Below are 87,078 nucleotides of genomic sequence, written 5' to 3'. Positions count from 1 at the left end.
GGGGCGGGCTGCGCCCGCCCCGAACCTAAAAGGATGCCGCTTCCATCCTTCACGCAAACCAGTCGCGATACAAAACCAAAAAACCGCCTTGGGAGCGGTCTTGAAATTCTCAAAGGTTCTAAAACCAATAAGTTTAAATGCCATTATTTTTCTTCCGTGTTCAACATCGCCCACAACTTATCCTTCAATTCCACCAAACCTTGTTGGGCCACCGATGAGATAAACATGAACGGAACGCCCTTCAATCGCTTCTCCACCTCTTTTTTCATCTCTGCTTTGAGTTCCTCGTCGAGCATGTCGGTTTTGGAAATCACGAGCAAACGCTCCTTGTCGAGCATTTCCGGGTTGTATTTGTCGAGTTCGTTGAGCAAGATGTTATATTCGTCCACGATATCCTTTGCGTCGGCAGGAACGAGGAACAACAGCGTCGAATTGCGTTCGATGTGGCGCAGGAAATAATGCCCCAAACCTTTTCCTTCTGCCGCACCTTCGATAATTCCCGGAATGTCCGCGATCACGAACGACTGGAAATCGCGGTAGGCGACGATGCCCAAATTCGGTTTTAGCGTCGTAAACGGATAATCTGCGATCTTAGGCTTGGCCGAGGTCAACACCGAGAGCAACGTCGATTTGCCCGCATTCGGAAATCCGACAAGACCAACATCTGCCAGGACTTTCAATTCCAAAACGATATCGTGTTCTTCAGGCGGCATCCCAGGTTGGGAATAACGCGGCGTCTGGTTCGTCGACGAGCGGAAATGCCAGTTGCCGAGCCCGCCTTTGCCGCCTTTCGCAATCACGCGTTCCTCTCCATCCTCCGTGATTTCAAACATGATTTCGTTGGAATCCTTGTCGCGGACGACCGTTCCGAGCGGCACCTCTATGTATTTGTCTTCTCCATCGTGTCCCGTCGAGCGGGACGACCCTCCGTCCCCACCGTGACCGGCCTTGACGTGTTTGGCGAACTTGAGGTGGAACAGCGTCCAGAGGCCTTTGTTGCCTCTCAGGATCACATGCCCGCCACGGCCGCCGTCGCCTCCGTCCGGTCCACCTTTTTCGATGAACTTTTCGCGGTGCAAGTGCGTGGATCCCTTACCTCCTTTTCCGGATGAAACATATATTTTGACGTAGTCTACGAAATTTCCTTCAGTCATTTTCTGAGTGCCTGAGCGCAAAGTGCCTGAGCAAACGGCTCCGTCTTTGGCTTGATTATTTTACTTCCTTTTGGTTCAATGCGACCGCCGCAACTTTAAACCTTAAACCTTAAACTTTAAACCTTAAATCATTTCTCCTTAACGGATGTCACTAAAACTTTGTCGATCTTGACACCGTCCATGTCGATGACTTCGAGCTCAAAGTTTTGCCATTGCAGTTTTTCGCCTTGTTTCGGGATGCGCGACAATTCGGTCATGATAAGACCCGAAACCGTCGTGACTTCGTAATCGGTAACCATGTCGTCGAGTTCAAAATACGTGAGGAAATCGTGAAGCGGATAATGACCGTCGACGAGCCAGCTGCCGTCCTCGCGTGGGACGAGCTTGAAATCTTCCCCGTAAAAGTCCGACGCATCGCCAACGAGGGCTTCCAAAATGTCGTTAAGCGTGATGATTCCCTGGAAAACACCGTATTCATCGGCCACGAAAGCATAATGGACACCACTTTTCTTGAAGTTTTCCAAAGCGTTGTACGCGGTAGTCTGCTCCATGATGAACGGCGCTTCGACCATGATTCTCGCAATATTGAAATCGGCTTCCTCAAAATGGGCGAAAATGCTTTTGAGGTTGACCACGCCCACGATGTCGTCGTAATTTTCCCCGTAAACCGGATAAATCGAATGCAATTCCCTGAGCATCAATTCGCGCGTCTGTTCTTTATTCGCGTTCAGCGGAAGAAACATGACCGATTTGCGGTGTGTCATCAACGAATTTACTTTCCTGTCGCCGATGTGGAACACGCGCTCCATGATGTCGTGCTCGATTTCCTGGACTTCGCCCCCTTCGGTTCCTTCCTTGATGATAGCTTTGATTTCCTCCTCGGTGACTTTGCCTTCAGCCGATGGCTTGATCATGAAGATTTTGAGCAGAAACTCCGTGGAAACCGTGAGCAACCAGATAAACGGCGCGGTAATGACGGAAATCCATTTCATCGGGATCGAGATCGATTTCGCGATTTTTTCCGGATAGTTCAACCCGATGCGCTTTGGAAGAAGCTCGCCGAGAACCAACGAAAAGAACGTTAAAATCACCACGACGATTCCAACCGACAACGATTCCGCATACGGCTTGAGGCTCTCAAAACCTTCTACGAACGCCTGGACGTCCGCGGTCACTTTGTCGCCCGAGAAAATACCGGTCAAAATCCCGATCAGCGTAATGCCGATTTGAACCGTAGACAGGAACTTATTTGGCGCGTTGGAAAGTTCCAGGGCCGTTTGCGCTCCTTTGTTTCCTTTTTTGGCTGCGTTTTCGAGACGGTTCTTCCTGGCGGAAATCAACGCGATCTCGGACATGGAAAACACGCCGTTGAGAATTATAAGCAATAAAATTATTAATATTTCCATTTTGGGTTGAATCCTGAGAATTGATTGGCTCAGGATTCGAATTTGCGCTAGGCGTCTTTTTTATGTTGTGCTTTTGACCATTAAACCTCGAACAAACGCTTCTGTTCTTTGTTAGGTCACTCTTCTAACTTGCATCGGATTCCATGATTTCACGGATCCCATCCGTTCGTCTCTACTGATCGCTGTTCCTGTTTATCGCAGCCGCTTTTTTCCTCGGAACCAGCCCGGATGGAAGCGGTTAGCTTTTGTGGGTTCGGGTGTATTTTTTGCCGAAGTTCGAGGGCGACCGCAGGAAGCCCGAAGAACGAGTTGCAAAAAAACGCACGAACCTCAAAACTAAGAGCGGACAGCCGGACAAGCTGCTTATAAATTATCGATCACGTTACCCAGACGGCTTGTGATTTCGGCGATCTCGCCAATCCCATCTACCGCGTGGAACTTGCCCTGCTGTTTGTAATAATCCATCAGAGGCGCCGTTTTTTCGTTGTATTCCTGGTAGCGGTTCCGGATTTTATCTTCGTCCTGGTCGTCTATACGTCCGGATGTCTTACCGCGTTCGAGCAAGCGGGCCACCAAAATATTGTCGTCGGCTTCAAGGGCGATCGTGGCCGTGTTTTGCGTGCCTTTCGATTCGAGGAACGCGTCAAGAGCTTCTGCCTGCGAAATCGTGCGCGGATAGCCGTCGAACAAAAATCCTTTTGCGCCAGGGTTGGCGTTTACGGCGTCTATCAGCATTTTCGTCGTCACTTCATCGGGAACCAGATCGCCCTTGTCTATATAGCTTTTGGCGAGATTGCCGAGGTCGGTGCCGTTTTTCATGTTGAAGCGGAAAATGTCTCCGGTGGAAAGGTGGACAAGGTTGTATTTCTCTTTGAGGAATTCGGCTTGTGTTCCTTTGCCGGCTCCGGGTTTTCCGAACAATACGATGTTGATCATTTTAATTAGCGAATGAGTTGATTAGCGAATTAGCGAATGTGTTAGGCCGATTATTCGGCGAGTTGGTAAACGAGTGGCAGGTTGCGCCCTAGGCCGTCGTAATCGAGTCCGTAGCCCACGATGAATTTATTTGGGATGCGGATGCCGACGTAGTCGAGCTTGATGTCTTTTTTGTAGGCTTCGGGTTTGAAAAAAAGCGTCGCGATCTTGAGATGCTTGACGTTCTGGGCCTTGAAAATGGCTTTGAGCGCTTCTATTGTATTTCCCGTATCGACGATGTCCTCGACGATGATCACGCTTCGGCCTTCGAGGCTTTCGTTTAGCCCGATGAGTTGCTTGACCTCATTGGTGGTCGACGTGCCTTCATAAGACGACAACTTCATAAAGCTCACCTCGCAAGGGAATCGGTATTTTTTTAGGAGATCGGCAACGACCATGAACGAGCCGTTTAATATTCCGATGAAGACTGGCGTTTCTTCCTGGTGGTCGTCTTCTATATGCTTGGCCATTTCCGAAATTGCGAAATCAATTTCCTCTTCTGAGATGAACGGCACGAATTTCTTGTCGTGAAGGTGTATCACTTGCGTTTGGGATAAAAGTGCAAATATCTGAAAATGCATCGGGTTCGTGAAATTAAATATACGCAAAACCCACTTTTGGTGCACTGTTAAATAAGTTTTAATGTTTTGGCCGATGTTTCCGGACGCTTTTTATAATACCTAAATTCGACGTGACGCTAAAAAACAACATATGAAAACTACTACACTGATGATTTCAGCTATGGCCGCGATCTTCGTTTCGTGCCAGGGCCAAGTCAAAAAAGAAGAAAAAGAACAATTGGCGAAAGGCCCGGGAAACACCGTCAGGACTGCCATCGGAGATATTGCGCTCCCGGCTCCTTACCAAACCGAATCGGTCACTAACAACAGCCGCGTCGAAGGCTGGCAGCCCAACGAGATGCCGAAAGCCCCTGAAGGCTTTACCGTCACCAAATTCGCCGACAAGCTCGAAAATCCGCGCAACACCTACATCGGCCCGAACGGTGACATTTTCGTCGTGGAAAGCGGCACGCGCTCGAGCAAGAACCAGATCACGATGTTCCAGGACAAGGACAAAGACGGCAAATATGAGACGCGTTCGGTCCTGATCAGCGGGTTGAGCCAGCCGTATGGGATGCTCATCATCGGAAACACCTTTTACATTGCCAATACCGAAGGCGTCTACACTTATCCGTACAAAGCCGGCCAAACGAAGCTCGAAGGCAAGGGTAAAAAAATCCTCGATTTGCCCGCCGGTGGCTACAACAATCACTGGACGCGCAACCTCATCGCAAATGCGGACAATTCCAAGATTTATGTTTCGGTAGGATCGGCGAGCAACGTGGGCGAATACGGAATGGACAAGGAAGTGCGCCGTGCGGCCATTCTCGAAATCAACCCTGACGGAAGCGGCGAAAAACTATATGCGGACGGACTTCGCAATCCTGTAGGCATGGACTGGAATCCCGTGACCAAGGAATTATGGACGGCCGTCAACGAACGCGACGGTTTGGGCGACGACCTCGTTCCGGATTACATCACGTCCGTCAAACGCGGCGGATTTTACGGCTGGCCCTATTCTTATTTCGGACAAATTGAAGATCCGAGAATGAAAGGCCAAAAACCCGAGCTTGTCAAAAAGGCCATCGTTCCTGATGTTCCCGTCGATTCGCACACGGCTTCGCTCGGAATCGCATTCTACACTGGCGACAAATTCCCGGCGAAGTACAAAAACGGCGCTTTCGTAGGCCAACACGGGTCTTGGAACCGATCCAAACTCAGCGGTTACAAGGTGTTGTTCGTTCCGTTCGACAATGGAAAGCCAGGAAAACCGGAAGATTTCCTTACCGGATTCGTACACAATCTCGACAAATCGCGCGTTTACGGGCGTCCGACGGATGTGACGGTAATGCCTGACGGATCGCTTTTGGTCAACGACGACAGCGGCAACACGCTTTGGCAGATTTCCGCAACGAAATGAGTATCCGACATTCAATACAATATGCGCCTTTACTCCTACTGGCGCATATTTCCGTTTTTGGGCAAACGGATTCGACTTCGGTCAAACTCGACGAGGTCAGGATTTCAAACTTCCATATCAACGATAGCCTGATGAATGCGCCGGCTGCGATCGGATTTCTTTCCCCGGCCGATCTCAAACGCAATAACAATGTAGAAATCGCAACGGCCATGAACCGCATTTCGGGCGTGTTGATGCAATCGGGGACGTTGAATACCAACAGGATTTCCATTCGTGGGATTGGGGCGCGCACGCCGTTCGGAACCAATAAAATCCGGGCGTTTTACGGCAATATTCCGCTTACTTCGGGCGATTCGGAAACTACGATCGAAGATATCGACGTCGAAAACATCCAAAGCGTCGAGATCATAAAAGGGCCGCTGTCGAGCGTTTACGGAGCCGGCTTGGGCGGGGCGATTTTGCTTCAGCCTAAGACAAGGAGTATCGATGGACATGCAGCGCGGATAAGTGCGACGGCCGGTTCGTTCGGATTATTGAAAAACACCGCCACTTACGGTTTTGATTCGAAAACGACATCGATGAACCTCAGTTATCATCGGCTGGAATCTGACGGTTGGCGCCAAAATTCGCGCTACAAACGGGAAGGCGTGACCCTGGCCGGGGAACTGTTCCGGCGCGAAAATTCCAAACTGACGTATTTCGGAAATTTTACGGCTATGAAAGCGTTTATTCCGAGTTCGATCGACAAGGCGACATTCGAGAACAATCCGCGAGCCGCCGCCCCGACCTGGCTTGCCTCCAAAGGATTTGAGCAATACGATGCCTGGATCGCGGGATTATCGTACGAAACAAAGATTGCCGGAAGTTTGAGAAATGCGACTTCGGTTTTTTACAACCACAAGAAAAGTGACGAGCCGCGTCCGTTCGATATTTTGCGACAGAATACGTCAGGTTACGGCGGCCGGACACAATTTAGCGGCAGGATCGCTTCGGACAAGATCAATTATTTGGTCGGAGGGGAATTATTTCGAGACGGTTTTGAAGGAAAAAATCTCGAAAACCGCTATCAGCAAAACAACGGAAACGGAAGCCTCGTTGGCCAACAACTGGCCGGGAACGACCAAAATCGGACGATCGTAAATGCGTTTGCCCAGCTGAGGCTCAAGCCGTTCGAGCAATTCGAGGTTCAGGCCGGCGTCAACTACAACAAGACGAAATTCGATCTCGAGACGACGTTTCCGATTGCCGATCGCGCATCTGAAACGTATGAATACGATGGAATCTGGACGCCTCAATTGTCGGTTTTGTTCCGTCCGACGACTGATGCGAACCAAACCTTTTACGCCTCGGCCAGCCGCGGATTCTCGATGCCCGCCGTCGAGGAAACCCTCAATCCTGACGGTTCCATCAACCAGGACATCAAACCCGAGAGCGGCTATAATTTCGAACTCGGCGGGAAATTCCTGTTTTTCAGCAAGCGACTTTACGTCGAGTTCGCGTTGTATAATATGGAAATCCGCGATTTGCTCGTGGCCCAACGCATCGGGGACGATCAATACGTTGGCGTCAACGCCGGCAAAACCTCACATCGCGGCATCGAGCTTTCGGCGGAATACGACTGGCGTCTCTCAGGCGATTGGTCGCTGCGACCGTTTGCCAACGCGAGCGTCGGGCGTTACCGATTCGAGGAATTCTTCAACAACGACGTCGATTTCTCCGGAAAAAAACTCACGGGCGTTCCGTCAAATTCCGCCAACGCGGGCCTTATGCTCAATTGGGCGAAAGGTATTTACGTGTCGATTGACTTTAGATACGTGGACGAAATTCCAATGAATGACGCCAACACGGTTTACAACGACTCATATCGCATCTGGAATTCGAAGTTGGGCTATCGATTGCCACTGTCGCAGCGTTTTGGATTCGAGGTTTACGCGGGAGTGAATAATTTCGGTGACGAAAAATATGCGTCGATGATCCTTCCGAATGCGTCAGCTCCGCCAAACGGGGCGCCACGCTACTATTATCCGGGTGCGCCGGTGAACTATTTCGGCGGCATTTCGGTTAACTGTAACCTTTGAATTATCGCGTTTCGGTAATCTTGTAAAATCGTAAGAAATTTATGTAACAATGCCCTTGATAGCGCTCTTAACTTTGCCATCAGATTAATTTAAAACTAACACAACAATGAAAAAGAGTAATGTATTACTAGGGCTATTCGCGATTGCGGCATTGAGTATCACTTCATGTAGCGACGACGACAGCAACGGAAACGGCGGGTCGATCGCAGGGACGTACGATCTTGAAGAAGTGAATATCGCAAACCCTATCGATTTTGATGAGGACGGGGACACGAACCGCGACCTTACCGAAGAATCAGATTGCTACGACAGCGGAAAAATCAAGTTGAACGCCGACAACACGATGACGTATACTTACAGCCGCGTCACGATCGATGAAGCACTCGGAACAGACGATTGCGCTTCCAATACTTTCAACGGGACTTGGGAATTGCAAGGACAAACAGGATCGACTACGTTCATCACGGCAACGTACACAGATGAAAACAATGACAACGTGCCGATTCAACTTGTAAAGCAAGGAAACGAGTTGACGTATACGCCGTTGATCGGTCAATATCCTACGCGCAACAACGACGGAGGAGCTGAATACGCGACAGGATCTGTCGAGTACGTATTCAAAAAATAAGAACTTACCTGAATTACAATAGAAATCGCCAAAAGAGGTCGGACACTTGTCCGGCCTTTTTTATTTTTGCGATATGGATTTAAGGTCAGAAATTCACAACAGCACGGCACACAGGCCGATCCGAGACAGAATTTCGGGCTATGTGCTCGAACATCACGAGGAATTGGAAACGCTTTTGGGCATGTGTCTCGACGTTTCGGATGAAGACCACCACAAAGCGTGTTGGAATCTTGAACTCGTCCTGGAATCGAGGATCGACTGGCTGCAACCTCATCTTAAAAAATTCTGCGATTCGCTTGTCGATTTTACCGACGACAGCGCGCTGCGTTCCATATCAAAAATTTGTCTTTTTATTTCCCAACGCGAATTTACCTCTAGAGGAAACGGCAATTTCGCTACGGACGAACAGCTGCGAAAAATCGCCTCGGCCACGTTCGACTGGCTCATCGACGAGCGAAAGGTCGCAACCAAAGCCTATGCGATGCGCGCCCTTTACTTGCTCGGAAAGCGATACGATTGGATCTATCCCGAACTCAAGGAAATCCTGTCGAAAGATTTTCCGCACCACTCCGCCGGATACAAAGCCGCCGCAAAACAGCTGCTAAGGCGATTATGACGCGATTTTAATTCAACGCCTTCCGAATATTTTCCATTTGCCGAACATGCCGCTGGGTGTGGAACAGCACAAACGAAAGGAACTCAAGGCGCGTCATCGGTCCGAAACCCGGAATTTCAAAACCGAGACAAATTCGCGACATATCCAGGTTCGCGGCCAGTTCGCCGAGCGTTCGTAAAAAATCCTTGTAAAACTTCAAGTAATCTTGGCGATCGTACGTTTTCTCTTCAGGAACGATGGATTCCGGCGACTCGTATTTTTTGTCGAAATCGAGAAAAACACCGGCGACCATTTCTATTTTTTCTTCGGGATCGCGGTCAGACGCCGCGGTTTCGGCGGCAAAGAGCTCGGGAATGCCTTCAATTGAAAGTTTCACATGCTCGGCGACTTGTCCGCCCGTCCAGCTTTTGGCGAATGGGACGGCGTTGAATTCCGCATCAGAAAACGACGAAACCGCCGCGACCATGCTTTCAAACGTCGGACTTATTTGTGAGGTTAGACGTTCCATTATTCGCAATCGACCATCCATTGTATCCCGAATTTGTCTGTGAGCATGCCCCAGTGTCCGCCCCAATCTGCGGGAGCGAACGGCATCAGTGGCATTCCGTCCCGGGAAAGCGCATCGTATAATTTCTGGCCTTCGGCAACGTCGTCGGCCTGTATCGAAATCGAGAAATTGTTGCCGGGATTGAACGGAAATTGTTCGTTTGACACGACATCTGTGGCCATCAGCACATTTCCCGTAGGAAGCGGAAACGAGATGTGCATGATTTTGTCATCGGATGGCAGTTCCATTCCTGCGCAACCTTGCTGGTCTTCCGGATTGTCAGACTTCGGAAGGTCGCCGAAACGCACGAGCGAGGAGAATTCGCCTCCAAAAATGGATTGGTAGAATTGGAAGGCTTGTTCGGTTGTGCCTTCGAAATTGAGGTAAGGATTGATTGCTTTCATCGTTGAATTGTTAAGTGTTGATTTTTATTCCGTTGAACGCCACAGGTTTGGCTAAGTTTCGGGAGTTCATTTTAATTAGGATTTCGGTTCGACTTTCGACATACGAAGTTCGGATCTCGTCCCGGTCTTCCCTCACATGTACCGCATAGGCGGGAACCCGAGGAGGCGTCTCCACAACGCGATTTGCCCGATGCAGTTCGCCTCCCGATAAGTTTGAAACGAAATATATTCGTAGTTCGTCATTTTTATGTCGCCCATCTCGAAAGTTTCGTCGAGCTTCCCGCTAGGAACCGCCGAGAGAATTTCTCTTAGTATCGGCGAGATTTTCACCCAGTCCGCTTTAAAATCGTCAAGCTTCGGATAGTCGATTCCGTCTTGAATGCCCTTGTGGCCGTCAAAGAGCGTATGGTTTTTCTGTTTGACGTCGGCGCCAAGCCAATTGGCGAGATCAAATCGCTCCTGCACCAGGCTCCCGGCGAGCCAGGCGATGTGGTTGGCTTGCGTCCCGAAACGGTTCTGAGCCGACGAATCGTCGATTCCGTCCAATGCGAATTTAAAAAAGTCAGTGTGCATGTCGTAAAGGGTCAGTTGACCTAAAAGACGGTTATCGGTTGCGTTGGCAGTTTCCATAATGACTTGTTTTTCAATATCGTAAAGTTATGTAACCCGACGCGATACGGATGCGTGCGGAAGCGACAAGCTAAAGGGTTATTTGCGACATTGATTCAATCGGAATTAAAAAGTAACTTCGCATATGGCCGAAACCCTTCCGAAAAAAGAATCCGTCGCCTTCGCGATTCTCACCAACCTCACTTTCTGGGTGCTTATCGCCATTGTCGCGGGCGCACTGCTCGGCCATTACGCGCCGGAAATCGCCGTGAGCATGAAACTCATTGGCGACTGGTTCATCAAAATCATCAAAATTTTTATTGCGCCCATCATATTCCTGACGATCGTTTTAGGGATAAGCGGCATGGGCGATTTGAAAAAGGTTGGGCGCATCGGTGTGAAATCCCTGATTTATTTCGAGATCGTCACCACGTTCGCCCTTGCGATCGGCGTGGCGGTAGCGGTCCTGATCCAACCCGGCAAGATCGATAAAACGAATCTGTCGGTGCAAGATCCTTCCCTATATACTTCGGGCAAAACCGACTTTAGCTGGCTGCAGTTCTTCCTCGACAACCTGACGCTGCAGGTACTTATCGCGGCTATTGTCGTCGGGATCGCCCTCAATTATTACAGCAAGCGACAACAGGTCGTCGACGCGTTTTACGTTTGTTCAAAATATGTGTTCCGCGCGCTGAAGATCGTCATGTATCTGGCGCCTCTCGGTGCGTTTGGCGGCATGGCGTTCACCGTCGGGAAGTTCGGTTTGCACACGCTGATCCCGCTTGGCAAACTCATGCTCACAATGTACATTACCATGGGATTGTTCGTATTTGTCGTACTCGGAAGCATTTTGCGCTATTACAAAATCCGGATTCTCGATTTTCTCGGATACATAAAAGCGGAACTGCTGCTGGTTTTGGGAACCTCGTCTTCAGAAAGCGCGCTACCGAACCTAATGGAAAAACTCGAAAAGATGGGTTGCAGCAAATCGGTCGTAGGATTGGTCGTGCCCACGGGTTATTCATTCAATCTCGATGGCACTTCGATCTACTTGTCGATGGCCGTGATTTTTTTGGCGCAATTGTATGACGTACACCTCACGTTTGGCGAAATCCTGACGGTGATCGGTTTGTTGATGGTTACCTCAAAAGGTGCGGCCGGCGTTACCGGAAGCGGTTTTATCGTGCTTGCGTCGACGCTCACCGCCATACACAAAATTCCGGTCGAGGGCCTTGCGTTCCTGCTCGGCGTCGACAAATTCATGAGTGAGGCTCGTGCGATAACCAACTTTATCGGAAACGGAGTGGCCGCGATCGTCATCTCTAAAAACGAGGGTGAATTTTCAGATTTCGGAAACGATATTCGGAAACTTAAAAATCTGTAAGTCATTTTGCTTTTTGGATAAAACGAACAACTGCTAAATTTGCCATATTAGAACCCTAAATCTACCAATATGAAAACAACCTGCTTCACTATCTTATTCACACTATTCGCCTTGAGCTCTAATGCCCAGGTTTCGGTCAACGTCAACGTAGGATCGCCTCCCGCCTGGGCGCCTGCCACTCCAGCCCGGACAGAATATTATTACTTGCCCGATATCGATTCTTATTACGATATTCGCACGACGGAATACATTTACGTGACCAAAGGCAAGTGGATACGTTCGCGGTCGCTTCCGGTGGCACATCGCACGTATAATCCGTACAAAGGGCGTACGATCATCATCAACGATTACCACGGCCGCTCGCCTTACGTGAATTATCGGACACATAAAGTAAAATACAAAGGCGGCAAACACGCCGTCGTAAAAGGCAAACATCGCGGGCACGGAAAGGGCCATGCCAAAGGTCACGGAAAAGGCCACGACAAACATTGAGAAAACAATGATCAACAAATATTATCTATCGCTGCTGCTTTTTATCGGATTGTTCACGGCTTGCGACCAATCGGATGGAAATGACCGCACTCCCGTCGAATACCGGATCCTCGCCGGGGCCAACCAGGTAACTTCGATTACGTTCACGGGTGCGAATGGCCAACCCGCCCAGGTAAGCGCATCCGACCTCGCGGACAACTGGACTCAAAAGATTTGGGTTGTAAAACCGTTCAACGCGTCGGCTACGGTCGCCTTCAGCAATCAGACCGCCTCCGATGCGGAATTCGTCATGCAGATCTACTCCCGCGACCAAAACCTGGCGACTGTCGTAGACACGATTACAGCCATGACCGATTCGACGGCGGTAATTTCAGCGGCGGTAGCGAACTGAATTCGGTCGGTTTTTCGATCTTTGCCTTAATTAAAATCAATTGCTATGAAAAACAAATCTAAAATCGTTACCGGATTTTTTGCGGTAGTGTTCGCTGTTTCCTCGCTCGTATCGTGTAGCGGGGACGATTCTCCTTCCGGAACACCGGTGCGTTATTCCCTTTTCACCTCTTCTGAAATGATCCAGTCGATTACCTTCAGGGATCGCGACGGAAGTATGCGTACGGTTGCGCTTGAAGCGGTGAACCTTGAATGGGGCAAGACGATACGTGTCGAGGCGCCTTTTGCCGCGGCGGCATCGGTCCAGTTTGACAATGATTCGCAGGCCACGCAAACTTACACGCTCAAAGTTTTCGTAGACGGCGAGCTGGCCGACTCCGAAGAAGGAACGGTAAGCGCCGGCGTAACCGGAGCGGCAACCGTCAATGCGAACGTGACGGAATAATCAGAACCAAGTAAGGACGGCCCAAAACCGTCCTTTTTTATTTTGGCGCGCGATCCGGCCACCGCATTTGCATCCTAAAAAATAACCGTTTGGACGCATTGGGCCGATCTGCTTTTCGGTTTTAAAAGTTATCTTTGTGCACATGGGGCCGAAAGGCTTACTGACGCAACCAACACAACTATCATGAATTTTTTCTCTTCCGATTTCAAACTCGGTATTCTCGGAGGCGGCCAGCTCGGCAAGATGCTTTTGTACGAAACCCGAAAGTTTGACATCCAAACCTATGTACTCGATCCCAGCGACGAAGCGCCTTGTGCGATCGGTTGCAACAAATTCTACCAAGGCAGCCTGACCGATTTTGACACGGTTTACGAATTTGGCAAAAAAGTCGACGTCCTCACCTTCGAGATCGAAATGGTCAATATCGAGGCCTTGGAACGGCTCGAACAAGAAGGCGTCAAGGTATATCCTTCCCCGACAACGCTCAAGCAAATCCAGAACAAAGGTTTCCAAAAAGATTTTTACACAAGACATAACATTCCCACGGCGCCTTACAAAAGGTTCGCGACCCTGGCCGAACTCAAGGGTCATTTGGAGTCCGACCGCGACGTCACTTTTCCTTTCATTTGGAAAAGTGCGGAATTCGGTTACGATGGAAATGGCGTAAAAGTCATCCGAAAAGCCGCTGATCTCGACGGTCTGCCCGATGCCGAATGCATATCCGAAGAAATGATCGCGTTCAAAAACGAACTCGCCGTCATCGTCTCGCGCAGTGCCTCGGGAGCGATCGAGACTTATCCTGTCGTCGAAATGGAATTCCATCCGGAGGCCAATCAGGTTGAATATGTGATTTGCCCGGCGCGGATTCCGGAGGAAATATCCCAAAAGGCGCGTCAGGTCGCACTTGAAGTTTCCCGGAGGTTCGACCACGTCGGATTGCTTGCCGTAGAAATGTTCCAAACCCAGGACGATGAGATTCTTGTCAACGAGGTCGCGCCACGTCCGCACAATTCCGGTCATTACTCGATCGAGGCCAGTTATACGAGCCAATTCGAAAACCATATCCGCGCGATTCTCGACTTGCCGTTGGGAAACACGAATAGCAAACTGGCCGGAATCATGGTAAATCTCGTGGGAGCCGAAGGTTTTTCGGGTAACGTCAAATATGAAAACATCGAGCAAATCCTTGATATTCCTGGTGTGACGCCGCATATTTACGGGAAGAAACAAACGCGTCCGTTCCGCAAAATGGGCCACGTCACCATCGTAAATGAAGATATGGCCAAGGCGCGCAGCATCGCGGAAACGGTTAAAAACACTATAAAAGTAGTTAGCGAATGAAGGAATTAGCGAATTAGCGAATGCCGCAATACCGCTGAGATTCGTTACTTCGCCGTTCATTCGCTAATTGTCAAATTTGCTAATTCGCTAATTATGAAAGTTGCCATCATCATGGGCTCCATTTCCGACCTTCCGGTCATGCAGGACGCCATCGACATACTCAAACAGTTCGATATCGAGACCGAGGTAGACATCGTTTCGGCACACCGAACGCCAGAAAAACTATTCGATTTCAGCAATAATGCGCACAAACGCGGTATTTCGGTGGTGATCGCAGGCGCTGGCGGAGCGGCTCACTTACCCGGAATGGTCGCTTCGATGTCACCACTTCCCGTTATCGGCGTTCCCGTGAAATCGAGCAATTCAATCGACGGATGGGATTCTGTCCTGTCGATTTTACAGATGCCCGGCGGTGTTCCGGTCGCGACAGTGGCGTTGAACGGCGCCAAAAACGCGGGAATCCTCGCAGCCCAGATCATCGGAAGCGCCAATAAAGACGTGCTTCAAAAAATCGTCGCTTACAAAGAAGGTTTAAAACAAGCGGTGCTTAAGGCTTCGGACGAATTAAACACATAATTTTATTAGCGAATTTGGCAATTAGCGAATTAGCGAGTGCTCTTGAAGCCGCTGAATTTGGTATGTCGGAAATTCGCTAATTGTCACATTCGCTAATTTGCTAATTACAATGAATATACTCTCCCAAAAATTCACCACGAAACACGATACCGCGCCTTTTTCCAAAATCAAGAACGAGGATTTTCTCCCGGCTTTCAAAGATGGAATCGCATCGGCTAAAAAAGAAATCGACGACATCACCTCGAATCCCGCAGCGCCTACCTTCGAAAATACGATCGAAGCACTTTCTTTCTCGGGTGACCGGCTCGACCGCATCTCGAACATTTTTTTCAACCTGCACTCGGCAGAGACGAACGACGAAATCCAGCAGATCGCCCAGGAAGTGTCGCCTTTGCTTAGCGAATTTGGCAACGATGTTCGCCTGAACGCCGCACTTTTTGCACGCGTCAAATCGGTTTGGGAGCAGAAAGATGAACTCCACCTCAATGCGGAGCAGGCCACATTGCTCGATAAACAATACAAAAGTTTTTCGCGAAACGGTGCGAACCTGCCCGAAGAAAAAAAGAACGAACTGCGCGAGATCGACAAAGAATTGTCGCGCCTCAGCCTTGAATTCGGAGAGAATGTGTTGTCCGAAACCCATGCATACCAACTGCATATCACGGACGAAAGCGATCTGTCCGGATTGCCCGAAGGCGTCATAGAGGCCGCAGCCGAGACCGCAAAAAGCGTGGAGAAACAAGGATGGGTTTTCACACTGGATTATCCGAGCTATGTTCCGTTCATGACGTACTCGGACAAGCGCGAACTGCGTAAAAAACTGGCGATCGCCTTTGGCTCGAAAGGTTTCCAGAACAACGAACTCGACAACCAGCAAATCGTCCTTAAAATAGCCAAACTGCGTTTCGAACGCGCCAAGTTGCTGGGCTACGAGACGCACGCTCATTTCGTGCTCGAAGAACGCATGGCCGAAAATCCTGCAAAAGTCAGGACGTTTCTCGAAGAACTGCTGGCAAAAGCACGTCCTGCCGCCGAACGCGAATTCAAGCAACTTTCCCAATTCGCCAAAGAAAAGGACGGGATAGAAATACTCGAAAAATGGGATGGCGCCTATTATTCCGAAAAACTCAAGCAGGAACTTTTCTCGCTTGACGATGAAAAGCTCAAGCCGTATTTCAAGCTCGAAAATGTGTTGCAAGGCGCATTCACCGTGGCCAACAAATTGTTCGGATTGACGTTCGTCGAAATCAACGATATCGACAAATACCACCGAGATGTCGTCACGTACGAAGTCAAAGACGCGACAGGACGGCTTGTTTCCATTTTTTACGCCGATTTCTTTCCCCGCAAGGGCAAGCGGAACGGTGCGTGGATGACTTCGTTCAAATCGCAGTTCATCATCGGCGGCCAAAACGAAAGGCCTCACGTTTCGATTGTGTGCAATTTCACAAAACCGACCGAGACCAAGCCGTCCCTTTTGACATTCAATGAAGTCACGACGCTCTTTCATGAATTCGGTCACGCGCTCCACGGCATGTTGGCCGATACGACGTATCCGAATCTATCGGGAACTTCGGTATATTGGGATTTCGTGGAATTGCCAAGCCAGATTTTCGAAAACTGGTGTTACGAACCCGAAGCCTTGGCATTGTTTGCGCACCATTATCAGACAGGAGAAGTCATTCCACAGGAATTCATTTCAAAAATCAAGGAATCTGCGAGTTTCCAGGAAGGAATGGCGACGCTGCGACAGTTGAGTTTCGGGCTTTTGGACATGGGATGGCACGGACAGGACCCGACGGCGATTACCAACCTGAAAGCATTTGAAACCGAACAATTTGCCACCACCCAATTGTTCCCTGACGTGGCCGAAAATGCCATGAGTACGTCGTTTTCCCATATTTTCCAAGGCGGATATTCCTCGGGCTACTACAGTTATAAATGGGCTGAAGTGCTCGATGCCGATGCTTTCGAATATTTTAAGGAACAGGGAATCTTTAATTCGGAAGTGGCCCAGAAGTTCAAGGAAAACGTATTGTCGAAAGGTGGAACGGAACATCCGATGACGCTGTACAAGCGCTTCCGCGGAAAGGAGCCGAAACCCGACGCACTGTTGAGACGGGCCGGGTTGCTGTAGGTCCGATTGTCATGAATTTTATTGCCGGCGGCAGGTTTATCGAATGTTTAAATCGGATTTTACGGTTTTCCTCATTCCCAAAGAATTTTGCCGCCGTATCTTTGAAAAAATGACGCGGCACGCCTCCAAAAGTCAGTTGTATGGGTTTATCATTTTACAGTGAAGCGCAAAAGGTTTGGGATAACATCACCCGCGATGTCTCGGTTGACAACCATGACTTCGACTTGGCCGTGCACCGGAAAATGTTCGACATCTTTCACGTCGGAGAGTATTATTACTACGTGTTTGACATCAAAAACCTCGAGTTTAAGTTCCTTAGCAAGGGTGTCGAAAAGGTTTTGGGTTTTCCTGTCGAACAGGTTTCCATCCCGTTTATTATGTCACTGATCCATCCTGACGACCAACCTGTTTTCCTGAATCACGAGGCGGCCATGATCGATTTTGCCAAAAGCCTCGACAACGAAAAGCTACCGAAATACAAGATGAGTTATGACTTTAGGCTTCGGACGTCTTCGGGTCTGTACAAACGGATTTTGCAACAGGTCGTATCCCTGAAATATGACGAAAGCAATAACTTGTTGTATACGTTCGGCGTCCACACGGACATCTCCCATCTCAAAAAGAACAACGAGTCGATCCTTTCGTTCATCGGACTCGACGGCGAACCTTCTTACATAGACGTCAAGCCAAAGGAAATCTATAAACCCTCAACAGAACTTTTTACGCCGAGGGAGCGGGAGATCTTATTGCACATCCTCAAAGGCGAGCAAAGCCAGGAAATCGCCGACAAGCTTTTTATCAGCAAGCACACGGTAAACACGCATCGAAAAAATATCCTGGCTAAAACCAACACCAAAAATACCATCGAACTCGCGATAAAAATCGTAACCGAAGGACTTATCTAACGGCCGCCTGACCCTGAGAAGATTGCGGCTTGCGCCAAGACGTGGCACGCATTATAAAGTGGTAGCCGAACATCAAGATGACGACCGACAGCATAAAGCAGATGCAACCTGCCAACATTAGATTGAGTAAGTCCTGACCTGATGGGATGAACAATTCCGAATAAAGCATCGTCAAAAGCAACACGCCGGCACCCGATACGCAAACGCCGAACAGCAAGCTCTTCAAAAACTCAACTTTTCTCCATTTGATCGCGACGTTGTTCATGAGATAGCCCACGAATCCTCCCAACATTCCCGCCATAACGAAAACGCCTACCGTGACCCACGGCTGGGTTGAAAACATGGATGTTACCAACAAGGCACTCATAACAACAGATTTTGAAATCCAAATTTGGCGAACCTTTCCCAACGAGCCAATACCTAATTATAGTGATTTTATTTTGTTACAGAATAAAGTTTCAGAAATATTTGAAAGTTTAAAATATATTCTTAAATTTGGGATATGGAACTTGAACAAGCAAAACGAAGATTTATTGACTCCTGGGGCGCACTCGGTTCGCAATGGGGCATAAACAGGACGATGGCCCAGATTCACGCATTGCTTATGATCTCTCCCGACTCGCTTTCGATGGAAGAAATCATGGAGGATCTTTCGATATCGCGCGGCAATGCCAGTATGAACCTTCGCGGACTCATGGATTGGGGCATCGTGCACAAAGAATTTAAGCCAGGCGAACGCAAAGAGTATTTTTATGGGGAAAAGGATCTGGACGAACTCGCCGTCAAAATTGCCCGGGAACGCAGCAAGCGCGAGATAAAGCCGGCGTTGAAGGTGTTGAAGGACGTCTCGTCGATCGATCCCGGGGCGTCGTCGGAGAAGAAGTATTTTACCGAACAAACCGGGAAATTATACGACTTCGTTTCCAAGGCCGACAACATGCTCGAAAAAGCAACCGAGTACAAAGACAATTGGCTGGCCCAGCTGGTTTTGAAGATTATGCGATAAAAAATTGACGCTCCAACATTTTCGAATATTAATATGACCCGATTTTTCCCTTACTTTAAAAAAAGCCAGCAACCCAAGCGATTTCTCGATGCGCAGTGGCGTCATCTGGCGTTCGCCAATTACGAGGTTCGTCCCGAAGTGCTGCTTCCCTATTTGCCTGCCGGAACCGAGCTCGACTTGTGGAACGGCAAATGCTACCTGAGCCTCGTCGCTTTCCTGTTTCTCGAAACCCAGGTTTTTGGCGTGAAAATTCCGGGCCATGTAAATTTTGAAGAAGTCAACATCCGGTTTTATGTAAAGCGTTTTGACGGCACGAACTGGAAGCGGGGCGTCGTGTTCGTCAAGGAGATCGTGCCGCGCACGGCAATTGCTTTTATCGCGAATACATTTTATAAAGAGAAATACGAGCGGCTTCCGATGACGCATCGTTTTTTGGAATCCGATGCTGCGATGAATTATTCGTTCGGATGGAAAAAAGGCGGCAAATGGAACACCTTTTCGGTCGACACCAAAAAAACTGCAACTCCCATTTTGGAAGGCTCGGAAACTGAATTCATTACCGAACATTATTTCGGATACTCGCGCCAAAATGCCGATACCACGTTCGAGTATGAAGTTACGCACCCGCGCTGGCAGCAATTTGAGGTTACCGATTATGCGATAGATGTCGATTTCGAATCCGTGTACGGAACTGCGTTCGCTTTCCTCAAAAACCTGGAACCAGTCTCTGTATTCCTCGCAGATGGTTCCCCGATTACCGTCCAGAACAAAATCCGTATAACCGCATAAAAAAATTTACCGAAATGTTTCAATTTTTTCTGAAAGTTTAATATTTACATTGTGAAAACCTTGACCAACCAAACTCTTATCTATGACGAAGATTGTCCGCTGTGCCGGGCTTACAGTAGTGCATTCGTCAAAACCGGAATGCTCGACAAAAACGGAAAAATGCCGTACTCAGCGCTTCAAACCTGTTCTTTTATCGACCGCGACCGGGCCGCCAACGAAATCGCGCTTGTCGACCTCGCCAACAGCAAAACCATTTACGGCATCGACAGCCTGCTTGCCGTGATTGGAAATTCGTTCCCGCTGGTGGAAAAAATCGGGAAAACCGCTCCTGTCCATTATCTGCTGAAAAAACTTTACCGCTTCGTTTCATACAACCGGAAAGTAATCATGCCCAACACCAGAATGGCGATGGCGCGCGTTCAATGTCTTCCGGACTTCAATGTCCGCTACCGCGTTTGCTATCTTATATTCGCAACGATCCTCACGGCGATTACCCTGAACGCTTATGCCGGTTTGCTTCCGCAAATGAAAACCAGCGGCCTTCACCTCGAAATCACACTCGCTTTCGGGCAGATCTTCTTCCAGGCGCTGTTCCTGCTTCACAAAGGCTTCAGGACGACGCTCGATTACGCCGGGCATTTGTTGACGGTTTCGCTCATGGGAGCGCTGCTGTTGTTGCCGATGCTTATTGCGAGTCGTTTCGTGACGTTGGGAGAATTCGTCTCAACGAACTATTTCCTGCTTGTCGCAAGCGCGATGTTTATCGAGCATTTCAGGCGCGTCGATCTGCTTGGCCTGCCGAAAATATTGTGTGCGACCTGGGTTTTATACCGCGTCCTGTTTCTGATCCTATTCTTTTGACTAAATTCCACAACCATGAAAAAAATGATAATTGCCGCCGGAACCGGGTTTCTCGGCAACGTCCTGATCGAGCATTTCAAAAAGTCCTGTGAGCAGATCGTGATCCTGACTAGAGGAAAATCAAAAGTGGACGGACATATCCGTTACGTGAATTGGGATGCGCGCAAAATGACGGGTTGGGAAACCGAACTCGAAAATGCCGATGTGCTCATCAATCTCGCCGGAAAATCAGTAGATTGCCGGTATACGGACGCCAACAAAAAGGAGATTTTCGACTCCCGCATCGACAGCACTTCCGTACTGAACCTGGCCGTCAGGACTTGCGCAAATCCGCCACAACATTGGCTGAATTCGTCTACTGCCACAATTTACAGCCACTCGCTCGACAAGCAAATGGATGAGACTTACGGCGAGATCGGAACCGACTTTTCGATGGATGTCGCCAAAGCGTGGGAAGCCGAATTCTTTAGTGTCGAAACTCCTAAAACGCTTAAAACGGCGATGCGCACCTCGATCGTACTCGGCAAAAAAGGCGGCGCTTTGCCTCCGCTCAAAAAGCTGGCGCGCTTCGGATTTGGCGGAAAACAAGGGAGCGGCCGACAATTCATCAGTTGGATACACGAAAAAGACTTTGCGCGTGCGGTCGAGTTCTGTATAACCCAAAAGCTTGGCGGATGCGTCAATGTGGTTGCTCCGGAGCCTATCCGGAATGCACTGTTCATGCGCACATTGAGAACCGTCCTGGGCGTCGCGGCCGGCGTTCCGGTCGGCAAAAAAATGCTCGAATTCGGGGCAAACATAATGGGTACGGAAACCGAGCTGATCCTAAAAAGCCGAAACGTAGTCCCGAAGCGACTCAACGACAGTGGTTTTCGGTTTGTGTACGGAACGTTGGAAAAAGCACTTCACAATCTAATTCGCTGATTATGGACGCTATCGCTATTAGAAAAGCCGTCGAAAAAATTGGAAGCCGGGAAGCCTATCTGGCTACGGGAATCGCGCTCGCCATAGACTTTGGCATTCTCGCATTTTCACTCTGCCAGGACAAATCGGGGAACGTTGACGTTGGAGCAATTTGGAGCTACGTCATATTCGCGTTCTGGCTTGTCGTATTCGGGCAACGCTTCGGCAAAAGAACAGCGCGCTTTATATCGACCCATTTACACGCTTCCTGGCTGGCAGGTATTTTTTGCGCTTTTTTGACATTATGGGTCGCAAGTTCCGTCACCGGAATGTTCTGCTGGGTTTTTGGTGTCGCATCATTTCCCACCGAGCGAAGTCTCGACAACTTTTGGCTTTGCGCGGGCGTCATGCCAATCGTAATGATCGTGTACAGCAGCGTTTTTTTGTTCGTGCACGGCATTTGGTTCGGCAGCAGGATCGCATCAAAAATCAACGAATTATGACCAAATTATCGCTTACGACGCTAATCGATATTATCGCTTACGACGCTAATCGATGCACCAATGCAGCGGGTTTTCGACCTGTCGCGTTCTTTAGAAATACATCTCGAATCGACGGCCCAGACTTCTGAGAAAATAATCGGTGGAAAAATGCAAGGCCTTTTGCAATTGGGCGAAACCGTCACCTGGAAAGGACGCCACTTCGGGCTTTGGCTGACGCACGAAAGCAGCATCACCGAAATGCAGGCGCCTCAATTTTTCGTAGACGAAATGGTGTCCGGCCACTTCAAGTCGTTCCGTCATGAACATCATTTCGATGAATCGTACGGAAAAACCACAATGCGAGACATCATTTCGTACGACACGCCGCTAGGATTGGCAGGCGCTGTTTTCGACAGACTCGTATTGAGGCAACACCTCGATCGACTGATGACGACACGCAACCAATTTATCAGGCAGATGGCGGAAAAGGCTGTGCGTTAAAACTCCACTTTTCCCTGTCGCCTCACGACAAGCCCATAAGTTATGGAAAGCAACAGTGCCGGCAGGAACGAAACGCACCACGAAAACAACCCGCGCAATTCAACGGGGACGCCTCGCATAATGTGATCGAACAACGCATGGACAAGCATGTAGGAAACAAGTGAAAAGATGATCCCGAACAACATGCTCTTGATGCAGTTTTGCCTGCCGCGTTTTACCGATGGAAGCATCAAATAGGCGAACAGCCCTGCAAGTACACCAGAAGTTGTGATGATGGCCAACAAAACGTCGGTTTCGGTTAAGTGGAGAAAATTCATAATTAGCAATTTTGGGTAGCTTAAATTACGAAACCAAAAAATAGGACACAATGCGAATTTTCACTTTTAACTAATTCAGCGTGAATTTTTAACCAAATTCATCGTCGCCACTATAACGTTATCGTTACATCTTGCTAAACTTCAATATTTTAAGACAAAATGTTAATTTTTTAATTTTTTATCACCAGCCACAACAAAAGCCACCATCCAATCGTCAAACTTTCCACGAAAAGCATCGTATAGTATTTTCCGCGCCTCTCGTTGGCGAGGAAAAGGCAAACCACTACGGCTGAACCGAACGCCACATTACACCAAAAAATAGGCTCACTTTTGTGCGTCTTCAACAGTTCCAGTGCTAAAAGGATCGCCATCAGCGCCAAGCCCAACCACTTTGTCCTGGCGATTCCGATTTGTTGAGGAACGGTTTTCAAGTGCGGATCGTCCCAAGCCAAATCGATGATCTCGAAAATAAACAGCAATACCACTACGAGTATGAAGCGCTGTATCGCGGTGACGTAAACGTCCAGGGTAACGGCTTCTCCAGCATTGACCATCGGGAGCACTACGGTGACGCCTACCCAGCTCAAGGCCACGAAATAGATCTTGAGCCCGGCCCAGTCGCGTGCGGTTTTGCGGTTCGGAAAAAAAGGCAACGTGTACAATGCGGTAATACCGAAAACGGCGACCGAAACGATCTGCGTCGGGAATGTCAATTGGAAAAAAAAGTAAGCCGTGCCGAGAAAACTCGCGAAGCTCAACGCAATGAAGGCTTTCATTCGCAAACTGAACTGCGGTTTCCCGCCTCGGGCGATGGCATCGTATTTCACGAAGTTGTATCCGACGATCGTCCCAAAAAATCCAAACCACGACACAGACGGATCGAACGGCAAACCCATCCGGATCGTCGTTACCTGTATCAACGCAAACACTGAAAGGGCCACGATCACACTGCCGTGGATCACAAAGTCGACGAGTCTCACAATTGGCTTCATTGCCCTAAAATTACGGACTGTATCGACAAGGTAAGCAATTGGTTGAAAAATTCCTAAAAATCAGCGTTAAAGCCAGTTCAATTTTTGCAAGTATTCAGTACTTTTGTGGCACTTTAAACAACACGCATTTTACCCTTTTATGAGAACAGACGCTTTTGCATTGAGGCACATCGGACCACGCGAGAATGATGTACAGAAAATGTTGAAAACCATTGGTGTAGATTCCATCGAACGCCTGGTTTACGAAACGCTCCCGGACGATATCCGCCTCAAAGCCCCGCTCGACCTCGAGCCTGCGCTTACCGAATACGAATTCTACAATCACATCGTGGCTCTTGGCAACAAGAACAAGGTTTTCAAAACCTACATCGGGTTGGGTTATCATCCGACGATCGTTCCCGCGGTAATCCAACGCAACATTTTCGAAAACCCAGGCTGGTATACGGCTTACACGCCTTACCAGGCAGAAATCGCACAAGGCCGACTCGAAGCGCTTCTGAACTTCCAAACGACTGTCATTGAGCTTTCGGGTATGGAAATCGCCAACGCTTCCCTTCTCGACGAAGGAACGGCTGCTGCCGAAGCCATGGCGCTTTTGTTCGACGTAAGGACGCGCGACCAGAAAAAGAACAACGCCAATAAATTCTTCGTTTCTGAGGAGATTTTGCCTCAGACACTTTCCGTACTGGAAACCCGTGCGACTCCAATCGGAATCGAACTGGTCATCGGAAACCACGAGGAATTCGCTTTCGCGGATGATTTCTTCGGGGCGATCCTGCAATACCCGGGTAAATTCGGACAGGTTTACGACTACGCCGGATTCATCCAAAAAGCAAAATCCAAAGACATCAAAGTCGCGGTCGCAGCCGATATTTTGTCGCTCGTCAAATTGACATCTCCCGGAGAAATGGGCGCCGACGTCGTGGTAGGAACCACACAGCGCTTCGGAATCCCTATGGGTTACGGCGGACCTCACGCCGGTTTCTTCGCCACAAAAGAAGAATACAAACGCTCAATGCCGGGTCGCATCATAGGCGTTACCGTCGACGTGAACGGAAACCGTGCGTTGCGCATGGCGTTGCAGACACGCGAACAGCATATCAAACGCGAAAAAGCCACATCAAATATCTGTACCGCCCAAGTACTTTTGGCGGTCATGGCCGGAATGTACGCGGTTTATCACGGTCCGAAAGGATTGGGTTACATTGCCGATAAAGTCCATGCTTCTGCCGTCACCACAGCCGATGCCTTGAACAAAATCGGAGTGTACCAAACCAATTCCCACTTTTTCGACACGATCCTCGTCAAAGCGGACGCATCCAAAGTGAAAGCGATAGCGGAGAAACACGAAATCAACTTTTATTATGTCGACGCCGACACGATTTCAATTTCGTTCAACGAAACGACGTCGCTTCACGATATCAATCAAATTGTCGCGATTTTCGCTGAAGCCGTCGGAAAAGAGACAGTAAAGGTCGCTGGACTCGCCTCGGATACGAATTATCCGGACAACCTCGAAAGAACTTCGGGATTCCTCAAACACGAGGTCTTCAACAGCCACCATTCAGAAACGGCCTTGATGCGCTACATCAAAAAACTTGAGCGCAAGGATCTCGCGTTGAACCATTCGATGATTTCGCTTGGTTCGTGTACGATGAAACTCAACGCCGCCGCTGAAATGTTGCCGCTTTCGATGCCGCAATGGAACAGCATCCACCCTTTTGCGCCAGTGGAGCAAGCCGAGGGATATCTGACGATGCTCAAAAAACTCGAGCACCAACTCAATGTGATCACGGGTTTTGCGGGTACGTCGCTTCAACCAAATTCCGGAGCCCAAGGCGAATACGCCGGATTGATGGCCATTCGCGCATTTCACATCGCCAATGGTGACGGACATCGCAACGTTTGTCTTATCCCGGCTTCTGCCCACGGGACGAACCCTGCGTCTGCGGCCATGGCAGGCATGCACATTGTCGTGACCAAAACCATGGAGAACGGAAACATCGATGTCGAAGATTTGCGTGCAAAGGCAATCGAACACAAAGCCAACTTATCGTGTGTGATGGTTACCTATCCGTCGACTCATGGCGTTTATGAAGCGTCGATCATCGAAGTCACGAAAATCATACACGAAAACGGCGGACAGGTTTATATGGACGGAGCGAACATGAACGCCCAGGTCGGATTGACGAACCCGGCCACGATAGGTGCTGACGTTTGCCACTTGAACCTGCATAAAACGTTTGCCATTCCTCACGGAGGAGGCGGACCTGGAGTCGGGCCGATTTGCGTAGCCGAACATTTGGTTCCTTTCCTTCCGACGAATCCGATCATAGCCACAGGAGGTGACAAAGCGATCTCTGCGATTTCTGCCGCACCTTACGGATCGGCTTTGGTTTGCCTGATCTCTTACGGTTACATCACCATGCTTGGGGCGGAAGGTTTGACTTCGGCTACGGAGCACGCCATTTTGAACGCCAATTACATGAAAGAGCGCCTTTCCGGGCATTACGAAACGCTTTACACAGGCGAAATGGGACGTGCGGCTCACGAGATGATCATCGAGTGCCGACCGTTCAAGGAAAACGGAATCGAAGTGACCGATATCGCCAAACGCCTTATGGATTACGGCTTCCACGCTCCTACCGTCTCGTTCCCGGTCGCCGGAACGCTCATGATCGAACCAACCGAATCTGAAAACCTCGAAGAACTGGATCGTTTTTGCGATGCGATGATTTCAATCCGCAAGGAGATCGCCGAAGCGACATCTGATGACAAGAACAATGTCCTGAAGAACGCGCCTCATACCCTGGCGATGTTGACTTCGGACACTTGGGATTTGCCGTATTCGCGTGAAAAGGCTGCTTTCCCGTTGGAATATATCGCCGACAATAAATTCTGGCCATCGGTTCGCCGCGTTGACGATGCTTACGGTGACCGGAATTTGATTTGTTCCTGTGCGCCGATCGAGGCTTACATGGAATCGTAAATTAGTCGATTGCTTTTTTGAACCATTAAGGACATTAAGTTCATTAAGATGCGAAAAACTTAATGTCCTCAACGTCCTTAATGGTTTAATTTTTTTATCATGCCCGATATCCAAAACAGACAAGATTTAGAATTACTGCTCGCACGGTTTTACGACACGCTGTTGCAAAACCCGGAAATGCATCGGATTTTCATTGACGTTGCCAAAATCGACATGGCCGAACACTTGCCTACCATCACCGATTTTTGGGAACAGGTTTTGTTGCACAGCGGCGTTTACAAAAAAAACGTCATGCAGCTTCACGTCGAACTGAACGAAAAAGCCAAGCTCTCACCCGGACATTTCCAAACGTGGCTCAAAACGTTCGAAGCGGCCGTGAACGAGAATTTCTCGGGCGAAAATGCCGAAATAGTCAAGACGCGGGCGTTGAGCATTGCCACGATAATGCAAGTCAAAATCCGATGATTCTGGACTAAAATTTCGGCATCCGTTTTTTTGCTTGGTATTTGTTGAAAAAATCGCAATTTGTGCTTCGTTTGTACTTTTTCGCCATCCGAAAAGGTTATTAAAGTTACCTTTATATTAATTAATTGCCATTTGCATGAACGTCAGAATAACCGGTTCGGGAAGTTACATCCCTGAAGTAGCCATGACCAATGCCGATTTCGGCCAGCACCGATTCCTCAACGAAGACGGAACACCGCTCCACTATCCTGGCGAAGTGGTCATCAAAAAATTCAAGGACATTACCGGAATCGAGGAAAGACGCTATGTTTCGGATGATTTGCACACGTCCGACATCGCCTTTCTCGCCGCCGAAAAAGCCATTGAGAGCGCAGGAATCGATCGGGAAACTATCGATTACATCATCATGGCCCACAATTTCGGGGACGTCAAAAAAGGCGCGATTCAATCGGATATGTTGCCGAGCCTTGCCACGCGTGTCAAATCGAAACTGCGAATCAAAAATCCGAAGTGTGTCGCTTACGATATCCTTTTCGGCTGTCCCGGATGGATAGAAGGCGTGCTTCAGGCCAATGCGTTCATCAAGTCCGGAATGGCCAAACGTTGCCTGGTTATCGGGGCCGAAACGCTTTCCAGGGTCGTCGACGTCCACGATCGCGATTCGATGATTTATTCGGACGGAGCCGGCGCGACCATCGTCGAAGCAAACGGAGACGAGGAAGGCCTGATTTCATACGAAAGCGCGACGTTCACTTATGACGAGGCCTATTTTCTCTACTTCGGGAATTCCTACAATAAAGAACTCGACCCGGATGTGCGTTATATCAAGATGCACGGCCGAAAGATCTATGAGTTCGCACTCAACCAGGTTCCGCTTGCCATGAAATCTTGTCTGGAGAAAAGCGGCATCGCCATTTCCGAAGTCAAAAAAGTGCTCATCCACCAGGCCAACGAAAAAATGGACGAAGCTATCATCGAGCGGTTTTACAAGCTTTACGGACAAAATCCGCCCGAGGGCATCATGCCGATGTCGATCCACAAATTGGGCAACAGTTCGGTCGCGACGGTACCAACCTTATACGATTTGCTCGTAAACGGAAATTTGGAAGGCGACCATCAGTTGCATAAGGGCGATGTGCTTATCTTTGCCTCGGTTGGCGCGGGCATGAACATCAACGCATTCGTCTACCGTTATTGATTTTAACTTTTAGGAGCATTTTCCCGCTTTGCGCTATATCTTTTAAAACCTCAAAGGTTTTGAAAACCTTTGAGGTTTTAAAAGGATGCCGCTGCAATCGGGGCTAGGCAATCGACACATGTACGAAAATACGTATCCAGACAAACGCTTCCGTCTCACGTTGGCGTTCCTCAAAAAACACGCTTCAGCCGACGGGAAGATCCTCGATCTCGGCGTCGAAAACCCATTTTCCAAAATCATGAAAAGCGAGGGTTTCAACGTCATGAATACCACCGGGGAAGACCTTGACAACGACCAGTCTGCGTTGCAAAACAGCGACTACGACATCGTGACGGCATTTGAGATTTTTGAGCACCTGCTCAATCCGTATACCGTCCTGGAGCAAATAAAATCCGAAAAGCTTTTTATTTCCATCCCGATGCGGCTTTGGTTTTCGCCGGCTTATCGCTCCAAAACCGACCCTTGGGACCGCCACTATCACGAATTTGAGGACTGGCAGCTCGATTGGCTTCTAGAAAAAACGGGCTGGAAAATCATCGATCGGCAACGTTGGACGAATCCGGTGAAAAAATTCGGGATACGGCCATTGTTGAGGCGCTTCACAAATCGGTATTATATCGTATACGCGGAGCGGGTTCAATAGTTTAAAGTTTAAGGTTTAAAGTTGTGTTTCGATGGATTATACGGTTGTGATTCCTGCGTTTAACGAAGAAAAATTCATCGCGCTGACGTTGGATTCGCTTGTGGCGCAAACCAAATTGCCAACCGAAGTGATCGTCGTAAACGACAACTCTACCGATTCTACGGCTCGAATCGCAGCGGAATTCGCGTTGAAACATCCCTGGATCAAATTGGTGAATACGACATCTGAAGCCGTACACTTGCCTGGAAGCAAAGTAATCCGGGCGTTTGAGAAAGGCTTTGCCGTGGCCAACAAAAATTTTGACGTCATCGTAAAAGCTGACGCCGACCTGATTTTCCCGAACGACTATTTCGAGAGAATCCTCGCAAAATTCGCGTCCGACGAAACGATCGGAATGGCCGGCGGATTCGCTTACATCGAAAAAAACGGCGACTGGATTTTGGAAAACCTGACCGATCACGATCACATCCGCGGCGCGTTCAAAGCCTACCGCAAAACGTGTTTTGAGCAAATCGGAGGGTTAAAACCCGCCATGGGCTGGGACACGGCAGACGAATTGCTTTGCAAGTTTTACGGCTGGAACGTCGTCACTTTACCCAAACTAAGGGTAAAACATCTCAAGCCAACCGGTTCCACTTACGACAAAACGGCCCGCTACAAACAGGGCGCGGCTTTTTACACGTTGGGTTACGGGTTGCTGATTACCGCCATCGCCTCTGCAAAACTGGCGATGCGCAAGAAAAAACCTTTGTTGTTTCTCGACTACGTGAACGGTTTTCTCAAAGCCAGATCCGAGCGCAAAACCATGCTTGTCACGCCCGAACAAGGTCGGTTCGTGCGCGCGTACCGATGGAAAAAGATAAAAGAAAAATTACGCTGATGTCAGCCGGACTGTCGCACTAAATCGGCGACATATTCGGCTAAAGTGGTCGTACCCTTAGTCGGGCTGTCCGGAGTTTCGAGAGTGTCGAGTGTTGCTTGCGTCATATTGGCCATCGATTTCGCCGCGGCCGTCGAGAATCCTGAACTTACCATGAAATTTTCCCAGTCTTGCGGCGGTATTTCTACTACCTCAACCGGCTTTTTAAGCACGTCAGAAAAGGCGTCCGCAACGTCCTGAGGGGAATAATGCCGCGGGCCTTCGACATAATGCAACGGTTGGATTTCGTCATCGATGAGTCGATCGGCGGCAAGCTTGGCGATATCGGCCGGAGCTACCATCGGCAGATTAAAATCCTTCGGGAAAAACGAGTATATCTTTCCTTGTTTTTCAGCCGATTCTAGCGCCATATCCCAATTGGAAAAGTAATATGCGCCTCGAATGATTTCGTGCGGAATCGATGTACTGCCCAACTTTTTTTCGAGTTCATAAAGAACGTCGAGGTCGCCGAGCTCGTAGCCGGGTTGCGCGCCGTACGTAGATTCGGCAACGATCTTTTTGAGCGTCCCGTTCTTGACGGCGTCGATGAGCACCTGAACGGATTGCCGTTCTTCCTGGGATGGATTTCCGGAAATGTCGCCCGGCGGGTTCAACAGGTAAAATTTGTCGGCACGGTTGAGCAGCCCGCGCAGTTTTGAGGTGTCGAATATGTCGATGACCGCCGCTTTTGCGCCCGCCTTTTCTATTTGGGAGACGTGGCCCTGCTTGCTTGTCAAACCGATAACTTCCTGATTGCGTGAGACCAATAGTTTTATAAGTTCGGAACCGATGTGCCCCGTTGCAGCTGAAACGACTATCATAAAATTGCCTTTTTCCAAAGATAGGTGCATTGCTTTTCAATACGTTACAGGATTTGACCGTTGGCTTTCGCCATTTGCACCAGGACAGAAATCACAATAGGGAATCGATTCAAATCCCAACATCAAACTCGTAATTCAAAATATTTTTATTGTTTTTTAAAACTAATTTATTGTTTATCAATAAATACATTTATATTTGCTTCATAATTAAAACCCGGAGATTATGGAAAACAGAAAAATTTTAAGGTTCCTGCACGTCCTGGCCTGGATATTTTTCATCGGAATGTGCGTGGAAGCGGGCAGTTTTCTATTCAATATGATTTATACCCTGGCGTTTCAGCCGCTGGCCGCCGACTATTTACCGCTGACCGACCTATTGAGGTTTGGCAAAACCTATTTCGCGCTGATGTTGTCACTCATGACGGTCGCCGCAGTTCTCAAAACATTGGCGTTGTATCGTATCGTGATGATTTTTACCGAAAACAAACTCGATTTACGCACGCCTTTCAATGTTGAGTTCGGAAGGTTTGTTTTCAGCCTATCGTATCTCACGCTCGCTATCGGCATCGTTTCGGTAATCGGCGCCAAGACCGCACGATGGATTGCCGACCAGAACGTCTTCCTGCCCGACCTCGGAATTCTGCGACTTGCCGGAGCCGACGTTTGGCTCTTCATGGGCGCGACATTGTACGTCATAGGATTGATTTTCCACCGCGGTGTCGAAATGCAATCCGAAAGCGAACTCACGATCTGATGGCGATAATCGTAAACTTAGACGTCATGATGGCCAAGCGCAAAATGTCGCTTAACGAGTTATCTGAAAAAGTAGATATCACGTTGTCGAATCTCTCTATCCTCAAAACCGGAAAGGCAAAAGCGGTGCGTTTCAGCACGCTTGATGCGATTTGCAAGGCGTTGGATTGCCAGCCCGGGGATATTTTGGAGTTTCGGGAGGACAATTAGCGAATTTGAAAATTTGAAAATTAGCGAATGGTTTGAGTGAGAGATGCTTTTCGTCCCGAAACGGCGTTTAGCATTCAATCGAACATATTTTACCTTCCATCTCAAACTATTTTGTTTTAGTTTCCGGTAAACAGACGACGGGAGCGCAAGTGCTTTTGCTGAAAAATCAATATGCTACCATCTCATTTCAGATAATCTTATGTCAATTGCCAAATTGCTTTGACCTATTCGTTTAAAGCTTCGGTTGCCAATTCGCTAATTCGCTAACTCGCTAATTCGCTAGTTCGCAAATTAATCCGTATTTTAGCACATATTTCACGCCCATGATCCTTACGCGCTGGCTTACACAGATCGGTAAATACTTTTTGATGGTCAAGGAAGTCTTCCGAAAACCGACCAAAGCAGCGGTGATGCGCGGGCTGATCCTCAAAGAAATCGACGACCTGATAATCGGGTCGCTCGGAATTGTCGCGTTCATTTCGTTTTTCGTCGGAGGCGTCGTCGCCATCCAGACCGCTTTGAACCTCACCAATCCTTTAATCCCGAAATACCTCATCGGATTCGCCACGAGACAATCGGTTATCCTCGAATTCGCGCCCACGTTCATTTCCATCATCATGGCGGGTAAAGTCGGGTCGTTCATTACTTCAAGCATCGGAACCATGCGCGTTACCGAACAGATCGACGCTTTGGAAGTAATGGGTGTCAATTCCTTAAATTACCTTGTTTTCCCAAAAATAATCGCGCTGCTGTTTTACCCGTTTGTCATCATGCTCTCAATGTTCCTGGGCATTCTCGGCGGCTGGATGGCAGGCGTTTACGGAGGTTTTACGTCAAGCGCGGAATTCATTTCAGGAATCCAGACGGAATTCATCCCGTTCCACATCACGTACGCCTTCATCAAAACGTTCGTATTTGCGATCATCCTGGCAACCATTCCATCGTTTCACGGATTTTACATGAAAGGCGGCGCGCTCGAAGTCGGGAAAGCAAGTACGACTTCCTTCGTTTGGACGTCCGTGATGATCATCCTGGCGAATTATGTACTAACCCAATTACTCCTGAGCAAATGATAGAGGTAAAAGAAGTTGTCAAGTCGTTCGGAGAAACAACGGTTCTCAAAGGGATCACCACGACATTCGAGACTGGTAAAACCAACCTTATCATCGGCCAGTCCGGATCGGGAAAAACGGTTTTGCTCAAGAGCTTGCTCGGAATCCACCGTCCGGATTCTGGAAAAATACTTTACGACGGACGCGCCTATTGGGCCATGACCGAAGACGAAAAACGCGACCTGCGCACCGAAATCGGAATGGTTTTCCAGGGAAGTGCGTTGTTCGATAGTATGACCGTGGCGCAAAACGTCGGATTTCCTTTACAGATGTTTTCCAACAAGTCGAAAGGCGAAATCAAAGACCGTGTAGACGAAGTCATCGCGCGCGTGAACCTCATTGACGCGCACCACAAAAAACCTTCTGAAATTTCAGGCGGGATGCAGAAACGCGTCGCCATTGCAAGGGCGATCGTGAACAATCCTAAGTATTTGTTTTGCGACGAGCCGAATTCCGGCCTCGATCCAAAGACGTCGACCGTCATCGACAACCTCATCCAGGAAATTACGCACGAATATAGCATTACAACCGTCGTGAACACACACGATATGAACTCCGTAATGGAAATCGGCGAAAAGATCGTATTTCTCAAAGAGGGTATTTTGGCCTGGGAAGGCACCAAGAAAGAGATCTTCAAAACCGATAACGCGGCGATCGTAGATTTCGTCTATTCGTCCAACCTTTTCAAAAAAGTACGGAAAGCGCAACTTCGCGAGGACAAAGGCGAAGCTCCCGCTTAGTCGCGCAACAGATACACCCAGCCGGTCCTTTCCTCTCCCGTTGCATTTCGGATGTGATAATAATAAGTCGCACTTGGCAGGTCGTTCCCGTTTTTGGATTGACCGTGCCATTGATCGACATAATTGTCCATTTCGTAAACGACCATGCCGTAGCGGTTAAAAATCTTGACTTTCAGCCCGTCTCCGAACCCACCGAGGTCGAATGTGTCATTAGCGCCATCCCCATTTGCCGAAACGCCTTTCGGGATTGAGCATATGGTGACGTCGACCGTTTGGGTGAACGTTTCCGAGCAACCCGCGGCGTTCGTCACGGTAAGCGAATATTCCCCGGGATGTTGACCCGTAATGTCCGTTGGATTTTCAGATGAACCGAACCCATTCGGTCCCGACCACACGTACGTAACGTCATCGCCATGAGCGACCGCTGTTGCCGTAATCATCATTTTGTCGTTGGCGCAAGCGGCCGAAAGCGCAAATTCGGGCAATTCTCCGATAACGATCTCGATCGGCATCACATCCGAAGCACAATCACCCAAAAAAGCCTGTACGGCATACGTACCGTTATTTGCAGAAGTAGCGTTCGGAACGCTTGGATTTTGCTCAAACGACGTAAATCCGTCAGGGCCCGTCCACACATAGGTCGCGCCCGGTATGGTCGTGGCAAGCAATACAATATCACCTTGTTCGCAAACGTCCTGTTCAAGGAATGGGATAGGATTCTCGGGCCTCGGATGCAAAACGAAGGTGTGGGTCGATATGGCAGGGGCGCCGCATTCCGAAGTTTTAGTGTACGTAAAAGTGTACGTTCCGGCCGCTGCCGACGACGCATCCCACACATTACCCGCGATCGTTCCCGATTCGGGATTTCCTGCCCACGTACCTCCGGTTTGGAAATTTCCTACAAGAAACGCGTTGAGATCCACGACGCCCGGACTGCCGCAATATTGCTCGTTACTGTCTTGTCCGGCGGCGGCGGCCGGGATGATATCGGTCACGACATAAGAAAGCGTCACGTTGATGCACGATTCCGGGTTATCGGTAAAAATCGTGACGTAATAAGTTCCGATGTCACCAGCCGAAAGCGCCGGTATCTCAAGTATAGCGGACGTTCCCAAAACGGGGCTTCCGCCCTCAAAATACCAACTGTAGCCAAGGTGCGGAAGATTCGGCACCGAAAGCGTCAGCGGCTGGCCCTCGCAATTGCCCTCGCCGGTTATCTGCATCGGATACGGTTCTGCGATCTCAAAGACGCGGTTTACGATGTTGCCGCAAACATCCACGACCCGGAAATTGTAAACGCCGGGAAGCAAGCCGGTGAAAGTTGGGGAATTCCCATTGTCAACGACAAAAGGCGCGGCGTTGAAATGGGTGATTTGATAAGACATCGGCGCCATTCCGACGGCCTCTACCAAAACATCGAAGTTGCCGCCCGCGCAAACGAAACTATAAGTGTCCAGGATAACCGGAGCCGATAAAATGTCGAACGTTTCGAGGATTTTGAGGCAATGACGCAGTTCTTCCGCTGTGGAATACGACACTTTGTAAGCGACAAGGCGCATCTTGCCGGAAAACAACAGGTTCAGGTTCATCCCGGGTTCGATCTGGAACGAGTTGGAATTCGTTGGAGCAAGCCCTTCCGTATACAAAACTCCCGTTTGGGGATGTCCCCATGCGTCGAATGCCGGGAAATATTTTTGCAGCCAGAATGCAGGGGCGTTCGCGCTGTTGTCCGAATAGGTCAAATCAAGATTGAATGAGCCGCAATTCTGGGTAATCACCGTTTGGCTTTCTATGACAAGCTCCGGTATTTCGACGGGAAAATCCCATTCGTTACCGCAACTGTCGGTAAGGTGAAAAACGTAGCTCCCGGCGACGAGGTCGGCAAGGCGCAAGGCGTTCGTGCCATCCAGGGCGTTCGCGAGGTTTTGCGGAAGCGTTCCGAAATATCCCGTCGGAGCGGAAACCATTTCGATAAGGACTATGTGCTCGAAAGCCCTGATGTTGACCGAAGCCCTGCCGGTATCGCATCCCAGCGCGACCAAGGCAACGGGCGAAACCGGTGCCGGCTCTGTCACGGTCAACTCAAGTATATGTGGTTCCCCACAAGTATCATAAGCGGTCACGACATAATTTCCCGGAGGAAGCTGGGGCATGACGGCCGTGTTCTGGGTAATTTCCAGCTCAAACGGCAACTCGTTCTGGTACGCAGCGGGTGCAGCCGTCACAGTGGCGCCGGTCGTGTAATACACCGCATACGAAACCGAATCGCAATCTGAACCGGCGGGAGAAAAAATGGGCTCCAGATAATTGTTGGGGACCGTGCCCATATCGGTATAAGTGTGACCGCAGGCATCGGTAACCGTAACGCTGTAACTGTAGGTTTGGCCGGCGCTGATTATCATGTCTTCGGCAATCGTGACCGAGCTGTTCGCCCCGCCTGCAATGGTAAGCGTCGACGATTGGGTTTCACCTCCGGGAAGCGTCAACGTGTAGTGAACATCCAACGGGTAGTTGAACCCTCCGGTCGTCGAAAAATGCTGGCTGATGGCAATAAGATTACACGACACCATGACAGAGGTGGCGTTCGCCTCAAACCCGACGGAGCTTTCGGGAGCGAAGCTGAAAGTATAGGTCTGGACAACGGCTTCTCCGCATTGATCGGTGACGCGCACGAGGTAGACACCACCTTGGTTTACGGTAAAGGTATTTTGCGTCTGGGCGGGAAAGGTTTGGGGCCCGGACAAGATCTCATAGGTTTGAGGTTGACCGGAAGACACGCCCACGACGATATCCGCCGAAAGGCCGCATCCGTCCACTTGATGCAAGACGGCATAAGCGAGATCGTCCACGTTGTCGGCAATAATTACCTGGGCTTGTTGCGTTCCCGTTTGTGAGCCGAGCGTCTGAGTTGCCACAATGAGATAAGTTCCGGCCGTCAGCCCGACAAACGTCGCCGCCGATGTTACCGTTTCCGGATCTGTCGTATCGGGAAGCAGATAAATGCTGTACAACATCGTGGCTCCGGGCGTCGTTCCCGAAACGTTGAAAAAAACCGATCCGTTTCCCGAACAAGTTTCATCGGTATGGGTAACCGAAAAAGTAAAATCTGAAAGCTGGGCGAAAACCGACGTCGCGCAAAGGCACGCGATCAGCAGTAAAAGTTCCCTGAAATGCAAGTAATGCTCACGCATAAAAAATTGGTTTGGCTCGCCCGTAAGATACGAAACGATCATCGGGCGTGCATCTCCAATTTAGCAAATACAGGAATTCACTTATAATTCGTTGGCCATTCCCGTAATTCTTTTGATGTCCTGCTCTTTGCTTTTCGGATAAATGAGCAGCACATCCTGACGGTCGACGATGATAAAGTCGTCGAGCCCGTCTACGATAATGAGTTTTTTGGCGTCCGAACGGATAATGTTGTTGTTCGCATTTTCGAGTATGACCCTGGCGTTGACCACGGCGTTGTTGCTGGTATCCTTCGGAAGTTTTTCGTGCAGCGATCCCCAGGTTCCCAAATCGTTCCAGTCGAAAGTGGCCGGAAGGACGAACACATTTTCGGCGTTTTCCATCAAGGCATAGTCGATGGAGATATTTTCGGCCTCGGCGTAATGTTGTTCGATGAACTGTTTCTCGGATGCCGTGTTGTAGTCGGAATAGCCTTTTTCGAAAAGCGACAACATCCCAGGTTGGAACTGCGCAAAAGCATCCAATACCGTTTTGGCGCTCCAGATGAAAATCCCGCCGTTCCACAGGAAATTTCCGCTTTCCAGAAAGGTTTTCGCCGTTTCATAATCGGGTTTTTCGCGGAACTGGCTGACCTTCTTGACCTCGCCCGAATCCGATTTGTCGAACTCGATATAGCCGTAACCCGTGTTCGGAAACGTGGGCTGTATGCCGAGCGTCATCAAAGCGTCGTTTTCCTCGCAGAAGTCGAAGCACTTGCGGAGATTTTCTGTAAACGCCTGTTCGTCCTCGATCCAATGATCGCTTGGCGCGACGACCATCAGCGCGTCAGGGTTTTGCTTTTTGATTTTCAACGAAGCGTACAATATACACGGCGCGGTATTGCGCATCGCCGGTTCGAGCAACACCTGGTCAGGACTGACTTCGGGAAGCTGCTCTAATACCAGATCGTTGTATTTTTCGTTGGTAAGGATCAGTATGTTCTGTTTCGGGATAATGCGGGAAAGCCTGCTGAACGTCTTTTGGATAAGGGTTTCCCCAGATCCGAGCATGTCGTGGAATTGCTTTGGAAATTCGGTCGTACTAACGGGCCAGAATCGCGATCCTACGCCGCCGGCCATCAATATTGCGTAATAATTAGTATTCATGTTACTGTCTTGTGGGTGGTGTTCGGTGGTCGCAATAAAGCACTTTTTTTTTAATTGTGTTTCGATAATTGTTGCACCATTTCCACCTCTGCATTGGGATTGAAGAGATACATCCGTCCTGATTTCACCTCCACACATTCATACCGTTTGGTCCTCAGGGCGCCCTTTTGGAAAACCTTTCCGTTGTGTATCCGGAACAGCGCCCCGTAAGGCAATTGGAACACATATTCCCTGTCTTTTTTGTCGTCGAATTGCTTCAGCGCCAGCGAAAGCGTGGTATCGGTATCGCTGCTGGCGGACGGGTTGCGAAAGTGGCGGGCGAGCAACGGCAACAATTGGTTCGGAAAAATCTCGGGTCGGATGTAGGGCAACATCAACTTTTGGAATGTCGATTTCCATTCGGCTCCATGCGGCTTGATATCGCGACCGAATCTTTCGAATGCCACCAAATGCGAAATTTCATGGACGAGCGTGATCAGGAAACGGTATTTGTTGAGGCTGCCATTGACGGTTATCTCGTGTTTTCCGCTGTTCCCTTTGCGGTAGTCGCCATGGCGTGTGACGCGTTCGTTGACGATCTTCAGATGCACTTCGTTGGAGACGATAAGCTCGAAAATCGGCTTGACCGCGGCCTCAGGCAGATATTTCGCCAGCGTATCGTTCATGGCGTGGATAAAGCGACCTGAAGTACTTTCCCGTTGTAGTACCTGTTTCCGTTGAGCGTAAAGTCGAAAATATACTCGGCCATTTCGCTCGCCCTGACAGGAGCTTCGTAACCAGGAAAAGCTTCTGCCAGCATTTCCGTCTGGACAGATCCGAGTGCCAATACGTTGAAAGCGATGCCGCGTTCCTTGTATTCTTCGGCCAACAATTCCGACAAGGTGATCACCGCCCCTTTGCTCGAACTATAGGCGGCCAATCCCGAAAACTTCATCGTGCCCTGGACGCCTCCCATGCTGCTTATCGTAACGACGTGCGCCCCTTTTCCCATAAACGGCAAACAAATTCGGTTCAAGGCGGCAACGCCAAAAACGTTGACGCGATAAATGCGCTCAAAATCTTCAGTGGTGATTTGCTCGAATGGCTTGAGTAACAGGGCGCCTGCATTATGGACGATAGCATCGACGGTTTTCCAGCTTTCCAAAAATACCGATACCTGGTCAAGGCTTTCCGCTTCGGCCAGATCGACAGGAAAATACGTAACGTTAGGATTTTTTAGCAACTCCGGATGCGACTTGCGCGAAAGTGCCAGGACGTTGTGGCCGGCCGAGGCGAACAACTGCGCGAGTTCGAGACCGATCCCGCGGCTGGTTCCGGTAATGATGATGTTTTTCATACAAAAAATCTTCGAATGCCAAAGATACGGATTACCGTTTTGCCGAACCTTTATGTGCGTCTGTATTTGTCGTAGAACTTGTAGGATTGCCAAATCGCGAGTCCGAGGAAGATCAAAGGAATAAAGACCTTCATCAGGTAAAACGAGATGCCGTCGACGCTTTCGGCCAGGTAGTGCAGCCCAAGTATAAAGAGCAACATTCCGGCAAACGTACCTAAAAGCGCCCCGAGAATGTACAAATATTTGATGTTCGTTTTTACGAAGATCCATTTGGCGTTTATCAGATAAAGGTTCCATCCCGTCCAGAATGGCAATTGCATAAAATTAATGGCGTTGAGCACGGCACCGGCAACAAAAGGAGAATACTGTATATAGACCGGTGTTTCCGACCCTGATTTTTCAGGCCTTGCAAAAAAGTAAACGGAAAGTGCCACCATGAACACTATCGAAAACAGCTCCGTCGCTTTTACGAATTTTCCGCCTCGCGCGAGTTTTTTGGCGAACAACAGCGTCAGGTAGATCACGATGCTTTCCTCGGCGATGACGCCGGAGAGATAAGGCCACAAACGGGGAAAACCTCCGTCGGAAAAAATCTCGAATCCCACGACATTGATGTATCCCAAAGGCACAGAACCTATGAAACTGATACCGAATCCTACGGCTATGTTGCGCAATCCTTTCAAAATCCGTCGAATTTTTTATTGTGATCGATGTAATCGCGCAGTTCGCGCATGCCTTGTTTGTGGGAAAGGTACGGAACGCCGTTCCTGTGGTTGATCGCACTTATTTCGTACATGTACCGAACGTGGCGCATCAATTCCTTCCATCCGAAAAACAAAGAATGTTTAGGGTCGTAGATATGCGTCGGTTCGCTCGAAGCCCCGTTGATTTCCACCACCTGAAATTTCTCGGCGTTTTCGAAATCTGGCCAGTTGTCGAACATGATGTCGAGTCGGCCAAAATAAAAACCGGGAATCCGTAGGCAAATTTCGTTGATGGTTTGGGTCAGTGCCGGCGTTATCAAATGGCTCGCATCTGTGAATTTGCAGCCGCGGACGTGGTTGCCGTACGGCACGAGATTGCGTTTTTCGCCTGACAGGAGCACTTCGCCGAGGCGCTTCCCCATCTGCTTTCGGAGTTTCGGGATTTGCATCGCGTGGCGTGGATCCTTCCGCATCAGCGTTTCTATAGACGAGACGCCGTCTCCGGTGACGATCAGGAATTCCTTGGACACAATTCCGGTGATGCGCCCCATTTGCTGGTCCGGGTAACGCACATAAAAAATCCCGACCTCGTTTTGGTACGGAATCAAATCCTGGATCAGGAAGTCAAATTCGCTCCTGCCGGAATATTTGAGCAATTCCTCAAGCGTGTTGATTCTTCGGACGGCCGTTCCTCGTTGGCCCACGTCGGGCTTGAAAATCAACGGAAAATGTATGCCGGACGCGACGATTTTTTGCCGGATGACGTTTATCGAGGCGCAAGGCGGCAACAATTCCGTTTTGGGGAAGATGTGAGGCAGTAAATCGTATATCTGTTTTTTGGATTCCATGAAGAATCCTCCGTTGGCAATTGCCGGATTCGAGGCGTTGAAAAAGAACAAAGTGCGCGATTTCAGCGCATACCACGCCCATTGGAAGTAAACGGGAACATAGACGATATACGTAGGCCAATATTCCCAATGGAAAACTTTGTGTAGGAAAAGGCTCAAATTTAAATGCTGAGGCAGGTTGTTTTCGAAACAGTTTTTCCGATCAGGTCGCTGTGGCGGAATTCCACGTTTTTACCGTCAATTGCGGTTTGCGTAATGCTTAGTGTTTGTAGCGCGATGCCTTTGCGGTCGATGATCAGTCCGTTTTGGGTGTCGGAATTTTCGGTGTACCGATGAAAGCGAAACATATCGTCGGCATCGGGATTTGGATTTTTGTCCAGGAAATCGGCAAACCAGTCCTGGCGCCTCTCCCGGATTTCCTTCGGATACAAAGTAGACGACGACCAAATGTAGCGACCATTAACGTCGAGATCCTTTCGGAATTTCGAGGTTCCGTCCCAACGCAATTCGCAAAGCGTTTCCTGCTCAAAAAGGACGATCGTAAACGGTTCGATTTCGTCGAGGTCGATTGCCTCCCATCGCGCCATCGCAGATCCCGAAGACAGCAAATCGAGCACGATAAGACCGCGGCTAAGGCGATACGGTGGGCGATGTTCGTGGGCCTGGAAAGCGCCGTTGAGCAGGATCAGCACGTTGGCATGTTCGTCCGTGGCGAACCAGGTTCCTCCCGCGCGCGGATCTTTTGGGAACAACAATTTTTTTCCGTTTACCTCGTAGGTGGCAGGCTCGAGCGAAGGCCGACTGGTTTGCTCATCGCGATTGGAAGTCAGTATTTTTTTATCGGCCGAAGCCACAAACGTCACTGTGCACATTGATTTCGATACGCTATGGTTGATTTGGCAAGCCCGAAATCTTCGCCCACGTTGACATCCAGATGGCGCAATCCCACTTTGATGAGCGCCTGGTGATGAATGCTGTGCTCGAGATTGTACAACAGCTCGCGTTCGTAATTGGTCGGGATGAGTTGTTCGCAACCGTCGTTCATGAACCTCAGTTGCAAGTCCTTGTTTGGTTTCCCTACCGTTTTTTCAAGGTGGGAAATGGCCTCAAGCGCGGCTTCGGGCTGTGTTTGCAGTAAAATGTCGCGCTTGCGATTATCGTATTCGACCATGCCCGAAATATAGGCTTTTTCCAGACACGCATACAACTCCAAAATGTGCCGCACATGTTCGCCAATGGTAGCGTTGCCCAGCTCCGGAAAACGGCGTGTATAATCGTTTGGAGGCAACTGTAGCAGAAGGTTGGAAAGTTCGGCGAGATTTTCCTTGATTGCGGTGATCAGCATAGGCGTCGTTGTTGTGTGTTCCGGTTGTGATTTACGCAAAAGTAACGGAATTGGATGCTGCGAGTTTACAGCGCTCCGCAAATTGGCATACACAATTTCCATTTTATTCCAGATTTTACCCGAACTGTGGAATTTCCACAACCCAGGTCGGGGATTCTACAAAATTCGATTGGTCGCCGAAAATTACACATTAAACGCGATACATCCGCCATCTGTTGAAAGACAATAACTTACCATTCTACATCTGTTGATACAAACCATTTGGCACGATTCTGACTTATAACGGTTCAACAACACAAACTACGAGACATGAAAAAGTTACTTTTTATTTCGGCTCTTGTGCTTGGCTTTGCCGCAACGGCGAACGCACAAACCGAAAAAACGACGACGAAAACCACGATGGAGACTTCCACCACCAAGCAATATAAAACGATCGACAGAAACACCGTCTCTCCTACTGCTCTCGAAAAAATCGGGACCAAATATGGCGGGTACTCGATCCTGGAAGCCTTCCAAGCGCCGGATGGAGAGTACAAGCTCATCGTGAGTAAAGACAACAAAAAATCCACAGCTTATTTTACTTCAGCAGGTGAATTCCTAAAAGAAGAGTAAGCGTCAACGTAAGATTAGTTTAGTTAAATTGAGTGAATGAAGACACGTTTTCTTCGCATCAGGGAGGTATATTAATACCTCCTTTTTGTTTTTTATAACATTCCTTAACATTTGCGACAGGCTTTAAACTTTATTTTTGCCTTAAGCCGACCGCAACCGTTCAATGAGCCCGAAAATACTAGTAATTGACGACGACACTTCCTTTTGCATCATGCTCAAGACTTATTTGCAGAAAAAAGGTTTTGAGGTCACTAATGCATTTACCGCTTCAGAGGCGAACGAGTTAATTCGCAACGAGGCCTACGACGTCGTACTTACCGATATCCGCCTGCCGGACAGCGACGGCCTTGATGTCATGAAATCCGCAAAGGCCGCGTCACCTAAGACACAGGTAATCCTTATGACCGGTTATACCGATATCAAAGCGGCCGTAAACGCCATGAAGATGGGCGCTTTCGATTACGTCGGAAAACCGATCAACCCGGACGAAATCCTGCACACGATCCAACAGTCGCTGAAAAAGACAGCAAAATCCGATGGTTCCAACCTCGAGGCTTCACCAAGCGCAAAATCTACCGGAGACGAGGTCAGTTTCGTAAAGGGAGTCAGCCACCATTCGAACAAACTTCACGAATATATCACGCTTGTCGCTCCTACCAACATGTCGGTACTCATCATGGGCGACAGCGGAACCGGAAAAGAATACATTGCACATTCGATCCATTCCCAGAGCAAACGTGGCGGGAAGCCTTTTGTCGCCGTCGATTGTGGGGCGATTCCAAAAGATTTGGCCTCTAGCGAATTTTTCGGACACCTCAAAGGTTCCTTTACGGGAGCCGTCAACGACAAAACGGGTCACTTTGAGGCAGCGAACGGCGGTACGATCTTTCTCGACGAAGTCGGAAATCTGTCCTATGAAGTGCAGGTACAGCTGTTGCGCGCGCTTCAGGAACGAAAAGTAAAACCCGTCGGCAGCAATACCGAATTCAAAGTGGACATCCGGGTAATTGCAGCCACCAACGAAGATCTCGCCGAAGCCGTGCGCAAAGGTGATTTTCGGGAGGATCTCTTTCACAGGCTCAACGAATTTTCGATTCAGGCGCCGCGGTTGTCCGAGCGAAAAAACGACATCATGATTTTCGCCCATCATTTTCTCGCCGAAGCCAACCACGACCTCGAACGCGAAGTTGCGGGTTTCGATGAGGAAGTTACTCAATTGTTCCTTAGTTACGACTGGCCGGGCAACTTGCGTGAGATGAAAAACACGATCAAAAGGTCGGTGTTGCTCACGCGATCCGGATTGATTGCGACGGCTGTGCTTCCGCAGGAAATGTCACTTCCATCGGTTAGCGAGGAATCGGTCGCGCTGTACAAGGAAGACGAAGAAACCGCGATCCGAAAAGCGCTAGACCAAACGAATTTCAACAAGAGCAAAGCTGCGAGGTTGCTCGACATCGACCGCAAAACGCTTTACAACAAGCTCAAGCTCTACAATATCGATTTGTGAATCATTTGCGAAAATAAAAACCAGCGGCGAGCGAAGCGAGCCGCCAAACGCCTAGAAAGAATCCTAAAAATTCGCGAATCCGCGGCAAAATAAACACGAGTGGCGAAGCGAAGCGAGCCGCCAAACGCCCAGAAAAGAATCCTGAAAATTCGCAAATCCGCGGCAAAAATAAACACGAGCAGCGAAGCGAAGCGGAGCCGCCAAACATCCAGCACTTAATTTCCTTAATGCACTTAATGGTTTAACACCATACGGCGAGCGAAGCGAGCCACCAAACGTCCAGCAACTCCGCGGCAAAACCATACCAGCGGCGAGCGAAGCGAGCCACCAAACGAAGCGCAGCGAACCGCCAAAAGAACGGCCCAAAGCAAGATTACCTACTGCACCTGAAGCCGCAATTCCACAAACAATTCCTCCATTTTGCGGCAGATATCCGAGGTATATCGCACCAAATCCTGGCCGCTCATATCGAGTTTCCCATCTTCAATCGGCTCAAGCATCTGCACGATCGAAAACACGTCCATTTGCTTGAGCATCGGAATCATTTTGTGCGCTATCGTGCCCATCGCGCCCCAATTTTCTTCCGCGGCGGCGGCGATCAACACATCGCAATTCTCCTTCGAACTATCGATGAAAGTATTGACGATCAGCCGAAGCGAGTCCGGATCGTCTTGCGTAAACTGGTTCAGGGTGTCGAGGTTGAACAGTTTGCGGCTTTGCACATGGCTCTCGATCGCCTCGGGATGCGGAATTTCGGTATGTTCGAAAATGGCGCGCATCACTGCCAGCAACGCCTTGAGCTGAAGCGGTTTCGGATGGGAAGCTGTAAACCCTTTTGAAGTAAAATCTTCGGGCGTCAGATCACGTTTGCCGGTAAGCGCGATGACGGGCAAATCGCTGCTGTTTTCGATATTTCGGATGCGTTTCACGAGTTCAAAACCGTCGATGTTCGGCATTTGGATATCGCTGAGCACCAAATCGAACGAATCGCGCTCGAGCAAGGAAACCACGGCTCCAGAGTCAGATTCAGTAACGACCTCCACCGGATAATTGGCAAAGATTTCCTTCATGAGCGTGAGCTGCATCGCATCGTCGTCGACAATCAAAATCTTTTTGCCCTTGAGAAAGTCAGTCTCCGCTTCGCGCTGTTCCTTTGCGAACGACGGCGCCTGGATTTCAGAACGCACCTTGGGAACGCGTATCGTGAAAATCGAGCCCTGCCCTTCCTGGCTCTCCAGTCGAATATCGCCTCCAAGCAGTTGCAGCATGCGTTTGGCAATCGTCAAGCCAAGGCCAGTGCCTCCGAACTTCTTCTCGATTCCGGCATGGGCTTGGGTAAATTCCTCAAACACGTGAATTTGCTGCTCGCTGGCAATCCCGATTCCGGTATCGATGACCGAAACGGCAATAAATTCGCCATCGGTCGCAGCCGAAACCTCAACCGAACCTTCCTGGGTAAACTTTATCGCGTTCGAGATCAGGTTGGTCAGCACTTGTCGCAAACGGTAAGGATCGGATATGAAATTGCCGTCGAGATCGTCCTCGATGTCCCAATTGAGCTCGATATGTTTGTTGTTGGCGTTGTGCTCGAGCGGACGGCAGGTATTCTCGATCAGGTCGCGAAAATTGAACGAGATTTTTTCTATCGTGATTTTGTTGTTCTCCAATTTGGAAAAATCGACAAGATCGTTGACGAGTTTTACGATGTACTGGGACGAATGCCTGATGTTCTCGATATATTGCCGCTGCCTGTTGTTCGGATCGGTGGCTTGCAGCAAATCAGCAAATCCGATGACGCTTCCCAAAGGAGTTTGTATGTCATGCGTCACTGTAGCCATAAGCATCGTCTTGCTTCTCAGCAGGTTTTCATTTTCGGTGTTGAGGATCTCAAGCTGTTGGCGATAGCGCTGGTTGATGCTCAAATCCCGGATGACGATCCAGGCGAATATGACCAGCAGTAAAAACGTCGCCGCACCTATCCAGGCCATCGTGCTGATCGTATTGTCTATTGCTTTGCGTGAATTGTTGATTTTCGCGTACGACTTTTCAAGTATTTCTTTCTCTAGTGTCGATAAGATCACACGCAAACGATCGGATAGTACGCGGTTTTCGTCCTGGAGCTTTTGCTCCTTTCGGAAAAGGTCGTACTTCATTTTGTTGTTGCGCACGATTACTTTGGTAAGCATCCGTTCGATATTCGTCGTGAGCTCATCGTTGGAAACCGGCAATTTGCTTAGCGAATCGAGCTCCTGTTTGGGGAGCACGTTGCGCATAAACTGGTAAAGTTGGTTATTGGTGCTGAACTCCACCGGTTTTACACTTTGGTTGAGCGAATCCTTGACCTTGGATATTTGAGCGACGGCCTTGTCGAAGGTGCTCTCGGCATTGTATTTCTTGCGGAAACCGATAATTTCAACGATACTGTTTTTCTTTCGCTTCAACAAACTTTGGATAGTGTCGAGTTTTCCGAGCTGTTCTTCGTCGCTGCTGAGCTTAATTTCTTCTATATGGACGTTGATGCCGTCGAGCATGCGATTGTAAGTGGCCAGATCACGTTGGGAGCCTGTAAGGATGGAATTGCGCCCGACGGCCTCGGCTGCGTACAATCCGGCGATGACGTCGCTGATCTTGATAATTTTTTTATTGTCGTCACTGTCGTTTGCGGGATTGGCGATCTTTAGTATCTCGGTATAAATGAACCAGACCGATACGACTGCAATTGCAAACAAAAGCAAGTAACCTAACAACACTTTTCCCTTTAACGCTTTGGGTTTTTGGCTCATGATTTAAAGATAACAAGATTTCGCAATCGCTCGCGGTTCAAACCGTCCATTGCTGCATTTCGTGCAAAAAAAAGCCCCGCCAGGAACAATCCGTGCGGGGCAAACATAAAACAAAATGATAGTGTCAGTAATTGTAAATGGCCTCAGCCGAAAAAGCGTCGTTGTTCCCGGCGGCAGGCGTGACGAAACCTTTTGTGTAAATGGTATAGATGCGGCCCGGATTAAGTTGGATGGTCTTCGTCGCAAGTTGGGTTCCGTCAGAGGTGCGTTTGAACGCGAATTCGTAATTCCCTGCAGGCAAGTCAGTAAAAGACGAAGCTTCTTTGAAAATCAGGTCCGACGCCACCTCAACGGTACTATCGAAAACATCGATCCCTTCAGAATCCGGGGCGAGGTTGATGAACCGGATGCGCGCTTTTCCCTGCGCAGGATTGATCAAAGTATCCTCATAAACCGCCAGCTCCAGATTTTCGGACGTATTAACCGCAAATACGGTAAAAAATTCCCCTATCGAAAGTGCGACTTCCGTCGAAGCCAAAACTTCACCTGTGGCATTCTTGACACTTATCGTACGGTTGCCTTCGTAGAAATTGAAATATCCCAATGCACTGCCAAAGTTAAGCGCATTGCTGTTGACCTGATTGGCGTCTGCGAAAAAGTACAAGTCTCCTGAATTAGGGCTCGCATTTCCTATGATGCCGTGAGCTGCCGTATCCTGGAGATAATATCCCTCGTCGTCGACGTTACAGGATGAAACCGCCAAAAGCGCAGTAATTCCAAAAATCATTTTCCAAATAAAACTGGATTTCATAGCTAAAAAAATTGGGTTATAAATTAGTCGAGCGATACTTTGCCATTCAAAAAGAATAAAGCAAATTTAAACGTATCGGACAAATCCTCGAACCGATGACGGCTTTTTGGATTCATCTCCCGGTAGATGCGGCCCACGACGATTGGTTGCGGCACATTAACACACAAAAATGTTAAAAAAAAGGGCCGTCCCTACAGACAGCCCTCGAATATTCTTCAATACGTTATTATTTGGTAAGTATACTCCTGGAAATCACGATTTTCTGAATTTCCGAAGTTCCCTCGTAAATTTGTGTGATTTTCGCATCGCGCATCAATCGTTCAACGTGATACTCCTTGACGTAACCGTTTCCGCCGTGAATCTGTACGGCTTCTATCGTCGTATCCATCGCTACCTGTGAGGCGTATAGTTTTGCCATCGCTCCGGAAAGATCGTAATTTTTGTGCTGGTCTTTGTCCCAAGCCGATTTCAAAACAAGGTGACGCGCCGCCTCGATTTGCGTAGCCATATCGGCTAGTTTGAACGCGATCGCCTGGTGTTGGGAAATTTCTTTGCCGAACGCCTTTCTCTCTTTCGAATATTTAAGTGCCAATTCGTAAGCGCCGGAGGCAATTCCCAATGCCTGGGAAGCAATCCCAATGCGTCCGCCGGCAAGGGTTTTCATCGCGAAAGTAAACCCGAAACCGTCCTCGCCAATGCGATTTTCCTTCGGAACCTTAACGTCGTTAAACATAAGGGAATGCGTGTCGCTTCCGCGGATGCCGAGCTTTTGTTCTTTTGGCCCGATCGAGAAACCAGGCATGTCTTTTTCAAGGATAAGGGCGTTGATCCCTTTGTGTTTTTTGTCAATATCGGTCTGGGCGATCACGATGTAAACCGATGCCGTGCTCCCGTTGGTGATCCAGTTTTTGGTTCCGTTCAAAAGGTAATGGTCGCCCATGTCTTTGGCGGTCGTGCTTTGGGAAGTCGCATCCGATCCCGCTTCCGGTTCGGAAAGACAAAATGCACCTATCATTTTGCCCGTTGCCAGTTTGGTCAGGTATTTTTGTTTTTGTTCTTCAGATCCGAACGTCTGCAATCCCCAACAAACCAAGGAATTGTTTACAGACATTACCACCGAAGCCGAGGCGTCGACCTTCGAAATTTCCTCCATCGCCAACGCGTATGCAACCGTATCGAGGCCGCTGCCGCCGTATTTTGGGTCGACCATCATGCCGAGGAAGCCAAGCTCTCCCATTTTCTTGATCTGCTCGGTCGGGAATTGCTGTTTCTCGTCGCGCTCGATTACGCCCGGAAGCAACTCGTTCTGGGCAAAATCGCGAGCCGCTTGTTGAATCATCAAATGTTCTTCGGTAAGATTAAAATCCATAACAACTGCGAATGAAAATTATTGTTTGTGTAAAAATTTGCCCAAAGATAAATTTTTAATTGGGAAATTCTCAAACGCAATCCTTAATTTTGAGCCGTGCCAAAAGAATCCTACAACGTTATCGGAGTCATGTCGGGAACCTCTCTCGACGGTATCGATGTGGCTCACGTCGGCTTTGAAGTCACCGACGGGAAATGGGCGTTCGAAATCCGCGAAAGCGAAACGATCCCGTACAGTCCGGCTTGGGTGGAGACGCTGAAAACAGCCGTTACTTTCGGCGATTCCGAACTTGAAAAACTCAATTCGGACTACACATTATTATTGGGTAATGCCATCCGCGCCTTTATCGACCGCCACGCCATCCAGAATCTCGACGCAGTTTGTTCCCACGGCCATACGATTTTACACCAGCCGAACCACGGCATCACGCTGCAAATCGGGAACTTGCCTGAAATTGCGCAAATCGTCGGACACAACGTCATCTGTGATTTTCGCGTCGATGACGTAAAACTCGGCGGACAAGGCGCTCCGTTGGTTCCCATAGGCGACCGCCTGTTGTTTCCCGATTATGATTATTGCCTCAACCTCGGCGGATTTTCGAACGTCTCCTTTGAAAATAATGGCGTTCGCGTCGCTTTCGACATTTCACCTGTAAATACGGTGCTGAATTTTTATGCGAACCGCCTCGGTTTTGATTTCGACGACAAAGGAAATCTCGCCAAATCAGGCGCAATCGACTACGAGCTGCTGCACGAACTCAACAACCTGGATTTTTATGCCCGGTCTTTCCCGAAATCGCTTGGTTTCGAATTCGTGAAAACGACGGTTTTGCCGCTCATCGAACGCTTTGAAATTTCCGATACCGACAAAATGCGTTCCTTCACGGAACACATCGCCGTCCAGACCGCATCGGCCCTTCCGAAAAAAAACGGGAAAATGCTAATTACCGGCGGCGGAGCATACAACGAATTCCTGATTTCGCGTATTCAGGAACAGCTGTCGCAAATTGTGGTTGACATTCCCGGGACCAAAATCCTGGAGTTCAAGGAAGCTTTGATTTTCGGGCTTCTCGGCGTGCTCAGGTCGAAAGGCGAGCGCAATGTCCTTTCGAGTGTCACGGGAGCCGCACACGATCACAGCTCAGGAAAAATCCACACCAACTAAACACGAACAACCTTTATATTTGCCCAACTTTTACAACTACAACCAGAATGAAAGAACTGCTCAAGAAATTCGAGAATAAAACACCTGAAATCGTTTTCAATTGGAAGGATGCCGAAACCGATGCCGAAGGCTGGACGGTCATCAATTCGCTTCGCGGTGGCGCTGCCGGAGGAGGAACCCGAATGAGGAAAGGTCTCGATATGAACGAGGTTTTGTCGCTTGCCAAGACGATGGAAGTCAAATTTACGGTTTCAGGACCGGCGATCGGCGGAGCGAAATCCGGAATCAATTTCGATCCGAACGATCCGAGAAAAGACGAGGTGTTGCGCCGCTGGTACAAGGCGGTTTCCCCACTTTTGAAGAGCTATTACGGAACCGGAGGCGACCTCAACGTAGATGAAATCCACGAAGTGATCCCGATGACCGAAGAATGTGGCGTCTGGCATCCGCAAGAGGGTGTTTTCAACGGGCATTTCAAACCGTCCGAAGCCGACAAGATTAACCGCATCGGACAATTGCGCCAGGGCGTCATCAAAGTCATAGAAAATCCGACGTTCTCTCCCGACGTTTCAAAAAAATACACCGTCGCCGACATGATCACAGGTTACGGCGTCGCGGAAGGCGTGCGTCATTTTTACGACATCTACGGTGGTGAGATCAAAGGCAAGAAAGCCATCGTCCAAGGGTTTGGAAACGTGGGCTCGGCGGCTGCTTTTTACCTTGCGGAAATGGGCGTGAAAGTCGTCGGGATCATCGACCGCGATGGAGGCTTGCTCAATCCGGAAGGCTTCACTTTTGAAGAAATCCGATCGCTTTTCCTCGAAAAGGACGGCAACAAGCTTGTAGCCGAAAACATGATCCCGTTTGCAGAACTCAACGAAAAAGTCTGGGGAGTCGGAGCCGAGATCTTCACGCCTTGCGCGGCTTCGCGTTTGGTAACGCAGGAACAGGTCGACAAAATGGCAGCCAATGGCCTCGAGGTCATTTCGTGTGGAGCCAACGTTCCTTTCGCCGACAAGGAAATCTTCTTTGGCCCAATCATGGAGAACGTCGACAGCAAGGTAAGCCTCGTCCCGGATTTCATTTCCAACTGCGGCATGGCGCGTGTCTTCGCCTATTTCATGGAGAAAAAAGTACAAATGACCGACGAGGCGATCTTTTCGGACATTTCCAAAACAATAAAAAACGCGTTGCAAAAAACACACGACGCCAACCCGTCCAAAACCGGGATCAGCGCGCGTGCGTTTGAAATTGCGCTTAAGCAGTTGGTGTAACGTTTAAGGTTTAAGGTTTAAGGTTTAAGGTTTAAGATAAAATTCGTTCTTCTGGATTAATGATTGAGATTTTCAGTTTTAAACTTTTAACAATTTAGACTTCGAACTTCAAACAACCCAAACTTTGACCTTTGAATTTCAAATAATCAATTAACAATTAAAAAGCCTAAAACAATTTATTATCGCTATTTTCGTTATAAAACCAAGAAAAACGCTATGGCATTCCATATGACAGACAACCAGAAAAAATCGCTCGGGATTACCGCAGCCGTTTTTGTGCTCGTGTTCCTGCTATTGGCTTTCATCAAGTTTACCGACACCATGATCCTGAATCCTGAACTCATGGAAGAAGGCGGTGGCGGTGGCGGAGACGTAGCCGTCAACTTTGGCGATAGCGATTATGGAATGGGCGACAATTTCAAGAATATCGAACCGGTCAAGCAAACCGCAAAAGCGACGCCTCAACCGAAAGCTTCCTCGAACGAAATTCTGGCCAGCGACCTTGACGACGCACCTGCCGTTATCGAAAACCGCAAGACATCCGAAAAACCGAAGAAGACCGAAGAACCGCTCAAGCCAGTCGAAAAACCTGCTCCAAAACCGTCCAAGTCTACTACCGACGCGCTTTCCGATCTTTTGAACGGATCGAGCAAAGGCGGCGACGGAGACGACAACCGCGCCGGCAACAAAGGAAAATCCGACGGAGATCCGTATGCCCGCGGCTACAATGGCGGCGGTGGATCCGGTGGTGGCAAAGGCGGAGGCAACGGGACGGGAGAAGGCATTGGTTCGGGTTCCGGTTACGGAGGCGGAAGCGGGAGTGGTCGCGGAAGCGGAACCGGTCCGGGAAATTATTCGCTCGGCAATAGGAAGGCATTGAGCAAGCCACCTCCAAAATACCTTTGTAATGAAGAGGGCACTGTCGCCGTTAAGATTTATGTCGACCGAAACGGGAAAGTGATAAGAGCGGAGGCGGGCGACCGAGGGACGACCAATCGCGCAAAATGTCTGGCCGACCAGGCCGAACGCGCCGCACTCGACACCAAATGGGAAATCGACAGTGATGCTCCGGAAACCCAAGTGGGAAAAATCGTGTACAACTTCAAACTGACGGATTAATTTTCCGTCTTTTTTTATTCATCGCTTAGTTGGCTGCGGGTTCGCGAATTTGCGGCTTATAGTAGCGATCATCTGCGTCGCCGAAAAAAAAATCAATTTTCCCCACTCTTTGAATTCCGCGTTTTCGTAAATACCGCCACCAATTTATGACCTATTCAGAAACGGTCGACTGGATGTTCAACCAGCTGCCGATGTATCAGACACAAGGTGCTTCGGCCTTCCGGAAAAATCTCGACAATACCCATCTTTTAGCAGATTACCTCGGCAATCCCGAAAGGAAACTCGCGTGCATTCACGTCGCGGGAACTAACGGGAAAGGTTCCACTTCTCACCTGCTCGCCTCTGTTTTCCAGCAAGCGGGCTACAAAACCGGGCTTTTTACATCGCCCCATTTAAAGGATTATCGCGAGCGCATCAAGATTGACGGGCAAGAGATTCCAGAAGATCATATCGTTGCCTTCGTTGCAAAACACAAAGCGCTTTTTGAGGCGAATAACCTGAGTTTTTTCGAAATGTCGGTCGGATTGGCGTTCGACTATTTCGTTGCGGAAAACGTCGATATCGCAATCATAGAAACCGGGCTCGGCGGCCGGCTCGATTCGACGAACATCGTGACACCGTTGGTTTCGGTCATTACCAATATCGGATTCGACCACGTCCAGTTTTTGGGCAATACTTTGGAATCGATCGCATTTGAAAAAGCGGGCATCATCAAACGCGGCGTTCCGGTAGTCATAGGCGAAACGCTTCCGCAGACGAAGGACATCTTCGAAGAAACGGCGATTAAAATGGAGGCTTCCATCGTTTTCGCATCGGAAGTCATTGCGAAAGATTTGCCTTCCGACCTCGTTGGCGATTACCAATTCCACAATAAAAAAACCGCGTTGGCGACGTTGCGAATCGTGCGCGAGCAAGGACGTTTCGTTATTTCAGATGCGGTCGTGACCACCGGGTTTCTCAACGTCGTAAAAAACACGGGACTTTTGGGGCGCTGGCAGAAACTTGGCGAGAATCCGACGATCATTTGCGATACCGCCCACAATAAACATGGTCTTGAAATTGTAATAAATCAGCTCGAACGACTAAAATTCGAAATACTGCACATCGTTTTGGGCGTTGTAAACGATAAGGAATTATCTGAAATCCTTCCCCTTTTCCCAAAAGACGCGCATTACTACTTTTGCAAGCCGAACATTCCACGCGGATTAGATCAAAACACTTTGCAGTCTGAAGCCGCGTCTTTCGGACTAAACGGAAATGCATTCGATTCTGTGCCAAAAGCTTACGCCGCTGCCAAACGAAAAGCTTGCTCCGGCGACCTGATCTACGTGGGCGGAAGCACGTTTGTCGTCGCAGAAATTTTGTAATTTTTTTTCCTGTTTCGCTTGCAAATACCAAAAAGCGTCCTATATTTGCACTCGCAATCAGGAACAATACTGAAAGCGAAAACAACAGGGCGATTAGCTCAGCTGGTTCAGAGCACCTCGTTTACACCGAGGGGGTCGGGGGTTCGAACCCCTCATCGCCCACAAAAAAGCAAGACAGATGTCTTGCTTTTTTTATTTGCCACGGGTGGGACAAATGTTTTTTCAGCTTTTGGAAGCGGGCTCCGCCAAATAAAAGTGAAAGCCTTTTTAGCGTTTTTTTTGTCTGCCTTCCGATGGACATTACCGTGGCGCAACGCAGGTAGTCTCTCATCGCCCAAAGACGACAAATAAAGTCATTGGAACTTTGTGTAATCTGTTACTTTCAACTGCTGAACTTGCCCATCGATGATATCAAAATGAAAGTTTAGCGTGATAGGGCTTCCTGGAAATGCTCCCGAACACTCCGCTGTTAAGATGCTTGTCGTACCGTTTTCGGTATATCCCAATGGTTTCATCGTTGATTGATAGTTCTTGTTTGAATGGTCGATCCAACGCTCGATTTCGGGTCTTCCCTTATGCGTTTTACCTTCGTCGAACACTTCGGCGGTTTCTGAGAACAAGTTGGCATAGGCCACCGCATCAAATTCGTTCTGTGCTTTAATCAGGTCTGTTATTACTTTTGGTAAGTTCATTGTTATCAACTTTAGAGGTTATTAAATTGTCGGTACGGTGCCGCCATCGATTACATATTCAGTTCCTGATAAATAATTGGCTCTCGGCGATACAAGAAAACCAACCAATTCAGCTACTTCTTGTGGCTCAGCAGGCCTGCCAAATGGAATTCCTCCCAATGCGTCCATCACACTTTTGCGCGCTTCTTCAACAGTGCCATTGGCGTTTCTTGCGATTTCTGACAAAAAAGCTTTCGATGCTTCAGTGTTGATCCATCCCGGAGAAACAGTCAGCACCCGAACACCTTTAGGCGTAACTTCGTTAGACAAACTTTTGCTGTAATTTCTCAATCCCGCTTTTGCAGCCGCATAAGGCAACGTGGAATCATACAATGGCAATATTCCCTGGATAGAAGCTATATGGATGATAACGCCGTCCTTTCTCTCTAACATCTGAGGTAAAAATCCCCTGTCAAGCCGGACCGGGGCAAGCAAATTGGCCTGTAGGGTCGATTCCCAATTTTCATCAGATAACGCAGCAAAACCGCCGGCAGGCGTCGATGAAGAACCGAGATTGTTTACCAGAATGTCAAGCCTTCCGTAAGCCGACAGTACTTCGCTTACAACTTTTTGCGTTCCTTCTGCCTTACTCAAGTCGGATGGAATAAAATGCAGTTTGCTGTTCTCTTCTTCCGGGGCGTTTCTCGCGGTGATAATTCCCGTCGCGCCCGCCTGCAGCAATCTTTCTGCAATTGCTCTTCCGGTTCCCTTCGTGCCTCCTGTCACCAATGCGATCTTCCCCGATAATTCATTTTGATAATCCATGATATGATGTCTTTAAATTCTATTGTACAAATTTCTAAAGTATGTTACGTCCTCACAAGTACGGAGTTACGATTCAGATAGGGATAAATTATTCCCCTATCGCACATTTAGGAACATAGGCTTACTTTTGTAATATGTATGAGAGAAAGATAATACCTAACTTAAACTGCGGGCTTGACCTGATAGGTGAAGTACTTTATGGCAAATGGAAGATACGTTTGCTTTGGTTTATTAATGAAGGCCATAAAAGGCCGAGTGAATTGCAGCGTAAAATACCGGATGCTTCGCGCAGGGTTTTGAATATTCAACTGAAGGAGCTGGAGGAACACGAACTTGTTTCAAAAATTATCTACCCAGTTGTGCCTCCTAAAGTCGAATATAGCCTGACGGATTTCGGAAAAACACTAATTCCTGTAATTTCAGTTATCGGAAATTGGGGAGACGAACATGAAAAACGTCTGCGATCGCTCATTTTAAAACGTTTCGATTAGCATTAATACTTAGAAAGACGAACACTGTTCACGCCAAAGTTTTTTCCCTTTCGGTAGTGATCCGAAAAAAGCGCTCGTAACGCTCAATAAGCCCGGCCATGCTGGTGTCACGATTAATGCAGTCGAAAAATTGACACATTTTTCATTATTTCTTTAGGTCGTATGACGAAATCCGTAAATTCACGTTCGGCACGCGCGACAAAGCCAAACTTGTATGAGACCAGTCCTATTGCTCCTGACCTGTATTTTCATGACAGTGGCGTCGTGTAGTGATAGCCGCAGCAAAAAAACCATCGGCCCCGCAAAAATGAAGATTGAAAACAAAGGCGTAAACATCGATTACACGGATACGAAAACAGGCGATACCGTGTTAGTGTTCCTCCACGGATGGGGCACGAACAAAACCTATTGGGAACAGCAAATTCCTCATTTCCAAAAAAAGTACAGAGTCGTCACGATCGATCTTCCCGGTTTCGGAAAATCAGGGAAGAACCGCGAAACCTGGACCGTCGAAGATTATAGCCGCGATGTGACTGCCGTTTTTGAAAGTCTGGACTTGACGAACGTCATCTTAATCGGCCATTCGATGAGCGGCTCCATAGTCGTGGAAACAGCGTTGCAAAATCCGACGAGGATCTTAGGAATAGTCGGCGTCGACAATCTAAAAAATGTAGGTTTGATAACGGCAGACATGAAAAAAGAATGGGCTGTTTTTTATGACAGCGCCCGCTCCAACTTCAAAAATGTAGTCTCAGCAGAAATCAACGGCCTGTTTTCGCCTTCGACGAGCAAGGCAGTACGACAAAGAGTTTCGAACGATATCCTCTCATCAGAGCCTGATATCGCCATCGATTGTCTCGAAAACCTCGACGGTTACCCATTTGCGGAAAAGCTATCCATGCTCGACAAACCGTTGTGGCTCGTAAACAGTTCCTACTCCGCAACCGATATGGCGGCGTTGCGTCAATACGGCAAGAAAATAACGTTGCTTGAAATCGGTCCTACCGGTCATTATCCGATGCTGGAAAAGCCCGATGCGTTCAACAAACTGCTCGAGGAAGCAATCAACGGAATACGTTCCAATTGAGCTGAAGTTGCAAAAATAGAATCAGTGTTTTTTGCCTTTTCCGAACAATGCCTTCGCAGAAAGGACGATCCCCACTACGATCAGGCCTGCCAACAGCCCGACTCCAAATTCGACGAGAATCGCGGGAACTCCAGGCAAAATATGGTGAAGGAAATCGATGTTGTGCACGAAAATTCCGCCGGCGACGAGCAAAAGCGCGATCGTTCCGACAACGGCCAGAAACTTGATGAGGATAGGAAGCGACTTTACCAGTACGTTCCCCACTGCATACAAAAATCCTTTTTCCGGCGAGCGCTTCATCAACCCGAAACCAGCATCGTCCATACGGACTATCAAAGCTACGATTCCGTAAACGCCAACTGTCGCGAGAATAGCCACGATGGAGACGGTAGCGATCTGCAGCGTTTGGTCTTGGTCAAGCACGCTGCCCAAGGCGATGATCACGATTTCTACAGATAATATAAAGTCGGTCATCACAGCCGATTTGATCTTCGCTTTCTCGGCCTGGCGGTCATCCTTGATTTCTTCGACGACCTCATGCCCCGTCTTTTTCCTGTGGAACAAAAACTCCACGATTTTTTCCGCCCCTTCATAGGCAAGGAACAATCCGCCCAAAATCAGGATCACATTTATCGCAATAGGAAAAAACGCGTTCAGCAACAACGCGATCGGCACAATGATTACTTTGTTGATAAAAGAACCTTTGGTAATGGCCCACAGCACGGGCAACTCGCGCGATGACAGGAAACCGGTCGCCTTTTCGGCGTTGACAGCCAAATCATCTCCGAGGATGCCGGCAGTTTTGCGTGTCGCCACCTTTGCGGTCACCGCCACGTCGTCCATCAATGCTGCGATATCATCTAAAATTGCGAAAAAACCTGATGCCATAGTCGTATTAGTGTAGGTGTGTGAGTGCCCAAAATTACGGATTAATACAGGATTAATCCGACAGGAATGGCGCCAAAAAGACGATTATTTTTCTACCGCGACGCGATAACCCGGGTCTTCGGCGATATTCACATCGATGACTGCCTGCGCATTTTCGAGCAATCGGCGACAATCGGGGCTCAGGTGACGGAGCTCGACGATCTTACCCATTTCGCGGTACTTTCGTGAGACACCGTTTACCGCTTCTATCGCAGACATGTCGGCCAGTCGGCTTTGTCGGAAATCGATTACGATGTGTGAAGGATCCGTCCCGGCATTGAACTTTTCGGCGAACGTCATAGCCGATCCAAAAAACAACGGGCCGAAGATCTCGTAATGTTTGACGCCGTTTTCGCCGATATGTACACGCGCCCGTATGCGTTTGGCACTTTCCCAGGCAAATACCAAAGCCGAAATGATTACGCCCGCCAATACCGCCAACGCAAGATTGTGTAGCAAAACGGTAATGGCCGCGACCAAAATTCCGATCAATATGTCCGATTTTGGCATTTTGCCGATGATGCGCAAGCTGGCCCATTCAAAGGTTTCCACGGCCACCATCACCATTACACCGACCAAGGCCGCCATCGGCAATCTCCCGATGACAGGGGCTCCGAAAAGGACGATGAGCAAAATGGTAACCGAAGCCACGATGCCGGACAATCTCGCCCGCGACCCAGAGGAAAGGTTGACCAATGTCTGGGCGATCATCGGGCAGCCGCCCATCCCGAAAAAAAATCCGTTGGCGATGTTGGAACCGCCCTGGGCGATGCATTCGCGGTTGCCGTTCCCCTTAGTGCCGGTGATCTCGTCGACGAGGTTCAGCGTAAGCAAGCCTTCTGTCAAACCGACGGCGGCCACGATGACCGCATATGGCAGGATGACCTTTAAAACCTCGAGATCCAACGAAACTGCAGGAATGTGGAACGGTGGCAGCCCGCCTTCGACCGAGGCGATGTCCGACACGGTTTTCGTATCAAGGCCGAAAGCCGAAACGAGGGCGAAAACCACCACAATCGCGACGAGTGAAGGCGGTAGCGCTTTGGATATTTTCGGGAAACCGATCACGATACCAATAGTAAGGCCGACCAACCCGAGCATGGTGTAAAGGGATTCGCCCACAAGCCATTGCGTCTGTCCATCGAACGAGGTTTTGAATTGCCCGACCTGGGACATGAAAATGACGATGGCCAACCCGTTTACAAAACCGTACATTACCGACTGAGGCACAAGCCTGATGAATTTGGCCCATTTGAAAAGCCCGACTAAAATCTGGATTACGCCCGCCAACGCCACGGCTGCAAATACGTATTCGATCCCGTGGGAACGCATCAGTGCGATCAGGACAATTACAGTCGCTCCCGCCCCGCCCGATATCATGCCCGGCCGTCCGCCAAAAACAGAGGTCACGAAACCCGCAATGATGGCCGCATAGAGCCCGGTCAACGGTGGCAGGCCTGCAAGGATGGCGAACGACAACGACTCGGGTATCATCGTCATGGCCACGGTAAACCCGGCGAGGACTTCGTTTTTGTAATTAACTTTCTGGGAAAAATCGAAAAGGTTGAGTACTTTCTTCATGGCGGTAATCGCGTAGGTGCACTTTCACAAAATTTGGGAAGATCAGGCGGCAAAAGTACGCAAACAAAACATCTGAAAAAGGAATTGCAACACAAACGGTGTGTTGCCCTCAGCCGTCTCAACGCAAAAAAAAACTCCCACAAGGGGAGTTTCCTGACAAATCTAACTTAAAACGAATTTACTGTACTCTGAATTGGAAGGTTTGCGACGTCGAACTGTTGCCCTGGGCATCGACAGTCACTACTTTCCAATAGTAATTATTGCCTGAAGCCACGGCGACGTTGGGAAGCTGCGGCTGGGTAACGGTAGACAACAAAGTCGTAGGATTCTGTGCCGTCCCGAAATACACCTGGTAGTTTTCAATATCGTCTTCGAGATCATCTGCCGACCATTGCAAGTCGACGGTGGCTCCCGCATAAGTCGTGCTCATCTGCGGATGGATGACCTCCGCAGGAAAAGGCGCGTAATTGGTCACGCTCTCGGCAGCGTTATAAAACTTCCAGGTAGGGCTTGCTACAGATGTGCGCCCTTCCTTTCGCGAACTTACGTACCACGAATACGGCGTGCCTTTTTGAAGCGTAACCTGGTAGGTAAGCGAAGTCCCGGCATTGAACTGGGACGAGGTTCCCGTGGCAAGATTCTTTACGTAAAGGAAATAGCTGTCGGTGTTTTCCGAAGGATTCCATTCGAACGTTACCGAAGACTGCGTTGCCGAAACCGGCGTTCCGGTCAAACATTCCGAATTGTCTATCGGCGCGATCAATGCGGCCTGGGACGGATTGCCGCCACCGCCACCTTCGTCGCTGTCGCCGCATGAAAAGGCCAGCAAGGCTATGGCTAAAACTGAAATTATATTTTTCATAGTTTTACGAATTTGGTATTATAGGTTCCCGTTGGGCTCACGACTTTGAGCAAATATGTTCCCGATGCGAATGCGGACGCGTCAAAACTGACGGTACGTTCCTGGGCAGGCAATTGGTAGGATGCTACTTTTTTACCAATCATCGAATAGACTTCAAGCGTCACATTCCCTGCTTTTGCGGACGGAAGTAAAACATTGACGAGCTCCTGTCGCGCCGGGTTCGGGTAAACCGACATTATGTCGTTCATCACGATCGTTTGGCGATGTACGCCCTGGCATTCGCGATCGGTCTTGACCAACAGTTCGTTTCTACCCGCTTCGAGATCGAGTACGATCGAATGCTGATCGGTCATATATTGGATTCCATTGAGTTCGATGCGATAGGTTTCGCTGCCTTCGAGATCGAGTTCCAATCGGAAAGCACGCTCGTCGACGCGAGAGAAAACACCCAAATCTTCCGGTTCCGTTACCACAACATTGTAACATTGCTGAAACGATGGAGAGGACGGTATCGCAATGCACAACTGGTAAACACCCGCATTGAGGTTCGGGAAAGAAGCCGCGCTGTTGAACGCCATCGAGAGGTTGACGCCGTTCCCCGTAAGTGTCGCCACGTAGTTGTGGTTGGCCACCGCAGAAATTGAAATCGCTCCGTTATTGGAACTGCGGCACGTTTCCGAGCTCGTGCTCACGGAAAAATTGTTTGTCGGAAGGGTAAACATCGTACAACCGCTAAAATCGACGACATCGCCCGAAGGTGTATTCGGACAGTTATCAGAAGCATTTCCGACTCCATCTCCGTCGTCATCGGGAACCTGATACGAAAAACGGATCCAGTTCAGGTTGAAGCCGGGACTTAGAATGTTCACTTTCATGATGTATCGACCGGCGGTCAGCGTGCCGAAAGATTCCACCGTTTGCCAGGTTTGCCAACCTCCTGTGGCCGGGAAATTTACGGTTTGGATATCCTGGGTCGTCTCCCCTATCATCTGGATCTGGGCCGATCCTACCTGGCTTTCGCCCGAGGTGCGCCACTCGATTTTGTAGTTTCCTGTAGTTTGTACGTTTACAAGATATTGAAGTGAATCACCGGCATCGGTGTATGCGATGTTCTGTCCGCCACCGATATCGTTGCTGTTTTCGAGTTGCAAGCCGTTATTGGAGTAAAAATTCTCCGCTTGGACGGTGCCCGAAATCCCAAGGATACTGCCGACGCGGTTGGTCACGGGCTTGTCGGTAAATGCGGCGTGAGCGGTCGCATCCGAAGCCAAAAGATTGCCTCCGGCATAGCTGAGCGTTACCGAATTTCCGGGATTGATAGGCGTTGACGGCGTGAAAACGAGTGTGCGGTTGTCCTCGGTCGAATAAGCAACCGTCGCCGGAACCGCAGTACCGTTGACCTTAAGTGTAAAGGCGCTTTGGCTAAAGTTGATGCCCGTTTGGATCTGCTTGTTGAAAACGACATTGACTTTGTTTCCAAGTGCGGAGGTTGAAGCATCGATGACTTTAAACATAGCGGCAGACGAAGCGTGAGGATTTTTGAGCTCGAACCAGTTCAGGTTGAAGCCACCTGTTTCGATATACAGTTTTACCTTATTGAGGCCTGCCTGCAACAAGATGTCGGTTACGGTAATGGTTTGGAATGTCGTGAATCCGCCTGAATTGGGTAGGATTATCGATTCGGAAATGTTTCCGTCGGTATCCTCGAAATGGATTTTCCCGCTTCCGCTGTAGCGAATGTCGATATCGTAAGCCGTCAGCGACGGAGCTGTCAGCGAATAGGTCAGCCACTCGTTGTCTTCTGTCCAACCGATCTGGAAGCCGTTGTTGACCGCATCGGTAGAAGGCTGTATGTCGACTCCGTCGTTGCGCATGCTCCAACCGTTGTTCCAGGCCTCGAAAGTTCCGGTATCGGTTCGGTAGTTTGCGACAACTTTGTCAAAATAAGCCACGCCGTTGTGCCCCATGTCGAATTCGGTGGCGAAAACTTTTCCGGGAATCGGGTGATCTTTGTACTTCTTGGTTTCCGTAGTTTGCACCTGGCGGAACATGGCGTCGATCACATCAGGTCGCAACGTCACGTTTTCCATTTTGTAATTTTCGGCGATCTGCATCAGCGCATTGAACGCAAATGTCTGGGACGGTGCATTGCCGCCGTTTTGCCAATAATTGAGCAAGGTTTGGTATTCAGCGGTTTTGGTTACCGATGCCGGGCCGGAAATATTGTCGATTTTTTTCATCGGCCACCATGCCCAACCGATGTTGTTGGACTCACAGAGCGAAATCGCGTCTTTGAACCAGACGTTTGAATTCTCTCCGGTTTCCCCAAGCCAGATCGGCAAATTATAAGTCGTCCTCAAATTGAGCATTCCCTGGATGGCGCCTTGGGTATTGGCGTTCCAGTATTTGTGGAAACTCAACGCCATGTTGTTGTCCCAGGGTTGGTTGGTCGCAGACAGAATGCCGTTGTAATTATTTCCCCAACAATTCCCTTCGATGATAATCATGTGGTTGGTGTCCACTTCGCGGATCGCATTGGTAAGTTGGATGTAAAGATCGCGCAACGGCGTGTTGGCATTCTCGGTACATCCGTTGATGTTCCCGCCTTGGGTGAACGACCAGTTGGGCTCGTTGATCAGGTCATAGCCTCCGATCCATTGTCGATCTTTGTAACGGTCGGCCAACTTTCGCCACAATGCGATAAGTTTCGTCCTGTTGGCTTCACTCTCCCAAAGCGACGGTTTCGTAGCGTCATAGTCGGAGATGTTCGCGTCCTTGCCCTGACCTCCCGGAGTGGCGTGCATGTCGAGGATCAGGTACATCTGATTTTGCTCACACCACTCCAACAGTTGGTCGGTCCGCTCAAACCCTTCGTCAAGCCAGGTATTTCCGCCCCCGGATTCCTGTTCGATCGGAAGGGTGTAAAGATTGTAGTGCATCGGCAAACGCACGGAGTTGAAGCCCCATGCCTTGAGTGAATCGATGTCGCGTTTGGTGATTCCGTTGTCGCGATACGCTTGGTAAAACGTTTCAGTATTTGCCGTACCGATGAGTTGCGTGATTTTTTCACGGATCTTGTGCTGGGGCCCGGCAAATGCGTCGGTCTGCAGCATGTATCCTTCCTGAACCATCCATCCGCCAAGGCCCAATCCTCTAAGGATGATCGGCTGGCCGTTGTGATCCAGTATCTGTTGCCCGTCCCTGCGCATGTATTGGGAATGACCCGCCACGGAAAGCGCGAGCAACATCATGGTTAAAATTCGTTTCATGTCGTTGTCTTTTTTTTTGATTTTTAGCTGATGTTTAGTAGACGACCGTCTGGATGGCGTGAGCCGGAATTTCGACAATCGTTTTCGAAGCGTCCACAAACAAATTGTAGGTCACTTTTTCGTCGGTTTGGTTCATGACCACCGTTACCATTTTGCCGTCCTTATTCACGAAAGATGTACTGATGAGCGAGCTGCGGCTGACGACCGTTGAGACGCGTTTGGCCTCGGGGCGTACGAATTTCGAGAAGTGTCCGATGTAATAATACGAAGGCGTGTAAATGATCTCGCCCGACTTCGTATCGACGTGGATAGGTGCAAAACAGAAATTGCCAACGTGGTTCGGCCCGCCTTTCTCATCGAGCAGGATGTTCCAATCTGTCCAGGCCACGGTGCTGTTGTTGAAATCGTGGATCATCTGTTGGCCGTAACGCTCGCCATTTGGCCAATGCTGATACTGTTTGGCGTCGAATTTCTCTACGCAGCCTTCGGTAAAAATGAGCTTTTTATCAGGGTAGGCCTCAGCCACCTTCTGCACATTTTCAAACAGCGGTTTGCCGCCGGTCCAGGTTTCATACCAGTGAAAGCCCATTCCCCAAGCATACTTTGACGCTTCCGGATCGCCGAAGATCACGTTGGCGCGCTGGTTCATCAGGTCGCGATTGTGATCCCAAACGATAATTTTTTTGTCGCCCAATTCCTTTTGGATCGTAGGGCCGAGATGGTTTTTGAGGAAGTCTCGTTCTTCTTCTGCCGTGAAAATGCACGATTCCCAGGTTTGGACAGCCATCGGCTCGTTCTGGACGGATAATCCCCAAACCGGGATGCCTTCTTTTTCGAGCGCCTGGATGTATTTTACGTAGTAATTTGCCCAGGCTTGCCTGAACTCGGGCAGCAACTTGCCGCCGCGCAACATATTTTTGTTGTCTTTCATGAACGCCGGCGGGCTCCACGGGCTCACATAGAACGGTACGATTCCGGCCGTCGCGAGCGCCTTTTTGAGTAACGGCAACCTGAATTTTCGATCGTGGTCGATGTTGAACGATTTTAGTTCCTTATCGCCTTCTTTGATGTAAGTGTAACTTCCGCTGCTGAAATCACAGCTGTGGATATTGGTTCTGATCAGCGAATAGCCGATGCCTTTATCGGCGCTGTAGTAAGCGTCGAGGAACTCTTTTTGCTTGCCGGCCGAAAGCGTCGCGAAAACTTCGGCGCTGGCGTCTGTGATCGCGCCTCCTATTCCCAAAATCGACTGAAAGGTCTTGTTTGGCGAGACGAACACACATATTTCGGTTTCCAATGGTTGTTTTGCTTCCGAAAAGGTTACTTCTCCAGACCGGGTGAGCCGCATTGTGGTGTTTTCGGCTGTCGTATAGATAGTCGCTTTCTTCCCATTGAGTTGCGAAAAGGCAATAGAAGGCAACGCTGACACCATCAGCATAAGGATAGATTTCTTCATTTCTGGAATTGGTTGTGGCGGAATGCCTGTGGAATAGCGTCCGAAAAGATCCGGGACGTAACTGTTAAAAAATAGCCTGTATTCAAAAGAGAGTACAGGCTATTTAAACTAACCCAAACAAAAAATTAATCGATGCGACGAACTTCTACGTTGTCGATCGTTATAGAAAATGGCGTGGCCGATGCGTATCCGCTTGCAGAACGCAATACGACGTAAACGGTTCCGCTGGTAGGGAATACTTTCAAGCCTTCTGAAGTGTCGCCTCCGCAGCCTACTTCTGAAAGCAAGCCTTCGAAAGGACCGATGGCACATCCTGCCCAAGTGTTGAGCGCGAGGATTTGTCCGCCTTCGTTATAATCGTTTCCAGTCGGAGGATTATATCCGGCATACCATTCCATGTAGGTATCCATGGTGTTGCCAAGGCCTTTTACCTTCATATCGAATTTGTAAGTGTGCCCGGCCTCTACCTGAATCGCCTGATACAAGTGCTGGTGATTCCAGTTGATGCTTCCGGTCATTGTGGCTTCTCCGTTAGCGAACGTCCATGCAGAACCCGCGATTGACTGTGGAAACAATTGCCACTGGGCGATATCCTCCGCCGTTTCAAACTTTCCGCCTCTTATCAGGTTTCCTGCAACCGGGTCAGATGTCTCGACTTCGAGTTCCTGGGAGCTTGTATATTGTGCCCCGCCAATTCCGACCTGCGTGTGCGTAATGGTATAGGTTCCTGCGTCCGGAAGGAAAATTTCCTTGGAAGTTACCAATCCGCTCCCGCCATTACCTGAACCCGTGTTCCAGTAATGTGCAAGCGTATTGTCGTTGCTTCCGGTTGCTTGTAGCAAAAAGCGGTTCGGGCTGCCGGCTACCGGGGTAATGGTAAAGGAGGCGTCGAGTTCAGGTGAAACGATACCGTTTCCGTCGGCGTCGTCATTTGGCGTACACGACCAAAAAGCAGCCGACATCGCAACCAAAGCTGTATAAGCTAAATTTCTAAAATTCATGATATGCTTTTTTTTAGTTGTTATAACCTTCGTTTTGATCGATTACAGTGTTTTGTCTTTCGCGCAATGGAATAGGCAAAACCTCGTTCTTGTTCGCCTGGAAACCACGGCTTCCCAAAAGTGCCGTACCTCTTCCTGTGCGAACGATGTCGAACCAACGGAAACCTTCTCCGGCAAGCTCGAGACGACGCTCGTTGAAGATGTTCTGCTCCGTAGCCGGGATAGATCCCAAACCTACGCGGTCGCGTACTGCGTCCAACAATTGTTGGGCACGGGTAAGGTCGCCTCCACCGTTGACGATGGCTTCTGCCTCCATAAGGTAAGTATCGGCCAAACGGACGAGGTATGTATCCTGTTGGAAGTTGAGCTCTGCTGTTCCACCTCCGGTAGTCCGTTCGCCGTTAAGCGGCATGAATTTTCTGAGGAAGAAACCTGTATCCATGTAAGCTGGCGCATAAGTCGCGTCGACTGTGCTCATATCCAAAAGCGTCGAAGCGGCACGAGGATCGCCAGCCATTGCGGCTGCAAGTCCAGGTGTAGCTGGGTTGAATGCCCATCCAGGCCAGAAATCAGGAGCAGTAGAACCACTTGGACGAGAATAACCGCGTGGGCCTACCATTTGGTTCACGCTGTTTCCTTCGTCTGAACCGCTTCCCCAGTTCCCCCATGAAGAGTTACTTTGGTTGGTGTGGTAGACTTCCAGGATCGATTCTGTGTTGAATTTATTGGAAACACTCCAAAGGTCGGCAAAATTATCGACGAGTTTGTAACCGTACATGCTTGTGCCTCCAGGAGTTCCGTTTACATCTGCCAATTGCGCAGCTGCCTGGGACCATTTTTGCTGATAAAGATAAACTTTCCCCAAAAGTGCTTTAACGGCTCCCTGGGTTAGTCGGCCCGCTTCACGAGAGTACAAGTCATCGCCAACTCTAACAGGAAGCATGACAGGCAAATCTTCCAAAGATTCGAGCATTTCGGCTTCGATAAAAGCGTAAACCTCCGCAGGATCGGCTTGTGGGACATTAAATAGCTCCGAAGCTTCCAGGCGAGTCGTGATCAAGGGAATGTTCTTGAACATCGTGACCAATTGGAAGTAGTAGTACGCACGAAGCGCTCTTGCCTCTGCCAAAAATCGTGTACGGGCTGCCTCGTTGTTTCCGAAATCCGCTGCCGGTAGTTTCTCGATAAGGATGTTGGCACGAGCAATTCCTGCATAATAGTCATTCCAGTAGCTTCCCGGAATCGTAGCCTCGTCTATCGTATAGTTGGAGAACGATTGGATTCCCGTACCATCCGTTGCACCACCTCCACCTGCGTAAAAGTCGTCAGAACCAGCGTTGAACATGGTAATCATGTTCTCGAAACCGTTGGAATTCTTGCGCAGGACATCGTACACTGCAAGCAGTCCGCTAAAAGCCTGGGTTTCATTCTTGTAATAGTTATCTTCGAAGAAGAGGCCGTCCGGCTTGGTTGTAACAAAGTCTTCACCACAGCTTACCGACAGGAAAAACACCGCCGTCGCCGCAAAAGACCATCTGATCATTTTTGTTTTCATAGTCATAGATTTTTTAAAGTTGTAGATTGACACCCATCAAGATGCTGCGGGCCTGAGGATAATACCCTCTGTCGATACCCAATACGTTTCCACCAATTTCTGGATCGAATCCGGTATATTTCGTGAATGTCAAAAGGTTTTCGCTCATGACGTACAATCTCACTTTGGACAATCCCGCTTTTCCGATCAGGTCAGATGGCAGATTGTAACCCAATTGTATCGTTTTGATGCGGAAGTAGTCGCCATCTTCAAGATAAAAAGTAGACGGGTTACTGAAGTTGCGGTTGTTATCCGTTGTGGAAACACGCGGGTAAGAGTTGGAAGTTCCTTCACCTGTCCATCTGTTAAGGGCATTGTTCTGCCAGTTGGCGTTACCAAGGTCAAGACGACGCAAACCGTTGTAGATCTGGTTGCCTCCAACACCTTGTCCGAAGATACTTAGGTCAAAGTTTTTGTACTCAAAGTTCACCGTTATACCGTAAGTATAGTCAGGAAGCGGTTTCCCGATCACTTTTCGGTCATCACCATCAATCGAACCATCGTTATTCAAATCCTTCCAACGGAAATCACCTGGAACCGCATTTGGCTGGATTGGCGAACCATCAGGACCAACATACGCGTCGATCTCAGCTTGGTTCTGGAAGATACCTTGCGTCACAAAACCGTAGAACGATCCGAATGATTCTCCAACTTGGTTGCGCGAAATTTGGTAAGTTGAAGATTGGACGTTAGCAACGTCATAAAAATCTACATCCGGCGCAATCGAGTTGATCTTATTTTTTAAGAATGAAATGTTTCCGTTGACTCCGACCTTGAAATCCCCAAAAGATTTTCTGTAGCCAAGTTCAAATTCAACTCCTTTGTTTTCCACTTCGCCGAGGTTAGCTAGCGGGTTGCCAAGTCCAACATATCCCGGAATCGGTAGGGCTCTAAGGATACCAGTCGTTTTTTTGTTGAATACGTCAACCGTAAGGGTAAGATTGTTCATCAAAGTCAGGTCGACGGCAACGTTGCGATTCGTAGTTTCTTCCCACTTAAGATTCGGGTTGGCTGGACGAAGAATGGTATTTCCGATTGCAACAGATCCGCCAGGACCATATGTGTAATTAAACCCACCTCCAACTATAGACGCAAAGGAGAAAGGTTCGGTACCTCTATCGTTTCCTGCAACACCGTAACTCGCACGAAGTTTCAATTGTGTCACGTAATCATTTTCAGGCCAAAAACCTTCCTTGGTTGGAACCCACCCAATAGAAATCGACGGGAAGTTTCCGAATTTATTGTTAGCACCGAAGTTCGTTGAACCGTCGCGGCGAATCAAAGCAGACAATAGGTATTTTTCCTTGTAGTCGTAGTTCAACCTCGCGAACAAAGATGTCAACTTAATGTCCTGACCCGTCGCAGCCCAAGTTGTCTGGTCCTCGATTGGCACAGGGAAATTGAAGGATGCATCCTGCCATCTTGTAATAGGCAGGTTGAAGAATGTGGTACCTTGTCCTTCCTCACCTTCCCAAACGTAAGATCCTTGACCCAAGAGCACGCTGATATTGTGATCTTTTATAGCTCTTGCGTAGCTCAACGTATTTTCGATACTCCAGAAAAAGTTCGATCTCTTTTCTCTGTAGAAGTTGTTTTCGGTAGCGCTCAAGATTGGCGTAAGAAAATACTCAGGTGTAAACGCCTGGCTTCCGTAATAAGCAAGTTTTCCGGACGCCGTTGTACGCCATTTCAAACCAGCGATCGGTTCGAGTTCGGCGTAAATGTTTCCTGAAAAATTGTCGGCCCATCCGAAATTACCCATGCGCGTTTGAGCATAAGCCAACGGGTTCGACATTTCGTTAGAGACATAAGGAGAAATTCCGTAAAGTATGCCGTCCTCGTTTCGGACAGCACGCGGGTTGTTGTAAAACGGCATGCCCGGAGTCGGGTTCGGCATCAAGACCGGCGTAATAGGGTCAAGGTTCAATGCAGAAGCCAAAGGCCCACCGAATTCACTGTTCGTGTTTCCAAGACCGATGTTTTTCTCGTTCGTATACGTCGCCGTTTGGCCGATGCGCAAGAAATTCGTGATTTTGTGGTCAGAGTTCAAACGGAACGTTTTTCTCTGGTAACGCGAAATAGACGGCATAACAATACCTTCCTGATCGATCAAGCTGAACGAGGCGTAGAAATTAGATTTATCGTTTCCTCCGCTGATGCTCAAATCGTGTGATTCCCTGAAAGCATTTTGGAAAATCTGGTCTTGCCAGTCCGTTCCTCTACCATAAGACTGAGGATCAGGAAAAGGCAGTCCGCCTGGAGATCCGCCCCCGTTGATATGCGCCTCATTTCTGAGTGTGGCATATTGTGACGCGTTCAACACGCCTACTCGGCGAGCCTCATTTTGAAAACCGGCAAACCCATTGTAATTCAATGACAACTTCCCTGATTTACCTTTTTTGGTAGTGATTACGATAACACCACCCGCGGCACGCGTACCGTAAATTGATGCGGAAGCGTCTTTAAGAACTTCCATCGATTCGATATCGTACTGGTTAAGATACTGAACGGCTGTAGCATCTACAAGAATACCGTCGACCACATACAACGGATCGTTGTCATTTAGAGTGGTGACACCACGAACCCTTACCGTCGCAGCAGATCCTGGTTGACCGGCATTTGCAGCTACGATCACACCGGAAGTCCTACCTTGCAACGATTGCTCGACGCGCGTAACAGGCTGGTTTTCCAAATCCTGGGCGCGCACTTTTGAAATCGCACCGGTAACGACACTTTTCTTTTGCGTGCCGTAACCCACGACGACAACTTCTTCGAGCGCTTCAGCCGAAGACGTTATCCTGGCGTCCTGCCTTGCGTTACCATTAATAGCCTGTTCAAGCGTTTGGTAACCGATAAACGAAAATACCAACGTTCCGTTAGAGGGTGCGGAAATCTGGTAATTACCATCGATATCTGTCATCGACGCTGTTTGTGTTCCTTTTACTGTCACGGTTGTGCCCGGAACCGGCAAACCTGTCTCGTCAGTAACTTTACCGGTAATGCTTAAGTTTTGGGCATGTCCGATAAAGGAAAACAGAAGAGCCGAAATACAAAAAAATAGTACTTTTTTAAATTTCATTTTTCTGATTTTTTGGTTAGTTAATTATTGATTTGCTACAATATTAAATATAAATATTACATATTCCCAACCAAAATCATTACAAAAACACATCAGACAAGAAATCAAAACACTACAAAACCTTATCAAATAATTTATAACTTATTGTTTTAAAACGAATTATTTTTATTTTTACGATGTTATAAAAATGTTAACCAAACTTATCTACCCTTACAATTGAAACCCTTATGCTTTACAACGTTGTAGTAAATAAATATCTTAAAACCATAGCTTTACTCCCAACTCATCTTTTCCTCGACGCCAAATTAATTTACATCGTTTTCGTCACATTTTGCACACCGTCGGCTCACGCCCAGATTAAAAATACCGGCCTTCCGGAGATTTCTAACTTCAAACGCACGGATTATAAGGCCGGAACACAGAATTGGAACATCGGACAGGACGCCAACGGAACGATGTACTTTGCCAACAACGATGGTTTGTTACAATTTGACGGGTCATCTTGGAAAACGTATCGGCTACCGAATAATACTGCGATAAGAAGCCTGAAAATCAAAGGTTCGCAGATATTTGTCGGCGGATATAACGAATTCGGTTACTTTAGCCCCGATGCAAAAGGGAAGTTGAAATATACATCCCTGGCGTTGCTCGTCAATAAAAATCACCGCTCTCAAATCGACCTGATCTGGAAAATACACGCCATAGATGCAAAAATCATTTTTCAGTCGTTTGAAAAGAATTACATCTTCGACGGAAAAAACCTGAGACAGGCAGAAGCTCCCAATCGCTTTCAATTTTCGTTCGAAGTCAACGGATCGCTGGTTTACCAGGATGTGGGCAATGGGTTGCTCGAATATAATGACGGACAATTCGACCCACTTCCGAACACGGCCGTCTTCAACAATACCGAAGTTTGGGGAATCATCGCGATCGACGCCAAAAAGTGGTTGATCGCCACCATCGACGAAGGCCTGTTCCTGTATCAAAATGGGCAGGTCACTCCCTGGAAGACAGAAGCCGACGCCTTTATGAGGCGCAATAGTTGCCTGGGAGGGGAAATGATACAAAATAATTTTATCGTGCTCAATTCGGTTCTCGACGGCATGATCATTTGCGACATGAACGGAAAGATCATCCAACACATAAACCGAAAAAAGGGCATACAGAACAACACCGTACTTAGCTCGTTCGTAGACAACCGCTCGAACTTATGGCTCGGGCTCGACAACGGGATCGCATTTGTAAACGAAAGCTCACCGTTCACCTACTTTTCTTCGAGTTTCGAATTGAGTACGGTGTACGCTTCGGCTGTGTATGACGGCTATTTATATGTTGCGACGAACCAAGGCCTGTTCTATCATAAATGGAGCAAGCCTTTCAAGGAAGATTCTTTTGTATTGGTGCCCGGGACCACCGGCCAGGCGTGGAATATCCAAGTTGTGGAAGGGCAACTTTTTTGCGGCCACAACCGCGGACTGCTCCAAATCAAAGGCAATAAAATCGTCAAAAACCTTGATCCCAACGGTTATTGGGGCATAAAGCGACTGCCGAATACCGATGGCTATTACATCGGATCCAATTACCAAGGTTTCACGATCTTCAAAAAAGCGGATAATGACTGGAAGTTCGTCAATTATGTGGACGGGCTAAACAAGTCCGCCAACACGTTTGAGGTCGATGGAAACACAGTGTGGCTCCGAAAGGACAACCTTGTGTACCGAATGAAGCTCAGCAGCGACCTGAGCAAGTTCAGTTCCGTCAAAATATACGACCGTCTCGGCGACCGTCAAAAAGGGATTGGGAGCATGCAGCGCCTCGACAATAAAATCTACTTCCAAAGCAACAACAAATTTTATACGTATGCATTGGATGTCGACGGCTTTGTCCCGGAAACAAAGTACACTTCAATGTTCAAGGACCTGCCTACTGCCCGGTTCATCGAGCAGGATAAACTCGGCAACCTGTGGTATGTGTTCAACGAATCCATGGGCCTTTTACTAAAACGACCGGACGGCTCCTACGCCAATAGCGTCGCTGGCCTTTCCAATCTTACCGGATTTCTGGTCAACGATTATGTGTCGGTCAACACGATTGACAGGAATGACATCCTCATCGGTCTTACGGACGGTTTGGCGCATTACGACGCGTCCCTGTTCCGCAAAGAGGAAAACAAGCCAAAAGTCTTCATCCGGAACTTCTCGTTTCCAGGCGACACATTGCAAGTAGCGAATATCGGCGGGAAAATCGACGGACACGAACTTCGGTATCGTTCGAATAATGTAAAGTTCGTATTTGCGGCGCCTATGTATGAAAATCTCGAGAATCTCGAATATTCTTATCGCCTCAGCGGATTCGATGAAAAGTGGAGCAATTGGACCAATGTTTCTATTAAAGAATACACCAATTTGCGCGAAGGCGACTATACGATGATGGTCAAGGTGCGCAACTCGTACGGAATACAATCGGACGCAACGTCGTTCAACTTCAGCATTTCGCCACCGTGGTACCGGCATTGGCTGGCTTACGTCGCCTATTTGGCATTGGGCATCCTGGCGATTTACCTGACCCGACGCAGGGTGAGACTACAGATAAGGCGCAACAAATATTTCGAGACCGTAGAGCAACGCAAAATCTATCTCGAGAAAGAATCGCGCATACGACAGGAGCAATACGACCTCGAGAAAGAAATCGAACGCCTGCAAAACGAGAAGCTCAAGATCAAAATCCTTTCGAAAGACAAGGAATTAGTGAACAATTCGTTACAAGTCGTCAAGAAGAACAAGGTGTTGAACGGCATCATCTACAAGATGAAGGAAATCGATACCGAAAGCCTTGACGAGGCGGCAAAATTCCAGCTTTCCAAACTTAACAAGAGCATCATTAAGGAGGTAAATGCAGACAAAAGCTGGAACGACCTCGAGAAACACATCCGGAACGTACATTTCGATTTCCTCAAAAGACTCAAGGAAAAACATCCCGACATTACGCCGCGCGAATTGGATCTTTCGACGTATCTGCTAATGAACATGTCTACCAAGGAAATAGCCGAAATCATGAACATTTCCAATGGAGGCGTGGAACTTGCCCGTTACCGGTTGCGCAAAAAATTAAACCTTGAAAAGAAGGAGAATCTTACGGGCTACCTGATGCGAATCTAAACCGGCAAGTAATCGAGGATGCGTTCCAATGCCATTCCCCTCGATCCTTTAATAAGCAAAGTTTTGTCGGACAATGTGTTGACGACATCGGAGGAGATGAAACTTTCGAAATCGGGATAAAAGTGCAACTGCTCGTCGTCAATTCGGTTACGGAAAAAGTCGTTTCCGATAAAATGCGCGCTCACGCCCTTACCTTTGAGCGATGCCACAAGCTGTGCGTGTTCATCAGCGGACTCCTGCCCGAGCTCGAACATATCGCCGAGAATCATGACTTTGTCGCTTTTGTCCAGTGCGAGGAAATTTGCCGTTGCCGCCGCCATGCTGCTAGGATTGGCATTATAGGCATCGAGGATGATTTCGCCGGCGCCGCGCGTAATCAATTGTGAACGGTTGTTGGCGGGAACGTAAACTTCGATCGCATGCTTGATGTCCACATCGGCAACGTTGAAATATTTTCCTATCGCGATCGCAGCGCTTATATTGTTCGCATTATAACTCCCGATCAGGTTCGAACGCACCTCAATTCCGTCAAACCACGCGGCCACGAAAGGATTAGCCGAAACACGTCCGATCGCGACATCTACATTTGCCGCTGTTCCAAACGTAAACCGGTCGATCCCTTCCGATTTCTCGATTTGGATCGCATCGTCCGCATTTACGATAGCCGTCTTGTTGTTTTGCTTCAGATACGTATAAAGTTCGCTTTTTCCTTTGATCACGCCTTCAACGCCTCCGAAACCTTCGAGATGCGCTTTTCCGAAGTTGGTGATGTAGCCGACGTCGGGCGTCGCGATTCCGCAAAGAAACTCAATTTCTTTCTGATGGTTGGCACCCATTTCAACAATCCCGATTTGCGTATCCGGCGTGAATGACAACAACGTAAGTGGCACGCCAATGTGGTTGTTGAGATTGCCTATCGTAGCCACGACCTTAAATTTCCTCGACAACACTGCGTTGATAAGTTCCTTTGTCGTTGTTTTCCCGTTGCTTCCGGTGAGCCCGACAATCGGAATGGCGAGTTGCTGACGATGATAAGCTGCCAGCTGTTGCAGCGCGACAAGACTGTCTTCGACGACGATCGTCCGCTCATCGATAAAATATTCGGGATTGTCAATAACGACATAGGCCGCGCCTTTCTGCAGCGCTTCGGACGCAAACGTATTAGCATCGAACCGCTCGCCTTTTATGGCTACGAACATTGCATCCTGCCCAATCTTGCGCGTGTCGGTCGCGATACCGGACGTAGCGCGAAACAGATTGTAAATTTCGGGTAAAGTCATAAAAAAAAGAAAGCCCTAAATTAGGGCTTTCTGGTTATTTTCCAATCACTCGATTAGTGATGTCTTGCTTTTTTCTTTTTATCCGATTTCGGACCTACTCTTGACATAGCGCAACGGAAACCGATATAATCCGTAGCCATATCCTGAGGGAAGTATCTCCTCTGTGCAGGATCGAGCCAGTAAGCGCGGTCTCTCCAAGATCCTCCTTTGTAAACGCGAACGTCGTCGTTGATCAAAGTCGTTCTCTTGTTCGATTTATCGTAAGCGCGAACCATATTGCCCAAACTGTCGGCAGATACGTTGTGGTCAGGCGAATCGTACATCTTGCGGCTGTCGGCAGCTTTGTTCTTATCGGTATCGGCATCTTCAGCACCAACATCGAAATAACGTGTCGATTGCTTGTCACCATCGCGGAAGTTACGGTTGTCCGACTTATCGAAATTCACACGAAGGTACGTTTCTTTTTCGTCAACAGGAACCCTTGCAATTTCCCCAGGGAAATTTCTGGCGATGATCTTTCCGTTTGAAAGCGTGTCGTAAGCGATGTTTTCAGTTGTTACGATTTCAACTTTTCCGTCTTCACCGATCTTGTTCTTCATGTAAACGTTACCACGGTAATAGTTGAAGTCACTTACTTCATCGTCAACGATAGGACGGTAAACATCGGCAACCCATTCTGCTACGTTACCAGCCATGTCATAAAGACCGAAGTCGTTTGGAGGGTAAGATTTAACAGCGTTCGTGATATCGGCACCATCGTCAGACCATCCTGCGATTCCACCGTAATCTCCTTTTCCTTGCTTGAAGTTAGCCAATTGGTCACCACGCACCTGACGTTTGCCAGAACGTGTGTAGCTTCCGGACCAAGGATATTTCTTTTGTCCTTTGTAAATATTGTACTCGCGTTGACCTACGTCAGCGGCAGCGGCATATTCCCACTCTGCCTCGGTTGGAAGGCGATATTCAGGAAGGATAAGCCCTGAAGTTCTTTGGGCGTAAACGTTTTTAGGCTCGGAAGTCGTTCCGTCAGCAGCTTTCGTGCCTTGCGGCTTGCTGCGTCCGTTGGCTCCTCTTTTCAAGACAAGCTCTTCGTTTCCTCCGTATGTTTTCGTCGGTGCAGCCAAATACGTTTCCGTAGAGAAAGAGCTCTCCGGAGTCGAAGCCAGTTTTGCGTCTTTCTTGAGGTATTTCTGATCTTCAAGTGTCTTTTCATTGACGCGGTCTGTTCTCCACTTGCTGAATTCAACAGCCTGGATCCAGTTCACACCTACTACAGGATAATTGGCATAAGCCGGGTGACGAAGGTAATTGTTCGTCATGGTTTCGTTATATCCGAGGCGGTTTCTCCAAACCAAAGTGTCCGGACAAGCACCTTCATAAATGTGCTGATAATTCTCCTGATCCGGCGGGAAGACACGCTTCAGCCAGTCAAGGTATTCCATATACATAAGGTTGGTCACTTCCGTTTCATCCATATAAAAGGATTGAACGTGCTGCTGATTCGGGGAGTTGTTCCAGTCGTGCATGATGTCGTCCTGAACCTTACCCATGGTAAACGTTCCGCCTTCGACCATTACAAGGCCAGGAGCAGTAGCCTGCTTCTTGAACTTAGAATTGTACTGAAAGCCGCCTTTTTTGTCGTTTATTTTCCAACCCGTAGCGCTCGAGGTGTTTTTCGAGCTTGAACTCTTGCTACAAGAAGCAAAACCGACCACTATTACCGAAGCCAGTAACAGTCTGATAGCCATAATTTTGTTTACTTTCATACTTTAGTAGGTGTAAATTTCGTGGCGCAATATAATAACAAATCGTTAAACTGCAACACATCATTGAAAATTAATCGCTTTTCGTCGGCTTTTCCTGCCGCATAATCGTTGAAAACGGAAATTTGTTTCAATTATTATATCTGTACTCCCAAATAAATTATTTTTACGCTTCGTAATATTTAGCGGGCGCAAGCGTTAGTATCTCTGATGAAAAAAGCAGTACTCTTCTCCATCCTTTTCCTGTCCAACCTGTGTTTTTCGCAACAGAGCGGAACCGCTGCCCTGACGTGGACCGACGTCAGCGAATACGTCAACGGAGGTTCCAAGGCGAGAATCCCGCAGTTCAACGTTTCGAACATGCATTTCGACTGGGCGGAAATGAGTTTGTCCTACACGCTTTCGGTTCCGCAAAACGGACCGGTCAATCCGACCTCACTCCAGTTGTCCAACGTCGTATACGAAACCATTTCCCAAAGCGCATTGGGCGATCTGAAACCCGCCTCGGTTCCAACCGTACAGAAGGCGACTTTGCAAAGTAAAAACGCCAGGGATTCCTATTACGCCGTCATCAGATTGCATCCTATAATAAAGGAGAACGGTGTTTTCAGGAAACTCGTTTCTTTCAACTATGTTTTTTCTTCCGGAAACGCGACTGCGCGGCCGCAATTTTCCAATGCGGTCAACGCCATTTCGAACTCGGCGCTGGCTACGGGTGATTGGTATCGATTTTATGTCGAAAAGTCCGGTGTCTACAAAATATCGAAAGGCTTTTTGCAGAGCCTCGGAATGAATACGAACGTCGATCCGAGGAAAATCAAGATCTATGGCAATGGCGGGCAGATGTTGCCACTGCGAAATTCCGAGACGCCGTCTTACGATCTTGAAGAAAACGCCATACGTTTCATTGGCGAGGAAGACGGGTCGTTCGGCTCAGGCGATTATATCCTGTTCTATGCCCAGGGCGTCGACAATTGGAACGATGACAGCCAGACGCATATCAACCAATTTGCCGACCGTTCGTATTATTACGTGACGGCCAAAGGCGATAACGGCAAGCGCATACAAGACATGGCGCAACCGTCCGCTCCGACGGTGAATTTTACCGATTTTGAAGATTACCAATATCACGAGAAAGACCTCGTTAATATCGTAAGGCTCGGCAGGCGTTGGTTTGGGGAGCAATTCAACATTGAAAACGAGCAGGAATTTGAATTCGATTTTCCCGGCGCCGTGGCTTCGTCCCAGGCCAATATCAGGATTTATGCTGCGGCGGCCGCTTATACGCCTACCAACTTTGAAGTCCAGGCCAATGGACAGGCTGTCGGAACGCTCGCGATTTCGGCCATTCCTGCTACGGCGGAAACCGTTCATGCATACGGAAACGCGTTGGTGGCCAATGTGCCCGCATCCGAAGAGCTGAAAATCAAACTTACCTATAATAATAATGGTGTCCCGGGATCGTTGGGCTATCTCGATCACATAATCGTCAGGGCCAAGCGCCAGCTCAAAGGTTATAACAAACAATTCCGCTTTACTGCAGACAATTCCGCAAGCGTAGGCGTCGGACAATACCAATTTTCGAATGCCGGCAACATTCCCGAAGTCTGGGACGTTACGGATATTTTCAATGCGACCAAAGCCGTCAACGCGTCACAAGCGACGTTTTCATTCAACGCCAGCCTTGGCGATCGCCGCCAGTATGTCGTTTTGGACAATTCCGATCTTTACGCCCCGAAAAAAGAATCAAAGTCAAAAGTCGCGAACCAGGACATCAAAGGGACCATTTTCCGCAACCAGCAAGGGCAATTCGAAGATGTGGACTATTTGATCATCGCGCCTGCCAAATTCTCCGGACCTGCCGAAAAACTTGCGAATTTCCATCGAAATTATTCCGCTTTGCGCACGCGTGTTGTAACGACGGAAATGATTTACCAGGAATTTTCATCGGGTAAGCAAGATGTAAGTGCGATACGGAATCTCGCGCATTATGTCTACAACAACGCATCGGGCGCGGCGAACCGGCTAAAATACATTTGCCTTCTCGGGGACGCTTCATTCGATTTCAAGAACCGCATTCCGAACAACACGAACCTCATTCCCGCCTATCACTCGCTGAACAGTTTCCAATCTAACGAGAGTTCTTTTATTTCGGATGATTTTTTTGGCATGATGGACCAGGACGAAGGAAGGCTCGACGGCTTGAACGGCAATGACCTTGGCGGAATCGACGTCGCCGTGGGCCGCATCATCGCGAATGAAGTCAACCAGGCCAACCAACTCGTCGACAAGGTCATCGATTACCACGATTTGAGGTCATATGGTGCGTGGCGCAACAATTACGTGCTGGTTTCCGACGATGCCGACAAATCCGGCGATGTCGAACTCCAGGTACGCCAGAACCAGCTTGGCACGGCCATATCGGCAGCCAAACCGTTCCTGAACATTGAAAAAGTCTATCTCGATTCCTACGAACAGGAAACCGCCGCGGGAGGGGCGCGCTATCCTAAGGCACGACAAGACCTCTTCAATGCATTCGAAAAAGGGGCGCTTGTCTTCAATTATCTCGGCCACGGCGGGGAAGACGGTCTTTCGGCGGAGCGCATCTGGATCAAGGAAGACGGGGAAAGCCTGAGCAACCGGTATAAATATCCGTTGTTTATCACAATCACGTGTGAGTTTTCGCGTTTCGACAATCCGTATCGCCCTACCGCGGGAGAATACACGTTCTGGAACCCGACCGGCGGCGCAGTTTCGATGATTACTACGGTGCGTTCGATAGGGCAATCGGCGGCACAAAACTTCAACGACACGTTGTCGCAATACTTGCTTTCGTATGTGAACGGCAACAGCACCAACACCTACGTCCCTATAGCTGAGGCACTGCGGCTGGCCAAGAATGCTTCCCTGGGAATTTCGCTTAATACTAATATCGTCACCTTTTTGGGTGATCCGGCCATGACGCTCGCCATCGCCAAACCACAGGTCAGGCTGACAAAAATAAACGACATTCCGCTCACGGGAGCAATTCCGGACCTTCAGTCGCTCGCGTATGTCAAATTATCAGGAGAGGTTGCAGATGAATTCGGCAATGCACTTCCGATCTACAACGGCGAAGTTGCGGTAAATGTCTACGACAAGGAGATCGGGCGTACGACGCTGAACAACGACGGCGTGGGCAGCCTGCTCAACTTTACCACGCTCGGGGAAACCATCTTTCGCGGCAATGCGACAGTGAATAACGGACAATTCGAGGTCGGATTCGTCGTGCCGCGCGACATCCGCGTGCCGGTCGGGAACGGACGCGTCAGCTTCTATGCCAAGCGAGGCCAGATCTTACTCGACAAAACAGGTTACGACACGACGATCAAAATTGGCGGAATCAACGTCAACGCGGCAGAAGACAACATCGGCCCGACCGTCAAACTCTATATGAACGACCAAACCTTCGTAAACGGAGGCATCACGAACGAAAATCCGATATTCCTCGCATTTCTGGAAGACGAAAACGGAATCAATACCGCTAGCGGGATCGGTCACGACATCGTTGCCATTCTCGACGGTGACGAGGCGAACCCATATTTGCTCAACGACTATTACGAAGCCGAGCTCGACAACCACAGGAAAGGACAATTGCGCTTTCCGTTCCGCAACCTCGAAAAAGGGCTGCACACGATCACGTTCAAGGCTTGGGACGTTTACAACAATTTGATCACAGCCGAGATTCAGTTTGTCGTGGTCGGGGACGATAAGATCAGGCTGACGAACGTCTTGAATTATCCGAACCCGTTTACCACGTATACGCAATTCTGGTTTTCTCATAACAAACCGTTCGAGCCACTAGACGTTCAGGTCCAGGTCATGACGGTAACCGGAAAGGTCGTATGGACCAAAAACCAGGTTGTAAACACCGAAGGTTTCCTTTCCCGCGAAGTGGTCTGGGACGGCAAAGACGATTTTGGCGACCGGATCGGCAAAGGCGTTTACATTTACAAACTGACGGTTCGCTCGACACTTACGAACTCTCAAACCGAAAAGATCGAGAAACTTGTGATACTTTAATAAAATACTATATTTGTTAATTCTAATTCCAATATACAGAATGAGAAAAATTGCTATTTCACTACTTTGTTTGTTCGCCATACAGATTTCCACCGCACAGATCGAAGAAGTAGACCGCGTGATCACGACAGGAGTTCCCTTCCTTTTGATCGCCGCCGATGCCCGTTCTGCCGGTATGGCCGACCAAGGTGTAGCGACATCCCCGGACGCTTTCTCGATGCAATACAATCCTGCGAAATTTGCGTTCTCGCGCGACAGACAAGGCTTTTCGGTCAACTATACGCCTTATTTGACGGAGTTGGTCAACGACATTTCCCTTGGCCAAATCACGTATTTCAACAAGTTTGACGAACGTATGGCTTTCGCGGGAAGCTTGCGGTATTTCTCGCTTGGGGAAATCGAGTTGCGCCAGAATTTCGACGATCCGGCACAGGTAGTGAAACCGAACGAACTGGCTTTGGATTTGGCTTACGCCCTAAAACTCGACGACAGGTTTTCGATGTCGGTCGCGGCGCGTTATATCAGGTCGCAACTGAAAATTCCATCCGAAAGCAATGACGTGAAGCCGGCCAATACCTTTGCGGTCGACATCGCGGGTTACTACGAGTCTGAAGAAGTCGCATACAATGATTTCAACGGTCGATGGAGATTGGGCTTCAACTTGCAGAATTTGGGTCCGAAAATCAAATACGACATTTCCGAAGACGATTCGAATGCCAACTTCCTTCCAGCCAACATGAGACTTGGTGGAGGTTTTGACTTCATCCTTGACGAATACAACAAAGTTGCCGTTGGTTTGGAATTTACCAAATTGCTCGTGCCGACGCCTCAAAAACCAGATTACGCTGCGTTTGACGCAAATGGTGACGGGGAAATCAGCGTAACGGAGCAGACCGCTGCCGAAGTCGCCAATAACCAGGAATACCGCGACATCAACTGGGTGTCGGGAATCTTCAAATCGTTTGGGGATGCTCCTGACGGATTCAGCGAAGAACTCAAGGAAGTCACATATTCGGTCGGTGCGGAATATATGTACCAGGATGCGTTCGCGTTCCGATTGGGTTACTTCAACGAAAACAAAGAGAAAGGGCAGCGCAAGTATTTCACGCTTGGCGCCGGCTTCCGCTACAACATCGTAAAGATAGACGTATCGTACCTGTTCTCGGCTTCTCAAGTGCGCAACCCGCTTGAAAACACGCTGCGTTTCTCGCTTACATTCAACTTTGGCGAGCCTTGGGAAGAATATTGATGTCGAACGACTCATAGCGTAAACCGATATAATCCAAATTTCCGAAAGGTAGTTTGGATTTTTTTTCCGCCAACCTGACGGATTCTAACAGATAAAACAATTGATGAAAGAAATCAAGATCACCACTTCGTTTCAGGCTTTCGATTCTACGGACGAACTTCCGTCAGATGTTTCGGAATTGATGGCAACGGCCGTTGAAGCGAGAAAAAATGCCTACGCTCCTTATTCGCATTTTCGCGTTGGCGTTGCAATCGCGCTCGACAACGGCAAAATCGTCATCGGGTCGAATCAGGAAAATGCGGCGTATCCGTCAGGGCTTTGTGCCGAACGGGTTGCGGTATTCCACGCGGGCGCGACCTATCCGGACGCGAAAATCCTCAAAATGGCGATTTCGGCCGCTTCGGACACCAATCCGACGACCGCTCCTATTCCGCCATGCGGGGCTTGCCGGCAGTCGATTGCCGAGTATGAAATCCGGCAGGACAGTCCTATAGAAATTTATTTTATGGGCGAGACCGGAGGCGTTTTCAAATCGGATTCACTCAAAAATCTGTTGCCGTTCACGTTCGATAAAAACTTCCTTTGAAAGCCCAAAATAACGGCTTTGTAAATTTTTGTTCCTGCGTGGAATATCGTATTTTTGCCTTTCGCAAATTTGTGTGAGAGCCACAAAACGAAATTTACTCTATGTGAGGCCGGAGTTACTTGATCGTTTGTGTTTTATCTGACCTGTAAAATCGGGACATGACATCAGATAAAAACTTTTTGCGTTTACTTTAGAAGTCAAACACACTAATCATTTAGCTCAAATTTTCAAATGAAAGAAGTAACTAAAGATGTATATCTGAAATGGTATGAGGATATGCTGTTCTGGAGGAAGTTCGAAGACAAACTCGCAGCGTTATACATCCAGCAAAAAGTAAGAGGATTTCTTCACCTATACAACGGTCAGGAAGCGGTTCTCGCCGGAGCGCTTCACGCCATGGATCTGTCGAAAGACAAAATGATCACCGCTTACCGCAACCACGTCCAGCCAATCGGAATGGGCGTCGATCCCAAAAAAGTAATGGCCGAATTGCTCGGAAAAGTTACGGGAACCTCAAAAGGTATGGGCGGTTCCATGCACATTTTCTCAAAAGAACACGGTTTTTACGGTGGTCACGGAATCGTCGGGGCGCAAATCCCGGTAGGTGCCGGAATCGCGTTTGCCGATAAATATTTCAACACCGGCGGCGTTACCCTTACCTATTTCGGGGACGGAGCGGCGCGCCAGGGATCGTTGCACGAAGCGTTTAACATGGCCATGCTATGGAAGCTTCCTGTGGTTTTCATCGTGGAGAACAACGGTTACGCGATGGGAACATCTGTAGAAAGGACCGCGAACCATACGGACATCTGGAAACTTGGTTTGGGCTATGAAATGCCGTGCGGACCAGTCGACGGAATGAACCCGGTAAAGGTGGCCGAAGCCATGCACGAAGCCATTGAGCGCGCGCGTCGCGGAGACGGACCGACTTTCCTCGAAATGAAAACATACCGTTACCGCGGGCATTCAATGTCTGATGCTCAGTTGTATCGCTCCAAAGAAGAAGTCGAAGAATACAAAAAAATCGACCCGATTACCCAAGTGCTTGACGTCATCAAGGACCAGAAGTTCGCTACGGATGAGGAAATCGCCGCTATGGACGAACGCGTGAAGAACCTTGTGGAGGAGTGTGAAAAATTCGCTGAGGAATCCGCATTCCCGGAAGTCAGCCAATTGTACGATGTCGTCTACGAGCAAGAAAACTATCCATTTATCCCACACAGACTTTAATATATGGCAACAGTAGTAACCATGCCGCGCCTTTCGGACACCATGACGGAAGGAACTGTGGCGACCTGGCTCAAAAAAGTGGGCGACAAAGTAGCTGAAGGCGATATCCTGGCCGAAATCGAAACCGACAAAGCGACGATGGAATTCGAGTCATTCAATTCCGGAACGCTTTTGCATATTGGCATCCAGGCTGGAGAAACTGCCGCCGTAGATTCGCTTTTGGCTGTAATTGGCGAAGAAGGCGAAGATATTTCGGCATTGATTTCCGGTGGCGGAAAGACTGAGGCTAAAGCGGACGAACCAAAAAAAGAGGACGTTAAAACCGAGGAGAAAAAGTCAGAAGAAGAAAGCAAGCCTGCGGCCGAAGCCGAGACAAAATCAGAGAACGGGAAAGGCGAACCAAAAGTAGACAATGCACCGTCCGGATTACCGGCAGGTGTAACCGTCGTAACGATGCCGCGCCTGTCTGACACGATGACCGACGGAACCGTAGCGACCTGGCTGAAAAAGGTAGGCGATAAAGTCGCTGAAGGCGATATCCTTGCTGAAATCGAAACCGATAAAGCAACGATGGAGTTTGAATCGTTCCAAGCCGGTACTTTGCTTGCCATTGGCGTCAAAGAAGGAGAAACGGCTCCTGTCGACTCTCTTCTGGCGATCATCGGGCCTGAAGGAACTGATGTAAGCGGTGTCGCTGCCAACTTCGGCAAAGGTGGCGCCGCTACTGCTGCTTCACCCGAAACGAAAGACGAACAAAAAGAGGAAAAATCTGAACCAAAATCAGAAGCGAAATCAGAAGATAAGGCCGAAGCGCCTGTAGAAGTCGTTTCCGATGGACGTCGTATTTTTATTTCACCGCTTGCCAAGAAGATTGCCGAAGAAAAAGGCATCAACATTTCCCAGGTAAAAGGTTCGGGCGAAAACGGACGCATCGTAAAATCCGATATCGAGAACTTCAAACCTGCCGATCAAGCTGCTCCCGCTGCTGCTGCTGCGTCCGAAGCTCCAAAAGCCGAGACCGCTCAGGCGAAACCTTTTGTCCCGGCCGGAGAAACGTACACAGAGGAAATCAAAAATTCGCAAATGCGCAAGACGATCGCGCGTCGTTTGAGTGAGTCGAAGTTTACGGCTCCTCATTATTATCTGACGATCGAGTTGGATATGGACAATGCAATCGCCGCAAGAGGTCAAATAAACGGCTTGCCTGACACCAAAGTCTCGTTTAACGATATGGTGATCAAAGCTTGTGCGATGGCGCTTAAAAAGCATCCGAAAGTCAATTCCCAATGGAAAGACGATGTGACGTTGATCCATCATCATGTCAACATTGGCGTTGCAGTTGCCGTTGAAGACGGATTGCTCGTTCCGGTGCTTAAATTCGCCGATCAGCAATCGCTGACTCAAATAGGTGCGAATGTAAAAGACGTCGCCGGACGCGCGAAAAACAAGAAGTTGCAGCCAGCTGAAATGGACGGAAGCACGTTTACCGTTTCTAACCTTGGTATGTTTGGGATTTCCGAATTTACGTCTATCATCAACCAGCCTAATTCTGCCATCCTTTCAGTAGGTGCGATCAAGGAACAGCCGGTTGTGAAAAACGGACAGATCGTTGTCGGGAACATCATGAAAGTGACGCTTGCATGCGATCACCGCACTGTCGACGGAGCAACGGGCGCGCAATTTCTGCAAACCCTTAAGCAGTTCATCGAAAATCCGGTTACCATGTTGGCTTAAATCGCCTACTATTTTCCATAAAAAATCCCGCTCACAAGGCGGGATTTTTATTTATAGCTTATTTTTTACTCCGTGGTAATGAACATTCCATCGCGTTTTACTTTTACACCGGTGGTCACCGGAGCGGCCGGTTTTTCCTGGACTCCCGAATCGATTTTTAAAGGAGCTTTTGCTTTCACTTTAATTATAGACTTGACTTTTGGCGACTTCGCGGGCTTGTCAAATGACGGGAACATAAATGCCTGGGCTTGCGCCAGTATCTTCTCAGAAATGCTGAACAATACCGATGGCCCTGGAATCGCCGACTTGCTGAAGCCCTGAAATCCTACGAGACACATCGCGATAAGCAACAATTTTTTCATGAGTGAATGATTTTTTCCAAATATATTGATTTAAAGTTAATATTCAGCTCATCAGGAAGTTAATATTTTTGGCGTGCCGGCGGCGTCTTCACGAGCAAATAAAGTGGAAGAAGCGGTGGGGCCGCCGTCGGGCTGTCCGCTGTATCTTTTGCCAAACCGAAAAGGTTCAGCCTCTTTTTCGTCGCTTTTTCGGTTAAAAACCTTTGCGGCTTAGGCAAAAGGATGCCGCTTCCATCCCTCACGCAACCCGTCCGGATGTGCCACAAGAAGTTGGCGGTCATTTTTCTACAAAAAAACTTTTTGTTTGCCATGCCCGTTCGCGCTGACAACGCTCCCGTCACATTTGGAGCAACGGTATAAAACAAAAAACCCTTCCTGTTTCCGGGAAGGGTTTCTAAAAGAAAGGCAGCGACATACTCTCCCACAAAATTGCAGTACCATCTGCGCAGGCGGGCTTAACTACTCTGTTC

Annotated in this window: 76 protein-coding genes and 1 tRNA gene; 42 read left to right on the top strand and 35 right to left on the bottom strand. The window is 48.8% G+C overall.

The window, feature by feature from the left end; all coding sequences use genetic code 11:
• Positions 1-143 precede the first annotated feature (143 nt).
• From obgE to hpt, 4 genes are all read right to left on the bottom strand, one after another.
• Positions 144-1,154 carry a GTPase ObgE gene (gene obgE / locus HC229_RS14460; RefSeq protein ID WP_191021216.1) on the bottom strand — a complete coding sequence of 337 codons (1,011 nt, stop codon included), beginning with the start codon at positions 1,152-1,154 and terminating at the stop codon, positions 144-146.
• Positions 1,155-1,282: 128 nt separating this feature from the next.
• Positions 1,283-2,560, bottom strand: a complete 1,278-nt coding sequence (locus HC229_RS14455) for a hemolysin family protein (RefSeq protein ID WP_191021215.1) — start codon at positions 2,558-2,560, stop codon at positions 1,283-1,285.
• A gap of 363 nt (positions 2,561-2,923) precedes the next feature.
• Complete coding sequence (locus HC229_RS14450) at positions 2,924-3,496, bottom strand: adenylate kinase (protein WP_191021214.1); 573 nt, start codon at positions 3,494-3,496, stop codon at positions 2,924-2,926.
• A 50-nt stretch (positions 3,497-3,546) separates the two neighbouring features.
• Positions 3,547-4,077 carry a hypoxanthine phosphoribosyltransferase gene (hpt, locus tag HC229_RS14445; RefSeq protein WP_191021213.1) on the bottom strand — a complete coding sequence of 177 codons (531 nt, stop codon included), beginning with the start codon at positions 4,075-4,077 and terminating at the stop codon, positions 3,547-3,549.
• Positions 4,078-4,246: 169 nt separating this feature from the next.
• Between hpt and HC229_RS14440 the strand changes: the two genes are divergently transcribed.
• From HC229_RS14440 to HC229_RS14425, 4 genes are all read left to right on the top strand, one after another.
• Positions 4,247-5,515 (top strand): PQQ-dependent sugar dehydrogenase, encoded by a 1,269-nt coding sequence (locus tag HC229_RS14440; protein ID WP_191021212.1) that lies wholly within the window; start codon positions 4,247-4,249, stop codon positions 5,513-5,515.
• On the top strand, positions 5,512-7,593 hold the full coding sequence (locus HC229_RS14435) for a TonB-dependent receptor (protein ID WP_191021211.1): 2,082 nt from the start codon (positions 5,512-5,514) through the stop codon (positions 7,591-7,593). The genes HC229_RS14440 and HC229_RS14435 overlap by 4 nt, the downstream gene beginning before the upstream one ends.
• Positions 7,594-7,699: 106 nt before the next feature.
• A complete protein-coding gene (locus HC229_RS14430) occupies positions 7,700-8,221 on the top strand; it encodes a DUF5004 domain-containing protein (protein WP_191021210.1) in 522 nt (173 codons plus the stop codon).
• 73 nt (positions 8,222-8,294) lie between these two features.
• A complete protein-coding gene (locus HC229_RS14425) occupies positions 8,295-8,837 on the top strand; it encodes a hypothetical protein (protein WP_191021209.1) in 543 nt (180 codons plus the stop codon).
• A 7-nt stretch (positions 8,838-8,844) separates the two neighbouring features.
• Here the strand turns inward: HC229_RS14425 and HC229_RS14420 are convergent, their stop codons facing one another.
• The 3 genes from HC229_RS14420 to HC229_RS14410 all read right to left on the bottom strand — a co-directional run bounded on the left by HC229_RS14420 (position 8,845) and on the right by HC229_RS14410 (position 10,418).
• Complete coding sequence (locus HC229_RS14420; RefSeq protein ID WP_191021208.1) at positions 8,845-9,345, bottom strand: DinB family protein; 501 nt, start codon at positions 9,343-9,345, stop codon at positions 8,845-8,847.
• Positions 9,345-9,788, bottom strand: a complete 444-nt coding sequence (locus tag HC229_RS14415) for a VOC family protein (protein WP_191021207.1) — start codon at positions 9,786-9,788, stop codon at positions 9,345-9,347. The genes HC229_RS14420 and HC229_RS14415 overlap by 1 nt, the downstream gene beginning before the upstream one ends.
• A gap of 132 nt (positions 9,789-9,920) precedes the next feature.
• Positions 9,921-10,418 (bottom strand): DinB family protein, encoded by a 498-nt coding sequence (locus HC229_RS14410; RefSeq protein WP_191021206.1) that lies wholly within the window; start codon positions 10,416-10,418, stop codon positions 9,921-9,923.
• Between the two features lie 124 nt (positions 10,419-10,542).
• Between HC229_RS14410 and HC229_RS14405 the strand changes: the two genes are divergently transcribed.
• The 8 genes from HC229_RS14405 to HC229_RS14370 all read left to right on the top strand — a co-directional run bounded on the left by HC229_RS14405 (position 10,543) and on the right by HC229_RS14370 (position 18,067).
• Positions 10,543-11,781, top strand: coding sequence for a cation:dicarboxylate symporter family transporter (locus tag HC229_RS14405; RefSeq protein ID WP_191021205.1), 1,239 nt, complete (start codon positions 10,543-10,545; stop codon positions 11,779-11,781).
• A 69-nt stretch (positions 11,782-11,850) separates the two neighbouring features.
• Positions 11,851-12,273 carry a hypothetical protein gene (locus HC229_RS14400; protein WP_191021204.1) on the top strand — a complete coding sequence of 141 codons (423 nt, stop codon included), beginning with the start codon at positions 11,851-11,853 and terminating at the stop codon, positions 12,271-12,273.
• 7 nt (positions 12,274-12,280) lie between these two features.
• The gene (locus HC229_RS14395; protein ID WP_191021203.1) at positions 12,281-12,664 is read left to right on the top strand and encodes a hypothetical protein; all 384 of its coding nucleotides are present in this window, start codon (positions 12,281-12,283) and stop codon (positions 12,662-12,664) included.
• 45 nt (positions 12,665-12,709) lie between these two features.
• Positions 12,710-13,108: a hypothetical protein gene (locus HC229_RS14390; RefSeq protein WP_191021202.1), complete on the top strand. Its 399-nt coding sequence runs from the start codon at positions 12,710-12,712 to the stop codon at positions 13,106-13,108.
• 183 nt (positions 13,109-13,291) lie between these two features.
• On the top strand, positions 13,292-14,449 hold the full coding sequence (locus tag HC229_RS14385; RefSeq protein ID WP_191021201.1) for a 5-(carboxyamino)imidazole ribonucleotide synthase: 1,158 nt from the start codon (positions 13,292-13,294) through the stop codon (positions 14,447-14,449).
• A gap of 93 nt (positions 14,450-14,542) precedes the next feature.
• Positions 14,543-15,025, top strand: coding sequence for a 5-(carboxyamino)imidazole ribonucleotide mutase (purE, locus tag HC229_RS14380; RefSeq protein WP_191021200.1), 483 nt, complete (start codon positions 14,543-14,545; stop codon positions 15,023-15,025).
• A gap of 109 nt (positions 15,026-15,134) precedes the next feature.
• A complete protein-coding gene (locus tag HC229_RS14375) occupies positions 15,135-17,162 on the top strand; it encodes a M3 family metallopeptidase (protein WP_191021199.1) in 2,028 nt (675 codons plus the stop codon).
• A 140-nt stretch (positions 17,163-17,302) separates the two neighbouring features.
• Entirely contained in the window at positions 17,303-18,067 is a 765-nt protein-coding gene (locus tag HC229_RS14370) for a LuxR C-terminal-related transcriptional regulator (protein ID WP_223845623.1), read from the top strand.
• Here HC229_RS14370 and HC229_RS14365 read toward each other — a convergent pair.
• Positions 18,060-18,434: a YEATS-associated helix-containing protein gene (locus tag HC229_RS14365; protein ID WP_191021198.1), complete on the bottom strand. Its 375-nt coding sequence runs from the start codon at positions 18,432-18,434 to the stop codon at positions 18,060-18,062. The two genes, HC229_RS14370 and HC229_RS14365, sit on opposite strands and share 8 nt — an antisense overlap.
• Positions 18,435-18,569: 135 nt before the next feature.
• On the opposite strand from HC229_RS14365, the gene HC229_RS14360 reads away from it, so the two are divergent.
• The 6 genes from HC229_RS14360 to HC229_RS14335 are packed head-to-tail and all read left to right on the top strand — an operon-like array spanning position 18,570 to position 22,609.
• Positions 18,570-19,073 carry a GbsR/MarR family transcriptional regulator gene (locus tag HC229_RS14360; RefSeq protein WP_191021197.1) on the top strand — a complete coding sequence of 168 codons (504 nt, stop codon included), beginning with the start codon at positions 18,570-18,572 and terminating at the stop codon, positions 19,071-19,073.
• A 33-nt stretch (positions 19,074-19,106) separates the two neighbouring features.
• A complete protein-coding gene (locus tag HC229_RS14355; protein WP_191021196.1) occupies positions 19,107-19,862 on the top strand; it encodes a YqjF family protein in 756 nt (251 codons plus the stop codon).
• Between the two features lie 51 nt (positions 19,863-19,913).
• Positions 19,914-20,723, top strand: a complete 810-nt coding sequence (locus tag HC229_RS14350; RefSeq protein ID WP_191021195.1) for a thiol-disulfide oxidoreductase DCC family protein — start codon at positions 19,914-19,916, stop codon at positions 20,721-20,723.
• A gap of 15 nt (positions 20,724-20,738) precedes the next feature.
• A complete protein-coding gene (locus HC229_RS14345) occupies positions 20,739-21,647 on the top strand; it encodes a TIGR01777 family oxidoreductase (RefSeq protein WP_191021194.1) in 909 nt (302 codons plus the stop codon).
• Between the two features lie 2 nt (positions 21,648-21,649).
• Positions 21,650-22,129, top strand: a complete 480-nt coding sequence (locus HC229_RS14340) for a hypothetical protein (protein WP_191021193.1) — start codon at positions 21,650-21,652, stop codon at positions 22,127-22,129.
• A 60-nt stretch (positions 22,130-22,189) separates the two neighbouring features.
• A complete protein-coding gene (locus HC229_RS14335; RefSeq protein ID WP_191021192.1) occupies positions 22,190-22,609 on the top strand; it encodes an SRPBCC family protein in 420 nt (139 codons plus the stop codon).
• On the opposite strand, the gene HC229_RS14330 is transcribed toward HC229_RS14335, so the two are convergent.
• Complete coding sequence (locus HC229_RS14330) at positions 22,606-22,926, bottom strand: hypothetical protein (protein WP_191021191.1); 321 nt, start codon at positions 22,924-22,926, stop codon at positions 22,606-22,608. The genes HC229_RS14335 and HC229_RS14330 overlap by 4 nt on opposite strands.
• A gap of 170 nt (positions 22,927-23,096) precedes the next feature.
• A complete protein-coding gene (locus HC229_RS14325; RefSeq protein ID WP_191021190.1) occupies positions 23,097-23,918 on the bottom strand; it encodes a UbiA prenyltransferase family protein in 822 nt (273 codons plus the stop codon).
• 139 nt (positions 23,919-24,057) lie between these two features.
• On the opposite strand from HC229_RS14325, the gene gcvP reads away from it, so the two are divergent.
• The 5 genes from gcvP (at position 24,058) to HC229_RS14300 (ending at position 30,093) form a co-directional block, all read left to right on the top strand.
• Positions 24,058-26,907 carry an aminomethyl-transferring glycine dehydrogenase gene (gene gcvP / locus HC229_RS14320; protein WP_191021189.1) on the top strand — a complete coding sequence of 950 codons (2,850 nt, stop codon included), beginning with the start codon at positions 24,058-24,060 and terminating at the stop codon, positions 26,905-26,907.
• 99 nt (positions 26,908-27,006) lie between these two features.
• On the top strand, positions 27,007-27,372 hold the full coding sequence (locus tag HC229_RS14315; protein WP_191021188.1) for a group III truncated hemoglobin: 366 nt from the start codon (positions 27,007-27,009) through the stop codon (positions 27,370-27,372).
• A 136-nt stretch (positions 27,373-27,508) separates the two neighbouring features.
• Positions 27,509-28,570 carry a 3-oxoacyl-ACP synthase III family protein gene (locus HC229_RS14310; protein ID WP_191021187.1) on the top strand — a complete coding sequence of 354 codons (1,062 nt, stop codon included), beginning with the start codon at positions 27,509-27,511 and terminating at the stop codon, positions 28,568-28,570.
• A gap of 118 nt (positions 28,571-28,688) precedes the next feature.
• On the top strand, positions 28,689-29,213 hold the full coding sequence (locus HC229_RS14305) for a methyltransferase domain-containing protein (protein WP_191021186.1): 525 nt from the start codon (positions 28,689-28,691) through the stop codon (positions 29,211-29,213).
• Between the two features lie 31 nt (positions 29,214-29,244).
• Positions 29,245-30,093, top strand: a complete 849-nt coding sequence (locus tag HC229_RS14300; protein ID WP_191021185.1) for a glycosyltransferase family 2 protein — start codon at positions 29,245-29,247, stop codon at positions 30,091-30,093.
• A gap of 2 nt (positions 30,094-30,095) precedes the next feature.
• On the opposite strand, the gene HC229_RS14295 is transcribed toward HC229_RS14300, so the two are convergent.
• Positions 30,096-30,953: an NmrA family NAD(P)-binding protein gene (locus tag HC229_RS14295; RefSeq protein WP_191021184.1), complete on the bottom strand. Its 858-nt coding sequence runs from the start codon at positions 30,951-30,953 to the stop codon at positions 30,096-30,098.
• Positions 30,954-31,176: 223 nt separating this feature from the next.
• On the opposite strand from HC229_RS14295, the gene HC229_RS14290 reads away from it, so the two are divergent.
• The 4 genes from HC229_RS14290 to HC229_RS14275 all read left to right on the top strand — a co-directional run bounded on the left by HC229_RS14290 (position 31,177) and on the right by HC229_RS14275 (position 33,768).
• Complete coding sequence (locus HC229_RS14290) at positions 31,177-31,707, top strand: DUF2975 domain-containing protein (protein ID WP_191021183.1); 531 nt, start codon at positions 31,177-31,179, stop codon at positions 31,705-31,707.
• Positions 31,707-31,916, top strand: coding sequence for a helix-turn-helix domain-containing protein (locus tag HC229_RS14285; protein WP_191021182.1), 210 nt, complete (start codon positions 31,707-31,709; stop codon positions 31,914-31,916). Before HC229_RS14290 ends, HC229_RS14285 begins: the two co-directional genes overlap by 1 nt.
• A gap of 323 nt (positions 31,917-32,239) precedes the next feature.
• Entirely contained in the window at positions 32,240-32,989 is a 750-nt protein-coding gene (locus HC229_RS14280) for an MlaE family ABC transporter permease (RefSeq protein WP_191021181.1), read from the top strand.
• On the top strand, positions 32,986-33,768 hold the full coding sequence (locus tag HC229_RS14275) for an ABC transporter ATP-binding protein (RefSeq protein ID WP_191021180.1): 783 nt from the start codon (positions 32,986-32,988) through the stop codon (positions 33,766-33,768). The genes HC229_RS14280 and HC229_RS14275 overlap by 4 nt, the downstream gene beginning before the upstream one ends.
• On the opposite strand, the gene HC229_RS14270 is transcribed toward HC229_RS14275, so the two are convergent.
• The 8 genes from HC229_RS14270 to HC229_RS14235 form a co-directional block, all read right to left on the bottom strand.
• Positions 33,765-36,959, bottom strand: a complete 3,195-nt coding sequence (locus tag HC229_RS14270) for a T9SS type B sorting domain-containing protein (protein ID WP_191021179.1) — start codon at positions 36,957-36,959, stop codon at positions 33,765-33,767. The genes HC229_RS14275 and HC229_RS14270 overlap by 4 nt on opposite strands.
• 81 nt (positions 36,960-37,040) lie before the next feature.
• Entirely contained in the window at positions 37,041-38,102 is a 1,062-nt protein-coding gene (locus tag HC229_RS14265) for a mannose-1-phosphate guanylyltransferase (RefSeq protein ID WP_191021178.1), read from the bottom strand.
• Positions 38,103-38,152: 50 nt separating this feature from the next.
• Positions 38,153-38,767 carry a SprT-like domain-containing protein gene (locus HC229_RS14260; protein WP_191021177.1) on the bottom strand — a complete coding sequence of 205 codons (615 nt, stop codon included), beginning with the start codon at positions 38,765-38,767 and terminating at the stop codon, positions 38,153-38,155.
• On the bottom strand, positions 38,764-39,438 hold the full coding sequence (locus HC229_RS14255) for an SDR family NAD(P)-dependent oxidoreductase (protein WP_191021176.1): 675 nt from the start codon (positions 39,436-39,438) through the stop codon (positions 38,764-38,766). Before HC229_RS14255 ends, HC229_RS14260 begins: the two co-directional genes overlap by 4 nt.
• Positions 39,439-39,488: 50 nt before the next feature.
• A complete protein-coding gene (locus tag HC229_RS14250) occupies positions 39,489-40,121 on the bottom strand; it encodes a hypothetical protein (protein ID WP_191021175.1) in 633 nt (210 codons plus the stop codon).
• Positions 40,118-41,149, bottom strand: coding sequence for an ATP-grasp domain-containing protein (locus HC229_RS14245; protein WP_191021174.1), 1,032 nt, complete (start codon positions 41,147-41,149; stop codon positions 40,118-40,120). The genes HC229_RS14250 and HC229_RS14245 overlap by 4 nt, the downstream gene beginning before the upstream one ends.
• A gap of 2 nt (positions 41,150-41,151) precedes the next feature.
• Positions 41,152-41,862, bottom strand: coding sequence for an NRDE family protein (locus HC229_RS14240; RefSeq protein WP_191021173.1), 711 nt, complete (start codon positions 41,860-41,862; stop codon positions 41,152-41,154).
• Positions 41,850-42,335: a DinB family protein gene (locus HC229_RS14235; RefSeq protein ID WP_191021172.1), complete on the bottom strand. Its 486-nt coding sequence runs from the start codon at positions 42,333-42,335 to the stop codon at positions 41,850-41,852. The genes HC229_RS14240 and HC229_RS14235 overlap by 13 nt, the downstream gene beginning before the upstream one ends.
• 309 nt (positions 42,336-42,644) lie before the next feature.
• Here HC229_RS14235 and HC229_RS14230 point away from each other — a divergent pair, with 309 nt between their 5' ends.
• Positions 42,645-42,947, top strand: a complete 303-nt coding sequence (locus HC229_RS14230; RefSeq protein WP_191021171.1) for a hypothetical protein — start codon at positions 42,645-42,647, stop codon at positions 42,945-42,947.
• A 163-nt stretch (positions 42,948-43,110) separates the two neighbouring features.
• On the top strand, positions 43,111-44,454 hold the full coding sequence (locus HC229_RS14225) for a sigma-54-dependent transcriptional regulator (RefSeq protein ID WP_191021170.1): 1,344 nt from the start codon (positions 43,111-43,113) through the stop codon (positions 44,452-44,454).
• Positions 44,455-44,831: 377 nt separating this feature from the next.
• Here HC229_RS14225 and HC229_RS14220 read toward each other — a convergent pair whose 3' ends face one another.
• From HC229_RS14220 to HC229_RS14210, 3 genes are all read right to left on the bottom strand, one after another.
• On the bottom strand, positions 44,832-47,237 hold the full coding sequence (locus HC229_RS14220; RefSeq protein ID WP_191021169.1) for an ATP-binding protein: 2,406 nt from the start codon (positions 47,235-47,237) through the stop codon (positions 44,832-44,834).
• A gap of 124 nt (positions 47,238-47,361) precedes the next feature.
• Positions 47,362-48,048, bottom strand: coding sequence for a DUF4397 domain-containing protein (locus HC229_RS14215; protein ID WP_191021168.1), 687 nt, complete (start codon positions 48,046-48,048; stop codon positions 47,362-47,364).
• A gap of 226 nt (positions 48,049-48,274) precedes the next feature.
• Positions 48,275-49,417, bottom strand: coding sequence for an acyl-CoA dehydrogenase (locus HC229_RS14210; RefSeq protein ID WP_191021167.1), 1,143 nt, complete (start codon positions 49,415-49,417; stop codon positions 48,275-48,277).
• A gap of 96 nt (positions 49,418-49,513) precedes the next feature.
• Between HC229_RS14210 and HC229_RS14205 the strand changes: the two genes are divergently transcribed.
• The 5 genes from HC229_RS14205 to HC229_RS14185 all read left to right on the top strand — a co-directional run bounded on the left by HC229_RS14205 (position 49,514) and on the right by HC229_RS14185 (position 54,503).
• Positions 49,514-50,581 (top strand): anhydro-N-acetylmuramic acid kinase, encoded by a 1,068-nt coding sequence (locus HC229_RS14205; protein WP_191021166.1) that lies wholly within the window; start codon positions 49,514-49,516, stop codon positions 50,579-50,581.
• A gap of 47 nt (positions 50,582-50,628) precedes the next feature.
• Positions 50,629-51,855, top strand: coding sequence for a Glu/Leu/Phe/Val dehydrogenase dimerization domain-containing protein (locus HC229_RS14200; RefSeq protein ID WP_191021165.1), 1,227 nt, complete (start codon positions 50,629-50,631; stop codon positions 51,853-51,855).
• Positions 51,856-52,071: 216 nt separating this feature from the next.
• The gene (locus HC229_RS14195; RefSeq protein ID WP_191021164.1) at positions 52,072-52,974 is read left to right on the top strand and encodes an energy transducer TonB; all 903 of its coding nucleotides are present in this window, start codon (positions 52,072-52,074) and stop codon (positions 52,972-52,974) included.
• 146 nt (positions 52,975-53,120) lie between these two features.
• Positions 53,121-54,341: a bifunctional folylpolyglutamate synthase/dihydrofolate synthase gene (locus HC229_RS14190; RefSeq protein ID WP_191021163.1), complete on the top strand. Its 1,221-nt coding sequence runs from the start codon at positions 53,121-53,123 to the stop codon at positions 54,339-54,341.
• Between the two features lie 87 nt (positions 54,342-54,428).
• Positions 54,429-54,503 (top strand) — tRNA-Val (locus HC229_RS14185).
• A 191-nt stretch (positions 54,504-54,694) separates the two neighbouring features.
• On the opposite strand, the gene HC229_RS14180 is transcribed toward HC229_RS14185, so the two are convergent.
• On the bottom strand, positions 54,695-55,033 hold the full coding sequence (locus HC229_RS14180; protein WP_191021162.1) for a nuclear transport factor 2 family protein: 339 nt from the start codon (positions 55,031-55,033) through the stop codon (positions 54,695-54,697).
• A gap of 21 nt (positions 55,034-55,054) precedes the next feature.
• Entirely contained in the window at positions 55,055-55,837 is a 783-nt protein-coding gene (locus tag HC229_RS14175) for an SDR family oxidoreductase (RefSeq protein WP_191021161.1), read from the bottom strand.
• A gap of 134 nt (positions 55,838-55,971) precedes the next feature.
• Between HC229_RS14175 and HC229_RS14170 the strand changes: the two genes are divergently transcribed.
• Together HC229_RS14170 and HC229_RS14165 are read left to right on the top strand one after the other, a co-directional pair.
• Positions 55,972-56,328 (top strand): winged helix-turn-helix transcriptional regulator, encoded by a 357-nt coding sequence (locus tag HC229_RS14170; RefSeq protein ID WP_191021160.1) that lies wholly within the window; start codon positions 55,972-55,974, stop codon positions 56,326-56,328.
• Positions 56,329-56,542: 214 nt separating this feature from the next.
• Positions 56,543-57,415, top strand: coding sequence for an alpha/beta fold hydrolase (locus HC229_RS14165; RefSeq protein ID WP_191021159.1), 873 nt, complete (start codon positions 56,543-56,545; stop codon positions 57,413-57,415).
• 21 nt (positions 57,416-57,436) lie between these two features.
• Here HC229_RS14165 and HC229_RS14160 read toward each other — a convergent pair whose 3' ends face one another.
• The 8 genes from HC229_RS14160 to HC229_RS14125 form a co-directional block, all read right to left on the bottom strand.
• Entirely contained in the window at positions 57,437-58,303 is an 867-nt protein-coding gene (locus HC229_RS14160) for a DUF808 domain-containing protein (protein ID WP_191021158.1), read from the bottom strand.
• Between the two features lie 84 nt (positions 58,304-58,387).
• Complete coding sequence (locus HC229_RS14155) at positions 58,388-59,923, bottom strand: SulP family inorganic anion transporter (protein ID WP_191021157.1); 1,536 nt, start codon at positions 59,921-59,923, stop codon at positions 58,388-58,390.
• 178 nt (positions 59,924-60,101) lie between these two features.
• A complete protein-coding gene (locus tag HC229_RS14150) occupies positions 60,102-60,785 on the bottom strand; it encodes a fibronectin type III domain-containing protein (RefSeq protein ID WP_191021156.1) in 684 nt (227 codons plus the stop codon).
• Positions 60,782-64,054 (bottom strand): cellulase family glycosylhydrolase, encoded by a 3,273-nt coding sequence (locus HC229_RS14145; protein ID WP_191021155.1) that lies wholly within the window; start codon positions 64,052-64,054, stop codon positions 60,782-60,784. The genes HC229_RS14150 and HC229_RS14145 overlap by 4 nt, the downstream gene beginning before the upstream one ends.
• 34 nt (positions 64,055-64,088) lie before the next feature.
• The gene (locus HC229_RS14140) at positions 64,089-65,492 is read right to left on the bottom strand and encodes a glycoside hydrolase family 30 protein (RefSeq protein ID WP_408610279.1); all 1,404 of its coding nucleotides are present in this window, start codon (positions 65,490-65,492) and stop codon (positions 64,089-64,091) included.
• Between the two features lie 143 nt (positions 65,493-65,635).
• Entirely contained in the window at positions 65,636-66,511 is an 876-nt protein-coding gene (locus HC229_RS14135; protein WP_191021153.1) for a hypothetical protein, read from the bottom strand.
• A gap of 13 nt (positions 66,512-66,524) precedes the next feature.
• Positions 66,525-68,066 (bottom strand): RagB/SusD family nutrient uptake outer membrane protein, encoded by a 1,542-nt coding sequence (locus HC229_RS14130; RefSeq protein WP_191021152.1) that lies wholly within the window; start codon positions 68,064-68,066, stop codon positions 66,525-66,527.
• Positions 68,067-68,079: 13 nt separating this feature from the next.
• Positions 68,080-71,184: a SusC/RagA family TonB-linked outer membrane protein gene (locus tag HC229_RS14125; RefSeq protein ID WP_191021151.1), complete on the bottom strand. Its 3,105-nt coding sequence runs from the start codon at positions 71,182-71,184 to the stop codon at positions 68,080-68,082.
• 227 nt (positions 71,185-71,411) lie between these two features.
• Between HC229_RS14125 and HC229_RS14120 the strand changes: the two genes are divergently transcribed.
• Positions 71,412-74,342 (top strand): helix-turn-helix and ligand-binding sensor domain-containing protein, encoded by a 2,931-nt coding sequence (locus HC229_RS14120; protein ID WP_191021150.1) that lies wholly within the window; start codon positions 71,412-71,414, stop codon positions 74,340-74,342.
• Here HC229_RS14120 and HC229_RS14115 read toward each other — a convergent pair.
• A complete protein-coding gene (locus HC229_RS14115) occupies positions 74,339-75,622 on the bottom strand; it encodes a UDP-N-acetylmuramoyl-tripeptide--D-alanyl-D-alanine ligase (protein ID WP_191021149.1) in 1,284 nt (427 codons plus the stop codon). The two genes, HC229_RS14120 and HC229_RS14115, sit on opposite strands and share 4 nt — an antisense overlap.
• Before the next feature lie 53 nt (positions 75,623-75,675).
• Positions 75,676-77,388, bottom strand: coding sequence for a gliding motility lipoprotein GldJ (gene gldJ, locus HC229_RS14110; protein WP_191021148.1), 1,713 nt, complete (start codon positions 77,386-77,388; stop codon positions 75,676-75,678).
• 207 nt (positions 77,389-77,595) lie between these two features.
• On the opposite strand from gldJ, the gene porU reads away from it, so the two are divergent.
• The 5 genes from porU (at position 77,596) to HC229_RS14085 (ending at position 86,246) form a co-directional block, all read left to right on the top strand.
• Entirely contained in the window at positions 77,596-81,447 is a 3,852-nt protein-coding gene (gene porU, locus HC229_RS14105) for a type IX secretion system sortase PorU (protein ID WP_191021147.1), read from the top strand.
• A 40-nt stretch (positions 81,448-81,487) separates the two neighbouring features.
• Positions 81,488-82,696: a type IX secretion system outer membrane channel protein PorV gene (gene porV, locus HC229_RS14100; RefSeq protein WP_191021146.1), complete on the top strand. Its 1,209-nt coding sequence runs from the start codon at positions 81,488-81,490 to the stop codon at positions 82,694-82,696.
• A gap of 103 nt (positions 82,697-82,799) precedes the next feature.
• Positions 82,800-83,282, top strand: coding sequence for a cytidine deaminase (gene cdd, locus HC229_RS14095; RefSeq protein ID WP_191021145.1), 483 nt, complete (start codon positions 82,800-82,802; stop codon positions 83,280-83,282).
• Positions 83,283-83,513: 231 nt separating this feature from the next.
• Complete coding sequence (pdhA, locus tag HC229_RS14090; protein WP_191021144.1) at positions 83,514-84,512, top strand: pyruvate dehydrogenase (acetyl-transferring) E1 component subunit alpha; 999 nt, start codon at positions 83,514-83,516, stop codon at positions 84,510-84,512.
• Between the two features lie 3 nt (positions 84,513-84,515).
• Positions 84,516-86,246: a pyruvate dehydrogenase complex dihydrolipoamide acetyltransferase gene (locus HC229_RS14085; RefSeq protein WP_191021143.1), complete on the top strand. Its 1,731-nt coding sequence runs from the start codon at positions 84,516-84,518 to the stop codon at positions 86,244-86,246.
• Positions 86,247-86,311: 65 nt separating this feature from the next.
• Here the strand turns inward: HC229_RS14085 and HC229_RS14080 are convergent, their stop codons facing one another.
• On the bottom strand, positions 86,312-86,608 hold the full coding sequence (locus HC229_RS14080; protein ID WP_191021142.1) for a hypothetical protein: 297 nt from the start codon (positions 86,606-86,608) through the stop codon (positions 86,312-86,314).
• Between the last annotated feature and the right edge of the window lie 470 nt (positions 86,609-87,078).

This window comes from Flavobacterium selenitireducens (assembly GCF_014748335.1).
GTDB classification, from domain to species: Bacteria; Bacteroidota; Bacteroidia; order Flavobacteriales; family Flavobacteriaceae; genus Flavobacterium; species Flavobacterium selenitireducens.
This window is presented reverse-complemented; position numbering and strand designations above follow the sequence as displayed.

Bases quoted from the DNA above. Each gene is read 5' to 3' on its own strand.
- HC229_RS14160 (WP_191021158.1), bottom strand. From the start codon at position 58,303: ATGGCATCAGGTTTTTTCGCAATTTTAGATGATATCGCAGCATTGATG.
- HC229_RS14260 (WP_191021177.1), bottom strand. From the start codon at position 38,767: ATGAACGATACGCTGGCGAAATATCTGCCTGAGGCCGCGGTCAAGCCG.
- HC229_RS14455 (WP_191021215.1), bottom strand. From the start codon at position 2,560: ATGGAAATATTAATAATTTTATTGCTTATAATTCTCAACGGCGTGTTT.
- HC229_RS14180 (WP_191021162.1), bottom strand. From the start codon at position 55,033: ATGAACTTACCAAAAGTAATAACAGACCTGATTAAAGCACAGAACGAA.
- porV (WP_191021146.1), top strand. From the start codon at position 81,488: ATGAGAAAAATTGCTATTTCACTACTTTGTTTGTTCGCCATACAGATT.
- HC229_RS14085 (WP_191021143.1), top strand. From the start codon at position 84,516: ATGGCAACAGTAGTAACCATGCCGCGCCTTTCGGACACCATGACGGAA.
- HC229_RS14300 (WP_191021185.1), top strand. From the start codon at position 29,245: ATGGATTATACGGTTGTGATTCCTGCGTTTAACGAAGAAAAATTCATC.
- HC229_RS14360 (WP_191021197.1), top strand. From the start codon at position 18,570: ATGGAACTTGAACAAGCAAAACGAAGATTTATTGACTCCTGGGGCGCA.
- HC229_RS14450 (WP_191021214.1), bottom strand. From the start codon at position 3,496: ATGATCAACATCGTATTGTTCGGAAAACCCGGAGCCGGCAAAGGAACA.
- HC229_RS14290 (WP_191021183.1), top strand. From the start codon at position 31,177: ATGGAAAACAGAAAAATTTTAAGGTTCCTGCACGTCCTGGCCTGGATA.
- HC229_RS14310 (WP_191021187.1), top strand. From the start codon at position 27,509: ATGAACGTCAGAATAACCGGTTCGGGAAGTTACATCCCTGAAGTAGCC.
- HC229_RS14345 (WP_191021194.1), top strand. From the start codon at position 20,739: ATGAAAAAAATGATAATTGCCGCCGGAACCGGGTTTCTCGGCAACGTC.
- HC229_RS14135 (WP_191021153.1), bottom strand. From the start codon at position 66,511: ATGAATTTTAGAAATTTAGCTTATACAGCTTTGGTTGCGATGTCGGCT.
- HC229_RS14410 (WP_191021206.1), bottom strand. From the start codon at position 10,418: ATGGAAACTGCCAACGCAACCGATAACCGTCTTTTAGGTCAACTGACC.
- HC229_RS14315 (WP_191021188.1), top strand. From the start codon at position 27,007: ATGCCCGATATCCAAAACAGACAAGATTTAGAATTACTGCTCGCACGG.
- HC229_RS14305 (WP_191021186.1), top strand. From the start codon at position 28,689: ATGTACGAAAATACGTATCCAGACAAACGCTTCCGTCTCACGTTGGCG.
- HC229_RS14230 (WP_191021171.1), top strand. From the start codon at position 42,645: ATGAAAAAGTTACTTTTTATTTCGGCTCTTGTGCTTGGCTTTGCCGCA.
- HC229_RS14140 (WP_408610279.1), bottom strand. From the start codon at position 65,492: ATGCTGATGGTGTCAGCGTTGCCTTCTATTGCCTTTTCGCAACTCAAT.
- HC229_RS14325 (WP_191021190.1), bottom strand. From the start codon at position 23,918: ATGAAGCCAATTGTGAGACTCGTCGACTTTGTGATCCACGGCAGTGTG.
- HC229_RS14240 (WP_191021173.1), bottom strand. From the start codon at position 41,862: ATGTGCACAGTGACGTTTGTGGCTTCGGCCGATAAAAAAATACTGACT.
- HC229_RS14215 (WP_191021168.1), bottom strand. From the start codon at position 48,048: ATGAAATCCAGTTTTATTTGGAAAATGATTTTTGGAATTACTGCGCTT.
- HC229_RS14285 (WP_191021182.1), top strand. From the start codon at position 31,707: ATGGCGATAATCGTAAACTTAGACGTCATGATGGCCAAGCGCAAAATG.
- HC229_RS14280 (WP_191021181.1), top strand. From the start codon at position 32,240: ATGATCCTTACGCGCTGGCTTACACAGATCGGTAAATACTTTTTGATG.
- HC229_RS14165 (WP_191021159.1), top strand. From the start codon at position 56,543: ATGAGACCAGTCCTATTGCTCCTGACCTGTATTTTCATGACAGTGGCG.
- HC229_RS14415 (WP_191021207.1), bottom strand. From the start codon at position 9,788: ATGAAAGCAATCAATCCTTACCTCAATTTCGAAGGCACAACCGAACAA.
- HC229_RS14440 (WP_191021212.1), top strand. From the start codon at position 4,247: ATGAAAACTACTACACTGATGATTTCAGCTATGGCCGCGATCTTCGTT.
- HC229_RS14430 (WP_191021210.1), top strand. From the start codon at position 7,700: ATGAAAAAGAGTAATGTATTACTAGGGCTATTCGCGATTGCGGCATTG.
- HC229_RS14270 (WP_191021179.1), bottom strand. From the start codon at position 36,959: ATGCGTGAGCATTACTTGCATTTCAGGGAACTTTTACTGCTGATCGCG.
- HC229_RS14355 (WP_191021196.1), top strand. From the start codon at position 19,107: ATGACCCGATTTTTCCCTTACTTTAAAAAAAGCCAGCAACCCAAGCGA.
- HC229_RS14330 (WP_191021191.1), bottom strand. From the start codon at position 22,926: ATGAATTTTCTCCACTTAACCGAAACCGACGTTTTGTTGGCCATCATC.
- HC229_RS14335 (WP_191021192.1), top strand. From the start codon at position 22,190: ATGCAGCGGGTTTTCGACCTGTCGCGTTCTTTAGAAATACATCTCGAA.
- porU (WP_191021147.1), top strand. From the start codon at position 77,596: ATGAAAAAAGCAGTACTCTTCTCCATCCTTTTCCTGTCCAACCTGTGT.
- HC229_RS14200 (WP_191021165.1), top strand. From the start codon at position 50,629: ATGAAAGAACTGCTCAAGAAATTCGAGAATAAAACACCTGAAATCGTT.
- HC229_RS14225 (WP_191021170.1), top strand. From the start codon at position 43,111: ATGAGCCCGAAAATACTAGTAATTGACGACGACACTTCCTTTTGCATC.
- HC229_RS14235 (WP_191021172.1), bottom strand. From the start codon at position 42,335: ATGCTGATCACCGCAATCAAGGAAAATCTCGCCGAACTTTCCAACCTT.
- HC229_RS14080 (WP_191021142.1), bottom strand. From the start codon at position 86,608: ATGAAAAAATTGTTGCTTATCGCGATGTGTCTCGTAGGATTTCAGGGC.
- HC229_RS14120 (WP_191021150.1), top strand. From the start codon at position 71,412: ATGCTTTACAACGTTGTAGTAAATAAATATCTTAAAACCATAGCTTTA.
- HC229_RS14130 (WP_191021152.1), bottom strand. From the start codon at position 68,066: ATGAAAACAAAAATGATCAGATGGTCTTTTGCGGCGACGGCGGTGTTT.
- HC229_RS14195 (WP_191021164.1), top strand. From the start codon at position 52,072: ATGGCATTCCATATGACAGACAACCAGAAAAAATCGCTCGGGATTACC.
- cdd (WP_191021145.1), top strand. From the start codon at position 82,800: ATGAAAGAAATCAAGATCACCACTTCGTTTCAGGCTTTCGATTCTACG.
- HC229_RS14210 (WP_191021167.1), bottom strand. From the start codon at position 49,417: ATGGATTTTAATCTTACCGAAGAACATTTGATGATTCAACAAGCGGCT.
- HC229_RS14405 (WP_191021205.1), top strand. From the start codon at position 10,543: ATGGCCGAAACCCTTCCGAAAAAAGAATCCGTCGCCTTCGCGATTCTC.
- HC229_RS14145 (WP_191021155.1), bottom strand. From the start codon at position 64,054: ATGAAACGAATTTTAACCATGATGTTGCTCGCGCTTTCCGTGGCGGGT.
- HC229_RS14420 (WP_191021208.1), bottom strand. From the start codon at position 9,345: ATGGAACGTCTAACCTCACAAATAAGTCCGACGTTTGAAAGCATGGTC.
- HC229_RS14370 (WP_223845623.1), top strand. From the start codon at position 17,303: ATGGGTTTATCATTTTACAGTGAAGCGCAAAAGGTTTGGGATAACATC.
- HC229_RS14365 (WP_191021198.1), bottom strand. From the start codon at position 18,434: ATGAGTGCCTTGTTGGTAACATCCATGTTTTCAACCCAGCCGTGGGTC.
- HC229_RS14375 (WP_191021199.1), top strand. From the start codon at position 15,135: ATGAATATACTCTCCCAAAAATTCACCACGAAACACGATACCGCGCCT.
- HC229_RS14395 (WP_191021203.1), top strand. From the start codon at position 12,281: ATGATCAACAAATATTATCTATCGCTGCTGCTTTTTATCGGATTGTTC.
- HC229_RS14170 (WP_191021160.1), top strand. From the start codon at position 55,972: ATGTATGAGAGAAAGATAATACCTAACTTAAACTGCGGGCTTGACCTG.
- HC229_RS14385 (WP_191021201.1), top strand. From the start codon at position 13,292: ATGAATTTTTTCTCTTCCGATTTCAAACTCGGTATTCTCGGAGGCGGC.
- gcvP (WP_191021189.1), top strand. From the start codon at position 24,058: ATGAGAACAGACGCTTTTGCATTGAGGCACATCGGACCACGCGAGAAT.
- HC229_RS14190 (WP_191021163.1), top strand. From the start codon at position 53,121: ATGACCTATTCAGAAACGGTCGACTGGATGTTCAACCAGCTGCCGATG.
- obgE (WP_191021216.1), bottom strand. From the start codon at position 1,154: ATGACTGAAGGAAATTTCGTAGACTACGTCAAAATATATGTTTCATCC.
- HC229_RS14175 (WP_191021161.1), bottom strand. From the start codon at position 55,837: ATGGATTATCAAAATGAATTATCGGGGAAGATCGCATTGGTGACAGGA.
- HC229_RS14390 (WP_191021202.1), top strand. From the start codon at position 12,710: ATGAAAAACAAATCTAAAATCGTTACCGGATTTTTTGCGGTAGTGTTC.
- HC229_RS14255 (WP_191021176.1), bottom strand. From the start codon at position 39,438: ATGAAAAACATCATCATTACCGGAACCAGCCGCGGGATCGGTCTCGAA.
- HC229_RS14400 (WP_191021204.1), top strand. From the start codon at position 11,851: ATGAAAACAACCTGCTTCACTATCTTATTCACACTATTCGCCTTGAGC.
- HC229_RS14220 (WP_191021169.1), bottom strand. From the start codon at position 47,237: ATGAGCCAAAAACCCAAAGCGTTAAAGGGAAAAGTGTTGTTAGGTTAC.
- gldJ (WP_191021148.1), bottom strand. From the start codon at position 77,388: ATGAAAGTAAACAAAATTATGGCTATCAGACTGTTACTGGCTTCGGTA.
- purE (WP_191021200.1), top strand. From the start codon at position 14,543: ATGAAAGTTGCCATCATCATGGGCTCCATTTCCGACCTTCCGGTCATG.
- HC229_RS14435 (WP_191021211.1), top strand. From the start codon at position 5,512: ATGAGTATCCGACATTCAATACAATATGCGCCTTTACTCCTACTGGCG.
- HC229_RS14125 (WP_191021151.1), bottom strand. From the start codon at position 71,184: ATGAAATTTAAAAAAGTACTATTTTTTTGTATTTCGGCTCTTCTGTTT.
- HC229_RS14155 (WP_191021157.1), bottom strand. From the start codon at position 59,923: ATGAAGAAAGTACTCAACCTTTTCGATTTTTCCCAGAAAGTTAATTAC.
- HC229_RS14265 (WP_191021178.1), bottom strand. From the start codon at position 38,102: ATGAATACTAATTATTACGCAATATTGATGGCCGGCGGCGTAGGATCG.
- HC229_RS14340 (WP_191021193.1), top strand. From the start codon at position 21,650: ATGGACGCTATCGCTATTAGAAAAGCCGTCGAAAAAATTGGAAGCCGG.
- HC229_RS14295 (WP_191021184.1), bottom strand. From the start codon at position 30,953: ATGATAGTCGTTTCAGCTGCAACGGGGCACATCGGTTCCGAACTTATA.
- HC229_RS14425 (WP_191021209.1), top strand. From the start codon at position 8,295: ATGGATTTAAGGTCAGAAATTCACAACAGCACGGCACACAGGCCGATC.
- HC229_RS14150 (WP_191021156.1), bottom strand. From the start codon at position 60,785: ATGAAAAATATAATTTCAGTTTTAGCCATAGCCTTGCTGGCCTTTTCA.
- HC229_RS14115 (WP_191021149.1), bottom strand. From the start codon at position 75,622: ATGACTTTACCCGAAATTTACAATCTGTTTCGCGCTACGTCCGGTATC.
- pdhA (WP_191021144.1), top strand. From the start codon at position 83,514: ATGAAAGAAGTAACTAAAGATGTATATCTGAAATGGTATGAGGATATG.
- HC229_RS14275 (WP_191021180.1), top strand. From the start codon at position 32,986: ATGATAGAGGTAAAAGAAGTTGTCAAGTCGTTCGGAGAAACAACGGTT.